This window comes from Dysosmobacter welbionis (assembly GCF_005121165.3).
Lineage (GTDB): Bacteria > Bacillota > Clostridia > Oscillospirales > Oscillospiraceae > Oscillibacter > Oscillibacter welbionis.
This window is the reverse complement of record NZ_CP034413.3, coordinates 908,017-1,023,359: the sequence shown is the minus strand read 5'-3', so window position 1 is coordinate 1,023,359 and position 115,343 is coordinate 908,017. Positions and strand designations below refer to the sequence as shown.

Genomic DNA, 115,343 nt, shown 5'->3' with positions numbered 1-115,343 from the left:
AACTCGACGAACTTACCGGACTGCGGGAACCAAGCGAAGGTCACTTTATCAAACCTCTCTGAATCCGGGATGGCTCATACGGTACGCAGACGATTTTGTCATCATCACAGACACCCGCGCCCATGCCGAACAATGGAAATCCAGATTGCAAACATTTCTGCAAGACAAACTCAAGCTGACATTATCCACAGAAAAAACGCTGATAACAGATGTGCGGAGAAAACACATCCACTTTCTCGGCTATGAACTCAAAATGATACCGGGAAACAGCAGAACAGGCTATATTACAAAGACAATACCAGACAAAGAACGGTTACAGCGGAAAGTTGACAGTATCGCAGAGGATATCAAGAAAATTCCCAGAAATTTTAGCAAGGAACAATTCATCGGGGAAATCAATCGCATCAACAGCCAAGTTCGAGGGATTATCCAATACTACCAGTGCTGTACATGGGTCAGCGTCGCCTTGCGGCGACACTCCCACCGATTGCAAATAATTTCCAAGGCGCGCATAAAGCAATACGGTGGCAGATGGATACCAGCAAATCAAACGCAAAACCTATCCCATGTTCATCAAAAGCACCAGCAGAAAATCCCCTCGATAAAATATCGCGATATCTATGTTGGCTTTACCGCCCTCTCCTTTTGCCAGTGGGAAATGACGCCCGTGAAGACACAGGCAGAAACGCCATATTCGGAAGATGGCAGACAGCGTTATTTCAAACGCACAAAAAAGAAACGCATGAATACGCGGCTGGATGAGATGTACTCAGAGAGTACATCCCGCGCTGTCTGTTACAGCAAATGGGGGCAACTCAACAATTTCGAGTTCATTATGAACAGGGCCTATGCGCTTAACCGTGACAGGCTTAAATGCCGGGTCTGCGGTGGTTGGTTAATATCAACTGCGCCTTGCGCTCACAGAGTCAACCCCTATTTCCCGCTGAATCAAGTGAACCGTGTCAACAATCTGGTCTCTATGCACAGAAAATGCCTTGAAGCTGTGAACGACCCTAATCAGGATATCGGTGAGTTCGACAGCGAAGCGCAAAAGAAAATCAAAGGTTTTAGGAATAAACTGGTTACTTCACATACACGCAACAAATAATCTGCACTGATGGTGCGCCGTGTGCGGTGAAAGTCGCAAGCACGGTGTGAAGCGGGGGAAAATCCACCCTGACTGTCCCGGTAACACCGGGATAAAAGCGGTGGATTACCTATCGCTATAAAGTCCCTCGTCATCGGCTGGGACTCCCGCTGGGGGACGCCTATGGAGGTCACAGCAGCAGGCAGTTCTACGACCGGAACGGTGCGTTCATTCGGGTTAGACTGTTCCGGCTTTGTCGATTGGGTGTTTTACAACCAGTCTGGCGGCAGTTATGTTATCGGTCATGGTGGTGGAGCAACCATGCAGCACGAATACTGCACTGCCATCGCTTGGAGCGATGCCCAGCCGGGAGACCTTGTGTTCTATCCGGGAGACAGCCATGTCGGCATTGTCTGTGGATTTGACGGAAACGGCAATGTGCTCATCATCCACTGCGCCAGCGGCTACAACAATGTAGTCATTACCGGCAAGAGCGGATTTACCTCTATTGCAAGGCCGACGTACTATCAAGAGTTACTGAAAAGCGAACCCCCCAGTTCAACTGGAGGGCCATATAGAGGATATTACGGATAAGATATTCTAAGGGTACTCAAAAAGTATGCTGGCAGCATTTCATTCTCGGACTGACTTTCAAGTTATGATAGGAATTTTTCCTGTTTGTGAACGGAGTTATAAAATCTCTATGTTGATTTTGCCAGATATCTTATCCTCATTCAGCCACTTTCTTTTACTCACAATGTGCTAACGAAATGACGCTGTTCATACGAGTCCAATGGTATGAAGTCAAGTAGGTGATGCAAGAAAATTTTAAGCGAAACAGAGTAAAAAGCACTGTGTAGACAGCAAAAAGGCAACACCAACCAAAGCCCTGTCCCTGAGAAATTTTGAAACAGGGCCTATGAGTCAGAGTGGCAAGCTGCGCTCTCAGCCCTCCGGCGGGATATACAGGCGGTTGTCCTTTAGCAGCCGAAAGACCAACCGGACCAGTTTTCTGGCAGTTAAAGCGAGTGCGCGTTTATGCTGGTACTTGTTGACCTCTTTGAATTTGAGGTCATAGTAACGCCGGAACTCGGAGTCGCATCTTCTCACGGAGTTGGCGGCTTCCAGCAGGTAGTAGCGGAGATAGCGGTTGCCGGATTTAATCATTCTGGAGTGTTCGGCCTCGAAGTCGCCAGACTGGCTCCTGTTCCAGACAAGGCCGGCGTATTTGGCAACCGAGGCTTGGGAATCAAAACGGTGGATATCACCAATCTCAGCAATGATACCGGCGGAGTAGACCTTGCCAATACCGGGGATGGAGGTCAAAGTGTTCGGAATGATTTCAAACTGCTGTTCAATGGCCTTATCTAATACTTTGACCTGCCCTTTCAAGGCGCGCATGGAGGCAATAGAAACAGCCATTGCTTGGTTTACAGTGTCGTTTACTGTTTTGGGCAGCCGATAGGAGCCTTTGGCTGCAGCCCGAACTGCCTTGGCGGTAGCATCCGGGTCAGCAAATTTGCCACGGCCTGTTTCAGTAATAAAGGCAGTCAGTTCCTCCAGGTCGGCATTCGCCAAGTCATCCACGGTTTCAAAGTGTTCCATGAGTGCGATGGTGGTGGCGCTGGTGTTCTGAATGTCTTTGTCCTGGGCCATGCCGGAGCATTTGAGGAATAAGTAGTTGGCGAACCGCTGCTTCTCCCGGGTCAAGTTTTGGATGACATCAAATCTGGCTCTGGTAAGGGTTTGCAGGGCTTTGTAGCGGTAATCGTCCATGTAGACCTCCCTGTTGATTCTGCCGAAACGGAGATGGTCGGCAATCACAAAGGCGTCCACCCAGTCGTTCTTTGGCAGGTCAGAATAGGCTTCCTTGAATTTCCGCACCTGCTTTGGATTTAGAACATGGATTTTCCTCTGAAACCGCCCCAAGCGGCCATCCTCACGAAGAGCATAGACTAGGCTGTCCCCGTAGATGGAGGTGGCCTCCAGGCCAATCACCACACGCTCAAGCTGCATGGAGCCAAGTGCCGATACGATTCTCTCTGATAACAGTTTAGCACCGCCAAGGTTATTCTGCACGGAGAAGCTGGAGTGTTTGCTGCCGTCCGGTTTCATCAGGTAGGCCACATTGTTCTTGCTGCTCACATCAATGCCAACGAATAGTGGATTCACAATTTTCACCTCCCCGCATGGAGATTTCAGGCCAGCAGGCTTTGAGATACCCATGATAACCGGAGCATCTGGCACCCTCGCTTATCAGAATCATTCCTGGGCAGACCAATGCGATAGCCCTCACTGCTGAAAGGGCGGTCTTGTCCCAGGCAAACAGCCAATGAGTTTGCAGCTAACTTCCGGTTCAGGGGAACAGACTTTCAGTGAAGTAGCCTTACGGCTCAACCGGAGGACTCAGAACTTGACCCTGCTGTCCTACAGCTATTGTATCACGGGCACCTCAAAGCCTGCTGATACCTGAAACTATTAACTTTGAAACTTATTATACGAGGAGGACTTCAAATGGACATAGATCAGGAAAAGCGTATGGCCGGGGACTATGAGATCATCCATGCGCTTCACATTGGCGACCGGGAGATCGTGCTGGGGGAAAACCCGTCAGCGCCGGAGGATGAGCGGTATGTATGCGCGTTCTGCCAGCAGCATGAGATATTCGCAAACTATACCGAGGTCATGGTCAGCGATGACTACCCGGAACTGGTAAAGCTGTTTGGGGAGCGTGTGGCGGAACAGGCGGAAAAGACCCATATCACCTTGAACGGCCCGAAAATTCAGGGCATCCCCAATTCAGCCATCACCGCCGAGGACTGTGAACAGGTCAGTTACCAGGAGGACATCCGGGGCAAAGTCGTGGTGATCCGCCCGGAGGTGCTGCGCCGGGAATACCGCCACGCCACCTGCCAGCTCCAGTTGTGTACCAGCGGCTCCGGCGCATACCCCAACAGCCGCGGCACTGCCTGTTACTGCACAGAGCTGTATTCCGGGCAGAGGGCGCGGTTTGAGCGCAGCGACATTCTCGGCGTCATCGCCCCGGAGGACCTGCCCAAATGGGCAAAGCATTACCTGGAGCTGCGACAGGCTGAAAAGGAACGAAACTCTCGTGACAGGGAGGGCCGCTGATATGGGCAGCCGTATGAACGCCGGCTATCTTATCACCGACTCCATCCACATCGGGACCACCGAGTTCGTGCTGGGTGTGAGCATAGCGGAACGGTCCATGTTTGTGACATGGGCCTGTCAGGGAAGTGATTACTACTACTGGGGCCATTATCACTCCGATCTCCTGGCCGCTAAAAAGGACCTTCTGGAACGGGCCGGGGCGGAACTGGAGTACCAGATGACAAAGCAGGAACGCTCCGGCGAACAGCCGGAGAAATCGGGGAAGGAGCGTGAGCGGGAATGAGCTATGAGCCAGCCTATTCTCCCTGGGGGCTTATCCAGACCCGCAAGACCCTCTGCCCTGGTTTCTTCGATGTTTCCACAGCCAGCCACGGCGGGATCATGGTGGCGCGGGAATTTGTGGCCGGGAATTTATCACCCACCGCCCAGCGGTACGGGTTCTGGGAAGGCGGCTATCTGTGCTTTGAGGAGGACAGCGACGCGCAGATCGTCCTTCGGGAGTTGATGGACCGGGGGCTTTACACCGCGCCGGTCAATGAATACTTTGGCCCCGGAGAATACAGCAAATGTATTGATGATACCATCCGAGTATGCCATCCCGACTACTGGCGGGCGCATGAGGCCGGACTGACACAGCCTGCACAGCAGCCGAAGGTAAAGGAGCGTGAGCGATAGTGGAGCTGACTTTGCGGCCTGCGACACCAACGGAACGACTATACGCCAAGCGGCAGTGTATTCCGATCATGGAGCGGTGCGGAAGTCCGGGTATCTTAGTTGCTGAATTGGACGATAGCGGCACGGCGTTTTACAGCCATTGGGACATTTGGGACCCCGCATGGAAAACACCGGAGTTCTCGGTGGAACTCGATGCCATGATTGAAATGCTCCGATCAGACCAGCGATATGGCCCTGTGCTGAAGAATATCCCCGCGATGATTGCCTACTGCCTGAACAACCAGGAAAGCCGCATCATACAAAGCCCCGAATATCTGTTCCGCGTTGATGCCGGCTACCATGCTTATCTACTCCGTTGTACGCCATCCGAGCTGCTGGATAACGCATATATCTATGCTTACCGCCGGGACCTGCTGGAGCGGCACATGAAGGAAGCCGAAAAAGGCATCCGCTTTGTCACCACGGACGGCAAAGAGAAATTCAGGGTGTCGGATGGGGAGCAGATCCGCATTATCACAGGCGGAGATGGCACCCGTGACCGCACCGCCCGCTATATCGACGCCGGCCACATGGAACTGTCCCACGAGTGGGGCAGCACCGTTTATTCTATCCGGGAGTTTGCGGAGCGGCTGGAGCAAACAGGCGGCATGGTGATTCCCATGCGTTCCACCCTGCCGGACAAGTGTTATGCTGTGCTGCCCAGCAGTGATGAAATCATTATTGTCAAAAAGGGCGAGAGCGGCTATTACCGTACAGACAAGTACGGCCATGACCGGGCGGAGGCTCTGGAGATCGTAAGTGAGTGTAACGAGCGCGGCGGCGTGACCAAAGCACAGACGGCGGCGATGCTGGCCGGCTCCCTGTTCGGCTGGCAGGTGCCAGCCGCCGACCCGAAAAAATATGATGAGCAGGGCCAGCCCATCAAGCCCAAGCGCCACGACCGGGGCGACGCCCGGTAGAAGGTCTATCAATATCGTATAGAGAGAAAGCGGCTATCAGTGGGAAGCTAATGGCCGCCTTCTTGTTGACAAGGAGCGTGATCGTATGGAATTAACTTTTCACGCCGCTGCTCCAGCGGAGCGGCTTTATATTGCCAGACAAAGCACACAGATTGAGGGCCAGACTGGGAGTATCGGGCACCTTCGAGCGGATATGGGTGAGGATGGCAAGGGCTTCTTTCCCAAGTGGACCAGCCACCGGGAAAATCTGGACACCGAGGACTTTCAGCAGGAGTTTGAGGAGGTCCTGGAGGCCCTGGTGGGGGACGAGCAGTACGGCGGGTTTCTGAAAAGCCGTGACGCCATGCGGGATTTCTGCCGGGGACACCAGGAGAGCGGCTACGATAGCGGCTTTGCGTTCGGCTTCCGGGCGGACACAGCACAGTATGCCTATCTGATCCGGCTGCACCCCTACAAGGGGGAGGAAAATCTGTTTCTCTACTGCTACCGCCGCGACTGGCTGGACCGGCACATGGAACAGGCTGAAAAGGGCATCCGGTTCATCGACCCGCACTACAAGGAACTGTTCCGCATCCCGGACGGCGGGCAAATCCGTATTCTCCGGGAGGGCTGTGCGCCCATCGACCGGACCTGCCGCTATATTGATGACTGCCATGTGGAGGTAGGCAACGGCTGGGACAGCCTGTTTCACATCTGCCAGTTTGCCGAGCAGATGGAACGCTGCCACAACACCGTCCTGCCACTGACACCACCCCTGCCGGAGAAGTGCTTTGCCATTTTGCCATCATCCGGCGAGCTGATCGTCATAGAGCGGTATAAGCCTGGGTATCAGGTGTCCCCTATGGCCCATTTCAAAGGGAAAACGCCCCAGCAGACGGCGGATGTGCTCAACGGCGATATGGGCGTGACCAGGGCGCAGGCGGCGGCGATGCTGGCCGGGGTGACCCAGGGCTGGACTTCCCCTGCCGCTGACCCGAACCGCTACAACGAGCGAGGACGGCCTGTCAAGCCCCGCCGCCACGAAAGGGGCGGTTCACGATGACAGAGCAAAGGCACTTAATATGGAGCAACTACGATCTGGACTATGAGGACTGGAGGGACGATCTGGAGGAAGATCATCCGGAGCTGACCGAGGACGAGCGCATGGCCCTGATGTACGAGATCAATAACCGCTATCTGGACGATGAGCGCGTCAATCTGAACATCCAGCTTGACCAGCCCATCCTTGTGATCGCTGACCTGGGACTTTGGAATGGGCGGCGTACAGGCTATCAGGAAATCTCCAGCGGCAATATCCGGGACTGCCTTTACAGTGGCCGGGATATTGAATACGCCACATGGTATGTGGATAAGCTGGGCGACCTGCGCTGCGACGCCATACACCACGACGGTACGAACCATCTTCTTTACCGCACCTATAAGCCCGGAGCACGGGACTCACAAATTGACTTGCTGAAAGAAAAACTGTATTACGGAAAGGCTGTCCGATCCGATATAACCCGGATTACCCGCAGGCTGGGAGACGAGATCGGCAAGGTGTACGGCTGGGATTTTCCCAAGCCCCGGCAGGCCGTTTCCGTGGAAAGGTAGGACGATGATGGCACAAATACCCAACACCAAATTAGAACTACACCCCTCTATGTTTGACCTGTTGATGACTGTCCTGGCATACAACGCCGCTAACGCCCCCGTGGAGAGCGTCCGAAGCGGTGCGAAGGACTTGATGGAGAAACGTATGCGCTTTACCCGGCTCTATATGAGTAAAGACGGCGAACAATACGCCAGTCTGTGTATGTATGAAAATGAAGCGGAAGAAATGATCTGGCAGCTCCTTTTATCCGCAGCCCTCAACTATGATGTGAGCGAGGAATATCACAAAAAGTTGAAGGTGGGAAGCAGGAGTGATCCCCAATGAAGGGCGTACCCATTGACGAGTCCCTGTGCGCGTACCTGAAGAAACACCACAAGGGACAGGAGAACGCAGCTTCCAGCAAGGAGCTGGAGGCCGCGTTTCATGTCGGCGGGACGGAGCTGCGGCGGGCGGTCAACCGCCTGCGCTGTGACGGCCACCCCATTTGCAGCGCCGATGCAGGCTACTTCTACGCGGCGCGGCGATCAGAGGTTCGGGCCACCGTTGCCCAGCTCACCGGGCGCATCTCTAAAATCGCCGCAGCAGCAAAGGGCCTGCTACAATCTTATGAAGAAACGGAGGGATAGAGTGTGGCGAAAAAACTGGACTCCATTGTAGAACTTGCGGCGCAAAAGACCCGCGAAATTTCCGCCAACAGCGGGAACTATATGGCGTTCCTGACCACCGCCGCCCACAACTTCAAGTACAATTTCCGCGACCAGCTTTTGATTTACGCACAGAAGCCGGACGCCACCGCCTGCGCCCAGATCGACTTCTGGAACAAGCATGGCCGCTATGTTAACCGGGGCACCAGGGGGATCGCCCTGCTGGTGGACACGGACCAGGGCTACAAGCTGCGGTATGTCTTTGATATGTCCGATACCAACAGCCGCCAGGGGCGCATGATCCCCATCTGGAAGATGGAGCCGCGGTATGAGAACGCGGTAATCGAGGCACTGGAGAACAGCTATGGCGAGTTCCCGGACCGCTCCGGCCTTGCCGCCTGCCTGCTGGAAACGGCAAAGGTCATCGTGGAAGATAACCTTGGCGACTACTACACGGAACTGCGGGGTGTCAAGGCGGGCAGCCTGCTGGAAGAACTGGACGATCTCAGCACTGAAACATGGTTTAAGGGTCTGGTGGAGAACAGCGTGGCCTTTATCATGCTGACCCGGTGCGGCATCGACCCCATGGACTATTTCAGCGGCGAGGATTTCGCCCATGTCTATGACTTTGACACCCCGGAAACCCTCTCCATCCTGGGCGGCGCGGTGAGCGATATTGCGGAAATGCCCCTGCGGGAGATCGCCAGCACGGTTTTGAGCCTGTACCGGGCAGAGCAAAGGGAAAATCGCACATTTGCGCAAACTCCAAACAGGCCGTATCATGATAGCAGGACAAAACAGGAAAGGAGCATTGAACATGGAACTGACATACCGGACGGAGGGCGACTACCGCCTGCCCAATCTGGAAGCGCCGGAGGCCCCGAAGGTCGGAAAATATGGGATGCTGCGGCGCAGTTACCTTCAGACCCACAGGAACGCCTACTACACGGGGATGCTCCTCAGCGGCAGGCTGAACGCCCATCTGGAGAAGATCGACCGGCAGGCCACGGAGATGGTGGAGCAGTTGATGGCGCGGATGGCGCGGGAGCAGGGCGTGACGGAGGAGCTGAAGGCCAGCGATCAGATGAAGTGGGTGGGCCTGATGAACAACATCCGGGCAGCAGCGGAGGAAGTGGCGCTGACAGAGCTGGTCTACGCGGACACATAAGCGGCCCGCTTATTGCTGGGGAAGAACTTCCACAGGCCCCTGTTGACGGGACATCCGCTACTGCCGGACTTCAAAACAGCCACCATGATTTTGACGCCCGCACGGACATCCCTTACTATCATGAGGACAGCGAGAAACAGGAATTACTCCGCATCAGCGACGCCCTAAAAGACCATAGGACCGAGATCGCCGCGTTCTTTGAAGCCCATGAGGGCAGAAAAGAGCGCGGCGATTTCATTAAGGGTTTCTTTGACAACACCTATGTGGAGAAAATTTTGAGCAATGGCCAGCGGGCCGGGTATCGGGCATGGGACGATGTGCTGAACCTCTGGCGCGGGGCGTACTTCTCCCGCGAGAAAGAGGAATTCCTTCGGTGGCCCCATGTTGCCGACACCATCTACGGGATGATCCTGCTGCACCAGTGGCTCGACCCGGATGAGCGCCCCCTGCCCAGCGAAGCGAAACAAGTCTCTCTCATAGAACAGGCAGAAGCAGAAAAGGCTTCGGCTTTTATTTTGCCCCAGGAGGCCATTGACTATGTTCTGTGCGGAAGGTACTCACCGTCCAAACTCCGCATCTATGACCAGTATCAGAAGCAGGAAAGCAGACAGGAAAATGCCAAATTCCTGAAAGCGGAATACGGCGTAGGCTCCTATTCCAACGCTATCCCCAGCAGCGGCTTTAGGGTAGACCACGACAGCACGGGCATCACCATCTCCCGCGACTACGGCGACCCTGACGGGAAATTCCTGCTGACCTGGGCCAAGGTGGAAAAGCGTATTGGGGAACTGATTGCCGCTGGACGCTACCTGAACCGGGCTGAAAAAGAGCATTATCCGAAATACCGGGCACAGGTAGAGCAGCGGAAGGCCCGTTGGGACATCGCAGCGGAGATTTGCTCCATCATTGATGATTATGTGGATTTCAAAACACGGACCGGTGAAACGGACCCATACAAGGAACTCCTACTTGCCAGAACGTGTGCGAACTCCTTTAGAATAGGGGAAAAGAAGTGCTATGTTCTGTCAGGAGATAATCTCTTTGTCCTACCCACCCTGCGAAACGCCATGCAGACGATCATCCGGGACAAGACCCACCTGACGGAACGCTGTGAGGCTGTGCTGGCTGATCTGAGCGGTCCCCTTGCCACACCGCTGGAACCCACCGAGGAGGAACTGAATCCGCCGCCCCCTCCAAAAAAGGAATACCGCTTGACCCTGGGCGACACGGTGTACCTGGGGGCGCAGGAGTATGAGCTGCTGGCCTATAATGAGCAGACCGTCCGGCTCTATGACCCGACCTTTCCTATTTTCAATAAGGAACTGCCCCGTGAGGAATTCGACCGTCTGCTGGCGGAGAACCCGCTGAACGACAGACTGCTTCAGGTGGCGGAGAACGCGGCACCCGTGGCTGACGCCGAAGAACCGGATGCCGGGGAATCGCCGGACGCCCCGCTGCCCGTGGGACGGATCGACTTCCTGGGCACGAACGGCAGCGTGGGCGAAAGCGTGGAGTACACCGGCGCGGAGGAATTTGTGGCGGCAATCAAGGAAGAAAACCATGCTGGCGCGCCCATGCGGATCGTCCTCTACCGGGACGGCCAGGGCCAGACCATTCCCCAGGACTTCCTTGCCGAACTGGACCCGCCGCCCCAGGGCTTCCAGGTCATTGACATGGCGCAGGCGCAGTTGGGGCGGGCAAAATGGCTCATTAACGCTTACTGTATGGAGGTCTTTGAGCAGGAGGCCGACTTCTCCGACCTCTCTCATGTCCCCCTGGCGTTCAGCTCCACCAGCGACAGCGCCCACACCGTAGAGATCAGTGTGGACTTGGTATCGTTCCGCCTGTCCTATCTGGTGGACGGCTCAGAGGCTGCTTCCATCCAATGCGCCGGCTTCCATGACCTGAATGAACTTCTCGCCAACCTGGATTTTGACGAGATGGTGGCCTTTGCGGAGGAGGAGTACAACAAACAGCGCCAGGGACGGGAACACCCCGCGGACACAGCGCCCAGTCAAGAGGAGAAGGCCGGCGCGGAGCCGGATGTCCGCTTCTATGCTGTGGAGCTGGACCGCGGCTCCCAAATCGCCTATGGCGTGTGGGATGGCCAGAACGACCGTATCTATGTGGACGATGAGGGCGTCAGCGAGGAATTTACCAGCCGGTGGCAGGCGGAGGAATACGCCCGTCAGTTGAACCAGGTGGAGCTCTGCGCCCGGTATTATGGGGAGGGCGAAACCATCCTGATCCGGCAGTACCCCAACGGCCAGTATTATGTCCAATACTGCTATGACGATCAGGATAACACGGTGTATGCAACGGCGAGTGGCTTTGATACCTTTGAGCAGGCCGAAGCAGCACTTTATACCCATCGGCCCCAAGCAAAAAAAGACCCCATCGCCGCCCAAGACCTCGCGTACCGGCAGGCCGCGGAATATTGGTCCGGCGATGAGCATCTTGTGATCTTCCGGGAACCGAACGGGACCTTCTGCAATCAGTACGGCTTCATTTCCGGCAGGGTGACGCCCACGACCGGGAGCTTTGCCAAACTGGAGGAGGCGGAGAAACAACTTTATGCGGACCGCCCTCTGGCCCAAAAGGTCCAGGCACGGGAGAAGCCGCCCGCCCATGCCCCGGCGGACCGGGACGAAGCGGAGCGCCGGTATCAGGTGGTGGTCTATCACCACCTGGAAAACGGCATGGACGAGAAGCTGGAATACGCGACGCCGGAGGAAGCGGAACAGGCGGCACGGGGCTATCTGGAAGGCACGATGGAACCAGACGGCTTTGCCTACGAGGGCGCGGCTGTCTACGACCTGCTGGAGAAGAAGTGGCTCCGCGTGATCGGGGACTTCCCCACACCGGAACCTCCCACCGCAAAAGAGGAACAACCTCTGCCCCCGCGGGAGGATACGGAAACGGCTGCTTCGGACCGTGACCTGCTCGGTAAGGAGATCACGCTGGAGGGCCGGCGGTTTCGTGTAGAAAAGATCGACGAGGATGGCCGGGCCTCCCTGCGGGATCTCACCTTTGAGGGCGCAGTTGGTTTCCCCATCGAGCGCGTGGAGCATATTTCCGTCATTCGGCGTCTGATGGGACCGGCTGAAAAGACAGCGGGACCGGGAAAGGGCGTGGAAAGTTCAGCAGATGGGCACGACCAAGGCGGTACGGAGCCGCCACTGGCCCCCCAGCGCAGGGCCAGGGTTTCCCCCTTTGTCCTCCATCCTGAAGTTCCCAACGCAGACCGGCATGAGTACCACATCACCGATGACGCCCTGGGCGTGGGAACCCCTGGGGAGCGGTTCAACAACAATGTCCGGGCGATCCGCCTGCTGAAAAGGCTGGAGGCCGAGGACCGGCTTGCCACCCCGGAGGAACAGGAGGTATTGGCGCGGTATGTGGGCTGGGGCGGTTTGGCAGACTGCTTTGACGAGCGCCACAGCAAGTACGCCGAGCTGAAAGCCCTGCTCACCGAGGAGGAATATGCCGCAGCCAGGGAGTCCACCCTGACGGCCTTCTATACTCCGCCCGTGGTCATCCGCTCCATCTATCAGGCCCTCACGAACATGGGCTTCCAGACCGGAAATCTGCTGGAGCCGTCCTGCGGCATCGGCAACTTCATCGGTATGCGCCCGGAGGCCCTGGCGGACTCTAAAATCTACGGCGTGGAGTTGGACGGCATCTCAGGCCGCATCGCCCAGCAACTCTATCAACAATCGTCTATCGCTGTCCAGGGGTTTGAAAAAACAGACCTCCCGGACAGCTTTTTTGACGCCGCTATCGGGAATGTGCCCTTCGGCTCCTTCAAGGTGATCGACAAGCGGTATGACCGATACAATTTCCTCATTCACGACTACTTCTTTGCCCGGACGCTGGATAAGGTCAGGCCGGGCGGTGTCATCGCCTTTGTCACCAGCAAGGGCACGATGGACAAGGACACCCCCACTGTGCGGAAGTACCTTGCCCAGCGCGCCGACCTGCTGGGGCCATCCGCCTGCCCAACAACACTTTCAAGGACGCCGCGGGAACGGATGTGACCAGCGACATCCTCTTTTTGCAGAAGCGGGACGCCCTCTCCAGCGAGGAACCGGATTGGGTACACCTGAACACCGACGCCAACGGGCTGAAAATGAACCAGTATTTTATTGACCACCCGGAGATGGTCATGGGCGAAATGCGGGAGATCAGCGGCCCCTATGGGCCGGAAACCGCCTGCCTGCCCATCGAGGGGCGGGACCTGGGAGAACAGCTTGCCGCCGCCATTCAGAATATCCAAGGCTCCATCACCGAGTATGTCATGGACGACCCGGAAATCGAGGGCGAGGACAAGTCCATCCCCGCGGACCCGGAGGTACGGAATTTCAGCTATACCATCGTGGACGGCAAGGTGTACTACCGGGAAAACAGCCGCATGAACCCGGTAGAGGTGTCCGTGACAGCGGCCAACCGCATCAAGGGGCTGATCGGCATACGGGACTGTGTGCGGACGCTCATTGAGTACCAGACCGAGGACTGGCCCGACCAGGACATTCAGGCCCAGCAGCGGAAGTTGAACGCTCTTTACGACGCCTTTGTGGACAAGTACGGGCGGATCAACTCCCGCGCCAACAGCTCCGTGTTCAGCATGGACAGCGCCTACTTCCTCCTGACTTCGCTGGAGGTGCTGGACGATGAGCGCAACTTTGTCCGCAAGGCGGATATGTTTACCAAGCGCACCATCAAGCAGAGGGTCACGATCACCCATGTAGATACCGCGTCCGAGGCCCTGGCCGTGTCACTGGCTGAAAAGGCAAAGGTGGACATGGACTATATGGCGGAGCTGACCGGCAAGACCGAGCAGGAGGTCTACGCCGACCTGACCGGCGTGATCTTCCTGAACCCCATGCACGAGTATGGCGGTGGCTCCGAGGAAAAGTACCTCACCGCGGACGAATACCTCTCCGGGAATGTGCGGGAGAAGCTGGAATGGGCAAAACGAAGCGCCGAACTGTACCCGGAGGACTACACCGCCCATGTCCAGGCTTTGGAACGGGTGCAGCCGGTGGACCTGACCGCCAGCGAGATCGCCGTCCGGCTGGGGGCCACCTGGCTGCCCACAGAGGTCATTGACCAATTTATCTATGAACTGTTCGGGACTTCCCCCCGCAGTCAGCGGATGATACGCAGCCATTACTCCCAGCACACCGGCGCATGGAATATCGAAAGTAAATTTGCCGACAGGGGCAATGTCAAGGCGGAGAACACCTACGGCACCACCCGTGTCAATGGCTACAAGATCATAGAGGAAACCCTGAACCTCCGGGATTTGCGTATTTTTGACTATGTGGAGGACGAACACGGCAACCGTGTTCCTGTCCTGAACAAGAAGGAAACGGCTATCGCCCAGGGCAAGCAGCAGCTTATCAAGCAGGCGTTTCAGGACTGGATTTGGAAAGACCCAGCCCGGAGGGAGCGTCTGACAAGGCTCTACAACGACAAGTTCAACAGCATACGGCCCCGTGAGTATGACGGGAGCCACCTGAACTTTGTGGGCATCAACCCAGAGATCACCCTGCGGCCCCATCAGGTGAACGCCATCGCTCACATCCTCTACGGAGGGAACACCCTGCTGGCCCATGTGGTGGGAGCAGGGAAAACATTTGAAATGGTAGCTGCCGCCCAGGAGAGCAAGCGGCTGGGGCTGTGCCAAAAAAGCCTGTTCGTGGTGCCCAACCACCTGACGGAGCAGTGGGCGTCGGAGTATTTGCAGCTCTACCCCTCTGCCAATATTCTGGTGGCGACCAGGAAGGACTTTGAAACCAAGAACCGCAAGCGGTTCTGCGGCAGGATCGCCACCGGCGACTATGACGCCATCATCATCGGACACAGCCAGTTTGAGAAAATCCCGGTGAGTGTGGAGCGCCAGCGGTATCTTCTGGAACAGCAGCGGAGTGAGGTCCTGAACGGCATCGCGGAACTGAAAGCCAACCACGGGGAACGCTTCTCCATCAAGCAGATGGAGCGCACAAAAAAGTCCATTGACGCCAAGTTAGCAAAGTTGAACGACCAGAGCCGTAAGGATGATGTGGTCACATTTGAAGAACTGGGCATTGACCGCCTCTTTGTCGATGAAGCCCACTACTACAAAAACCTCGCCGCCTTTTCCAAAATGCGGAATGTGGGCGGCATCAGCCAGACGGAGGCCCAGAAGTCCAGCGACCTCTATATGAAATGCCGCTATCTGGACGAGCTGACCGGGGGCCGGGGCGTTGTGTTCGCCACAGGCACCCCCATCTCCAACACCATGGTGGAGATGTATACCATGCAGAAGTATTTGCAGTACCACACCCTGGAAGAACACGGCCTGCTCAATTTTGACGCCTGGGCGTCTACCTTTGGCGAGACTGTCACCGCCATCGAGCTGGCCCCGGAGGGCACCGGCTATCGGGCCAAGACCCGGTTCTCCCGGTTCTACAACCTCCCAGAACTCATGTCTATGTTCAAAGAAGTGGCGGACATCCAGACGGCGGATATGCTCAACCTCCCCGTCCCCAAGGCCAACTACCACAACATCGTGCTAAAACCCTCGGAACAGCAGAAGGAGATGGTGGCGGCGCTGGGGCAGCGGGCGGAGAAGGTCCGCAACAGGATGGTGGACAGTACCGAGGACAATATGCTGCTTATCACCAACGACGGGCGCAAGCTGGCCCTGGACCAGCGGCTCCTCAACCCCTTGCTCCCGGACAGCGACACCAGCAAAATCAACGCCTGTGCTGGGGATGTGTTTGATATATGGCAGCGCACAGCGGACCAGCGTTCCGCGCAGATGGTATTCTGCGACCTCTCCACCCCTGGCAAGAACCGGCCCATTGAAATGGTCCCAAACGAGCAGGGCGGCTACGAGATGGCGGAATTTCAGAATGTCTATGATGACCTGCGGAATAAGCTGATTGCCAGGGGCATACCAGCCGAAGAAATAGCCTATATCCACAGCGCCAACACGGAGACACAGAAAAAGGAGTTGTTCGGCAAGGTGCGCTCCGGGCAGGTCCGGGTGCTGATCGGCTCCACCCAGAAGATGGGCGCGGGCACCAATGTCCAGAAGAAACTCGTGGCGCTGCACCATCTGGACTGTCCCTGGCGCCCCTCCGACCTTCAGCAACGGGAGGGCCGGATCATCCGGCAGGGCAACGAGAACAACGAGGTGGACATCTATACCTATGTTACCGAGAACACCTTTGACAGCTACCTCTATCAGCTGGTGGAGGGCAAGCAGAAGTTCATCGGGCAGATCATGACCAGCAAATCCCCGGTCCGGTCCTGCGAGGATATAGATGAAACCGCCCTGTCATACGCGGAAATCAAGGCGCTCTGCACCGGCAATCCCCACATCAAGGAGAAGATGGACCTGGACATTGATGTGCAGCGTCTCCGGCTCCTGAAAGCCAACCACCTCAGCCAGCGGTACGCTCTGGAGGATCAGATCATTAAGACGCTGCCTCAGCAGATTGCCAAGTATGAGCAGTCTATTGAGGGCTATCTTTCCGATATGGACCGGCTGAAGGAGAACACCCACCCCAATGAGGACGGCTTCTCCCCCATGGAGGTGGAGGGGACCGTCTACACCGACAAAAAAGCCGCAGGCAGCGCCATCCTCGCCGCCTGCAAAGCCATGACCAGCCCCGAACCTGTCCCCCTGGGCCAGTACCGGGGCTTTTCTATGGACCTGTCCTTTGCAAGCCTGACCAGGGAGTTCAAGGTCACGCTGAAAGGGGCGCTGTACTACACCACGAACCTCGGCACAGATGTTTTTGGCAACATTCTCCGCCTGGACAATCTGCTGGAAAGCATGGAGGAGCGGATCAGCACCTGCCGGGAACAGTTGGAAAATACCAGGATGCAGCTCGAAAACGCCAAACTGGAGGTGGATAAGCCCTTTCCCCAGGAGGACGAGCTGAAAAGAAAGTCCGCCCGCCTGGATGAATTGAACATCCTGCTGAACATGGACAAGCGGGAGAGCGAGATCGTGGATGGAGATGTAGGGGATGAAGTCACCGCCCCCGCCCGTGGCAGTCCCGACCGCGAACGCTGAAAGAGTGAGAAATGTCTGACCCTCAAAAACATGATACGGGAGCAAGCCGCAGACTTGCCCCCGTACATAGTTTGTTGTATCATTTCCGCGGATGGGTGTCCCACGCCCACCTGTATACGGTATCAAAATTCATGATAGAATGGAGTTGAATGCTATGGCAACCTATCTCACAGGTGACACACATGGGAACTTTCTCCGCGTGGACACCTTTTGCCGCGCAATGGAAACAACAAAATCCGATACCATAATCATCCTTGGTGATGCGGGTTTCAATTATTACCTGAATGACCGCGACACCCGCGCAAAAGAGTATGCCAGCGCCATTCCGGTCAAATTCTTCAGTATCCACGGCAACCATGAAGCCAGGCCCCAGCGCATCCCATCCTATATGGAAGGAGAATACTGCGGCGGGAAAATTCTCTATGAAGAAGCATTTCCGAACATCCTCTTTGCTGTTGACGGCGAGATTTACAATTTCGATGGGTACAAGTGTATCGTGATCGGGGGCGCGTACAGTGTGGATAAGCACTACCGGCTGGCGCACGGGTGGCATTGGTGGCCGGATGAGCAGCCGGACGAGGAGATCAAAGCCGTGGTTGAAGCGCGGCTTGCCGCCTTACACTGGAACATCGACATTGTTTTGAGCCACACCTGCCCCCGCAAATATGAGCCGACCGAAGTATTTCTCTCCGGCCTTGACCAAAGCTCCGTAGACAAGAGTACCGAGGACTGGCTGGATGGCATAGAGGACCGCCTGGACTACAAAAAATGGTACTGCGGCCACTACCATACCCGGAAACAGATCGACAAAATACAATTCATGTTCGAGGACTTTGACACGATGTTTATTCGTTTATAATCATCGTAATTCTATTTTCCTGGGCATAGGGAGCATAAGTGATTGACAGACAATCGGTATGCCGATATAATGGAGGAAAATATTGAAAGGAAGGCACAGGGTATGGACCTGCAAGGGTATCTGAATCAGCGGGGCATAAGTAAATACCGTCTGGCGCAAATCAGCGGCGTCCCCAATACTACCATCGTTGACATCTGCGCCGGAAGGAGCGAGATCGGACGGTGTGCCGCCAAGACTGTCCAGCAACTTGCCAAGGCGCTGGACTGCACCATGGAGGACATCATGGAATTATCCCCGGCCTATGAGAGCGATACCGGACTGCCAACAGATAAGAGTTATCTGGAGTGCGGCCTGCCTGATTTTTTGATGGAATCCATAGCCCAGATGCAGGCGGCCTGGGACCGGCTGGATCGGGGTGAGAAGGACCTGCGCTGGGACTGCGACTACTGCAACTTGCAGACAGACATCAACAACGCGGAGGTCAATCAGGTCATCAGTTCAGAACAGGCGTGGTATCTCCGGGAGAAGTATCTGCGGATGGAAAGGGAGTGACCACATGGGCGTTATTGACTTTACAGGTATGCCAAAAAGGAACAAGGCATACGCCGGCGCGAACGGCAAGAAGATCTCCGTCCTCTATGACGGGGAGCAATATATGCTAAAATTTCCCTCTATGGCGAAGAAAAACCCGGACATGAGTTACAGCAACAGTTGTTTTTCTGAATACCTCGGCTGCCAGATATTCGAGATTGCCGGCATCCCCGTACAAAAGACCCTGCTGGGCACATTCACGGTGAATGGCACAGAGAAGATCGTTGTTGCCTGCGGCGACTTTACCCGGCCTGGGCTCGTGCTTCAGGACTTTGCCTCCCTGAAAAACCAGATCATCGACTCAGAGCGCAACGGGTATGGCACCGAACTGTCCGACATCCTCCATACGATTACGGCACAAACGGCCATAGACGCCGCTCAACTGCTGGACCGCTTTTGGGATATGTTCATCGTAGACGCCCTGATTGGGAACTGGGACCGGCACAACGGGAACTGGGGCTTCCTCTACGATGCCGTCAGCGACGCCATAGAACTGGCCCCGGTCTACGATTGTGGGAGTTGCCTCTATCCCCAGGCGGATGACGAGATCATGCGGTCTGTCCTTACCAATCAGGGCGACCGTGACTATCGAATTTATGAGATACCGACCTCCGCGATTACGCTGGAAGGAAAGAAAATTCGGTATTTCGATTTTATTTCCTCACTGCGGGAAGAGGGGTGCAGCCGCGCCCTGCGGAGGATCGTCCCCCGGATTGATATGGGTAAAATCGGGAAGTTGATTTATGACACCCCATTCCTCAGTGATTTGCAGCGGCAATTTTATCTGACCATGCTGGCGGAGCGGAAGGTGAAGATACTGGATTTTGCTCTGGAAAAATTAGAGCAGGCGAAAGATGGACCTCTGCCAGCGAAACACAAAGCCGGGAAAGACCGGAACGCCCGATAAAGCAATCACATACCTTTTTGGCAAGGCCGTGTCTGCGGCCTTGCCGTTTTACATAGCCGGGAGGTTTTCATCTGGAGATCTCCCGGCTATCACTATTTTATAAGGAGTGATACAGCATGACCAACAAAGAAATGATGCGCCAACTTTATGAACGGATGGCAGCCGAGCAGCAGAAGTATAAGGCATGGCTTCTGGAGCAGCCCCCCAATGTGATCCTGGACAATGCCTGCAAATTCACGGTCCGAGAGGATATTGTGATGGAGTTGGAGGTACTGGAACTGACGGACGCCCAGGCCGCGGCTCTGCTGCGGTCCCGGACCCCGCTGGCGGATGTTTACCGGGCGTGGGAGCGGGCGGAAACCCACCACATGGACGATGTACGGGATGTGATCGAGGCCCGCGCAGATACCGTCATACGAGCTGAAAAGGAAAAGGGCCAGCGGGAGGAACGGTAGGATGGGCTATGTCACCCCGGAGCAGATCGCTCAGGCTAAGGAATGGGACCTGCTGACCTATCTCCAGCGGTATGACCCGCACCAGCTCGTCCATGTAGGCGGAAGCACCTACTGCACCCGTGAGCATGACAGCTTGAAGATCAGCAACGGAAAATGGAACTGGTTCTCCCGCAAAATCGGCGGGAAAACGGCCCTGGACTATCTTATCAAGGTCCAGGGCTTTTCCTTTACCGAGGCAGTGGAGGCCCTGACGGGGCCGAACTTCTCTCCCCCGTCTCCGGCGCCTCAAGCCAGGCCAAAGGAGCAGGAACCCCGGAAGCTGGTCCTTCCCCAATCCAGCCGGTGTGCAACCCATGTTGTCAGCTATCTTCATGGGCGGGGCATTGATTATGATGTGATCGACTACTGCATCCAGACCGGGCGTTTGTATGAAAGTCTGCCCTATCACAATGCTGTATTCGTGGGCCGGGACCGGCAGGGCCAACCCCGCTACGCCGCCCTGCGGGGCATCATAGGGGACTTCAAGGGCGAGGCCACCGGCAGTGACAAGCGGTATTCCTTCGCCATCGCGGAGGACTCCGCTGTACCCAGCGTCCACCTGTTTGAATCGGCCATCGACCTGTTGAGCTACGCCACCCTGCTGAAAATGAAGGGCCGGGACTGGCGGCAGGACGCCATGCTCTCCCTGGGCGGGGTGTTCAAGCAGAAACAAGAGTTTGTCATCCCCATGGCTCTCAGCCAGTACCTTCAGGACCACCCCGGCGTCCACACGCTCTGCCTCCACCTGGACAATGACGAGGTGGGCCGGGACGCGGCAGCGGGTATCATGGCTGGCCTGGGGGACAGATACGAAGTGCTGGACAGGCCGCCGCCCAGCGGCAAGGATGTAAACGATCTGCTGCTCCAGCGGAGGTTGGGGCAGGCAAAGAGGAAGGAGGAATGGAGCCGGTGAAAGACCATCAGGGCATGAAGATCATCGGGATAGACAATGGCTACGGCAACATCAAGACTGCAAACTGCTGTTTTCCCGCGGGGCTGACCGTCCATGACGCAGAGCCGGTATTCAAAGACGATCTGCTGGTCTATGACGGACGCTACTACCTGATTGGGACAGGCCACAAGGAGTTTAAGGCGGACAAGACCGGGGACGATGACTACTATATCCTCACCCTGGCCGCTATCGCCCGTGAGCTGAATGTATATGGCCTGACAGACGCCACGGTATATCTTGCAGTGGGATTGCCCCTCACCTGGGTGAGTCGGCAGCGGGCGGACTTCAAAGCCTACCTCATGCGGAACCGGGAACTGGCCTTTACCTTCCGGGGAAAAGCCTACCGGGTGGAGATCGCCGGGGTGGATGTGTTCCCCCAGGGCTTCGCTGCGGTTGCCGGCCAGATCAGGGACTTCCAGGGCGTGAATATGCTCTGTGACATTGGCAACGGCACCATGAACATCATGTTCATCAACGACCGCAAGCCTGTTGTGGACCGGATGTTTACTGAGAAGTATGGCACCCATCAATGTATGCTGGCCGTCCGGGAGAATGTCATGCGGACCCACCATGCCACGGTGGACGAGTCGATCATCAACCGGGTGCTGCGGTTCGGCACAGCGGATATTCGGGAGGACTACCTGACCACCATCCGGGAAACCGCCGCAGAGTATGTGGGCGAGATTTTCCGCATCCTGCGGGAGCATGAGTACAACCCCGCTCTTATGCGGCTCCATGTGCTGGGCGGCGGAAGCTGTCTGGTCCGCAACTTCGGGGCTTATGACGCCGACCGCGTAACGATCTACGAGGACATCTGCGCCACCGCCAAGGGCTATGAGTTCCTGTGTGAGCAGGCTTTGCACAGGGGGACGAGAGAATGAATACCAAACGGTTTTCGCTCCGATTTAACCTTGACCGGGAGAATGACCGCAGGGCGTGGGAAGCCCTGCACCGCATGGAGGCCCGATCCATCAATCAGGAGATCATCGCCAGGATCAACGCAAAAGAGCAAACCAATGTGTTGAAAGAGCTGATCCGTCAGACCGTATCTGAAGAATTGGAGCGAACCGCAAAGAACGGCTATGACCGGCCAGCGGCGCAGGCGGAAGCCAGCACGGAGGACCTAAACGCCGTGTTTGACTTCCTGAACAGTTTTTAGCGGCATCACCTATGATGCCGCTTTTTCCCGCCCGTCGAGGGGTATGGCATCACCTATGATGCCGCAAAAATCATAATAGGAGGTTGTCACTCCATGAGTGAAAAGGCCCTTTGTGAAGTCAATATGACCTATGCAACCATGCGAAGTTATTTTCGCGCAGCAGAACGTGCCCGCCAGCATTTGTCCGGCTTCATTGTGTTCTCTCCGGCCAGCTTTGACAAGGAGTATTCCGTGGAAAGCCGTACCTATGCGGTGTCCAGCGACAACAAGGCGTTTCGGCCTAATATGGGCGGATATTCCATCTATGCTTCGTCCCTGGATGGCTCCGATCCCTGTGTCCGTCTGGAACAGTACATGGCATCGGAGTACGGCGGCAAGAACGGCTGGCAAATTGAGCGGTGCTATATGATGTCCGATGAAGTGGAGCGGGCGAAGGCCCTCATGCGAACCGAAAAAGAGCATGAGCGATAACAAAGAGGCCAAGCCCGCACGCTCTCACGCGCCGCAGGCGCGGAGGATGGAGGCATTGTCTTAGCAAGCAACGAATTGTGGGGCCACAATTCCGCTTGACAGGGGCTTGCCGCCCCTATGACCCTGCATTGAGAAAGGATGATCGTTTTGAAAAGAACACTTGAAATGAAGGTCCGTTTTACCAAAACGGAACTGGATGCCCTTACCAAGAAGGCCCGCAAGTCCGGCCTGTCCCGCGAGGGTTACTGCCGCCGCGTCCTGAACGGCACGGAGGTGAAGGAGGCCCCGCCCGCCGATGTACCTGTGCTGATCCAGGAGGTGCGGCGCGTGGGGAATAACCTGAATCAGGTCATGAAGCGGGCCAACGCCCTCGGACTGCTGGATGTGCCCCAGCTCCGCAAGGCACTGGAGGATAACCGGGCCGTGGAGAAGCTGATCGCAGACACCTATACCGTGCCTTCCGACTGACATGGCGGTGACCTCCATCTGGCCCATTCATAGGCGCGTGGACAAGGTAATCGACTACGTTCGGAACCCGGAAAAGACCACTGAGGCCGGCTTGCCGGAGCTGGCGTCCCTCCATGCCGTTGAGGATGTGGTGGAGTATGCCGCCGACGAGATGAAAACGGAGCGCCGGTCCTATGTGTCCTGCTTGAACTGCCGGGAGGACACCGCTGCCGCACAGTTCATGGAAACGAAGCGGCTGTGGGGCAAGCCGGGTGGCCGGGTGTGCTACCACGGGTATCAGTCCTTCAAAGCGGATGAGGTCACGGCGGAGACAGCCCATGAAATCGGCGTCAGGTTGGCGGAGGAGCTGTGGGGCGGGCGTTTTGAAGTTGTAGTGGCGACCCACTGCAATACCGGCCACTATCACAACCACTTTGTCATCAACTCCGTGTCCTGGGTTGATGGAAAAAAGTTCTACAACTCCCCCGCCGACTACGCCCGGATGCGGGAGGCATCGGACCGTCTGTGCCGGGAATACGCCATCTCCGTGATCGAGAACTCTGGCAGACAGACAAAGGACTATGCCGAATGGCGGGCCGAGCGTGATGGAAAACCCACCCACCGGGGCACTATCCGGGCCGACATTGACCGGGCTATCCGCGCTTCCACTACTGAGCGCGATTTCCTGCGGGTGCTGGACGAAATGGGCTATCAGGTCAAGACCCACGGGAAGGACGGAAAGCCCCTGAAATATCCCGCATTGAAGCCACCGGACGCGAGGGGCTATTTCCGCTTCCACAAGCTGGGCGAGGGCTACACGCTGGAGGAGATCAGGGTGCGTATTCTACGCAACATTCACAAGCAGCCCCCGTTCCCGGAGCTTGTCCATCACCTGCCCCAGCATTACCGGGTGCGGGGAAAGCCCCAGAAGAAAGTCACCGGCCTGCGGGCGCTGTACTTCCATTACTGCTATGAACTCCACATCATCGTCAAGCAGCCGGCATCCGTCAAGCGGGTGTCTTTTTTATTGCGGGAGGACATCGCCAAGCTGGACCGTCTGGACGCGGAAACCCGCTTTTTGGGGAAACACCACATTGGAACGATTGAGGAATTGACTACCCACCGGGAAACGGCGTTGATGGAGGCGAACGCCCTGACTGCCCAGCGGCAGGAACTCCGAAAGGACCTGCGCCGGCTCATCAGACAGGGCGACTTCGCAGGTATTGACGAGGTGAAACAGAATATCAGTTCCCTGTCCGACAGGATCAGGGCAGTGAGAAAGGATGTGGTCTTATGTGACGGCATCGCCCAGCGTTCCGGGCAGGTCCGTGAGAACCTGGGACGGCTGGTGAAGCAAAAGGAATTGGAACGAAAGGAGCGATCAAACGATGAGTTATTCAGGCGACGCGGCGGAGCAAGTCGTGAGGATGTCGCTGGAAACAGGTGAGGTTGCGGTCAGGCTGGCCGGCTCCGGGGCCAAACAGCTTGCCATTTTGATCTATGCCATCCTGCGTGAGCAGAAAAAGACGGCGGGCAAGGCCCGCCTGACCAATATGCTCCGCAGCGGCAAGGAGCTGAAGGTGTTTGCCGTCAAGGACAGCGACCTTCAGCTCTTTTGCCGGGAGGCAAAAAAGTACGGCGTCCTCTACTGTGTATTGAAGGACCGGGACGCCACGGATGGACTGACCGACATCATGGCGAGGGCGGAGGACGCCGGCAAGATCAACCGCATCATTGAGCGGTTCGGCCTTGCCACCGTAGATATGGCCCAGGTCAAGCAGGAGATCGAACAGAGCCGGGTGGAGCGGCGGATGGACGCCCCGGAAACACCTGCGGCGGAACCGGCAGCCGGGGTGGACACTCCCCAGGAGCCGATGACTGAGCGGGAGATGGATGGATTTCTGGACGCCATGCTTGCCCCGGCCCCGGAACATGGCCCGGTTGTTCCGGAGCGCAACGATCCGGACCGGGACCTGGATGAATTTTTGAAGGCGGCGCGGGGCGCGTCCTCTGCCAGAGAGGAGGGCAGGACCGAAAACCCCACCGTGGGCCGGACCGAGAAATCCCGTCTGTCCGAGCCTACCTCAAAGCCCAAAGAGGCCGCCGAGCCGGGTATCCCTGATCCGCTGGAGCGCCCCCGTCCCTCTGTCCGTCAGGCATTGAAGGAGATCAAGGCGGAGCAGAAGCAGCGGGCGGAGGAGAAAGCCAGAGAGAACGCTGGGCGGCAGAAGCCGGTCCAGCACAAAGCACCCCCAAAAAAGAAAATCAAAAAGCAAAAGGAGAGGTAATGTATGCCGAACTATGATGATCTGTTTACCGGCCAGCCCACCCAGCAGGAGGAGAAGCCCTTTGACAAGACGGTTTGGGCGGCGCGAAAGCAGGCGGAGCGCGAGGGCGTCTACGCCATGATCGACAGCTATGTGCAGGATATGGGCAGAGAGGGCGGGCTGTTCCAAGCCTACCTGGATGTGCAGGCCCGGTTTGACCTCTACTCCGTGAGCAACGCCATCCTGATCGCGGCCCAGTGCCCGGAGGCCACCAAACTGGCCGACTTCGACAGTTGGAAAGCCAACGGCGTGTATGTCCGGCGAGGAGCGGATGCTATCACCATTCTGGAACCGGGTAAGGAGTACCAGCGGGACGATGGCAGCGTGGGCGTGTCCTACAATGTGCGGAAGGTCTTTGACATTTCCCAGACCAGGGCCGCCCAGCGCCCCGCCCCCACCACGGTCCGGGATGAACGCCTGCTGCTGAAGGCCCTGATGAACGATGCCCCCTGCCGGTTTGCTATCTCCAACGAACTGCCGGAGGGCGTCAATGTGGCCTATCATCCCCAGGAGCATACCGTCTATGTCCGCCAGGGGTTGGACGCCCCTACCATCTTCCGGGGGCTGGCCCAGGAGCTTGCCCGCGCCCACATGGACCGTGATGGGATTACCTGTGAAAGCCCCGATTTTACGGCGTACAGCGTGTCTTATATGCTGTGCAAAAGAAATGGCGTATCGGTAGAGGGCTTTTCCTTTGAACGCCTGCCGGAGAGCTATGCCGGGATGGACGCCAGGGCGCTCCGGGCTGAGGCGGGTGTCATACGGGATGTGGCCGGGAGTATCTCCGCCGATATGAACCGACTCTTTGCCGCCCAGGAAAAGGCGCAGAAGAACCGAGATGACGAGGCGAGATAAGGAGGGCGCTCTATGCGTGATGAGAAGCGTGTGGTCACGCTGAATGACTACGAACAGCGGCTTATGGTGCGGGGCCTGACTGACTTCCGCAACGATGCCATCCGGGACGGCAAACCCACCGAAGATGTGGACGATCTCATTCTCAAAATCATAGACGCGCCCACGAAACGGGAGAAACGGAGGGCTGACCGTGAGGCAAGATAAGTTCTCCAAAGCCTACCTGACCCTCTACGCCTGCGGCGTCATTCCTGTGGTCTGGCTGGCCCTGCTGCTGGCCCCCTATATGGGCGGCGGACTGGTCTGGCTGGTGCGGTACGGCGGGGCCGCGCTGGACCATCCGTTTCACATTGTATGGTGTGAGGACAGCTTGAAAACTGTCCTCATTTTTTTGTTGTGCTATGGGCTGGGGATTGGCGTCTACCTCTCCACCGACCGCAACTACCGCAGGCGGGAGGAACACGGCAGCGCCAAGTGGGGCGACCCCAGAGCGATCAACAGGAAATATGCGGATAAGGAGCTGACCGCGAACAAAATCCTCACACAGAATGTCGCCATTGGACTGGATGGCCGCAGACACCGGCGCAATCTGAATGTCCTGGTGGTGGGCGGCAGCGGCGCGGGCAAGACCAGGTTCTACGCCAAGCCCAACATTATGAACGCCAATACCAGCCTTATCATACTGGACTGCAAAGGTGAAATCTTGCGCGACACCGGGGGACTGCTTGAAGCAAACGGCTACGACATCAAGGTGCTTGACCTAATCAATATGGAGAAAAGCCACTGCTACAACCCTTTTGCCTATCTCCGCAACGACAACGACATTCAGCGGCTTGTGACCAACCTGTTCAAGAACACCACGCCCAAAGGCGCACAGTCACAGGACCCCTTCTGGGATCAGGCAGCGCAGATGCTCTTGCTGGCGCTGGTGTTCTATCTCCACTACGAAGCTCCGCCCGAAGAACGGAACTTCTCCATGGTCATGGAAATGATCCGGGCTGGCGAGGTCCGGGAGGATGATGACACCTACCAATCCCCGTTGGATGAACTCTTTGACCGCCTGGAAATGCGGGACCCGGAGCATATCGCCCTGAAATATTACCGCAATTACCGCTCCGGCAGCGGCAAGACCCTGAAGTCCATCCAGATCACGCTGGTGTCCCGGCTGGAGAAGTTCAATCTGGAATCGCTGGCCGGCATGACGCAGACGGACGAGATGGAATTGTGGAGCTTAGGTGAAAAAAAGACGGCCATCTTTGCCGTGATCCCCGACAATGACTCCAGTTTTAACTTCATTGTCGGCCTACTCTACACCCAACTGTTCCAACAGCTCTACTATCAGGCGGATGTGGTACACGGCGGCAGGCTGCCCGTCCATGTGCATTTCGTCATGGACGAGTTCGCCAATGTCGCACTGCCTGATGAGTTTGACAAACTGCTTGCCACCATGCGGAGCCGTGAAATCTCCGTGAGCATCATTATCCAGAACCTCGCCCAGCTCAAGGCTCTTTTTGAAAAGCAGTGGGAGAGCCTTGTGGGAAATTGCGATGAATTTCTGTATATGGGCGGCAACGAGCAATCCACCCATGAGTATGTGTCCAAGCTGCTGGGCAAGGAAACCATTGATACTGTGCGCCCAGATAGGGCGTTGAGCAAAGTAGTGTAAGGCACTACCCCGTAAGATAACACGGGAAACAACCTGCCTAACCGAAAGGCGAAAGCTGAAACGGGAACACAGCACGGCAGGAAAGCAGTAAGTCACCTAAAGATAACTTGGTGCGACTGAACTGCAATGTTAAGTGGATATGAGGCTTAAGTTGGGTTTACTGAACGCAAGTTTCTAATTTCTGTTATCGGTCAGGCGGAGGAAAGTATCTGTAACCTCTGGCACACTGGCGATTGGTTATAGGTGTCAATCAATCGGTTATCAAAAACGGTGTGCAATCTGTAGGAGAACCTATGGCAAGGAAACGAAAGCGGAGACCGACAATCCACATTTGCCTATGCTCAACGCTAACTGGGGATGCCCTAAACAGGAACGCCAACCGAAGGAGGTGAAAATTCGGCTATGGCTGTAGAGCCTGAAAATCCTGCATGGGCACGGAACGCCCGTAGTAGTCCGAGAGGGGTAATGACCCTCACATGGCGAAGGGGCGTAGTTATTGTGTACTAAAAGAAAAGTTGATTAGGGAGGAAAACCTCAAAATGCAACCAACAACCGAAATTTTAGCAAGAATCAGTAGAAACTCACTCGCAAATAAAGATGAAATTTTTACCAGACTGCATCGCTATATGCTGAGGCCAGACCTGTATTTTCTGGCATATAAAAATCTGTATGCCAACAGTGGTGCCGCAACTAAGGGTGCAAACGATGACACGGCAGATGGATTCAGCGAAGCCAAAATCGCAAATATCATCCAAAGGCTCGCTGATGAAACCTACCAGCCCACACCCGCCAGAAGAACCTATATCCAGAAGAAGAACAATCCCAAGAAAAAGCGACCTCTGGGAATCCCGACATTCACAGATAAGCTGGTACAGGAAGTTCTGCGGATGGTTCTCGAAGCGGTGTATGAGCCTGTTTTCTTGCCAGTTTCTCATGGATTCAGACCCAAAAGGAGCTGCCATACCGCACTGAAATCCTTAAAAATGGAGTTCAATGGTATGCGTTGGTTCGTGGAGGGTGACATCAAAGGGTGCTTTGACAATATCGACCACAGCGTTCTTGTAGGCTTGATTCATAGTAAAATCAAGGATGCCCGGTTGATAAAGCTGATTTACAAATTTCTAAAGGCTGGATATTTGGAGGATTGGAAATATCACAAAACCTACAGTGGTACTCCACAGGGCGGTATCATTTCTCCGCTCCTTGCTAACATCTATCTGCATGAGCTGGACAAATTTGTAATGAAGCTGAAAAGCGAATTTGATACCCATGGGCAAGAACCTGTCAGGACAGAATATCGCCTCCTAAGCAATGACCTCCAGAAACTTTCCTATCACATCGGCAGACGCACCGGGGCAGAAAGAGAACAACTGCTTTCCGAATACAACGAAAAGCGGAAGCTCATGCTGAAAATGCCCTGTACAGCTCAGACAAAAAAGTGCATCAAGTATATCCGCTATGCGGATGACTTTATTCTCGGTGTGAAAGGAAGTCAAGAGGACTGCCAGTGGATAAAGAGTAAACTTTCTGAGTTTATCCGTGAAACCTTAAAGATGGAACTCAGCGAAGAAAAAACACTCATCACTCATAGCAGCGAAAGGGCAAGATTTTTGGGGTATGATGTTCGTGTTCGCAGAAGCAGCATTATCAAGCATGGTGGGCCAGGCAAAAAGACAAAACGCACCCTCAACAATTCCTGTGAACTGTCTATCCCATTCGATGATAAGATTCACAGCTTCATTTTCGCCAAGGAAATTGCGATACAGAAACCGGATGGGAAACTCATGCCTGTCCGCCGTAAATCTCTTTTGCGACTCACAGATTTGGAAATCGTTTCTGCCTACAATGCGGAACTGCGGGGAATCTGCAACTACTATGGAATTGCCAGCAATTTTTATAAACTGTGCTACTTTTCCTATCTCATGGAATACAGTTGCCTCAAAACCCTCGCAAGTAAGCATAAATGCACCATAGCCAAGGTGGTTGAGAAATTCAAAGACCACTACGGAGAATGGGGAATCCCCTACGAAACCAAAACGGGGCAAAAACGATGCTATTTTGCAAAATACTCCGATTGCAAGGATAAGGCCAATCCGACGGACATCGTATGCAATGCTGCGGTGGAGTACGGATATTCCCGAACAGCCTTGGAGCAGAGATTGAAAGCAAAGGTCTGTGAGCTATGCGGTACGACCGAGAGCGATTGTTACGAAGTTCACCATGTCAACAAGCTCAAAAACCTTAAGGGCAAGCAGGCATGGGAGGTTGCAATGATTGCAAAACGGCGTAAAACGCTGGTTGTGTGCAAAAAATGCCATGTTGCAATCCACAACCAGTGAGTAACTGCTGACCGAACGATAACAGAGCCGGATACATTGAGAGATGTAAGTCCGGTTCCCGGAGAGGGTGGTGCGAACCTACCATAGTAATATGGCAAGGCGGTGCCTCCCTACTCCACTATAACACCGGCGAGAGCCGTGGCCGCGAGGTTTCCCATTCGCTGAACTATCAGAAATTGGGCAAGGAGCTGATGAGCGTGGATGAGCTTGCCGTGCTGGATGGCGGCAAGTGCATCTTGCAGCTTCGCGGCGTCCGCCCGTTTCTGTCCAACAAATATGATCTCACAAAGCATCCCCTCTACCGCTACACAGCGGATTATGACAAGAAATACGCCTTTGACATAGAGCGTTTTCTGTCCCATCGCCTCAAGCTCAAGCCGGATGATGCAGTTGAGGTGTATCAGGCAGACCTTTCCGGTGAACCTGTCGCCTGACGGCGGCAGTCTAATTTGACAACGACTCGATGAAACTTCGTGGGAGAAATGTACCCTCCAAAATCTAAAAAACATATTTTTCGGAGGTACTATTTATGGCTTTCTTTAATTCTGCTGTTGGTGTTCTTCAGACCCTCGTTGTGGCGCTGGGCGCTGGCCTCGGCATTTGGGGTGCGATCAATCTGCTGGAAGGTTATGGTAATGACAATCCCGGCGCCAATGCTCATGTACGGTAAGGAAGCAAGCAACCGAAAACAAGAGATAGACCGCCAGCACTACACTATTCCGAACCAAAGACCAAAAGATAAGCATTGTGGGAAAATCTAAACTTTTGGATTTTCCTACAATGCCAACTACGGCGGAATCCCTCCCACTCCTTATATCTTTCTGTATACATTGAATTTGTATTTAGTAAAATGCAGACAACACCACGGATCGGCTTTTGGTTGGACAATTCCAACCAAACACCACAGCAGACAGCAGAAAACATTCTGAACGCTAGGAAGCCGGTATGATTGTTACATATAAGGGGAAGAAAAATTTCTTTTAGGTACTTGCTTTCCTAAAACTGATGTGATACAATGATTTAATCCAGAAAAGGAGTAAAAAATATGCGGCAAGGTATTCTTAAATAAAACTATAATCAAATAGTGGGAACAAAGGATTATGATAGCTCCTTTTGTAGGGGCTTAGTTTTTTGTACCCAATTTAAGAATACTTTTGCCTTATCAATTTTGACATATCCCCAAAAACAGCAATCACAAACAGGTGTATGCTGTATATGTGTATGTCCGCAACTTATAATCCCCAGTGGTAAAAGTATTTTACTGCTGGGGATTTTTATGCCCTTTGGGGCTGTAAAGGGAGGACAATCACATGAAAATAATCAATATTGGAATTCTTGCCCATGTAGACGCTGGAAAGACGACCTTGACGGAGAGCCTGCTATATGCCAGCGGAGCCATTTCAGAACCGGGGAGCGTCGAAAAAGGGACAACGAGGACGGACACCATGTTTTTGGAGCGGCAGCGTGGGATTACCATTCAAGCGGCAGTCACTTCCTTCCAGTGGCACAGATGTAAAGTTAACATTGTGGATACGCCCGGCCACATGGATTTTTTGGCGGAGGTGTACCGCTCTTTGGCTGTTTTAGATGGGGCCATCTTGGTGATCTCCGCTAAAGATGGCGTGCAGGCCCAGACCCGTATTCTGTTCCATGCCCTGCGGAAAATGAACATTCCCACCGTTATCTTTATCAACAAGATCGACCAGGCTGGCGTTGATTTGCAGAGCGTGGTTCAGTCTGTTCGGGATAAGCTCTCCGCCGATATTATCATCAAGCAGACGGTGTCGCTGTCCCCGGAAATAGTCCTGGAGGAAAATACCGACATAGAAGCATGGGATGCGGTCATCGAAAATAACGATGAATTATTGGAAAAGTATATCGCAGGAGAACCAATCAGCCGGGAAAAACTTGCGCGGGAGGAACAGCAGCGGGTTCAAGACGCCTCCCTGTTCCCAGTCTATCATGGCAGCGCCAAAAATGGCCTTGGCATTCAACCGTTGATGGATGCGGTGACAGGGCTGTTCCAACCGATGGGGGAACAGGGGGGCGCCGCCCTATGCGGCAGCGTTTTCAAGGTTGAGTACACCGATTGCGGCCAGCGGCGTGTCTATCTACGGTTATACAGCGGAACGCTGCGCCTGCGGGATACGGTGGCCCTGGCCGGGAGAGAAAAGCTGAAAATCACAGAGATGCGTATTCCATCCAAAGGGGAAATTGTTCGGACAGACACCGCTTATCAGGGTGAAATTGTTATCCTTCCCAGCGACAGCGTGAGGTTAAACGATGTATTAGGGGACCAAACCCGGCTCCCTCGTAAAAGGTGGCGCGAGGACCCCCTCCCCATGCTGCGGACGACGATTGCGCCGAAAACGGCAGCGCAAAGAGAACGGCTGCTGGACGCTCTTACGCAACTTGCGGATACTGACCCGCTTTTGCGTTGCGAAGTGGATTCCATCACCCATGAGATCATTCTTTCTTTTTTGGGCCGGGTGCAGTTGGAGGTTGTTTCCGCTTTGCTGTCGGAAAAATACAAGCTTGAAACAGTGGTAAAGGAACCCTCCGTCATTTATATGGAGCGGCCGCTCAAAGCAGCCAGCCACACCATCCATATCGAGGTGCCGCCCAACCCGTTTTGGGCATCCATAGGACTGTCTGTTACACCACTCTCGCTTGGCTCCGGTGTACAATACGAGAGCCGGGTTTCGCTGGGATACTTGAACCAGAGTTTTCAAAACGCTGTCAGGGATGGTATCCGTTACGGGCTGGAGCAGGGCTTGTTCGGCTGGAACGTAACGGACTGTAAGATTTGCTTTGAATACGGGCTTTATTACAGTCCGGTCAGCACGCCGGCGGACTTCCGCTCATTGGCCCCGATTGTATTGGAACAGGCATTGAAGGAATCGGGGACGCAGCTGCTGGAACCTTATCTCTCCTTCATCCTCTATGCGCCCCAGGAATACCTTTCCAGGGCTTATCATGATGCACCGAAATACTGTGCCACCATCGAAACGGCCCAGGTAAAAAAGGATGAAGTTGTCTTTACTGGCGAGATTCCCGCCCGCTGTATACAGGCATACCGTACTGATCTGGCCTTTTACACCAACGGGCGGAGCGTATGCCTTACAGAGCTGAAAGGATATCAGGCCGCTGTCGGTCAGCCGGTCATCCAGCCCCGCCGTCCAAACAGCCGCCTGGACAAGGTGCGCCATATGTTTCAGAAGGTAATGTAAAGATACATAATCGTCAAGACGGCAACAATCAGAAGTTATGGAGGGTAACAATGGAATATAGTAAGGAAGATTTAATGGAAGCAAAAAAGCAAATTTGGGGAGTGGGAGAGAACATGGGAACAGAGGAAAGTAAAAAAATCTGGGAGGAGAACGCACAATTTTGGGATAATGCAATGGGTGACGAATCTAATGAATTTCACAGAGAGGTAGTGCGTCCCAAAGTAACGGAACTTCTATCTCCTAATCCTGCGGATTACATTTTGGATATTGCGTGTGGCAATGGAAATTATTCTTCGTATCTTGCACAAAGAGGCGCTTCGGTTGTCGCTTTTGATTACAGCAAAAAAATGATAGAATTGGCTAAAAGACGGCAATCACAATATGCAAAACAAATTGAATTTTGTGTGGCGGATGCGACCGATAGAAAAAGTATATTAGAATTAAAAAGAAATCGAGCCTTTACGAAAGCAGTTTCTAATATGGCAATTATGGATATTACGGATATTGAACCACTTCTTATGGCTGTTTATGAACTGTTGCAGGAAAGCGGAATTTTTGTCTTTGCAACGCAACACCCTTGTTTTGTCACGTTGACTGAAAAATATATGACACCGCACAGTTACTATGATATAGCGATTGAAGGGCAACCGAAAGAGCAGATTTATTATCATCGTTCCATACAAGATATTTTTAACCTTTGTTTTAGAGCTGGATTTGTCATTGATGGATTTTATGAAGAATGTTTTAAAACCAACAAAGAAATTCCTATGGTAATGATAGTAAGGCTTAAGAAGGTAAAACGTGATAGCTTAAAATAAATTCAAGTTTGTCGGGTAAATAGCAAACCCAGCCGAGCCAGTCAACGGTCAAGATGAACGGCGCATATGCGCAGCCGTTGACAGCCCCGCCCGCCTTTGCTGGTAGGCAATCAAGGGGCGACAGCAAGAAGTGCCACCGCCCCGCACTATTATTCAGAAAGGGGAATTTCCATGACCGACCAGATAGCCTATCAAGAATATATCCAGCGCAGGTACAACGCCTTTTGCAAGACTGTTATCCGCTGTGCCGCCTTGGACAAGATTTTGAAGCTTAAACGGCAATGGGAACGGCAAGTTTCCCTTGACTATCTGATGAACGAGAAGTTTGTCCAGTTTGCCGCGTCGGAGCCGGACGAGGAATACCCATTTACCGTCTGCGGTCAGACCGTCCTGCTCTGCAACGCCGCCCTTGCCGACGCGATCTCTGTTTTGCCGGAGCAGACGCGGGAAGAAATCCTGCGCTATTACTTTCTGCGCCAGCCGCAGCGCGTGATCGGCGCGTGTATTGGCCGGTCACGCAGCACAGCGGGGCGGCATATCCAGCTTGCCTTGCAGCGGCTACGCGAAGAAATGGGGGTGAGCCGGTATGAGTAGACTTCTCCCCTATGAAACAATCCTCAAAGCCCGTGAGGGCGACCCAGAAGCCGTGAACGCTGTCCTGCTCCACTACGCCGGATATATCCGCTATTTCTCAAAAGTGAACGGGCAGGTCAACGCCGAGGTGGAGGACTATGTAAAGCAGCGGTTAATTGACTGTCAATTCAAGTTCCGGCTTGACGAACCACCGGACAAGTCATAAAAACTGAATACCAGCCGCCACCGACGCGGCCAGCGAAAGCAGTAAGTCTTGAAAAAGATTTACTGCTTTTTTTGTTGTCCGGCTCCGCTCCCGGCCATTTTGCCCCCTGCCGGTTGTAGTAGTAAGCGAGGAGGGAATTTTTCTGCCCTGGTGTTTGGCATTTGGAGCATTTACCCGTAGTAGAGGGCAAAGAGAAAGGATTTCTCCAACACCGGGTAGAAACCACTGCGTCCGGTGTCATTTTAGCGAAAGCGGGCAGGAATGCCCTTTACAGGATTAGTAGTAGCAGAAAAAGAGAAACAAACTTTTGTGGTTGCAGTTTTCCAAAAAAGTGGCGGACGGAAGTGAGAGAAAGTTTGCAGTCACGGAGAGCAAGTATCGACCAGTGTACCAAATTTCGCTTTTCGCTCATTTGTCCCCCGGTCAGATACTTGTTGGGGTTGCCACCCCAAACCCGCCTTTTGCGGCTTGCGCCGCTGAAAAAACTTGCCCCAATACTTGTGTTTTAGATAAAAATTGTCCGTTGCAGTTTGAAAGGAGTTGAGCCACCATGCCACACAAAACCTACAACACCCCCAAGCGGAAATGTGTTGTCAAGACCCGTCTGACCGAGGACGAGCGCAGAGCCTTTGAGGACAAATGCGCCGCCCTCTCCATGAGCCAGTCCGAGTATATCCGGCAAGCCGTTTTTTACAGCCGGATTTCTCCTGTTATCCGGGTGACTGCCCACAGCGAAGAAATGCTCACCGCCATATCTTCCCTTGTGGCGCAGTACGGGAAAATCGGCAGCAACCTGAACCAGATCGCCCGGTATCTCAACGAATACGGCGCACCCTACAACGCCCTGTCCAGTGAGGTGAGAGCCGCTGTTTCCGACCTTGCCGCCCTCAAATTCGAGGTGCTGAAAGTGATAGGTGAAGCCTATGGCAACGATCAAGCATATCAGCTCTAAAAATGCCGACTACGGAGCCGCCGAAGCCTATCTCACCTTTGAGCATGACGAGTTTACCATGAAACCCACCCTTGATGAAGCCGGGCGGCTCATTCCCCGGCAGGACTACCGGCTGGACACGCTGAACTGCGGGGAGGAAGATTTTGCCCTGTCATGTATCCGGGCAAATCTGCGGTACGGCAAGAACAGCAAACGGGAGGACATCAAGAGCCACCACTATATCATCAGCTTTGACCCACGGGACGCAGCCGACAATGGCCTGACCGTAGACCGGGCGCAGGCGTTGGGGCTGGCCTACTGCAAAGAGCATTTTCCCGGACACCAAGCCCTTGTCTGTACCCACCCGGACGGGCACAACCATAGCGGCAATATCCATGTGCATATTGTCATCAACAGTCTGCGGATTGCCGAGGTGGAGCGCAAGCCCTACATGGACAGGGCAAGCGACACCAGAGCCGGGAACAAGCACCGCTGTACCGCAGCCGCCATGCGGTATTTCCGCAGCGAAGTCATGGAGATGTGCCACCGGGAGGGGCTTTACCAGATCGACCTCTTGAACGGCAGCCGAAACAAAGTGACCGAGCGTGAATACTGGGCGAAGCGCAAGGGGCAAGCCAAGCTGGACAAGGAAAACGCTGTGCTGCTTGCCGAGGGTATCGCACCCCGACAGACCAAGTTTGAAACCGACAAAGGCCGTTTGCGGCAGACCATACGCCAAGCCCTTGCCACCGCCGCCAGCTTTGACGAGTTTTCCGCTCTCCTGTTGCGGGAGGGCGTGACCGTTAAGGAGAGCCGGGGGCGGCTGTCCTATCTCACGCCGGACAGAACAAAGCCCATCACCGCCCGGAAGCTGGGGACGGACTTCGACAAGGCCGCTGTCCTTGCTGTTTTCCAGCAGAACGCCCATAGAGCAGCCGCAAAGATGCAGGACAGACAGGAACACCAGCCGCAGCTTACTAAGGGCATACAGCGGACAAAACCCGCCCAAATCACCCCGAACCCTGACAGCCCGCAGCGGCTTGTAGATATAGCCGCCAAGCGAGCCGAGGGAAAAGGTATCGGTTATGAGCGTTGGGCAAAAACCTTTAACCTCAAACAGATGGCAAAGACCATGAATTTCCTTTCCGAGCATGGTTTTGCCAGCCCCGAAGAAGTGGACACAGCTTTGGAAGCCGCCATTTCCGGGCAGCACGCCGCCGGAGAAAAGCTGAAAGAACTGGAATCCAGAATCACCGCCAACAAGGAACTCATGCACCAGATCAGCGTTTACCGCAGAACCAAGCCCGCCCATGACGGGCTGAAAACTGCCAAGAAGCCGGAACGATACCGGGAAGCGTTTCATGCAGACCTGACGCTGTATGAAGCGGCGGTGCGGTATTTTCGGCAACAGGGCTTAAAGAAGCTGCCCGCCGTTTCCAAGCTGCAAGCGGAAAATGAAGCCCTGATTTCCGAGAAAAACGGGATTTACACCGAGTACCGGGAGCAGAAAGCCAGAGCCGCCGAGCTGCAAAAGGTCAAATCCAACCTTGCCGCCATGCTCCGGCAGGAACGGACAAAAGAGGTGCGTCGGGATTGGGAGCGGTAAGGGTGTTCCGTTTTGTTCCACCCCTACCCGGAAAGGGGGTTCCATTTTGGACACCCCTTTGCTATGGGAAATTGACCACTGAACTCCACCCCGAAATGATACCGAAACCGCACAAAAGCGTTCCCTATATCTGACCCTATCCGCAATACCACCTGCCTTTTTCAAGGGGCATACAGAGAGGAAAATCCCCGAAAATGACACCGAAATCATACACCAAACGCCGCCTATCCGGTTACATCGATAGAAACGGCAGAAAGGAGCCGCCATGCCGAGAATGAGCAAGAAGCGCAAGGAAGAATGGGCGTTCTTCCTCAATGAGCGCAACCGTATCACCTACAATCCTCTTTGCCGCAAGTGCCGCCGCACCTGCAAGCAGAGTTTCCGGGCTATGATCATCGAGTGCCCGCCGTTTCGCTCCAAGCGGGCGAAGCCATGAAGCCGGACAACACGCAGGAAACCATTTATGTAGGGCTGGACACAGGCTTGCCGCCCTACCTGCCATATCCCCGGTTCCTGCTGAAAATGGACATTTCCCAGACCGCCAAGCTGCTCTATGCGCTGCTGTTAGACCGCACCACCCTGTCACAGCGGAACGGCTGGCAGGACGATCAGGGCAGGACATTCATTGTCTATCCCATAGCGGAGATTGCCGAAATGCTGGATAAGGGGCAGACCGCCATCAAAGCCGCCTTGAACGAACTGGACGCAGCCGGACTTCTGGAACGGAAACGGGCGGGATTTTCCGCAGCCAACCGCCTGTATGTGAAGCTGCCGCCATTAGTTCGGATTTCCGACCCTATGACAGTCGGAAAAGCGACCCTCATAAGTGCGGAAAACCGACCTACTGATGGTCGGAAAAGCGACCTTATGACGGTCGGAAAACCGACCCCTAACAACCTTACTATAAACAACCTGATAGAAAACCAAACAATGGGAGTGAGTGGAGAGCCGCACAAACCGTTTGGCAGATATGAGAATGTTTTTCTGACCGAAGCCGAGTATGCAGAACTGAAAGCCGAGTTCCCGGACAGACTGGAACGGCTCATTGAGGAAATGAGCCGCTACCTTGCCGCCAACGGGAGAACCTACCAGAACTATGCCGCCGCCCTGCGGATATGGGCAGAGAATGACAAAAAGGACGCCCCGAAACAGGGTGTCCCGGACTACACCTGCAAGGAGGGAGAAAGTTTATGAACAAAATCGAGAATATCAATCTGCTGCCGGATACCGAGCCGGACAGCGGCGACTACACAGGCGAGGACGGTTTGCTGTACTGCGGAAAATGCCGCAAGCCCAAAGAAGCCTATTTCCCAGAGGGCAAGACGCTTTTCGGGCTTGACCGCCACCCGGCAGAGTGCGACTGCCAGAGGGCGCAGCGGATTGAGCGTGAAGCCGCCGAACAGCAGCGCAGACACCTTGACACCGTAGAGGACTTGAAACGCCGGGGATTTTCCGATACCGCCATGCGGGACTGGACTTTTGAAAACGACAACGGCAGGAACCCCCAGACCGCCGTTGCCCGGTTCTATGCGGAGCATTGGGACACCATGCAGGCCGAGAACATCGGTTATCTCTTTTGGGGCGGTGTGGGAACCGGCAAAAGCTACCTTGCGGGCTGTATCGCAAACGCCCTGATGGAGCAGAAAATCCCTGTCCGCATGACGAACTTTGCCGCTATCCTCAATGACCTTGCCGCCAGCTTCGAGGGCAGGAACGAATACATTTCCCGGCTTTGCCGCTATCCGCTGCTTATCCTTGATGATTTTGGCATGGAGCGTGACACCGCCTACGGGCTGGAACAGGTTTACAGCGTGATAGACAGCCGATACCGCAGCCGCAGGCCGCTGATCGTCACCACCAACCTGACCTTGCAGCAAATCCAGAACCCAACCGACACCGCCTATGCCCGTATCTATGACCGGCTGCTGGAAATGTGCGCCCCTGTCCGTTTTACGGGCGGCAACTTCCGCAGGGAAACCGCACAAGCCAAGCTGGAACGGCTGAAAAATCTGATGAATGAGTGAAAGGAGTAGCCTATGGCAGATTACGAACAGACCACAAAAACCAATCCCCGCCGCCCCGACTGCGTGACGAAAATCCGCATGGGCAACTCTGTCCTTGTGGTGTCCGGCTATTTCAAGCAGGACAGCACCGAAACTGCCATCGACAAAATGGAAAAAGTGCTGCAAGCCGAAGCCGCTGCTACACAGAAGCCGACTTATCCGGCATGAGCCGGGGGCATGGAAAAAGCGGCCATGCTTTGACATGGCCGCTTTCGCGTTGGGTTAATACACAACTATCCGATATGGGGATTTTATCCACTAAATGCTTTGACTTATTTTTGAATTGCTTCTTCCTTTGTTGCAACAAAGAACACATCTTTCCCTTTATTGCTTTCAAAGATAAAGTCTTTCAGCGGCTTGCTGGTGTAATGTGAAAAATCCCCGTATATAGCGATTTTTCCACCGTAATTGATAAACTTTTGAAGAATTTCTCCCGCCAAGCCGCTGCTCAAAATGAAGAAATCTTCAATGATGTTCTTTTTATCCACGACAATATACTTTGTGCCTGCTTCGTATTTGGCAGACATAAGCAAATCAAGCGCAGAATCGACATCAGTAATAATCATGCTGTCACTTGATACGGCAACCGCAATTCCGTTGCCACAATCAATTTTTTCAAACTTCATGCCTGTACCTCCTTCAATGAATTGCAGACAAAATCCCGCATTATCGTCGCTGGTAACGCTTTTCGTATTATAGCATGAAGTAAAGGGATTTTCAATTACCGTTTTTCATGATAATCCCTATGAAAAGAACGCTCTTTTTTATAAACTATAAAGAAGCAGATTTTACACTTTTGCCGCTATACAGACAGCCGCCCCATGTGGTATGATAAAAATACGGAATAGTGGGGCTGGCTGTCGGAAACGGAGGATTTTATGTTAAGACAAGCCACCCAAAACCTGATTACCGCCCTTTATCCGAGATTATCCAAAGACGATGAACTGCAAGGAGAGAGCAATTCCATATCGAACCAAAAAAGGATACTCGAAGCCTACGCAAAACAGAACGGCTTTACCAATCTGCGCTGGTACACCGACGACGGTTATTCCGGGGCAAATTTCCAAAGACCGGGCTTTCAGTCTATGCTTGCAGACATTGAAGCCGGAAAAGTGGGAACCGTTATCGTCAAGGATATGTCAAGGCTGGGGCGAAACTACCTGCAAGTGGGGTTTTACACGGAAATGCTGTTCCCTCAAAAGGGTGTGCGTTTTATCGCTGTCAACGATAATGTGGACAGCGCAAACGGCGGCATGGACAACGATTTTACCCCGCTGCGAAATCTGTTCAACGAATGGCTGGTGAGAGATACGAGCAAGAAAATCAAGGCAGTAAAAAGGTCAAAAGGCATGAGCGGCAAGCCCGTTACCAGCAAGCCGGTTTACGGCTATGTGATGGACGAGGACGAAAACTTCATCATAGACGAGGAAGCCGCCCCGGTGGTACAGCAGATTTACCAGCTTTGCCTTGCCGGGAACGGCCCGACCAAGATTGCCCGTATGCTGACGGAGCAGCAAATCCCCACGCCGGGGACGCTGGAATATCAGCGGACAGGCAGCACCCGCCGTTACCACCCCGGCTATGAGTGCAAGTGGGCGACAAACACCGTCGTGCATATCCTTGAAAATCGGGAGTACACCGGCTGTCTGGTAAACTTCAAGACGGAAAAGCCCTCTTACAAGGTCAAGCACAGCGTAGAGAACCCCATTGAGAAGCAGGCCATTTTTGAGAACCACCATGAGCCGCTGATCGACATGGAAACATGGGAGCGTGTGCAGGAGTTACGCAAGCAGCGCAAACGCCCGAACCGCTATGATGAAGTGGGGCTGTTCTCTGGGATTTTATTCTGCGCCGACTGCGGCCATGTGCTGTATCAGCAGCGGTATCAGAACAAAGACCGCAAGCAGGACTGTTACATCTGCGGCAGCTACAAGAAGCGCACCCGCGACTGTACGGCGCACTTTATCCGCACCGACCTGTTGACCGCCGGTGTCCTGGCAAATCTTCGGCAAGTGACCGAATACGCAGCCAAGCATGAGAGCCGGTTTGTGAAACTGCTTGTCCAGCAGAACGAGATCGGCGGCAAGCGAAAGACCGCCGCAGCCACCAAGCAGCTTGAACAGGCACAGGAACGCATTGCCGAAGTGAGCCGGATTATCAAGCGGCTGTATGAGGACAATGTAAACGGCAAAATCAGCGACGAGCGTTTCATGGAACTGTCGGCTGATTATGAAGCCGAGCAAGCTGAACTGAAAAAGAGAGCCGCAGCCCTGCAAGCTGAACTGGACAAGTCGCAGGCCGCCACCGTCAACGCCGAGAAATTCATGGGCATTGTCCGCAAGCACCTTGCCTTTGAAGAACTGACCCCCACCCTGTTGCGGGAAATGGTAGAGAAAATCGTGGTGCATGAGTGCAGTTACGACGAGAACGGCACCCGCAGGCAGGACATTGAGATTTATTACAGCTTTGTCGGCAAGATTGACTTGCCCGAATAACCGCCCGACCTATCCGACACAATGGCCAAGTGCCGGATAGGAACGGCAAAATTTTTTACACTTCTAATGCTTCTTTATCACACATTAGCAAAATCTCAGGGCATGAAGCAGCTTATGGCGGGCGGCGGCGTGGCGCTAATCGGCATTACCCTCGTGCCGCTGCTGTCCGGTCTGTTCGGCTAATCGGCAGCTCGTTTGCTTCCCATAAATCCACGGAGGGTGCCGCTTTCTGGCGGCATCCTCCCGAAAGGAGGGCAACCCTATGGATTTCTTATGGGATAAGATCACGGAATGGCTGAAAGAAATGCTCATCGGCGGTATCGTGAGCAATCTGTCCGGGATGTTCGATGCAACCAATCAAAAGGTTGCCGAGATCTCCGGTCAGGTGGGCTTATCGCCGCAGGCATGGAACGGCAGCATTTTCAGCATGATACAAAACCTGTCGGAAACCGTGATCGTCCCCATCGCAGGCGCAATTCTCGCCTTTGTGATGACGCTGGAACTGATCCAGCTCATTACCGACAAAAATAACCTCAACGACATGGACACATGGATATTCTTCAAGTGGGCGTTCAAGTCCGCTGCCGCTGTCCTGATTGTAACAAACACATGGACGATTGTGATGGGCGTGTTCGATGCCGCCCAAAGCGTCGTTGCCAGCGCCTCCGGGCTGATTATCGGCGACACCAGCATCAACATTTCAAGCGTCATGGTGGGCATTGAGGATCGGCTGATGGAAATGGAGCTGGGGCCACTGTTCGGCCTGTGGTTCCAGTCACTGTTCGTTGGCATTACCATGTGGGCGCTGACCATCTGCATTTTCATTATCACATTCGGAAGAATGATTGAAATATATCTCGTCACCTCTGTTGCCCCCATCCCAATGGCGACCATGATGGGCAAGGAATGGGGCGGCATGGGGCAGAATTACATCCGTTCCCTGCTGGCGCTGGGCTTCCAAGCGTTTTTGATTATCGTCTGCGTTGCCATTTACGCGGTTCTGGTGCAGAATATCGCGCTTGTGGATGACATCATCTACGCCATCTGGACTTGCATGGGCTACACGGTGCTGCTGTGCTTCTGCCTGTTCAAAACGAGCAGCCTTGCCAAGTCCGTGTTCAATGCACATTAACGGGGGTGATACCATGCTGACACTCACGCCCGTCGCGCTTGCAACAGCGAACGCATTTGTCAATGCGCATCACCGGCACCATAAGGCAACTGCTGGACATAAGTTTTCCATCGGCTGTGCCAAGGATGGAGAGCTTGTCGGTGTTGCAATCGTAGGCCGTCCTGTGAGCCGGTATCTGGATGATGGCTGGACATTGGAGGTCAATCGTCTTTGCACCACCGGTGAGAAGAACGCTTGTAGCATCCTTTATGCCGCATCCGCGCGGGCGGCAAAGGCAATGGGATACCGCAAGATCATCACCTATACGCTGGATAGCGAGAGCGGCAGCAGTCTCCGCGCCGCTGGTTGGAGCTGCGCAGGCTTGGCAGGCGGCAAATGCTGGACAGGCAGCCGTAAGCCCGCCTCCGCTTTGTACCCGGCGCAGATGAAACTTCGATATGAAAAGCTCTTGTAAAGGGGGATTTCTATGGCCTATGTCAACGTCCCAAAGGACTTAACCAAAGTTAAGACCAAGGTATTATTCAACCTCACGAAACGACAGCTCATCTGCTTCGGAAGCGGCGCGCTCATCGGCGTACCGCTTTTCTTCTTGCTCAAGGGCAGCATCGGCACCAGCCCCGCCGCCATGGTGATGATGGTGGTGATGATCCCGGCTATGCTGTTCGCCATGTATGAAAAGAACGGTCAGCCGTTGGAGGTCGTCATCCGCAACATCTACCGCGTGTGTTTCCAGAGGCCGAAGCAGCGCCCGTATAAGACCAACAATTTCTATGCCGTTTTGGAGCGGCAAAACCAGTTAGACCGGGAGGTGTATCAAATTGTCCGAAAAGAAAAAGCTGACCCGCGCCGAACGAAAACAGATCGAAGCCGCCATCGCAAGAGCGAACCGAACGGATAAGAAAGAAAAATCGGCGCAGGACAGCATCCCGTATCAGCGTATGTGGCCGGACGGTATTTGCCGTGTGACCGACACGCGCTACACCAAAACGATCCAGTATCAGGACATCAACTACCAGCTCTCGCAGAACGAGGACAAGACCGCCATCTTTGAGGCGTGGTGCGATTTCCTGAACTACTTTGACAGCTCCGTGCAATTCCAGCTTTCCTTTGTGAACCTCTCGGCTTCGCAGGAAACCTTTGCACGGAGCATTTCCATTCCGCCCTGCGGGGACGAGTTTGACGGCATCCGCACCGAGTACGCCGGTATGCTGCAAAATCAGCTTGCCCGCGGCAACAACGGCCTCATTAAGACCAAGTATCTCACGTTCGGCGTTGAGGCCGACAACCTCCGCGCTGCCAAGCCCCGTTTGGAGCGCATCGAAACCGACCTCCTGAACAACTTCAAGCGGCTGGGCGTTGTGGCTGCGCCGCTGAACGGCTTTGAGCGCCTGCACGTCATGCACGACATTCTGCGGATGGACGAGCAGGAACCGTTCCGCTTTTCGTGGGACTGGCTGGCTCCCTCTGGGCTGTCCACTAAGGACTTTATCGCGCCCAGCTCCTTTGAGTTCAAGACCGGCAGGCAGTTTCGTATGGGCAAAAAGCTGGGCGCGGTCAGCTTCGTGCAGATTCTGGCACCGGAGCTGAACGACCGGATGCTGGCGGATTTTCTGGATATGGAGAGCAGCGTCCTCGTCAATCTCCATGTGCAGTCTGTGGATCAGGTCAACGCCATCAAGACCGTCAAGCGCAAGATCACCGATCTCGACAAATCCAAAATCGAAGAACAGAAAAAAGCCGTCCGCGCCGGGTACGACATGGACATCATTCCAAGCGACCTTGCTACCTACGGCGCAGAGGCCAAAAAGCTGTTGCAGGATTTGCAGTCCCGCAACGAGCGAATGTTCCTGCTGACCTTCCTCATTCTCAACACAGCGGACACGCCCCGGCAGCTCGACAACAACATCTTCCAGACCTCCAGCATCGCGCAGAAATATAACTGCGCGCTGACCCGGCTGGACTTCCAGCAGGAGGAAGGACTGATGAGCAGTCTCCCGCTGGGGCTGAATCAGATCGAGATTCAGCGGGGCTTGACCACCTCCAGCGTAGCGATCTTCGTCCCCTTCACCACGCAGGAGCTGTTCCAGAACGGTTCGGAGGCGCTGTACTACGGCATCAACGCCCTTTCCAACAACCTCATCATGGTAGACCGGAAGCTGCTGAAAAATCCCAACGGTCTGATTTTAGGCACTCCCGGCAGCGGCAAGTCGTTTTCGGCAAAACGTGAGATCACCAATGCGTTTCTCATCTGCCCCAAGGATGACATCATCATCTGTGACCCGGAGGGCGAATATACGCCGCTGGTGGAGCGTCTGCACGGTCAGGTCATTAAGCTGTCGCCCACCGGCAAGGGCTACGACGGTTCGCCCTGCTACATCAATCCGATGGACTTGAATCTGGATTACAGCGACGATGATAACCCGCTGAGCCTGAAATCCGACTTCATTCTGTCGCTGTGCGAGTTGATCGTCGGAGGCAAGGATGGGCTTGCCCCTGTGGAAAAGACCATCATCGACCGCTGCGTTCGCATCGTCTACCGGGACTACCTCAATGACCCGAAGCCGGAGAATATGCCGCTGCTGGAGGACTTGTATAACGCCCTCCGTGCGCAGGATGAAAAAGAAGCGCAGTACATCGCCACTGCTTTGGAAATCTACGTCACCGGCTCGCTGAATGTGTTCAACCATCACACGAACGTGGATGTGAATAGCCGCATCGTCTGCTACGACATCAAGGAACTGGGCAAGCAGCTCAAAAAAATCGGGATGCTGGTGGTGCAGGATCAGGTGTGGAACCGTGTGACCATCAACCGCGCCGCCCATAAAACGACCCGCTACTATCTTGACGAGTTCCATCTTCTCTTGAAGGAGGAACAGACGGCCTCGTACAGTGTCGAGATTTGGAAGCGCTATCGCAAATGGGGCGGCATCCCCACCGGGATCACGCAAAATGTCAAAGACCTGTTATCCAGCCGCGAGGTTGAGAACATTTTTGAGAACAGCGATTTCATCTATATGCTCAATCAGGCCGCTGGCGACCGGCAGATTCTCGCAAAGCAGCTCAACATTTCGCCGCATCAGCTTTCTTATGTGACCCACTCCGGCGAGGGCGAGGGGCTGCTGTTCTACGGCAACACGATCCTGCCCTTCATTGACCACTTCCCGAAGGACACCGAGCTGTACCGCGTCATGACCACCAAACCGCAAGAGGTGGCGTCGGCATGAAAAGAGAACCGCGTTTGCAGTTTTCCGACGCCGATCTTGCCGAGCCGAAGCTGGAAAAGCCCATCAAGCGGGTGAAAAAAGCGGAGGCCAAGGCGGATAAGGCGCAGGCGAAAATCCCCAAGAAAACCGTGGTCAAAAGGGAACGCGGCTTTGATCCGGCCACCGGCAAGGTCAAAACGCAGCTCCGTTTTGAGGAAGTGGATAAGAAAAAGCCGCCCTCAAAGCTGACCCATGCCGTGCGGGATGCCCCCGCCAACTTTGTTCTCTCTCAGGTTCACCGGGAGGTGCGGCAGAGCGAGGATGACAATGTAGGCGTAGAGGCCGCGCACAAGGTAGAGCAAGCCGTGGAGAGCGGCGGGCGGCTGGTGCAGTCTGCCCACCGCGCCCATCAGCTCAAGCCTTATCGTGCTGCCATCCGTGCAGAGAAAAAGCTGGAACGAGCCAATCTTGACGCGCTCCAGAAGAAAGCAGAGATCGACAGCCCCACCAGCAATCCCGTTTCCAAGTGGCAGCAGAAGCAGGCCATCAAAAAGCAGTATGCCGCTGCCAAGCACAATCAGGCGGCGCAGACTACGGCAAAGGCGGCAGAGAATACCGCCAAGGCCGCGAAAAAAGCCGCTGAAAAGGCTGAGAAAGCGGGCAAATATGTGTGGGAACACCGGCGCGGCTTTGCCATTGCCGCCGCAATTCTGCTGATGCTGGCATTTCTGCTCAACGGCCTGTCCTCCTGCTCGGTGATAATGGATGGCGTCGGCTCCGGGATCGCGGCCAGTACCTATCCGTCGCAGGACACCGATATGCTGGGTGCGGAAGCGCAGTATTGCGAAATGGAGGCAGAGCTTCAGCGCTACCTCGACACCTACGAAAGCACCCATGACTACGATGAGTACCACTTTGATCTAGACACCATCGAGCATGACCCCTATGTACTCATTTCCATGATTACGGCGCTGCATCAAGGGGAATGGACGCTGGATGAGGTGCAGGGTACGCTCCAGATGCTCTTTGACCGCCAGTACATTTTGACCGAGGATGTGGTGGTGGAAACCCGCTACCGCACAGAAACCGACACATGGACAGACGCGGACGGCAACACCCATACGGACACCTATCAGGTGCCGTATGACTACTACATCTGCACGGTCACGCTGGAAAACTTCAATCTCTCCCATGTTCCCGTCTACATTATGAGCGAAGAACAGCTCGGAATGTACGCCACCTATATGGCCACCCTCGGCAACCGTCCCGACCTGTTCCCCGGTTCAGGCTACATCGGCAAGTATGTGGAGGGCAGCTATACCGACTACGACATTCCCCCGGAGGCGCTGGACGATGAGGTATTCGCCGCTATCATCAAGGAAGCGGAAAAGTATCTCGGCTACCCCTACGTTTGGGGCGGCAGCAGCCCCTCCACCTCGTTTGACTGTTCGGGCTTCGTCAGTTGGGTCATCAATCATTCCGGTTGGGATGTGGGCAGACTGGGCGCGCAGGGGCTTTGCAATATCTGTACGCCCGTATCCTCTGCCAACGTCAAGCCGGGCGATCTGGTGTTTTTCACCGGAACGTATGATACCCCAGGTGTCAGCCATGTGGGTATCTATGTTGGCAACAATATGATGATCCACTGTGGCGACCCGATCTCTTATGCGAACTTAAATTCAAGCTATTGGCAGTCCCATTTCTACCGCTATGGGCGCTTGCCGTAAAGGAGAGTGAACAATATGAATCCGAAAATTATGAAGCTCCGTGGAGAGCTGGAGAAGAACAAAGGCAAAATTTCCGATCTGCAAGGCCGCAACCGCGAGCTGGAAAAGCAGATTCGTGAGTTGGAGGACACCGACATCATCGGCATGGTGCGTGAGAACGGCATGACGATGGAGCAGTTTGCCGAGCTGTTCCGCCGTATGCAGGCCGCGCCTGCACCGGCCACTTCGGAAAAGGAGGCGTTGAACCATGACTAAGAACACACCGCGCATTTTTATCAGTCTGCTGCTGATGCTCCTGTGTATCGGGATTCTCCCCGTTTCTGCCTTTGCCAGCGGCGGTGATTATCCTGATGATGCGCTGCCCACCGCCGAAAGCAGCGCCGCAGACACACAGGAAACAAAACAGATCGGCACGGTCACGACCAACGGCGGCAACCTGAACGTCCGCACCGGCGCGGGACTGGACAACACCGCGTTTACGCAGCTCCCCAACGGCACGGTGGTCGATGTGATTGGCAGGGACGGCGATTGGGTAAAAATCCTGCTGCCCGCCCGTGTGGGCTATGTGTACGGCAGCTATCTGACCGTCACCGACGCCGCCGACAGTACCGTGAGTATCGGCGGCATTACGCTTCCGTTTGATGAAAAAGAGCTGGCCGACCTCTGGCAGCTCCTTGTCGGCAGCATGACGGGCGGCAGCGACGCGCTGACACCGGACGGCAATCTGACGCTGATCGACGATATTGGCTCCAGCACCAAGGCAGGAAAACAGTTCATTACGCTGGAAAGCAAGAACGGCAATGTGTTTTACATGATTATTGACCGTGACGATGAGGGCGAAGAAACCGTCCACTTCTTAAATCAGGTGGATGAGGCTGACCTGATGGTGCTGACCGGCGAGGAAGAAACGCCCGCCACTTGCTCCTGCACCACCAAATGCGTGGCCGGTACGGTCAATACATCCTGCCCCGTCTGCGCGGTCAACATGACCGAGTGCGTGGGCAAGGAGGCAAAGCCAGAAGTCCCCGCTGAGCCGACAGAACCCGCCGCCGAGGAACCGGAGAAAAAGAGCGGCGTGGGCGGCATCCTTGTCGTTCTGCTGATCGTCGCGCTGGGCGGCGGTGCCGCGTTCTACATCTTCAAGCAGAAAAAGGCCAAGCCGCAGACCAAGGGCAGCGCCGATCTGGACGATTATGACTACGGTGAGGATGAGGACGAATACGAGTTTGAGCCGTATGAGGACGAACCGGAACAGGATACTACGGAGGATACAGACGCATGAGATATTTCACCAACAATCCGCTGGAACGCCTGATGATGCAGAAGCCGAAAGCAGCGCGGGAGGACAGCCCTCCCGCCGCTGCCAAGGAACACTTCTGCTATGGCTGTAAGCGCTTCGGGCAGAGCTGCGTTCGCCCCTGCTACCGTGACGTAAAGAGAATGGAGGCTGCACCATGCGCCTTGTGATTGCCGAAAAGCCATCCGTGGCGCAGAGCATCGCCGCCGTGCTGGGTGCAAAATCACGGTATGACGGGTATCTGGAGGGCGGCGGGTACATCGTGTCGTGGTGCTTCGGGCATCTGGCAGAGCTGGCCGACGCCGCCGTTTACAATGCCGATGATGCCAAATGGACGCTGGCGGCGCTGCCCATCATTCCTACCTCGTTCCGCTTCATCGTCCGCTCTGAAAAGCAGAAGCAGTTTGACATTCTGCGGGAGCTGATGCGCCGGGAGGATGTGGCAGAGGTGGTCAACGCCTGCGACGCTGGGCGCGAGGGTGAGCTGATCTTCCGCACGGTTTACTGCCTTGCGGGATGCTCCAAGCCGATTCTGCGGCTTTGGATTTCTTCAATGGAGGATGATGCCATCCGCAGCGGCTTCCAGCAGCTTAGGTCTGGGCGCGACTATGACGGCCTGCATCAATCTGCCCTGTGCCGCGCCAAGGCTGATTGGCTGGTTGGTATCAACGCCACGCGGTATTTCTCCCTGACGTATGGCCGCACATTGAACATCGGGCGCGTCATGTCGCCCACGCTGGCGCTGCTGGTACAGCGCGAGGCGGAGATCTCCGCATTTGTGGCAGAGCCGTTCTACACCGTCCAGCTCGATTGCGGCTTTCCCGCCACGACAGGCCGAATGAAGGACAGAAAGGATGCCGACGCCATCGCCAACGCCTGCAAGGGCAAGGCAGTAACCGTCAAAAGCGTGGAGCGCAAGGAAAAGTCTGAGAAAGCGCCCGCGCTCTACGATTTGACCTCCCTCCAGCGCGACGCCAACCGCGTTCTCGGCTACACCTCTCAGCAGACCCTCGACTATCTCCAAGCGCTCTATGAAAAGAAGCTCTGTACCTACCCGCGCACCGACAGCCGCTTCCTGACCGACGATATGGAGGGCAGCGTCCCCGGCCTTGTCGCCGCCGCTGCCGCTGTCTGCGGCATGGAGAAGCCGCCGACCATCTGCGCCAAGCAGGTATGCAGCAGTAAAAAAGTCACCGATCACCACGCCATTGTTCCCACCATCAGCGCGGAAAAGGTAGATATAGCCTCTCTGCCGCTGGGCGAACGCGAGGTGCTGAAGCTGGCGGCAAGGGGCTTGCTTCGTGCGGTGGATGAACCACATCGCTACGCAGAAACGGTCATTACGGTGGACTGTGCCGGTCAGAGCTTCACCGCCAAGGGCAAAACCGTCCTTGCACCCGGCTGGAAGCGCTATGAGCAGGAGCAGGCAGAGGCAGCGCCCGCGCTGCCGGTGGTGACGGAGCAACAGACGCTTTCCGTATCTGCCGCATCGGTCAAGACCGGAAAAACCACGCCGCCCAAGCATTTCACCGAGGATACGCTGCTGGCTGCGATGGAGAACGCGGGCAAGGAGGATATGCCAGATGATGCCGAGCGCAAGGGCATTGGCACCCCGGCGACCCGTTCCGGTATCATTGAAAAGCTGGTGTCCTCCGGTTTTGTGGAGCGCAGGAAGTCCAAGAAGATCACAAATCTGCTGCCCACCTCCACCGGCACGGCGCTTATCACCGTTCTGCCCGAACAGCTCCAGTCTCCGCAGCTCACCGCTGAATGGGAACACCGCCTGAAAGAGATCGAGCGCGGCGAAATCGCCCCGGACAGCTTCATGGATGGGATTGCCGCCATGCTACATGAGCTGGTGCAGACCTACAAACCCATCCCCGGTACGGAAGTCCTGTTCCCCTCCGGGCGTGAAGCGGTCGGCCAGTGTCCCCGCTGCGGAGCCGAGGTGACGGGATCTCCGAAGGGTTTTTTCTGTGAGAACCGCACCTGTTCCTTTGTTCTCTGGAAAAACAGCCGCTTTTTCACCGCCAAGAAAAAGGCGCTGACGAAATCTCTTGCCGCTGCGCTTTTGAAAAATGGCCGCGCCCCGCTGAAAGGCTGCTACTCGGAAAAAACCGGGAAAACCTATGATGCCGTCGTTCTTCTGGAGGATGATGGGCAGCACACGGGCTATAAGCTGGTGTTCGACAATGGCTGATGCGCCGCGTATGGATCACAAGCAGCTCCGCCGCGCCAAGAAGCTCATTCGGAAGCTCTGCTGTAATTACGATCACGGCAACTGCCTCGCGCTGGATGATGGAGAGCCTTGCGTCTGCGTACAGGGTATTTCCTACTCGCTGCTGTGCAACTGGTTCCGAAACGCGGTACTTCCCGCCGACCATGAGTTGCTGGCCGACGTGATGCGGGAAAGGCCGGGAAAGCGCTGCGCCGTCTGCGGTAAGCCGGTCTATTCTTCCTCCAATCGCACCAAATATTGCCCCGCCTGCGCCAAGCAGGAGCGTCGAAAGCAGGACGCCAAACGGAAGCGTAAACAATACTGGAACCTCCGCAAATAGAGACTGGGAAAGCCCCGTGCCGCAAGGCTTTTTCCATGCCGGATTGCAAGTGGCTGCGTCATTCTATCCGCAAGCGCAAAAACGGCCTCTATCTGCGGAGAATTGCCCCTGTGCAGGATGTGTTTTCTTCTGCGCAGGGGCGCTATTTTTTCTGAAAGGAGATCATCATGGCTGAAAAACAAACCAACAAAGACCGGATGCGGGAGATCGTTGACAGCATCGAAAATGGCATCAAGGAGCTGTTCGAGAGCGATAAGTACCGGAAGTACCTTGCCACCATGAGCCGCTTTCACCGCTACTCGGTCAATAATACCATGCTCATCTATATGCAGCGCCCCGACGCAACCCATGTGGCGGGCTTCAACAAGTGGCGCGATCAGTTCGGCAGGAACGTCCTGAAAGGCGAAAAAGGTATCCGCATCATCGCTCCTACTCCCTATAAGAAAAAGGTCGAGGAAATCAAGACCGACCCCGAAACCAACGCGCCGATACTGGACGCAGACGGTAAGGCCGTCATTGAGGAAAAGGAAATCCGTATCCCTATGTTCAAGGTGGTATCCGTCTTTGACGTGTCGCAGACTGCGGGAAAGCCCTTGCCCCAGCTTGCCGCCGATCTGAGCGGCAATGTGCAGCAGTATGAGGTTTTCATGGAGGCGCTGCGCCGTGCTTCTCCCGTTCCGATGGAGATAAAGCCCGTTGCGCGGGATACGGACGGCTTTTTCAGCATTAAGGCGCAGAGCATCACCATCCGCGCCGGTATGAGTGAGGTGCAGACGGTATGCGCCGCCGTCCATGAGATTGCCCACGCCAAGCTCCACGACTATGAACACATGACGGAGCTTGCGGACGATGGTGAGACGATCCTTGTCCCCGGTGAAAAGAGCCGCAACACCGAGGAGGTCGAGGCCGAAAGCATTTCCTATGCGGTCTGCCAGTATTACGGCATTGAAACGGGAGAGAACAGCTTCGGCTATATCGCCACATGGTCAAAGGGCAAGGAGCTGAAAGAGCTTCGAGCCAGTCTGGAAACTATCAATAAGACGGCATCCGAGCTGATTACGGACATTGACCGGCACTTTGCGGAGATTTGCAAGGAGCGCGGCATAGACCGGGAGAATTTGGCCGCTGCGGAACAGCCAAGTGTGGAAGCGCCAGAGGCGGAAAAGCTCTACATGGTGGACAACGACAAATACATTCACGTTCAGCGCAGCGACACAGGCATTGATTACACCATCTATGACGCCGGTTCCGCAAAAGTGCTGGATGGCGGCGTACTCGATGGCACCGAACAGCAACTGTCCACAGCGGCGCTTGGAATTTGCAAGCTCCACAATATTGGCAATGCCGCACCGATCCGCCTTGCGCCGCTGGAGCTGTTGAAAGACTTGCAGGAGGCAAACGAGCTGCCCCTCGGTGCCGGTGAACAGATCACCGGCGCAGTCGCTGTTCCCACCGATGCGGCAGATAATATGCTCCCGGAGCTGGAACAGGCCGTCCCGATGCCTGACCCCACGCTGACGGTGGATGATATGCGCAGCTATGGGTATCTGGATAGCGATATGCTCCCGCTTTCCAAGGATCGGGCAGTGGAGCTTCTGGAACATGACATCACGGTTTATATGCTCCATCCCGGCAACACCGAGGAAATGGTCTTTGAAGCCGAGGACATCATCAAGCACGACGGAATGTTCGGCGTCACAAGACCGGATTGGGATGCGGTCAAGGGCCATATCCCACCCCGCGATGTGGAGCAGCGTTTTTTGAACAGTCCCACCGATTCTATGGCGATCTACCAACTGCGCCGGGATGCGCCGGTGGAGCTGCGTTTTGCCAACCTCGGCAGTCTGGCCGCGCCGCCTGACCCGGCCAACTATGAAGCCGTCTATACCCGTGAGGTGTACCCGGACGATGATACCGGCAGAATCCTTGAAAACTTCTACTACATTTTCAACGACGAGCGCCCCGGCGATTTTGTGGGACACAGCCTCTCCGTCAGCGACATCGTTGCGCTGAAACAGGACGGCAAGGTATCCTATCACTACTGTGACAGCACGGGATTTCAGGAGCTGCCCGCCTTTCAGAAACCGGAGAATTATCTGAAAGCCGCCGAGATGTCGATGGAGGACGATTACGGCATGATCGACGGCATTATCAACAACGGCCCCAAACAGCCCACCGTCGCCGACCTTGAAGCACAGGTCAAGGCCGGTATGTCCATCTCCTTGATGGATTTGGCAGAGGCGGCACACCGGGAAAAGAAGAAATCTGTACTGGAGCAGCTCAAAAGCCAACCGGCCCAAGAACGTCCACACAAAACAGCGCTCAAAAAGAGCGCGGAAAAGGAGCTTTGATATGAACATCACCTTTGAAGAACGCCAACTTATGAGCCTCTACAACACCGGCACCCGCACGGGCTTGATCGCGGCGCTGGAGGAAATGCGCGGCTACCTCGCTGCGGATGAAACGGAGCTGCGGGAGCTGACGGACAGCGCCATCGCAAAGCTGCGCAGGATGAGCGACGCGGAATATGACGCGCTTGACCTGTTCCCCGATTTTGAAAAGGAGGATATGGATGCCGAGTAAAGTACAGCTCTATGCGCAGATGGCAGACCGCACGGCGGAGCAGATCACGGGAAGCTACCAGAAGTGGACGGCATTTCTGACCACCGCCGCAAGGCTGTATAAGTACCCCTACAATGAACAGCTCATGATTTTCGCCCAGCGCCCGGAAGCCACGGCCTGCGCGGAATACGACCTTTGGAATAAGCAGATGCGCCGCTATGTGCGGCGAGGCAGCAAGGGCATCGCCCTTGTGGATACCAGCAGCGACCAACCCAAACTCCGATATGTATTTGATGTTTCCGACACCAGCGGCGGCGAGAACTCTCGCCGCCCTTATCTTTGGGAATACCGGCAAGAGCATCGTGAGGTGGTATCTGCGGCGCTGGAACAGCGCTTCGATGTTTCCGGTGAAAACGGACTTGCTGATCAGTTGGAGCGTGTGGCGGCGCAGCTTGTAGATGAATACTGGCACGACAATCGGCGCGATATTGTCGGCATCGTTGACGGCTCCTTTTTGGAGGACTATGATGAGTTCAACATCGGAGCCGCTTTTCGGAACGCCGCCGTTGTCAGCACCACCTATACGCTGCTGTCCCGCTGCGGGATGCAGCCGGGAGATTACTTCGAGCATGAGGATTTTCTGAACGTCTTTGATTTCAACACCCCGCAGACCGTCGCCGCCCTTGGAACGGCCATCAGCCAGTCCAGCGAGCTGGTGCTGCGGCAGATCGAAGTCACCATCAAGAATTACGAGCGCGAGAAAATCGCGGAAAGGAGCGAAAGCCATGAGCGAACTGACCTACACCCGCAGCGGGGATTATCTGATTCCCGATCTGAGCCTGACCGAGCAGCCGCAAGCCCCGCTGGGCAAGTACGGCAGGATGCGGAAGGATTACCTGAAGGAGCATCGTCCGGTGCTGTGGAACAGCCTGCTGCTGTCCGAGAAGCTGTACCCCCATCTGCGGGAGATCGACGAGGCAGCGAACAACCGACTGGAACAGATGATGCCGGAGCTGATGAAGTCAGCGGGCGTGACGGAAGCGCTGAAAGCCAGCGACCCGATGAAGTGGGTAGGGCTGATGAACACGCTGAAAGCGCAGGCCGAGGAAACGATCCTCACGGAACTGGTGTTCAGCTAAATATGTTCGATGCCCCTGCTGGGGCACAGATGTCCTTCTTCCCCTCAGAGGCAGAACAAATTCAATCCATCGCAGAAGCGGAGAGTGTAACACCCTCCGCTTTTTCTATGTTCATTTCTCAGGATGATATTGACCACATCCTGCGCACGAGCGGTAATGCGGATGCAGCGCGGATGAAAATTGCTGCGGAATTCTCCAAGCAAAAGCCTTTAGAGGATCGCGCGGTATTTCTCAAAAAGCTCTACTACGGCGGCAACGGCCTGATTACGGATAACGGCAGGTTTTCCGCATGGTACGGAGACGATGGTATCCATATTGCAACCGGAGATACCTCTCGCTATCTTCGTTCTGCCCAAGTGATAGGCTGGGCAGATGCGGCGGAGCATATTGAGGAACTTCTGGACGGCGGCGCATTTGCCACCAATCTTGAGGTCACGGAAGCCCCGCGCTATGAGCGGCTGGGTATTGCTGCGGATGTCTGGAACCTTTATCACGATTTCTCGGATGAAGCAAAGTCGCTGGGGTATCTGTCCTGCTTGGGTAATATCCATAGCACCAGCTTTCCAGAGGAAACGGAGCGTCTGACGGACGATCTGCTGAATCCGGCGTTCCGGGATAGGCTCCTGTCAGAATACAAGGTATTCATGGACGCCTACCGCGAAAACCGTGCGCTGCTGCGCTTCCATTACCACCGGCCGCAGGCACTTCTCACACGTTTAGAAGATCTGTCCCTTCCACGAAAGGAATTCCGTTCCGATATGGAGGCTATTCCAGCAACCGGCAGGTTTATCACCGAAGATGAAATTTCGGCTTCTCTTGCAAACGGAAGCAGCTTTGAGGGTGGAAAGGCCCGCATCTATGCGTTTTTCCAGACTTCGCACACCCCCAAGGAGAATGCCGATTTTCTGAAAAAGGAGTACGGCATCGGCGGGCATACCCATGCCGTATCCAGAGAAAGCGGCAGCTATGAAGATCACGGCAGCAAAGGCATCACGTTGAAAAAAGCGGGCTGTGCAGATGTTCAGATGAATTGGAACAAGGTCGCTTCGCGTATCTCTGAGCTGATTCGGATGAACCGCTATTTTACACCAGACGAACAGGCGCTTTATGATAAGGCGCAGGCACAGGATGTGGCGCGAAACACCGCCTACGACAGCTATAACGCCATCAAGGAATCCCACCCGGACAACATCGTGCTGTTTCAGGTGGGGGATTTCTTTGAAATGTATGGCGAGGACGCAAAACAGGCGGCGGAGCTGCTGGATATGAACCTGACCACCCGCAATATCCCCGGCGCTGGCCGTGTGGAAATGTGTGGCCTTCCGTCGAACAATTTAGAGATGTATGTGGAGAAATTGCGCGATAAGTACGACGTGACGATTGCCGAAGCGTCAGACTTTAGGGGTGAGCGCCACATTTACACGCTGCGCTCTATTGACCATGAAGCAGAAGCCGCCATCAATGCTTATGAAGCAGAGTTCGGCGCGGACGGCACGAGGGTGTTCCGCGACCCCGCCGCAGAGCAAGTTCAGCCCACGGTGCAGGAACGTTTGGAGCATTACAGGCCGGTGGTGATGGCAGCGGTTTCGGAGGATACGGCCTATCGCAACGCCTGCGGTCACTCTGACCGGGAAAATGCGGAAATCGAGTGTAATGCCGCTGTGCGCCGTGCCGTTCTCAATTCAAAAGATATGGAGCTTATCCGGCTATTTTCGGATGTTCCAGAATTCCGCAGCCGCTTACATCAGGAGGTTTTTGAGGGAACCTATGAGCGGCTTCACGATCTGCTGCGACCGCTCTCGCAGGACGATATAGACGATGCGCTCCGTGCATGGAACAGAAATATCGAGAGCAAACACGCCGTAGTGCGGTATATGCAGCAGCACGGACGTGAAAAAGAAACTGCTGCATGGCTTGCTCACGAGTACGGCGGCAAGGAGGGCAACAATCTCTTTATCGTCCGCGCTGGAAGCCCGGAAACCGCCGAACTGACATGGCCGAAGGTGCAGCGGCGACTGGCGCAGCTCATCCGCGAGGATAAATTCTACACCGAGGCGGAACGCGACAATTTCGATGATATTGACCCTGTTGTCATTCGGGAAACCCTCGCCGAGCGCGGCATCGTGGGCGGCAAAGTAGTTGACCCCGAAAAGCTGAACAGCGATCCATTTATCCAGCGTGTGATGCAGGATGCGGAGCGTGTTGCGGAGCAGGCGCTCATGGAACGTGCAAAGGGACTGATCTCCGACTTCTGCCGGAGTGAATACGGCTCAGAGGCGGATTTCAGCGACCCCACCAAGATTGGCGTCGCTTACACCACCGTCACCGACGATGAGATTCCCATTCAGGTGAACATTGACCTTGTGAATTACCGGCTGGAGCGCTATCTGGATGACGAGCATCTGGAAACCCGGCAGTACGGCTCTTTGCAAGAGATTATTACCAACGAGCTGGAAAACCTCGATTTCAGCGACCTCATTCATGTTTCGGATGAGGATGTGGAACAATACCGCTGGCATGAGCCAGAGGAAGCAGTTACAGACGTTCCCGAAACAGCTCCTGTCCCGCAGAGAGAACCGTTCCCGTATTCCGTAGGCGATACGGTATATTTGGAGGACGGCAAGCCGTTTATTATTGAGAGCATCGGTCTTTTTGATATTTCTCTCCGCGATCCGTCGCTTCGCTATCCCGTTTCCCGTGCGGAGAGCAGGGAGAGCTTCGCACGGCTCATGGAGCGGTATCCGCAGCCGGAACAGGCACCCGCCTACACCGAGCAGACCGTGGCGGTGTATCCCGCTGACAAAAACAACCTCCCCTATGATGTGGAGATTCGCACCCTGCGCTTTGACGAGCCGGAGCATGACCCGCCCTCTGCGGAACCCGCCAAGCCTGAACCTCCTGCTATGAACGAGGAAGAAAGGCTGATTCTGGAGCATGAAGGTCGAGCGGCACTCTCGGAAATGGGCGAGTTTGTGCCTGATTTTGATGATGCCATCTCACAGGCCGAGATCGACGAGCCTCCCGCACACCGTCCTGCGGTATCCATCCCCGTTGACGGCGAGTGGCAGGAATTTCACAGCGTTGCCGCTGCGGAGCAGGCCGCTTACGCTGACTTCAAGGCGGCAAGCCACCGCGACGCGCAGAATTTCCACATCACCGATGATGCCCTCGGCGTCGGCGGCGCAAAAGCAAAGTTTCGGGCAAATATGGCGGCGATTCGCCTCCTGCAAGAGCTGGAGTTTGAGGGCTTACAGGCCAGCCCGGAGCAGCAGGAAATCCTCTCCCGCTATGTGGGCTGGGGCGGTCTTGCGGATGCCTTCGACGAGAATAAGCCAAACTGGTCGGACGAGTTTGCAGAGCTTTACGCCACACTTTCCCCGGAGGAATACGCTGCGGCCAGAGCGTCCACGCTGAACGCCCACTACACCAGCCCCACCGTCATCAAGGCAATCTATGAAGCGGTCGGCAATATGGGCTTTCAGACCGGCAACATTCTGGAGCCGTCTATGGGCGTTGGCAACTTTTTTGGCCTGCTGCCGGAGCAGATGCAGGGCAGCAAGCTCTACGGCGTGGAGCTGGACAGCATCACCGGACGTATTGCCAAGCAGCTTTATCCCAAGGCGGACATTACCATCGCGGGCTTTGAAACAACGGACAGGAAAGACTTTTACGACCTTGCCGTGGGCAACGTCCCGTTCGGACAATATCAGGTAGATGACCGGGCTTATAACAAGCTCGGTTTTTCCATTCACGACTACTTCTTTGCCAAAACCCTCGACCAAGTGCGTCCGGGCGGCGTGATTGCGTTTGTGACCTCCCGCTACACGATGGACAAGCAATCGCCCGAAGTCCGCAGGTACATCGCGCAGCGGGCGGAGCTGCTGGGTGCCATTCGTCTGCCCAACAATGCGTTCCGCGCCAACGCCGGTACGGATGTGGTTTCGGACATTCTCTTTCTCCAAAAGCGTGACCGTCCCATTGAGATCGAACCGGATTGGGTATACCTCGGCCAGAACGAGGATGGCTTTGCCATCAACCGCTATTTTGTTGACCACCCGGAGATGATTTTAGGCAGGCAGACCTCCGAAAGCACCCAATACGGCAAGCAGGACTTCACCGTTGTCCCCATTGAGGGGCTGAAACTTGCAGATCAGCTCCATGATGCCGTGAAAAACATTCGCGGCACCTATCAGGAGGCGGAACTGCCAGAGCTGGGTGAGGGCGAACAGATCGACACGTCTATCCCCGCAGACCCCAATGTGAAAAACTACTCCTACACCGTGGTGGGCGGCGAGGTGTATTACCGGGAAAACAGCCGCATGGTCAAACCGGAGCTGAACGCCACCGCCGCCGAGCGTGTCAAGGGCATGGTCGCGCTGCGGGATTGCGTGAATGAGCTGATTGCCCTGCAAATGGACGAGTACAGCGCAGAAAGCCGGATTCAGGAAGCACAGGCCGAGCTAAACCGCCTCTATGATGCGTTCTCCGCAAAACATGGCCTAATCAATGACCGTGCGAACCGTCTTGCGTTCTCTGACGATTCCTCTTACTACCTCCTGTGTTCACTGGAAGTGCTGGATGACGACGGAAAGCTGGAGCGCAAGGCGGATATGTTCCACAAGCGCACTATCAAGCAGCAGCGCAGCGTAGATTCTGTGGATACCGCCAGTGAAGCCCTTGCTGTCTGCATCGGAGAAAAAGCCTGCGTCGATCTCGACTTTATGGCCTCCCTCATGGGCGGCAGCGAGAAAATCCCGCAGATCGTTGAGGATTTGAAGGGTGTCATTTACAAGGAACCCAACAGCGGCCCGTTTGACTTGCAGGACGGCGGCGAGCATTGGGCGAAGGGCTGGCAAACGGCGGACGAATATCTCTCCGGCAACGTCCGGCAGAAGCTCCGCACCGCGCAGCGCGTGGCAGCGCGCGACCCATTCTTCGCCGGGAATGTGGATGCCCTGATCGCCGCACAGCCGAAAGACCTTGAAGCCAGCGAGATTGAGGTGCGGCTGGGTGTGACATGGCTTGATAAGAAGTACATCGAGCAATTCATGTATGAAACCTTTGAAACGCCCCGCTATCTGCGCGGACAGATCGAGATCAGCTATGTCCCGTACACCGCAGAATGGCAGGTTTCCCGCAAGAGCATGGTGCGCTACAACGATGTGGCGGCGTTCACCACCTACGGCACAGACCGCGCCAGCGCCTACCGGCTGCTGGAGGATGCGCTGAATCTCCGCGACATTCGTATCTACGATACCATTGAGGATGCAGACGGACGGGAGCGCCGTGTCCTCAACGCCAAGGAAACCACCCTTGCCGCGCAGAAACAGCAGCTTATCCGGGATGCGTTCAAGGACTGGATTTGGAAAGACCCGGAGCGGCGCGAAACGCTGGTACGGCAATACAACGAGGAAATGAACAGCACTCGTCCCCGCGAGTATGACGGCAGCCACATCGTTTTCTCTGGGATGAACCCGGAAATCACCCTCCGGGAGCATCAGAAAAACGCCATCGCCCATGTGCTGTACGGCGGGAATACGCTGCTGGCACACGAAGTTGGCGCGGGAAAAACCTTTGAAATGGTAGCCTCTGCGATGGAATCCAAGAGATTGGGCCTGTGCCAGAAATCCATTTTTGTCGTGCCGAACCATCTGACGGAACAGTGGGCGTCTGAGTTTCTGCGGCTCTACCCTTCGGCCAACATCCTTGTCACTACCAAGAAAGACTTTGAAACCCACAACCGCAAGAAATTCTGCGCCCGTATCGCCACCGGCGACTATGACGCCGTTATCATCGGCCACAGCCAGTTTGAGCGTATCCCCATCAGTCCGGAGCGGCAGGAACAGCTCCTTCACCAGCAGATTGAGGAAATCACCGATGGTATTCAGGATACCAAGCTCGCAGGCGGCAACAGCTTTACCATCAAGAGCTTGGAGCGCACGAAAAAGGGGCTGGAGGCGCGGCTGAAAAAGCTGCAAGCCAGCGACCGCAAGGATGATGTGATTTACTTTGAACAGCTCGGCGTAGACAGGATGTTTGTGGACGAGTCGGACAATTATAAAAATCTTTTCCTCTATACGAAGATGCGCAACGTGGCAGGGCTTTCTACCACCGATGCGCAGAAATCCTCGGATATGTTCTCCAAGTGCCGCTACATGGATGAGCTGACCGGTGGGCGCGGCGTGGTGTTTGCCACCGGCACCCCGGTTTCCAACTCCATGACAGAGCTTTACACCATCCAGCGCTATTTGCAGCATGACCGGCTGCAAGAGATGGGTATGGGCCACTTTGATTGCTGGGCAAGCCGCTTTGGTGAAACCACCACCGCGCTGGAGCTTGCCCCGGAGGGCACCGGCTACCGGGCAAGGACGCGCTTTGCAAAGTTTTTCAACTTGCCCGAATTGATGAACCTGTTCAAAGAGGTCGCCGACATCAAAACGGCGGATCAGCTCCACTTGCCCACGCCGGAGGTTGCGTACCACACCATCGCCACCAAACCCACGCAGATCCAGCAGGACATGGTGAAAGCCCTCTCGGAACGAGCGTCCAAGGTACACAGCGGTGCGGTCAGCCCGGATGTGGACAATATGCTCAAAATTACCTCGGACGGACGCAAGCTGGGGCTTGACCAGCGCATCATCAATCCCATGCTCCCCGACGAGGAAACCACCAAGGTCAATCAGTGCGTGGCGAACATTCTCCAATACTGGCGTGACGGCGAGGAGGAAAAACTGACACAGCTTGTGTTTTGCGACATTTCTACGCCAAAGACCACGCCCTCACAGCGGGCGGCAAAGGCTTCCCCCGGTACGCTGGACAGCCCGGAAATCCATGCGCTGGAGAGTGCGATTTCATTGGAGGAAAGCGCGGAAACGCCGTTCACGGTCTATGAGGATGTGCGCCAAAAGCTCATTGACGCCGGTATGCCCCCGGAACAAATCGCGTTCATCCACGACGCCAATACGGAGGTCAAAAAGCGGGAGCTGTTCGCAAAAGTACGCAGCGGTCAGGTGCGCGTCCTGATGGGCAGCACGGCCAAAATGGGCGCAGGAACCAACGTGCAGGATCGTTTGGTCGCACTTCACGATTTGGATTGCCCGTGGCGTCCCCGTGATCTCACGCAGCGAAAAGGCCGCATCGAGCGTCAGGGCAATCAGAACAAGCTCGTTCATGTATGCCGCTATGTGACCGAGGGGACGTTTGATGCCTACCTCTGGCAAACGGTGGAAAATAAGCAGAAATTCATCTCTCAGATCATGACCTCAAAATCCCCGGTTCGCTCCTGTGAGGATGTGGACGCCACGGCGCTGTCCTTTGCGGAGATCAAGGCGCTCTGTGCCGGTGATCCCCGCATCAAAGAGCGTATGGATTTGGACATCGAGGTGTCCAAGCTCAAAATTATGAAGGCAGACCACAACAGCAAGCAATTCCGCTTGGAGGACAGTCTGCTGAAATACTTCCCGGAAAAGATAGAAGAACACAAGGGCTTTGTTCGTGGACTGGAGGCGGATATGCAGACCCTCGCAGCGCATCCGCTCCCGGCAGAGGGCTTTGTCGGCATGGAGATTCGCGGCGACCGGCTCACCGATAAGGAAAACGCCGGTGCCGCACTGCTGGACACCTGCAAGGAGGTCAAGGGCAAAGACCCGGTACAGATCGGCAGCTATCGCGGCTTTACCATGTCCGTTGCTTTTGATTCCATTTGGAAAACGTACACGCTGACGCTGAAAGGCCAGATGACCCATCGCGTTGAACTCGGTTCGGATGCCAGAGGCAACCTTGTCCGCATCGAGAACGCGCTGGATAAAATGCCGGAGCGTCTGCGCAGCGTTCAGGAGCAGCTTGAAAACCTCTATAACCAGCAGGCAGCGGCAAAGGCTGAGGTCGGTAAGCCATTCCCGCAGGAGCAGGAGCTGGCCGCGAAAACTGCGCGGCTGATTGAGTTGGATATGGAACTGAATCTGGACGGCAAGGGACAGCCGCAGCCTGAGCAGGCGATTGCAAAATCGACGCGGCCTTCCGTTCTGGACAGGCTGAAAGCGCCGCCCGTTCATGGCACACCGGAAAAGCCCCACAAAAAAGAAATGGAGGCACGATAATGAAAAATCTCCCCGTTTACAAACACCCGGCATCCTATGCCAGAGAGCATGACGAGCTTGCGGCCTACCGCGCTTCCAATCAAGCGAACACGGCCTGCAAGGAAGCGATTGAAACCGCCATCCGTGACCACTACCGGGATAACCGGTTGGATGCAGCGGCAGTCGATCAGGTGGTGCAGCAGTTCGGCTATGACCGCGCATTTTATATCCTCGCCATTACCGTCTGTCAAGCGGATTGGGACAGACGGTATTCACCCGACAACCGGGCATGGACAAACGCCATGTCCATCCCCGCCAATCCCGACACATGGGGTACTGACCGCAACTGCTATCTGGCCGTCAACAGCCATCCCGGTCTGGTGGATCTGTTTCTCAGCCAGACCCGCAAAGCCTACGCACAGGAGCGGCAGAAAACCTCTGTCCGGGATAAGCTGAAAAAGCCGCCTGAAACAACTTCGCCGAAAATTTCGGCGAAGTCCAAAGCCCCGGAGCGCTGAGCGATGGCAAAGCGCAAACGGGATATTCAGCTCAAATTCCGCGTCACGCCGCAGGAGCGGGAAATGATTGAAACGAAGATGGCGCAGTTCGGCACCACCAACATGGCGGCGTATCTCCGCAAGATGGCGATTGACGGATATGTGGTGAAGCTCGACCTTCCGGAGCTGCGGGAGCTGGTGTCCCTGCTTCGGTATTCCAGCAACAACCTCAACCAGCTTACCCGCCGCGCTCACGAAACAGGCCGCATCTATGAGGCCGATTTGGAGGACATTCAGCAAAGTCAGGAACGGATATGGACGGCGGCAGAGAAAATCGTTTCCTCGCTGGCGGCGCTGAAATAAGTCGCAGGGGCGGCGGTCACTCCGCCGCCCCTGTTCACACAAAGCAAAAGCCTCGCATTGTTGCAAAGCGCGCGCTGTCATGGTATTCTGATATTAGAAAAGCATAACGTCTTTGAAAAGGAGGCCGTCAAATGTCCATTCTGAAAATTATCCTTGTGCCGCTATCGCTTATCCTGTCCCTGTTCGTCTGGCTGTGCGCGGGGCTGCTGTCTTGCTCCGGCTTCGCGTTCAAGCTGGCAAGCGGCCTGCTCTCCCTGTTGGCCATCGCCGTGATGATTACCTACTCTGTAAAAAATGGCATTATCCTCCTTGTGCTGGCGTTTCTAATCAGCCCGATGGGACTTCCGCTGCTGGCGGTGCAGGGACTTGGCAAGCTGCAAGACGTGAACGCTGCCATGAAAAACTTCATCCATAGTTAAAGCGCAAGCCGGGGCGATGCCTCGGCTTGCTTTTCTAAAATCGTTGTTTACTTTCTTGCTAATCTCGGATATAATATTAGCAAGAAGGAAGTGATAACATGACCGCCTACGACCGGCTTGATCTGCTTTTTCAGCAAAACAATGGGATCGTCAAAACCGCGCAGGTTTTGGAAATCGGTATTGCCAAGTCCACGTTTTACGCCTACGCCAAGCAGCGCGGCGTAGAGCAGGCCGCGCATGGCGTTTATGTTTCGCCAGATGCATGGACGGACGCCATGTACCTGCTGCACCTTCGTTGTGCGCAGGCTGTATTCTCCCATGAGAGCGCGCTGTTTTTCCATGACCTGACCGACCGGGAGCCGAATCCGTATTCCATCACGGTCAAGACCGGCTACAATCCTGCCAGCCTGCAAGCAGACGGCATCAAGGTCTACACCATCAAGAAAGAATTGCATGATGTGGGGATCGTCACGATGAACACGCCCTTTGGCAACTCGGTTCCCGTCTATGATATGGAGCGTACCATCTGCGATCTGATCCGCAGCCGTAGTGGAATCGAGATGCAGACCTTTCAGGATGCACTCAAGCAATACGCAAAACGAAAAGACAAGGACTTGCGGAAGCTGATGCGCTATGCGCAGATGTTCCGTGTTGAAAAACTGCTTCGGCAGTATTTGGAGGTACTCTTATGATTAAGACTGCACGGCAGCTCAAAGACCTGATACGCAATCTCTCCAAGGACAAATCCGCAGATGCGCAAATCCTGATGCGCAATTACATGATGGAGCGCTTTCTGGAGCGCATTTCTCTTTCGGAATATCGGGACAAGTTCATCCTTAAAGGCGGGATGCTGGTGGCTGCAATGGTCGGCCTTGACGCCCGCTCCACGATGGACATTGACGCGACCGTAAAGGGTGCGACGGTCGGCATCGAGGACGTGGAGAACATGATTGCCTCCATCATCTCCGTACCGGTGGACGATGGCGTGGGGTTCCGGGTGAAGCGCATTTCCGAGATCATGGACGAGGCCGAGTATCCGGGCATCCGTGTCAGCATGGAAACGGAGTTTGACGGCGTGATAACGCCGCTCAAGATCGACATTTCCACCGGCGACGCCATCACGCCCCGCGAAGTGCGTTACAGCTTCAAGCTGATGCTGGAGGATCGTTCCATTGAAATTTTGGCGTACAATCTGGAAACTGTTCTGGCTGAGAAGCTGGAAACTGTCGTGTCCCGCGCCACCACCAACACCCGCATGAGAGATTTCTATGATCTGCACATTCTGAGCCAGCTCCACGGCCAGAGCATCGTCCCAGCCGATCTCCGTGCGGCGCTCATTGCAACGGCCAGGAAACGCGGTACAGAGAAGTATCTTGCCGACGCGCCTGCGGCCTTTGATGAAGTTGAGGCCGACCCAAACATGGAAAAGCTGTGGCGGGCTTATCAGAAGAAGTTTTCCTATGCCGCCGACCTGTCGTGGCATACGGTCATGGAATCCATCCGCAGCCTATATGAACTGGCACGGGAGTAATAGAGAGCAGCAAATCGGAATTTATATATAAAGGAGAATATTGATGAAACTGTTTTTATGTTCGCACTTTTCAAGTGTAGGAAGTCTGATAAAGGAAGAAATTGAAAATAAAAAAGTCGCATTTATTCCAACAGCTTCGCTGCGTGAAGGCTACACCGGTTATGTCGGCTCGGCTCGAAAATTATTCAAAAAGTTGGGAGCAATCGTAACTGAAATTGATATTTCAACGGAGGCTTATTCAACGATACAGTCTGTTTTTGAAGATGCGGATGTGATATATTTTACCGGCGGAAATTCTTTTTTCCTTATAGACCAGCTCCGTAAAACGGGAACGGATGAGCTGTTGAAGAAAGAATTGGCAAAGGGAAAACTGATGATTGGTGAATCGGCAGGTGCGATTATATGCGCTCCAAGCATCCAATATATCGAGCAAATGGATGAAAAGCCGGAGGACTACTCACAAGAAGATGATGCAGGGCTTGATTTGATTGATTTCTATGTTCTTCCGCATTATCTTACAGCACCATTTAAGAAAGTTACCGAGAAAATAATGACTGAGTTTTCGGATTTGAATCTATGCCCAATTAACAACCGTCAGGGAATTGTAATTGATGGTGAAGGTTCAAAGGTTATTTGCAAAGACTAATTTGAAAATTCCAGTTTATTTGTTAAATCCCCTTGAAACCCTAATATGTCAAGGCTTCCCACAGATTAAATGTTCAAGCCTTATGTACTTTCCCTTGTTTTTGCCCTCACGGGCTGGAACAAGGGAAACTTTTTACTCCCCGCAGACCACCTTATCCAGCAGACGTGCGGAGGTACGCTTGGCTTCCCTCGTGGCGTGGGCATAAATGTTCATCGTGGTACTGACATCGGCGTGACCCAGCAGCTCCTGCACGTCCTTGGGAGCCGCCCCGTTGGACAGTAGATTGCTCGTGAAGGTGTGCCTGAGCATATGGAAATGGAAATCCTCCAGCCCCGGCACTTTCTTCTTCGCCTGACGGCACATGATGCTTACCGTCCCCGGCGTCTCAATGGCCCCGTCAGGGCGTAGACAGACAAAGAACAGCTCCCTATACCCCTCCGGCACTTCCACCGTCCTGGGCAGGGTGTAGACCTCGTAATAGGCCCGGTCTTTCTCCCTGACCTCGGTGCAGTAGTTCAGGCTGTAAAGCTCCCCATAGCGCAGGCGGTTCCCAATCTGCTCCTTTTTGGCCCTCCGAAGGATTGCCGCCAGCGTGTCGCAGAAATCCACGGTACGGACTTTCTTCCGCTTGGTGGCCCCGATCTCCGTCTTGTGCCTCGCCCCGTTGTAGCGGATGCTCCGCCGCACTGTGAGATACTGCTCGTCCAGGTTGATGTCCTGCCAGGTGAGGGCGCAGACCTCCCCAATCCGAAGCCCGGTGTAGTAGGCAATCTGAATGGGCAACAGGGCCGGATTGTCTTTCTTTTTCAGAAAGTCCTCCAACGCCCGGAACTGTTCATGGGTGAGGGTGGGCACCGCCGGGGCATCCCCGTTCTCCTGGGAGAACAGCTCGTATTCCTCTTTCTTCCCCCGCCATACTACATATTGCATGGGGTTGAAGCTGATGAGCCGCTTGGGGAACACCGCAAAGCGGAACGCCCCTTGCAGGACTGCCGAATACTGCCGTAAGTACCCTTTGCTGAGCGCTTTTGCCGCTGTGCCGTCCGGGTTTGTCCCGCCGAAGCTGAGCAGGTCGATGTAAGCTTGCAGGTGGTCAGGGGTGACACTTTTCAGCCTGCGGTTTCCAATAGGGTGCTGCTTGATGCGGTTGACCGTCCCTTGGTAGGCCATCACGGTGCCGTTGCTGAGGTTTCCGGGCTTCAGTTCTTCTTCTACCCACATATCCAATAACTGCCCCACGGTGGCGTTTTCAGACTTCGCCACGAACTTCTTCGCCTCGTAATCCTCCATCGCCTTGCGGAGCAGGGTCTCCGTCTCGGATTTGCTCTCTGTCCCGGCGAACTCCCGCTGTACCTGCCGCCCGCTCTCGTCCTCCACATAGAAGCGGTAGTACCACTTTTTGCCCTTTTTGCGTACAGAACCTTTTGCCATTGATGAAATGCTCCTTTCTATCCGTGGCAATCGGGCCTGTGACGTATGATGTGCGTTGCATCATTTCTGCCGGGTTTTCCCGGCATATTATGTTGTCAAGGTGCCACGGAATCGTTGGCGGCGTTCAGCCGCACTTGGGCGTCATGCAGGATGTTATACAGATAAACTGTATCTACCCTGGTACGCCCTTTGTCGAAGATATGTAGCAGCCCGTCCAGGAACCGCTTCATATCCTCAATAGGAGCTTCCATCTCCCGGCAATAGACCGGCACGATGATGTCGTCAACGTGGATGGTGTACTGCTGGATGGATTTTTTGAGGGCTTCATCCCCGGCCAGCCGGTCGATCTCGTTCAGCGTCCTGCCATAGTGCTGGGCAGTAATGGAGAACAGGTCGATCAGCAGGCACAGCGTAGAGGTCAGAAACCGCTGCTGGACTTCTGGCTGTACCGTTTTGGTCACAGCGTCAAGGAAGCTGTTGAGGTGGTCTAAGACCTCGCCCTCGCAGATGGTGCGGCTATCATCGTCCGCCGCCGTGATTTCCTTTTCCTCGGACAGCCCTACGAGCCATTCCGAGGTGGTTTGCAGGGCGTCCGCCAAGCCGTTGATGATCATGCTGCGGCTGGGATTGACCCCATCTGTTTCATACCGCTGGATGGTGGACTTGTTGACCCCTACCCGCCGTCCAAGCTCCGGCATAGAGATACCGATCTCGTTCCGGCGCTCTTTGATACGTTTTCCCACTTCTTTTGGAGTGAGCATTTCTGCGTTGTCCAAGAAGTTCACCTCCTATCGAGTATGAGTATAGCACAACTGGGTTTGATTTGCAACCCAATTTTACGTATATTTTCAAAAATATTTTTTAATACGCCTTAAAACGAGTTGACAGATGACGGCGCTTTAAGTATAATATCGGTGTTGCGGTTGCAAAACAAGCGCAATAGAAAGGGGCGTGCAGAATGAGCGCAGTTAAAATGGGGCTGACCATTGAGGAAGCCGCCGAGTGTACGGGCATTGGGCGGAACACCATGCGGAAGCTGGTGGACTGGGGCAAGCTGCCGGTGCTGAAAGTAGGCCGGAAAGCCATCATCCGTCGGGACACGCTGGAACGGTTCATGGCCGTCAATCAGGGGCGGAATCTGCTCCGGGAGGGCGATGTCCGCAGGGTCGAGTGACGGTTTTTTACCGGCTGAAAAGAGCAACCGGGGCGGCGGGGACGCACCCGCAAAATACGCCATGGGGGAAGTGGTACAGTCTTAGCAAGCAACGTATTGTGATATCACAATACCGCTTGACAGGGGTTCCACCCCTATGACCCCGGAGGAAGGAGAATCTATGCGAAGCAGAACCAACCAAATCATCATCCGTCTGTCTGATGAGGAACTGGCCGACCTCAACGAAAAGGTCAGCAGGGTACGGGGTTCCCGTGAGCGGTTTATCCGGCAGTGTATCAGCGGCGCTGCCATCCGGGAGGCCCCCTCCGTTGACGTGCCGAAGCTGATCTACGAAGTCCGCAGGGTGGGGGCCAGCCTCAATCGTATCCTCATCATTGCCAACGCCAAGGGCCTGCTGGAAGTGCCGGAACTCCGCAGGGCGATGGAGCGGAACCGGGAGTTGGAAGTACGTATCGTGGACGCCTACACAAAGGACTGACGGCAAAAAGCACCGCACAGCCAGAAGGCCATGCGGTGCGTACATAAACGGTTGGCATCATAAAACTGCAAGGCCCTTTTACTTAGAGTTGGCGAATCAGGTTTACCATCTCAATCGCACCAACAGCGCAATCATAGCCCTTATTCCCAGCCTTTGTCCCGGCCCGCTCAATCGCCTGTTCAATGTTCTCCGTAGTGAGAACGCCAAACATCACCGGGACACCGCTTTCCAGGGAAACGGCGGCAATCCCCTTGGACACTTCATTGCAAACATAATCGTAATGGCTGGTAGAGCCTCGGATTACTGCCCCCAGGCAGATCACAGCGTCATACTTTCCGCTTTTTGCCATCTTGGATGCAATCAGCGGAATTTCAAACGCGCCGGGAACCCACGCGACATGAATATCTTCCTCACACACATCATGCCGCTTTAGGCCGTCTAATGCTCCATCTAACAGCTTAGATGTAATAAACTCATTGAACCGTGCGGCCACGATGCCAACCTTGACCTCTTTTGCTACCAGTTTTCCCTCAAATGTTTTCACGGCGATCTTCCTCTCTTTCATAGGTTAAGATGTGTCCCATGCGCGTCTGTTTTGTTTTCAGATAGAACAGGTCGTAGGGGGTAGGCTTCATCTGAATGGGAACACGCTGTGTAATTTTCAAACCAAACTCCGAAAGCTGATAGAGCTTATCCGGGTTATTCGTCAGCAGCCGCATACTCTTTACGCCTAACTCCCTCAAAATCTGTGCGCCAATATAATACTCCCGCTCGTCCCCGGCAAAGCCCAGTTTCAGATTGGCCTCCAATGTATCCAATCCGCGCTCCTGAAGCTCATACGCCCGCAGTTTGTTCATCAGGCCAATGCCCCGCCCCTCCTGCCGCATATAGAGTAAAATTCCTCGCCCCTCTTTCTCAATCTGGGTAAGAGCGGCGGCAAGCTGTTCACCGCAGTCACAGCGGAGGGAACCAAACGTGTCCCCGGTCAGACATTCTGAATGGACACGGCACAACACATTTTCGCCGTCACCAATCTGACCCTTTACCAGTGCCACATGATGCTCACCGTTTAATCTGTTTACAAAACCATAAGCGGTAAATTCCCCGTATTTTGTGGGCAAGTTGACCTCCGCTACCTGGTCAACCAGCCTTTCGTGGCATTTGCGGTAAGCCTGCAAATCCCGGATGGTGATAAACTTGATTCCCCATCGTTTTGCCAGTTCCGAAAGCTCCGGGGTACGCATCATTGTCCCGTCCTCGCGCATGATCTCGCAGCAAAGGCCACATTCTTTCAGACCGGCCAAACGGCACAGGTCTACCGTTGCTTCGGTATGTCCGTCACGCTCCAGCACGCCGTTTCGCTTTGCCAGCAAGGGGAACATATGCCCAGGTCGTCGAAAATCCTCCGGCCTGCTGTCCTCTGACACGCAGGCCAGGGCCGTCACAGAGCGTTCAGCGGCGGAAATGCCGGTAGAGGTGGTCACATGGTCAATGGACACGGTAAAAGCCGTTTCGTGATTATCCGTATTTTGCTGTACCATCTGCGGGATTTTCAGCTTTTCCACATAAGCCTGCGACATGGGCATACAAATCAGCCCTTTGCCATAGGTCGCCATGAAATTGATGTTTTCCGTTGTGGCAAATTCCGCCGCACAGATGAAGTCCCCCTCATTTTCCCGTGTGGGGTCATCCGTAACCAGAATGATTTTGCCCGCTCGAAGGTCGCAAAGAGCTTCGTCAATAGTGCTGAACTGTATCATTGCCTGCCCTCCTAAAATCCGTGTTGAGATAAAAATTCTTTGGTGATTGTGGTATCCTGCCGCCTGCCCATGGTGGGGAACAGCAGCTTTTCTACATACTTCCCAATCACATCTGTTTCCAGGTTGACCGGGTCGCCCCTTTTCCGTTCCCGCAAAACCGTATTCGCCACGGTGTGGGGAATGGCGGAAATGGAAAAATCCGTCTGTGTGACTGCCGCCACGGTCAAGCTAATCCCGTCTATCGCCACAGAGCCTTTCTCCACGATATAGCGCAGAATATCCGGCGCCGCCCGCACGGTGAACCAGACTGCCGTATCGTCCCGCCGCACATTTGCCACCGTTCCAACGCCATCCACATGACCGGCCACGATATGTCCGCCAAAACGCCCGTCCGCGGGCATGGCCCGCTCCAAATTCACATGACTTCCCGTACCCAGCCGGGACAGAGCAGAGCGGTTCAGCGTTTCGTGCATGACATCCGCCGAAAAAGAGGTGTCCGATAAAGCGGTAACGGTGAGACAGATACCGTTGACGGCGATGCTGTCTCCGATTTTCGTAGTTTCCAAAACGGTTTCAGCCGCTATGGTGAGGATTGCGGAGTGCGGGCCGTGCCGGATTTGTGTCACCGTTCCAATTTCTTCAACAATCCCGGTGAACATGACTTGCCACCTCACTTTCCAGCAGAATGTCCTCCCCCAACTGCGTGATAACCATGTTTTTCAACTGGAACGCACAGTCGGGCAACGGTACACCAGCGCCCTCTACCGGCGTTTTTGCCGTCTGCCCTCCGAACAGCTTGGGCGCGATATATGCCTGCACTTTCTGAACGATGCCGCTTTCCAGCGCGGCCCAGTTCAGCGTGCCGCCGCCCTCCAACAAAATGCTGTCAAGGCCCTCCTGCCCCAGCCGTTCCATCAACCGCTCCAAATCAATGCGGCCATTCTTCCGTTCCGCCGGCAGAATACGGCAGCCGGCTTCTTCGTAGCCCGTCCATTTTTCACGGTCAGCGCAGCAGGTAACGAGGATAGTAGGAGCCTGTTTTGCCGTAGTGACTACTTGGGCGGTTAGAGGAGTGCGTAAATCGGTATCACAGATAATGCGAATGGGGTTTTTGCACCCGGCTTTCCGGCAGGTCAACAAGGGATCGTCGGCCAGTACCGTTCCAACTCCCACCATGATGCCGGTGTAGCGGTGGCGCTGCTCCTGCACATGATTTCTTGCCTGCTCTCCCGTGACCCATTTGGAGGCCCCTGTATAGGTTGCGATTTTTCCGTCCAGCGTCATGGCGTATTTCATCACCACAAAGGGGCGCTTTGTCTGGATGTAGTGGAAGAACACCTCATTCAGCCGGGTACATTCGTCCTCCAGGATATGTTCCGTCACCTCTATTCCGTGTTCTCGGAGTATTTGAATACCTCTCCCGCTGACAAGGGGATTTGGATCGCCGGAACCTACCACCACCCGCTTGATGCCGACGTTTAAGATGGCCTCCGTGCATGGTGGCTGATGCCCGTAGTGGCAGCAGGGTTCCAGTGTGACATACATAGTCGCTCCCTCCGAGGGCTCGGTACAAGAGGCAAGGGCGTTCCTCTCGGCGTGTGGCTGTCCACATTTTTCATGCCAGCCCCGCCCGATCACCCGGCCCTCTTTCACGATAACTGCGCCCACCATTGGATTCGGGGCCGTCCAGCCAACTCCCTTCTTTGCAAAATGCAAAGCCAAAGACATATAATCCTCGTCACTCATACCATCACCTCAAAAGCAAAAATCGCCCTGAACAAATCGTTCAGGGCGACGCAGATAGACACAGACATAGCGCCGGCATAAAATAAAACTCTGGATTGAAAACAATCCAGAGCAACTTACACGCACAGGGTGATAAACTTCATCCCTGTGTACTGCAAATCTTCTTTCATCCAGACTATACTGTCGGCTTCGGAGTTTCACCGAATCATGCCTTTCGGCTCGCGGGCTGTACCGCCGGTAGGGACTTACACCCTGCCCTGAAGATTTTATTCAATTGACAGAACTGAGTATATAGAATTATAGTTCGTTTGTCAAGAGGGTATATTTTAATTTCGCATTGCTTGATTTTCTTTGCAAAACATCCTTTTGCCTGGCGTGAAATGCAACAAAATGGGGTTGAAAGTTGCAAAGTATTGTTCCCTCTCCTTTTAGTCTGCCTTGTCTTATTTTCAATTACTGATATAGAGGGCTGCATCTTCACTGGCAGATAACTGTTTTGACGAGCATGAAAGCGGCAGGGTATATCCCCAGCCGCTTTCGTACTTATGCGTATATGATTTCATCATGAATCATTTCTACTGCCGCAAAACAGATATTATTCATCATTCCTACCCACTCCGCTTGGTTGGTAGCTTTCAACACTTCAGTAATTCCTTGGGCCTTCGACATTTGCCGAATGACGGTGACCATTTGCTCCTGTGCCTGCCGGTCAATATCGGCAAGGTAGCCATTCAGTTTGCCGCTTAACAGCAAAGCATTATAAAAGGCTGGGCGGTATTCTTTGAGATACCGCTTGTGCCGCTGACCCCATACGCCAACAGGCTGTCCTTCTTCAGCGGGTACGGTCAGACAGGGAAGATAGTAGTCGCCAATCAGTTCATACCAAAGGCCGTTGTTCTTGTCAAAAATGTACTTGTCCATAATAAAATCCTCCGCTATAATATATTCGCACATACGTCACAGTTCCCCGATTGCCACACGTTGCCATATCCTGTTGCGAGATTTTCTTGCCCTTGCTTTTGCCCTTATGAGTGGCCAGGGCAAGGGTAAACTTGTGTGAAACCGAATAAAGGGATAAGGCGAACACGCTGCGAAAAACCCTTTGTTTTCAAGGCTTTTGGAGGATTTTATTGAAAACCCACGGTGAGCGATAATCGCTCATAAAATCGTAGTATTCAAATTCCCATTTGTCGAACTATCAGTTTGCTTTTACCTCTTGCAAATTAACACATTTCAAACGGTCTGCTACGGCAGGCCGTTTGACTTTTCAAGGAGGTGTCCAACATGGCAACCACACGCCTGATGCCTCTCCACACCGGCAAAGGCCGCACGGTGGGACAGGCCATCAGCGCTATCATCGACTACACCGAAAATCCGCAAAAGACGGACGGCGGCAGGCTGATAACAAGCTGGCAGTGCGACAGCAGGATCGCCGATGCCGAGTTCCTTTTCGCCAAAAATCAATACACCCACAAGACCGGCAGAGTGCGCGGCGAGGATGATGTGATCGCCTACCATCTGCGGCAGTCCTTCGTTCCCGGAGAGATCACACCGGAGGAAGCGAACCGTTTGGGCTGTGAGCTGGCCAAGCGATTCACCAAAGGCAATCACGCCTATATCGTCTGCACCCATATCGACAAAGCCCATATTCACAATCATGTGATCTGGAACTCCACCGCACTCAGCCAGACCCGGAAATTCAGAAACTTTTGGGGCAGCAGCCGCGCCGTGCGGCGGCTCAACGATACCATCTGCATCGAGAACGGCTACTCCATCGTGGAGAATCCGAAGCGCCACGGCAAGAGCTACAACAAGTGGCTGGGCGACAAAAAGAAGCCCTCCCACCGGGAGCGGATATGCGCGGCCATTGACGATGCGCTGGCGCAAAAGCCCGACAGCTTTGAAACGCTGCTGGAGCTGCTGCGGCAGGCCGGGTATGAGGTCAAGGGCAAGAAAGTCCCGTCCCTGTTAGGCGGCGAACAGAAAAAATCCATTCGCATGGATACCCTCGGCGACGGTTATACTCCCGCAGATCTTCGTGCGGTGATTGCAGGTGAAAAGGCGCATACGCCGCGAAAGAGCGCCGCCGCACCGGTCAAACCGGAAAAGCGCAGCGGGAATCTGCTGGTGGACATTCAGACAAAATTACGCGCTGGCAAAGGTGCCGGTTATGCGCGTTGGGCGACGTTGTTCAATTTGAAGCAGATGGCACAGACGGTGGCCTATCTGCAAGACCATGAGCTTTTAGATTACGCCGTTCTCTCAGAGAAAGCGGCGGCAGCGTCCGCTCACTTCAATGAGCTTTCCGCAAGGATTAAGGCTGCGGAAAAGCGCATGGCTGAGATTGCGGTGCTGCGGGAGCATATTGCCAATTACGCCAAGACCCGCGATACCTACGTTGCCTATCGCAAGGCCGGGTACTCCAAGAAATTTCTTGCAGAGCATGAAAGCGAGATCACGATCCACAAGGCCGCAAAGAACTATTTTGATGGACTGGGCTTCAAGAAGCTGCCCACCATCAAGGCGCTGAATACCGAGTACGCCGAGCTGCTGGCGGAGAAGAAAGCCGCCTATGCCGACTACCGAAAAGCCCGTGAGGAAATGAAAGAGCTGCTGACGGCCAAGGCCAATATCGACCGTATTCTGGAGCTGGATAAGGAGCAGGAGGAAGCGAATGAACGACGGGAAAAAGAGGCAGAGCAGCGCTGAGCTGCCTGCCCATAAGCGATTTGCAAAATCGCGCAGCCGATGGATTTATCCATCGTTCCAGAACACAGTTTTTGTGTTCTGCGGGGATTGGGGCAGCGCCCCAACAAGCATGAAACAGGCGGGCTCCGTGTAAACGGAATCCGCCTGTTTTTGCAAAGTGGGTACCGCTTTGCATTGCTTGCCGCTTTCTTGCCCCCGTTCGTACCCCCGTTTTCCCCTCTACCCATACTACAATCCGAAAGGGGCGTTTTGGCCAGTTTCGGAGGACTTTTTCAAAAAATGTCGCTCCTATCCGTAACTTTTCTCTGAACACTTCGCCGGATGTCTTGTGTTTCTTCGGATATTCGTATATAATGTATCGTGTTGAGTATTATCCATGCGGAGGTGCGGTATGAACGGGATCAAGGGCTATATCTCCATTCGGGAGGCGTCTTACCGTTGGGGCGTGTCGGAGCGGCGGGTCAACCAATATTGCGCCGAGGGGCGGATCCCCGGCGCGTCCCGGTTCGGGCGCTCATGGGCGATCCCGGAAAACGCGGAAAAGCCCTCCGACCCGCGCTTCAAGGGGCAGCACCGCGATTCCGGCAGGACAAGCACCTGACGAATCCCCTCCGCATTGGAATTGGAAGCATCCGCAAAAAGGAAGTGAACGCTATGACTTGCGACGAGAGCTTGTACCGCCAATATCTGAGCGGTGATGACGAAGGGCTTAATGCCCTGATGAAAAAATACGGCGACCCCCTGACCCTGTATATCGACGGCTATCTGCACGACGTTCACGAGGCGGAGGAGCTGATGCTGGATGTTTTCGCCTATCTGTTCACGAAAAAGCCAAAAGTACGGGACGGCGGCTTCAAGGCGTATCTCTATAAGGCGGCGCGGCACATGGCACTGCGCCACAAGAGCAAGCGAAAACCGCTATTCAGCCTCGATGCGCTGACCGGTGAGCCGGACGGACGGCTGCTGGCGGAGGAGGTCATACGGACGGAGGAGCGAAACCGCATCCTGCACTTCTGCATGGATGAAATGAACCCGGACTACCGGGAGGTTTTGTACCTCACCTATTTCGAGGATATGAGCTACGCACAGGCGGCGGAGGTCACGGGGAAAACGGTAAAACAGATCACCAACATGGTGTATCGCGGAAAAGAAAGCCTGCGAAGGCTGCTGGAACGGGAGGGAATCACAAATGCGGAGTCATGAGGAGCGCGTCGCGGAGACGAAGCGGCGCATCGCCCAAATTGAGCGGGAAAAACGGCTGCGGCGCAATACGATCACCATGGCTTCTGCCGTGGCGGCGTGCCTTGTACTGCTCATCGGCGCGTCCCTTGCCATGCCCGGCATTGCCGCAAGCATCCAGACAGGCGACTACTCCGGCTTTGAAACGGCGGCCAGTATGTACGGCGGCGGCGCTGCCTTGGGATACATCGTCATCGGGCTGCTGGCGTTTTTACTCGGCGTGTGCGTGACCGTTCTGTGCTTCCGGCTGCGGCAGATGAACCGGGAGGACGGGCAGAACGAGGAAAGCGAGGATGCGCATGGAGCTGATTGAGAACCTGCTGCAACTGCTGGTCACGTTCGTGGGCGCGCTGCTCTCGGGTATCTCCTACCGGAAAAGTGGGCGACAGGCGTATTTTCTGCTGCTGTGCTTCTACGGCTGCTTTGCCCTCGGCGCGCTCTACTGGACGCTGTATCTGCTGCTGTTCGATACCACGCCGCGGGTTTTCTATGTCTCGGAGTTCGGCTGGGTGGCCAGCGTCATTTTCCTGCGCATTTTGCAGGCCACGCTCGCCAGTCAGGACGAGCGCAGCTTCCGCTGCCGCAGGGCATGGCTCGCGCCTGCGTTCGGCGTGCCGCTGCTGGCGTTCTACTGCACCTTTGGGGACATTCTCTCCAACCTGATCTGGTGCGGCATGATGATATGGCTCTCCTTCTGCGCCATTCGGGGGCTGGTCTACGCCAACGGACAGACGGGCGCGGCGCGGAATATGCGGTGCTTCCACATCGGCGTGCTGTGCTTTGCCGGTTCGGAATATCTGCTGTGGACGGCGGGCTGCTTCTGGCCGGATACCTCACCGGCAAGTCCCACCTTCTGGTGTGATATGCTACTGACGCTTGCGATTCTGGGGCTGCTGCCCGCCACGAGAAAGGCGGTGGACGCATGACCTACATCGAAAACATCTTCCTCTGCATGGTATCCCCGCTGCTGGTAGCCGCCCTGTGCATGGGCAGGCGGCAGCTCCGCTTCTTCCTGTTCTGCATTGCCGGAATGGGGGTGTGTCTGCTTTCGGCCTATATCAACACCTTCCTCGCGGCGGTGTGTCAGGCGGACGCCCTTGCCGCCACGGCGGAGATCGCGCCGGTGGTGGAGGAAATGATGAAGCTGCTGCCGCTGGTGTTCTATCTTCTGGTATTCGAGCCGGAGGGCGATAAGATCAAGCCCGCCGCCATCACGGTTGCCCTGAGCTTCGCCACCTTTGAAAACGTCTGCTATCTGATCCAGAACGGCGCAGACCGCTTCTCCTTCATTTTCTTCCGGGGCTTCGGCACGGGGGCCATGCATGTGATCTGCGGCTTGATCGTCGGCGGTGGCCTTGCATACACGTGGCAGCGGACGTGGCTGAAGATCGCAGGCACCTGCGGCCTCTTGGGCGCGGCCATCACCCTCCACGCCATCTATAATCTGCTCATCGCCTACGGCGGCGCGGCGCAGTATGTGGCCTACGCCCTGCCGGCGCTGCTGGTGGCGGCGGGAGAGCTGTCCGCTTTCCGCCTCGGGCAGAGGAAATAACCGAATAGCCACTCCCTGAGAGCTGCTTTTTGGCGGCTCTCAAATTTTTTTGAAAAATTTTGCGTTTTGGGTGAGAGTTTTTTCGATTTTTTGTACCTATATAAGTGAAGGGGTTTTTAAGCCGCATTTCAAAAAATCCAGAGAGGAGGTTCAAACGAAATGTACGATACCGCAAGACGGGTCGCACTCGTCAAGCAGCGGGTGCGGGAAAACAACCGCCGGAGGCAACGGCGCGGCATCTATGGACTGAGCGCCGCGTGTATGCTGCTGTGTGCGGCGCTGATGCAGACAGCGGGCACGGTCGTCGGGCCGGGACAGACAGCCGTATGGGGCGTGTTCGGCGCGATGCTGCTGCGGGAGGATGCGGGCGGCTATGTGCTGGTGGCTGTCGTCTCCTTTGCCGCGGCGGCGGCGATCACCGCGCTGTGCTTCCGGCTCAGAAAAAGAGAAAATCAGAAAAAAGACGGGGCGGATAAGCCGAACCGACACGAACAGGAGGGAAAAAGGACATGAAGAAACGAATCCTCAGCATCCTGCTGCTGTGCTGCATGGTGCTGACGCTGCTGCCGACAACGGCCTTCGCGGCGGGTGAAATCGACGAGCAGTTCATCCTTGCCCCCGGCGGCACCTATTACTTTGACCTCTCGGCAATGGGCATCCCCGGCACGGTGAACGATGCTCTGCCGGACAAAACAATGCGCTATGTCCCCTTTACCTATGCTGGGACAGTGGACTCCTACAAGCTCACGTCGGAGATGGCAACCACAGAGGAGTATGCACAGCAGAGCAAATATGCCCACAGCCTATTCATTGCGGATTTTGCCGTAACGCATGAGGTAAGCTGGGATAACCTGAATGCCAAAGGGCTGATTTTCGGCAAGAACTACACCGCCGGCGGTGTGAGCTATACGCTGCGTGCGCCGTCCGTGGGAAGCGATAGTGCAGGCTCGGGCGATTCCCAACACGGCACGCCCCAAAGCAACGAATGGGACAGAATACTGGATAAGAACGACGGATATATCAAAAACTGGAGCAGGATGCATTCGTGGGGGCAGGATATTTCGCGCTCTTCGTGGACGAGCCGTGCGGTTCGCGGGTACAGTTCGGCCCGCTTCTGGGGCTACAACCGTGCTACGCGCTCCAGTCCGTACGTCGGTTTCCGCCCCGTCCTTGAAATCCTGAACCCCGGCACACTGGGCTCTGACGGACTGAAGGCCGTTACCCTTGACCTTGGCGGCGGCAAGCTGGGCGGCAGCTCTGAGGATATTCAAATCATTGTGAAAAAGGGCAGCGAATTTACCGCGCCTGCGTCCGACGGTCTGACCCGCCCGGAGGGAAATACCGACAGTTATTTTCAGTGGCTTGGCAGCGATGGGAAACTGTACGCGCCCGGCGATAGCGTTCCGGCGGATGTAATCAAGCTGACGGCACAGTTTGATGAGCAGTTTACCCTCACTCCCGGCGGCGTCTATTACTTTGACCTCTCCGGCGTGAGCATTCCCGGCACGGCAAACGGCTCTCTGCCGGACAAAACAATGCATTATGTCCCCTTTACCTATGCCGGGACAGTGGACGCCTACAAGCTCACATCAGAGATGGCCACCACCGAGGAGTATGCAGAGCAGAAAAAATATGCCCATAGCCTGTTCGTGGCGGACTATGCCGTAACGCATGCGGTAAGCTGGGATAACCTGAATGCCGAAGGGCTGATTTTTGGCAAAGGCTACGCCACCGGCAGCGTGGACTATACGCTGCGTGCGCCGTCCGGGGGAAGTGGTGGTACAGGCTCGGGTGATTCAGAACGCGGCACGCCCCAAAGCAACGAATGGGACAGGATACTGGACAAGGACGACGGATATATCAAAAACTGGAGAAATATAGGTTCCTGGGGACAAGATACTTTACCCAATACGCTATCGAACCGTGTGATTCGCGGCCGGTACGATTTGCCCCGCAAATATGCCGGCGCCAATACTACGCTCTCCTTCCCGTTCCTCGGTTTCCGCCCCGTCCTTGAAGTCCTGAACCCCGGCACGCTGGGCTCTGACGGGCTGAAAGCCGTTACCCTTGACCTTGGCGGCGGAAAATTGGGAGGAAGCTCGGATACTATCCAGATCATTGTGAAAACCGGCGAGAGCTTTACCGCGCCTGCGTCCGAAGGTCTGACCCGCCCCGACGGAAATACCGGCAGCTACTTCGAGTGGCTTGGCAGCGATGGCGAGCTCTACGCTCCGGACGATAATGTTCCGGCGGACGTAACCAAGCTGACGGCGCAGTTTGTTCCCCCAGAGCAGTTCAACCTCGCTCCCGACGGCACCTATTACTTTGACCTCTCCGGCGTGAGCATTCCCGGCACGGCGAACGGCTCTCTGCCGGACAAAACAATGCATTATGTCCCCTTTACCTACGCCGGGACAGTGGACGCCTACAAGCTCACATCGGAGATGGCAACCACCGAGGAGTATGCAGAGCAGAACAAATATGCCCACAGCCTGTTTGTGGCGGACTATACCGTAACGCATACGATAAGCTGGAATGACCTGAACACCGCAGGGTTGATTTTTGGCAAAGACTACACCGCCGGCGGTGTGGACTATACGATGCGTGCGCCATCCGAGGGAAGTGATTATACAGGCTCAGGTGATTCAGAACGCGGCACGCCCCAAAGCAACGAATGGGACAGGCTGCTGGACAAGGACGACGGATATATCAAAAACTGGAACGGGATTTTTTCGTGTGGACAAGATACTGTGATCAGATTGCCGTGGCGCCGTACGGTTCGCGGGCACTATTCGAGCCGCTTCTGTGGCCACCGCGACGCTGCGGGCCAAAACCCGCAGGTCGGTTTCCGCCCCGTCCTCGAGGTTTTGAACCGTGACACGATAGGTCCTGACGGGCTGAAAACCGTTACTCTTGACCTTGGCGGCGGCAAGCTGGGCGATGAAAGCAGCATTCGGATCATCGTGAAAAACGGCAGCGAATTTACCGCGCCTGCGTCCGACGGTCTGACCCGCCCGGAGGGAGCTACAGGCAATTACTTTAAGTGGCTTGGCAGCGACGGCAAGCTCTACGCGCCCGGTGATAGCGTTCCGGAGGATGTAACCACGCTCACGGCGCGGTTTGTGCCAGACACCTATACCGTCATCGTGACCACGGACAGTCTGCCGGACGGCAAGACAGGCAAGGCTTACAGCCATACCCTGACCGCCATCGGCGCAGCGCCCATCACATGGAGCATTGATGAAGGCGCTCTGCCTGCCGGTTTACGTCTGAACGAAAAAACCGGAGAAATCAGCGGCATACTCACTGCGGCGGGAACCGCCACCTTCACCGTCAAGGCAGAAAACAGCGAGGGCAGCGACACAAGGGCGCTGAGCATTACCGTGAACAACGCTGTCGAGCAAACCCCCGTGCGCTATCTGGACGCGGACGGCAAGGAGCGCTTCTGCACCGAATACACGGTGCTGGAAAGAGTTATTATCGAGGATTTTTTCAATAGCGACAACAAGTGGTACGATATGCCCGCAGGCTGGTACGTGGTGGAGGGCGACGTGACCATCACGCCCCGCTTGGACACCCACGGCGCGGTCAATCTGATTTTGAAGGACGACTGCCACCTCACGGTACCGTGGGGCATCAACGTGAAGGAGGGCGACACCTTCACCATATACGCCCAGAGCACCGCTGAGGCATCCATGGGCAAGCTGACGGCGTGCCTCCCGGAGCTGTCTGATCATGAAAAGAGTGTGTGGCCTGTGGCTGGACTGTCCGGCATCGGCGCCGGTGTGCGCGTGTGGGCTGCCAACGACAACTACTATGAAAACGAGGGTACGATCATCATCAACGGCGGCAATATCCACGCCAAAGGACAGCAGGGCTCCTCCGCCATCGGCGGATCGGATTATGATCGCAACGTTTCCTCCGACGGAGATACGCCTGGCAATCTCAGGCAAGGCGGCAGCATCACCATCAATGGCGGCGTTGTCCGTACCGAACCCTTTGCCTTGCCGGAAGGCAATCCTCTTGCTGTGGACAGCGTAGGGATCGGCACATGCCAAATGGGATATGGCGGCAGCGTCACCATCAACGGCGGAACGGTCATCGCCGAGGCTACCTGCGATGCGATCACCACAGGATATGGCGGCACGATCACCATCAACGGCGGCGATGTAACCGCCATTGGGGGCGTCAACAACTTTGGAGAAAATTCGCACAGGGTGCTCTCCGGAAACGGAATCGGGCCGTATGAGAGCGGCAGCGTCATCATCAACGGCGGCACGGTCAAGGCAACTGCCAAGGGAGAGGGCTTCGGCATCGGCGGAGCCAGAATTTATAACACCGGGGCAATGACCGTTACCATCAATGGCGGAGAGATAGAAGCCACGGCCAATCACAATAACGCCGCCATTGGCGATAAAGGCAACGGCAAGAGCGGCGTTACCATCAACGGCGGCGTCATCCATGCGGTCGGAAAAGGCGGTGCGGCAGGCATCGGCAGTAAGGGCGACATTCGCATCACTGGCGGTGAGCTCACCGTTTCCGCCGAGGGCAGCGGCGCAGCCATCGGCGGCTTTACGGACAGCTATTCCGAGCGTGTGGATTGCAAAAGCATCACCATCAACGGCAATGCGATCAAATCCATTTCCAGTAAGGACGGCGCCTGCATCGGCGGAGCTGCCGGCGGAAGCGTCGGAAGCATCACCATTTCGGACGCAGAGCTTCCGCTTCTCAGCAGCGAAAAGGTCCTGATCGGCTGGGACGCAGACTCGCCGGGTGGGAAGCTCACCATCCGAAACTGCCGCGTTGAATCCACGGACATACCCACCACTCATACCGACGGGATCCGCGTGGGCAGCAATAGCGAGATCGTTATTGAAAACGGCGAGATCAGGCTGCCGCATTTGAGAGGCATTCGCGTCGGCGGCAATGGGAGCATCGCCATCCGGGATTCCGATCTGCACACCTACGGTATTTTCATGGACGAAACCGTGCAATCACCGAATGATGCAAAGACGCTGAAAAAGCTGGAGATCACGGACAGCATCGTGTTGACGGGCGATATCATCGGCGCACGTGGAGAATATTCTTCCGTTGAAGAGATCGTGATCCGCGGCAGCAGCATCCGCCTGAACGATGAGTACACCTATAATCGCTGCACGATTGGCGGCGGCGAAAAGGCTTCCTTTGGCAGCATCGACATTCAGGACAGCCAAATCGATAGTAGGTCTTCAGTCAACGCGGTTATCGGCAACGGTACACAATCCCAATCCTATGGTGAGAGCCGTATCCGCATTGCGAACAGCCAGGTGTCCGTTCGCAATGAATTGTTCGGCCCCGCCATCGGCGCGGCGTATGGCTCAAGTGGAGGCCAGATAAATATTCTTATTGAAAACAGCACCGTGACCGCAAAGGGCGGCAATTTGAGGTCTGGTACCGACTATATTCCCGGCATCGGGAAAAACTCGTCTGGCAGAGCTTCAGAGATTGGAAAGATTCAAATTCTGAACAGCACGGTGGAATCCTTCCGGCTTGAGGAAAAGGACGGCACAAACTATGTCTATGACAAGCTGCACACAAAGGAGCTGCCCGGTATTCCGGCGGAAAACATCACCATCTGCGGCAGCACCGTCAACGGAAAGACCATTGACCATAGCCCTGACGAGTACGGCAAATGCGCGCTCTGCGACAAGTATGATCTTGGATACTGCTATGAGCATGGGCTTTTGACGCTCGAGGGGCTGACGGACTGCGCCCATGACGGCAGCGAAAAGAAGCTGACGGGGCTTTCCCATCAGACGGGCGAGAACAAAACGAAGCAGCTTACGGAGAACACGGACTACACCGCCATCTATTCCAACAACGTCCATCCCTACACCCTCACACCGGGCGACGAGGGCTTTGACAGCAAAAAGGCTCCCAAGGTGACGCTGTACGGCACGGGAAACTACTGCGGCAAGGCGGAGCACTACTTCACCATCAGCACAGAGGCCCCCGCAGCCGAGCACACCGTCACCGTGAGAACGGATGGAAACGGAACGGCTTCCGCATCTTATGCAAAAGCCGCGGCCGGCACGGAGATCACCCTGACCGCTACGCCCAACGAGGGCTACCACTTCAAGGAGTGGGAGGTCATGAGCGGCGGCGTGACCATCAAGGACGATAAGTTCACTATGCCGAGTGCCAACGTGGAGGTTAAAGCCATCTTCGAGAAAGATGCACCTCCCGCGCCCACCGAATTTACCATCACCGTGAGAACGGACGGGAACGGAACGGCTTCCGCATCTCATGCAAAAGCCGTGGCCGGCACGGAAATCACCCTGACCGCCACGCCCAACGAGGGCTACCGCTTCAAGGAGTGGCAAGTCATCAGCGGCGGCGTGACCATCAAGGACGACAAGTTCCTCATGCCGAACGACAACGTGGAGGTCAAGGCTATCTTCGAGGAGGACGCACCTCCCGTGCCCACCGATCCCGCAAAGCCCAACATCAGCGTAACGGGAACATATACCTATAACGGCTCTGTGCATACCGCGACCGTGAACGGCTATGATCTCGCTACTATGGACATCTCCGGCAACACCGGCACGGACGCGGGCGATTACACCGTTAGCGTCACATCCAAGACCGGCAAATGGGTGGACGGCAGCACCGATGCCGTGACCGCAGCGTGGAGCATCGGCAAAGCCACGCGGGAAGCTCCTGACGGCTTGATCGGTGTCGCGCCCATCACCGTGGGCGGCAGCGACGGCAAAATCAGCGGCGTGACTGATAAGATGGAATACCGTATGGCAGGCGAAAGAAGCTATACGGCGTGCAGCGGCACGGAGATTGATAACTTGTCCGCTGGCAATTACTTCGTCCGCTATGCGGAGGATAACAACCACTTTGCCAGCACCGATGCGGAAGTCACTGTGGGTGAGGGTACGCCGCTTGCGGATTGCACAATCACCTTCAGCGGCAACGGCGGCAGCGGCAGCATGGGTCCCGTGATCGTCAAGGCAGAGACAAATTACATCCTGCCCGTCTGCGGCTTCACCGCTCCCACCGATCAGGAGTTCAAGGCTTGGGAGATTAGCGGCACGGAGTACAAGGTAGGCGATACCTATACCGTGAGCGGGGACACAGAGATCAAGGCGCTGTGGGAAAACAGCGTTATTACCCCACCACCTACACCGTCACCGTCAGCAATGACGGAAACGGCACCGGCACCGCAACTCCTTCCACCGCTGCGACCGGCACGGAGATCACCCTGACCGCCATGCCCAAAGAGGGCTACCACTTCAAGGAGTGGCAAGTCATCAGCGGCGGCGTGACCATCAAGAACAACAAGTTCCTCATGCCGAACGACAACGTGGAGGTCAAGGCCATCTTCGAAAAGGACGCGCCTGCACCCACCGAGTACACGATCACCTATGATCTGGCCGGCGGCACTGCGGAGGGCAATCCCGACACCTACACCATCGAGACGAGGACTTTCACCCTCAAGAATCCTACCAAATCCGGCTATACCTTCACCGGCTGGAGCGGCACGGGGCTTGACGGCGAGAACAATATGACCGTCACCATCCCAACGGGCAGCACTGGCAACCGAACCTATACGGCACACTGGCGTTATAATGGCAGCGGCCATTCTTACAGCTATTACACCATCAAGGCAACTGCCGGGGCTGGCGGCTCCATTTCTCCCTCCGGCAATGTCAGCGTCCGTGAGGGCCGGGATCAGACCTTCACCATCACCCCGGATAAGGGCTATGCTGTCGCCAACGTCAAGATCGACGGCAAGAGCATCGGCGCGGTGAAGTCCTACACCTTTGAGAATGTCAGCAGAACCCATACCATCGAGGTCATCTTTATGAAAGCCAACGGCAACCCCCAGACCGGCGTGTTTGTGGATGTAGCCACCGGCAGCTATTATGAGGATGCTGTGGATTGGGCAGTGGAGAACGGCATTACCAAGGGAACCGATGATACCCATTTCTCCCCGGACGGCATCTGCACCCGTGCGCAGGCCGTGACCTTCCTGTGGCGCACCGCTGGAAGCCCCGCCTCTAAAACCAGCACCATGCCCTTCACCGACGTTCCTGTGGGCAGCTACTACTACGACGCTGTGCTGTGGGCAGTAGAAAACGGCATCACCAAGGGCACCAGCGACACCACGTTCAGCCCCAACATGACCTGCTCCCGTGCCCAGATCGTCACATTCCTGTGGCGTTCTGAGAAGTCCCCGACAGCGGGTACAGCCAATCCCTTTGCTGATGTGAAGTCCACCGCCTACTATGCTGATGCGGTATTGTGGGCGGTCAAGGAGAACATCACCAAGGGAACCACCAGCACGACATTCAGCCCCAATGCGGATTGCACCAGAGCGCAGATCGTGACCTTCCTCTGGCGCTGCAAGAAGTGACCGGCTGACATACGGCTAAACATCAAAGCCGCTGGCATGACCCCATAAGCGAACATCGGACAGCGCAGCGGACGGGCATCTCGCCCTGAAGCTGCGCTGTTCTCTTTTCGCTACAAGAAACAAATCAATGACATTTTGAGCTGCGCCGCTATCCCAGCGCGGCAAGGAGACAGCATTATGAAAAGAATCACAAGAATCATTCGTCCGATCATCTGCATGGCCGTCCTTCTCTTTGCCATGACCACGGCAGTCATGGGCTGCTATCAGAAAGGGACGGAGCCTATCGACATTCCCGACAGAACGCCTTCCGGCACATCTGCGTCTCAGCCATCAGCGACTCCCGCGGGCGAAGTTATCCCCTCGGTGGACAGGCAGGCAGAGTTGGCGGAAGCCAGAGCGAAGAATCCCGACACCGTGGCATGGCTGTATATCCCCGGTGCGGAGGTAGACGATCCCGTGATGCAGGCGGAGGACAACGGCTATTACCTGAAGCTGGATGAAAACGGTGAGTATGCCATGTGGGGCTGCTATTATGCCCATTGTGAAAACGAAATCGGCGGCAGGGATAAGCTGGACAAAAACACCACTGTTTTCGGTCACTCCGCCAGCAACTGCGACCCGGACGGTGTGCGGTTCACCAAGCTCTACCGTTATATGGACGCAGACTTTGTAAAGGAGCATCCGTATATCTATCTCTCTGTGGATGGCGAGGACATGATTTTCCAGATCACCGCGCTATTCGTCACGGATATTGGCTTTGACTATATTGCGCCTGATCCCACGGGAGATGATCTGACCAGCTTCTTTGAGACGATTGCGCGGAAAAACTGGCTTGACTTTGATGGCGTGACCTTCTCCGAGGAAGATACCGTTCTGACCCTCTCCACCTGCTGCCGGAAGTATGACAAGGCCAACAGCGGCAATCAGCGGCTGGTGGTCATGGCAAAGCTGCTGCCGGAGGGGGCAACCGCGCAGGAGTTCAGCGTATCCCTTGTGGATAGTCCTGAAATGCCCTAAAAGAAATCAGAATACGACGATAACAGGACACCCATCCTTGCGGTACTGAAAAGCAGCGTATGGTATAGGGAAAACGGCGGCTGCTCTGTACGGGGCGGCCGTTGTTTTTGCTGTCCCAACATTTTTCAGATGAAAGGGACCTATGCGTATGACAGGAGAGCACAGGAGGTGCCGCTAATGCTGCGGCAACAAGCCGCGCCGGGAGCATAGCCGGACGATACCCGGACACCGTAGGATACCTATGCCCTCCGACAGCCGCCGACAATTTCCATACTGAACCGCACCGAAGCGCCCATGCAGGCTTTTATGCCTGTGTGGGCGCTTTTTGTCGTTCCCGGCACTTTTTCGCCGTGGGCTGCCGCTCCCCGCCGCCCTTCGTTCAGACCTTTTTACCCACTCGGATCTGAACGGAGGAACAAAATGTTTAATAGAAAAAGCATCTATGCGCTGAATAAGAAAGACCCCGATGCCATCGTTTATATGGACGCCAATGAAGTCATCGTCCGCCTGACCCGCGAGGACTTTGCCAGCGAGAAAGAATTTCTGAAATGGAAAGCCCTGTCGGACGAGGACTATCACGCCTCCGAAAAGGAAGCTCACGTCTATGCCAATCACACGCTTGCGTTGGATGAGCTATCCGAGGAAGCGGCCTCCATTCCTGCCGTGGATGTCTGCATGGAGCAGGCGCATGACCGGGCAGAGGCAATCCACCGCAGCGTCAGAAAGGTCACGCAGATTCGGAAGCACCTGACGGATACGCAGTTCCGCAGGGTGTGGATGTATTTCGTGGATGGGATGACGGTTGATGAGATTGGCGCAGCCGAGGGTGTCAGCCATCAGAATATTTCCAAGAGCATCGGCGCGGCGATGAAGAAAATGAAAAAACTTTTCCCTGATTGCTGAAAACAGGGTGCAAAAGTGGCCCAAAATCGGCGATAGGTGAAGGGACATTCTCCACGAAGCCTTTCACCGAACGTTGAAAACTGAATAGACCATGATGCAGGCACAAAACCCGCGTGATAGCGGCATAAGGTGCGCCGCCACGACGATGGCTTCAAGGAGGTGATTCCGGAAAAGCCATCCGAGCGATCTACGCAGCCTTAGACCCGATTCGGCAAATCGGGCGCGATGACAGCGCGGCGGATAATGAAACTTGCTCACGCCCTCCCACAGACTTGAGGGGGAACCCTGCGGTATGCGCCAGCTCTTTGAGGCAGCGGTATCGTGGAGTTATGACAGCCCTGCCAAGGGCGGCCTGCATCATGCCCACTATCCGGGGCGCGTGGCAAATAGGATGGATCTTCTCAAATGGACAAGCAGAGCGGCTGCGCCGGTATTCGCCATTATGTTATGTGGCTCCAATTCTGCCCGCGCAGCCGCCTCTCAAAGTCAGATACCATGCGCTGATGGCCTTTCCCGTCAGCGCATTCATGTGACCTTGAGGAAACCCACCAAACCGAGAAAGGAGATCGCCATGATGCAGCCGACACCAAACGAAACCCAAATCCACACGGATGAACTGGTGGACATCCGGGAAGTATCCGTAGACAAAAATCTTCCCAAGGAAGAACGCATTGCCGCCTTTATTCGCCAGATCAAAAATCCTTACCGCTTCCGCTGCGGCGATTTCGTGGTAAACGCCTGCTTCGCCGGGAACGGTGTTACGTTGGAGGAATGTCTGCAAGGCATTTTGCGCTGAGCGACATCCTCGCTTTTTTCCGCAGAGAGTGCTATGATCGGTGTGGAAAAGGATGAAAACCTAATAGCCAGATAACCACTATTTTCATGCGGGAGCAGTCCGGGAGAAAGGAGTGCTTTTTCATGCCTAAATTCAAAGCCACCGCTTATATCCGCCTGTCCTACACCGACGATCATTCCAGCGAGAGTGACAGCGTTTCCAATCAGCGCAAGCTCATTGAAAACTTTGTGGAGCACAACCCGGATATTGAGGTCGTTTCCGAAAAGATCGACGATGGATACAGCGGCATCATCTTCGACCGTCCCGCATTCAAGGAAATGATGCAGGATGTCACCGATGGAAATATCAACTGCGTCATTGTAAAAGACCTCTCCCGGCTGGGGCGCGAGTACATTGAAACCGGCCGGTATCTGCGCCGGGTATTCCCGGCCTATGGGGTGCGCTTCATCGCCATCACCGACAGCATCGACACCGCCCACGACAGCGGCGATGATCTGGCCGTATCGGTCAAGAACATTATGAACGAAGCCTACTGCCGGGACAGTTCCATCAAGACCCGTTCTTCTCTGGACGTGAAGCGGCGCAACGGCGATTTCGTCGGCGCGTTCCCGGTGTACGGCTACATGAAAGCCGAGGACAACAAGAATTTGCTCGTCCCTGACCCCTACGCCGCCCGCGTTGTCTGCGACATCTTCCGTATGCGGCTGGAGGGCGCAAGCGCCTCCAAGATCGCGGCAGAGCTGAACCGGCTGGGTATTCTCTCCCCGCTGGCGTACAAGAAGAACAACGGTCTGCCCTACGCGAAAAAGGGCTATGCGGACAAGGCTGACTGCAAGTGGTCGGCAACCACCATCATCCGCATCTTGCAGGACGAAACCTACACCGGAACGCTGGTGCAGGGCAAACAGGGTACGCCGCATTACAAGATCAAGCAGATGGAGCAGCGCCCCGCCTCCGAGTGGGTGCGCGTCCCGGATGCCCATAAAGCGCTGATTGCCCGTCAGGATTTTGAGCTGGTGCAGCGCATTAAGGGACTGGATACCCGCACTTCTCCCAACGAGGATACGGTGTACCTGTTCTCCGGTATTCTGATCTGCGGGTGCTGCGGAAGCCGCATGACCCGCAAGACCAACCGTGCAAACGGCAAGGAGTACCACTACTATTATTGTCCTACCGGCAAGAAAAAGGGCTGCGCCCATCCGGTCATGCTGAAAGAAAGCAGCCTGATCGACTGTGTGCGGGACAGCCTGAAAGCCTATATCGGCAATATTGCTTCTCTGGAGGCGCTGCTGACCGGCATTGACCAGACCAGCATCAATCAGGCGCTTGCCAAGGAATACAGCGACCACATCACCGACAACGAGCGCCGGTTGGAGCAGGTGCTGGAGTTCAAGGCACGGCTTTATGAGAGTCTTGTGGGGGGTATGCTTACCAAGGAAGAATACGCTTCCTATAAGGCAAAGTACACCAAGCAGGCTGAGGACATCCGCGAGAGCGTCCGCGTTCTCAAGGAAAAACTCACGGAGGTGCTGGAAAACCGGAGTGAGCGCAACCGCTGGATTTCACAGTTTACGCAGTTCTCCACGCTGGAAACCTTAGACCGCAGGGCGCTCATTCACATGGTACAGAGCATCCGCGTCCGTGGGAAGAAGGAGCTGGATATTACCTTTACCCATGAGGACGAATACAAAAAGGCGTTGCAGCTTCTGGCGCTGGCAGCGCAGCAGAAAGATTACGAACAGAGAAAGGTGGGCTGAGCATGGCAAGGAAAAGCAGAAAAGAAACGGCTGCGGTGGCCGTGCAGGAGGCTGACGCCGCTTGCCGCGCCGCGATCTATGTCCGCCTTTCGGTGGAGGATACCCACACGCACAGCGTATCCATTGAAACCCAGCAGATGATTATTGCCCGCTATCTGGAGCAGTACCCGGAGATCAGCGTGTACGATACCTACATTGACAACGGCGCGACCGGGACAAACTTCCACCGTCCGGGCTTTCAGCAGATGCTCTCGGATATTGAGGCCGGTCACGTCAACTGCGTCATTGTGAAAGACCTCTCCCGTTTGGGGCGGAACACCATCGACACCGGCTATTACATCGAGCAGTATTTCCGCATCCGCAGCATCCGCTTTATTGCGGTCAATGAAAACTTCGATACCGCCGCCCCGGAGGATGCCCATTCCGGTATCATCATCCCGCTGCGGAACATGATAAACGAAGCCTACGCTTTGGACATTGGGCGCAAGATCAGGGCGCAGCAGCGGCAGGCCATGAAGGACGGCAAATTTATCGGTGCGCGTACTCCCTACGGCTATCTGAAAGCCGAGGACGATTGCCACCAGCTTATCATCGACCCCGTTGCCGCCGTCGTGGTGCAGCGGATGTTTCGTTGGGCTTCCAAGGGCGCTGGCCTGAATACCATCGCCGTGCGGCTGAACGAGGCTGGCATCCTCACCCCCAGCCACTACAAGAAGATGCAGGGAAAGATCACCCACGAAAATTTGCTCGGCAGCGGCAAGTGGCAGACCCGAACGGTCGGCGTCATTCTCCGCTCCGAGGTCTACACCGGAGATCTCGTTCAGGGGCAGACCAAAACCGTGGATCACCGGCAGGTCAAGGCTGATGCCGAGGAATGGACGGTGGTGCGGGACACCCATGAGGCCATCATCAGCCGGGAACAGTTCGCGGCGGTGCAGGAAATTCTCAATCAGACCGCCAGCCGCGCCAAGGCGCGGGAGATCAACGCATACACACCGAATTTGCTCAAAGGCAAGGTGTTCTGCACCCATTGCGGCGGCAGCCTGCACCGGCAGAGAAACATCCGTAAGAAGTCCGACGATGTGTACTTCTACCATTGTCTGAGCAGGAGCCGAATCAGCAAGGATGCCTGCCCCGGCGTGACCATCCGCGAGGATGCGTTGCTGGATATGTTGGCAGATATGCTTCAGGACGCGCTTGATACGGCGCTGGGGCAATACACCCTCTCCCTTGCAGAACTGCCCCGGCAGGCCGCTGACCGCGCTGAGCTGCGGGAGAAGATCACCAGCCGCAAACAGGAAATCCAGCGGCTTCGCGGTATCGTGCGGAGCCTGTATGAAAACCTTGTTCAAGGCGTTCTCACCAAGGATGAATATTTCGACTACAAGGAAAAGTACGAAAGCCGCATTGCCGATCTTGCCGTGGAAATGGAACAGTTGGAGGACGGTCTGCGGACAATGGATGCCCAAACCAAGCAGCACCGGGCGCTGAAACAGGATGCTGCACAGATCAAGACCGACCGTGCGCTGACCGGTGCGCTCATTGAGCGGCTGATCGACCGCATTGAGGTATCCCACAATAAGCAGATCACGGTGCGCTATCGCTTCCAGAGCGAGTTTGAAACCTATGCGGAGGTGCTGGAACAATGCAGAAATATGTGATTGCCCTCTACATACGCCTCTCCATTGAGGACTACAAGTACGACAGTCTGAGTATTGAAAATCAGAGCCTTGTCCTCCATGAGTACGCAGCTTCCATGCCGGAAGCTCTGAACGCGGAGATCATGGAGTTCATCGACAACGGATATAGCGGTACAAATTTTGAGCGTCCGCAGGTGCAGAAGCTCATTGAGCTGGTGCGGGCCAATCAGATCGACTGCATCATTGTCAAGGATTTTTCCCGTTTCGGGCGCAACAGCATTGAAACTGGATACTTCATCGAGCGTGTGTTCCCACTGTTCCATACCCGCTTCATTTCCATCAGCGACGATTTTGACAGCAGCAAATTCAAGGGCGACACCGGCGGCATGGATGTGGCGTTCAAGTATCTCATCAGTGAGTATTACAGCCGCGATATGTCCATCAAGACCAAGAGCGCAAAGTACGCCAAGATGCAGCGAGGCGAGTATCAGAGCAAGATTTGTCCTTACGGCTACCGCAAAAGCGCCGATGGCAGAATGGAGCCTGACCCGGAGGCCGCTGCCGTTGTGCAGCTCATCTTCCAGCTTGCCGCCGAGGGCATCAACGCCACCGCCATCACGCGGGAGCTGTTTCGCAGAAGCATCCCCACTCCCGGCCAGTACAAAGCCGCGCACGGCAATCACACCCATGATATTTCCCGCTGTCACGGGATTTGGAGTACATCCACTATTCTCCGCATTTTGGAGGATGAACGCTACACCGGCGTGTATGTGATCGGCAAGCGGGCGGTTCTCGAAGTAGGCGGCACCAGAAGCCACCTGAAGGACAGAGAATCATGGTACATCATCCCTGACCATCACCCGGCCATCGTAGAGAAAGCCGTGTTTGATACCGTGCAGGCCAGCCAGCTCCGCTTTTCCCAGCCAAACAAGAAAAAGCGGGACTACCCGCTGAAAGGCAAAGCCTTCTGTGGCTGCTGCGGTCATGCGCTGTCCCGCACCATGCAGAAAACCTCGTATTATTACTGCCGCCATTCCGAGGCGGACGTAGAAAGCCGCTGTCACAAGATGCGTCTGAACGCCGCAGAGCTGGAACAAGCGGTATTCCTGACGCTGAAAAAGCAGATGGAAGCCGCCGCACCGTTTGCCCCGGACGGTTCGCTCCGGGTGGATGCCTCCGTACCGGAACGCGCCGAATATGAGCAGCAGATCGAGACGCTGCAAGACGGCAAGCGCACACTTTACGAACACTATCTTATGGGCGAGATTGACCTTAACACCTACAAGGCGGAAAAGGCCGCGTGTAACGAGCTGCTGCTGAAAACAAAAAACGCCTATGCCGCAGTATTGGCACAGGCGAAACAGAAGCAGGACGAACAGGCACGGCAGGACAGCCGCAAGGAAGCGTCCAAGGCGATTTTCGATGCGGACACGCTGACCACCGAGCTGGCCGAGCTGTTGATCGACCGGGTGCTGGTATATCCCGATAAGCGCATCGAGATCGCATACAAAATCCAGGACATTTTTGATTGAGGTGGCAGTCATGAAAATCGCTTTCTATTGCAGAGTGGACGGACAGGGCTTTGGCTTTGTCCTCCCCGATGAAGCTGACAAGCTCCGCGAGTTTTTCGCCGAGCATCAGGATAAGCCTGCGCTTGAAAAGCCATCGAGCGCAAGCTAAAAATTTTTGTCGTGTGCTTGACATACGGGTGCCTTAAATCATGAAACCTAATACTTGGTAGGCCGGTATTTTTCAGGATCGTTTTCATCCGATTGTAGGCATAACCAGGATTGACTGCTTCCTCCGGATGCAAGGGATTGGGAAATATCCAATCGCTGATGGCAGTTTTCTTCCGCTCCCGTAGCCGCTGGGCCGTGCTGTCCGGCAGGGATATGCTCCGGTGGCCCTTGTTGGTTTTGGTTTCTCCGACCTCCAGGCTGCCTGCCTTGCGGGTGCTGACGGAGCGGTTGACTTTGAGAGTTCCCTCCGCCTCGTCGAAGTCCTCCCATCGAAGGCCGCAGATCTCGCCCCGGCGCAAGCCAGTGGTCAACTCGGTGAAGAAGAAGTCCCGCCACACCTCGTCCTGCTCGATTGCGGCCATGAAAGTGTCCAATTGTTCCTCATTCAGAATCTGCTTTGGACGGTAGTTGGGCTTGGGGACCACCGTGCCCTCGGTGGGATTCTTGGCGATTAAGTGTGCGCCCACCGCGTCTTTCATCGCTTGGTGGAGCATGGCATGGATGCGGGAGAGCATGGCGTCTGAGAGTTGATACCCGTATTCTGGATGCTCATGGATGCGACCCTCCCGTTTCAGTTTTGTGTACATCCGCTGGATGTCCGTCGAGGTGATGCGGGAGATCACCTTGTCTCCCAGGATGGGCTTGATGTAAAGTCTGGCATACTGCCGGTAGCCGTACATGGTGCTGTGGCGGATCGTCCCCGCTTTGTATTCATCCAGCCAGCGGTCCAGCCACTCTCCCAATGTCATGCGGCTGTCCTCGGTCAGTTCTACATCCTGATAGGTTTCGATGCTCTGGTGGAGTTTGCTCAGTAACTCCTTCTGCGTGCGGCCATACACATACCGGAAGATGGGGGCGCCGTTGGCCTTGTGGCCTACCACGATGCGGCCCTCCCAACGGCCGTCTTCCTTCTTCCGAACCATGCCGTCGCCGGATGGCCTGCGCTTTGCCACGATGATACACCTCCTTTGTAACGACACAACATACCGCAGAAAGAGAAAACTATCCAGGGGTACGGCGAACTGTTATCAAAAAGTTATCATTTGGGGTAGCGAACACAGTGGCAATCAAAAATTTTTTTGTGATAAACCAAAATATATGGTATACTGTCTTCATAAAGTAGCGGAGGTGGCCGCATGGATCTATACGATCAGGTGAAAAAACAGTGGCAAATGTGGGCTGTCCGTTCAGGCGAAGACTTGGACCTGCGCCTGGACAACTTCCGCATTCTCTTCGCGTACAACTCCGGGAAGATCGAAAACGCAGCGATTTCTTACCACGACACCCGGGAGATTTTTGAGAACGGCCGGGTGGTCGGCTATACCGGCGATCCCCGCACGCTGTTTGAACTTCAAAATCAGAAGGTCTGCTATGACTTCCTCCGGGAGAAGATTCCTGTTAAGGAGCCGCTTTCCCTCCCACTGATCCTGGAGATCCATCGCGCGCTGACGGAGGGAACTTACGATGCGCGCCGTTATCTGGTCAATGGAGAGCGGCCCGGGACATTCAAAAAACATGACTATGTGACTGGCATCCATGAGGTCGGCTCCTACCCTGAAGAAGTGGAAGGTGACTTGGCAGAACTGATCGGTGAAGTCAACTCTGTAGGTCCGAAAGCCCCGCTGAAGGCCGGAGCGTATCTCCATGCGCGTTTTGAGAATATTCACCCCTTCGCCGACGGGAACGGCCGCGTTGGGCGGACATTATTGAACTACTGGCTGATGATCAACGACTATCCCCCCATGATCATTTATGAGGAAGATAAAAAGGCATACTATGAGGCGCTCCAGCAGTATGATGAACAGGAGTCTCTGGATGCTTTGGTCCGTTTCTTGGAAGCGCAGACGGTCAAGACTTGGGCGCGCGTCATGAAACTCTCCCCAAATGATACGCCGAAACATCAAGGAATCGAATTTCATATGCTGTAAATGCCTGGCCTCCCGTAGCAGCGGGAGGCTTTTCTCTTTGTTTTGCAGCGCAATTTTTGAAGGGGCAATAGTCCGAATATTCACTTCTTGGATTTGCGATAAAACCAACCGATATCCCCAAGGTGCCCCCGCGGGTTCACCCTTACAACCCTGATTTCATGCGGATTTGAGGGCGCAATCCTCTGATTCCGGCCACCTGTGACCCCCGAAGTGAGCCAAACCGACCACCTATGACCCCCGCAGGCAACTCCCCGCAAACCACTGTCCCGTCCCGCGTTGCGGGGCGGTGTGACCCGGCCGGAGGGCGCTTGCGACCCCCGGCCTTTATCCTGCACGATTTTCGTCCCCTCGGTTCACCCGCTCATTTTGGCTTCCGGGCGATCCCGGTACCTGCGGCACACAGCCCCCCACACCGCGCTTTGTGGTGCGGGAGTGTCTGTTCCTGCCCATGCCGCAATCGCCGCACACAGCGGCCCACAGGCGGTCACGTGCCGGCCTGGGCCGCTGTCGTCCGCTGACGCGCCGCAACGAGCTCCAGCTGATCCAGTTGCCGGTCGTAGTGTTCATCTATCACCTCCTGGATCGGACGGAGCGTGTACAGCAGGTTCCCATTGCGTTTCTGACCAGCCCTGGTGGTGATTTCAGTTGGCTCGGTGGAGATGAGCCCGCGCTCCTCAAGGCACAGTGTGTACTTGCGTACCGTGTTCTCGCTCATACGCACTGCCTGCCCGATGGTCCTGTAGCTGGGCCAGCATTGATGCGTCTTTCGATTTTCGCACCGTTTCAGGAAACTGTAGACCGCCAGCTCGCCGCTGCTCAGACCCAGCAGGAAGATCTCGTTTGGAAGAGAGAAATAGTTTCCGATCCCATACTTCATGTGCCGCCTCCCGTATGCTCCTCCACCCAGCAGATGAACTGTTCTTTCGGCACCACCATCCGGCTGCCGATCTTCAGCACCGGGAAACCATAAGAGGCCCCCATGAAAACGCAATGCGTTTTCATGGGGAGAGGAGGAGCAAGGGAGCAGAGCGTATACCCGGCATATATGCCGGGTGGAGCGGAGTGGACTTTGCGACGACGAGCATCAGCTCGTAGCCGGATGAGGGAGACACCCCCAGCACCTTTGCCACTGTTGCCGCGTTCAGGAACAGCGGCAAGTCCTCATAGCTTTTGTAGCCTGATTCTTTCATGGCCAACACCTCCTTAAGTGTGAGAAGCAAAAAGCCTCTCACTATATACAGGCAATAAGTAGGCCACTTCACAAATGAAAATAGGAACAAATAATACGCCCTCATAATATACAGGCAACAAAACAGAGGAGTGAGCAGGCTCGAAAACAAAATTTAGAGTTCTGCACAGAAGAACATACCTTGAGTGAGTGATTTTGCCGATTCACTATTCCTGTGAATCGTAAAATGCACAGCCGGATCTAAGCGGGGTTCAGAGGGATCAGTGGTGATAAGGCATGCGGACAGTTTAGGGGATTTCAAACTATCACCCTCAGAAAAAAGGCAGGCAGGAGAGCTCGCTCTCCTGCCTGCCTTTTCATTGTTTATACGGCGCAATTCCTGCGCGGGTTACTTTACGATATTCTGGCAGAACCGGGTCAGGATCACCGCCGCCTGCGCCCGGGTGGCGGAGCCGCCGGGCGTCAAAGTGGTATCGCTGGTGCCGGAGACCAGGCCCTCTGCGTTGGCCCAGCGGATGGCCTCCACCGCGTAGGAGCCGACCTGTGCGGCGTCTGCGAACTTGCTCAGGTCCGCCTTGGCTGTGGTGTCGCAGCCCTTGTACTGGGCGTAGCGGTACAGGATGGCCGCCATCTGTTCACGGGTGATGGTGTCATTGGGGCCGAACAGCTCGTCGCTGTATCCAGCCACGATACCGTTCATCCTCGCCCAGTAGACCGCCGTGGCGTAGTAAGCATTGACATCCACGTCCTTGAAGGGATAGCCCCAGATCTCATTTTCGATATTGGGGGAGCCCTCCAGCCGGTAGAGGATCGTCACGATCATGCCGCGGGTGGTGGTCAGATCCGGTTCGAAGGTGCTGGCACTGGTGCCGGCCATGAGGCTGTTCTCGTTGACATACCGCACCGCGTCATAGTACCAGGCGTCCTCCGCCACATCCACAAAGGGATTTGTCCACTGCTTTTCGGGTACAAAGGTCACATCCACGCTCACCTTGCTGTTGGGCATGGTGAAGGTGTACTTGCCATCGCCCCTGTCGGTGACCTTGACCGTGTCGCCGTTCTTGTCGGTGACGGTGACCTTGTCCACCTGATAGCCCTTGTCGGGCTTGGCGGTGATGGTGACCGTGTCGCCCTTTTCCGCACGACTTGGCTTTACTGTGATCGTGCCATGGTCGATATCAGCAGCGGTATCCACTACATAGCTGGGCAAACCACTGCTGCCGCTCCCAGATCCGCCGTGGTCAGGATTGATAGGTGCTGCAGTAACTGTGACCGCACAGGTGGCGGTCTTGTTGCCATCCTCTGTGGTGACGGTGATGGTCGTGGTGCCTGCCTGGATGGCTTTGACATTGCCGCTGGCATCCACTGTGGCTACGGAGGTATTGCCGGAAGACCAGGTAACGTTCTGATTGGTGGCGTTGCTGGGGCTAATAGTGGCTTTCAGCTGGCCCGTGCTGCCTGCCGTCAGGTTCATGCTGGTTTGGTTCAGACTCACGCTGTCGACTTTGACAGCCGGCGCACCTCCGGCCTCGACCGTGACCTTACACTCAGCGGTTTTATCGCCGTCTGCGGTGGTGACGGTGATGGTCGCGGTGCCCGCTTTGTGGGCAGTGACTTTTCCGTTTCCGTCCACCGTAGCTACCTTGGAATTGCTGGAAGACCAAGTAACATTCCTGTTCGTGGCATTGTTTGGCTCAACAGTTGCTGTCAGCTGGCTCGTGCTGCCCTCCGTCAGGGTCAGGCTGGTCTTGTTCAGGCTCACTCCGGTGACAGAAACAAAATCGGCATTGTTGGTCAGCTTCAGCGTGTAGCTTGCGGAGTTGCCGCCGTTGGAGACTGTAATGTTCCATGTGGTAGTACCGGAGGCAAGCTGGGTGGCATGCGAGGCATCCACATCATAATCCTGACCGTCCAGCTTGATCGTTGCGTTCTGGGGGTCCTTGGGCGCGATCTCCAGGATACTGTTGGTCAGGCCGACAGCATCGACCGTATAGGTGTTTGTGCTCGAGTCGAAGACAGCGGTGTGGCCGCCGATGGAGATATGGTCCAGTTCCACGCTACTGTCCGTCAGAATCAGGTCGGAGAACTCCACCCGGACGCCGGCAGCACCGGTGATGCCCGCGAACTCAAAGGTCTGGGTTGCGGCACCCTCTTTTTCCAGCGTCAGCAAACCGTCTGCCTTGGTGTAGCTCTGCTGCTTGGCGATGGGCTGGCCCTGGGCGTCCAGTAGCGTGACGATCAGGTTGCCGCTGGTGGTGCCGCCGAGGTAATTGTACTGCACCTTTGTATTCACAATGGTCTTGCCGTTGGCAACGCTCATGTCGTAGATGACGGTGACCGGCTCATCCCGCTCCTCAGCCAGGCTTCTCAGAGTCAGAGAGGTGGTGTTGTTGGCGGTGAAATACTCGCTGACGCTGTTGTAGGAACCGGTTCGGGCCCGCATGGCCTGATCCTCCACAGGGGCTTCGATCCAGGCCTTGACATAGACCGGGATACCGGTGCTGGGGATCTCCGCCTGTGCGCCGCTTTCCTCCTTCATGTACTCTGCTACAGGCAGCGTGACCTCCGCGCTGTAACCGCCGGCGTCGATGAGGGACAGATCTGCCGTCTCCGTGATGGTATCGATCAGATCCTGCCCATCGGTGCCCTTCAGAATCGTGGTGCAGCTCTGGTCGGCGTAGAAGCCCACCTTGACCTGCCAGTTATCCTTCTCGTCTGCAAGGCTGGCGGCCAGGCGGTTGTGCAGGGCATAGCGCAGGGTGCGTACGCCGTCGGCCTGTTTGACGGTCTCCACTTTGGAGATACCCACGTCGGGGATGTCCAGATAGAGAGTGCCGGGCAGTTCCACGGTCACACCATTCTTGAAGGTTGCCTTGATGGTGTAATTCGCGTTCTCAATGGCCTCCCCCGTGGGGAACTTGGCCGTCACGGTGACGTCCCGGTTGGGCATCAGGTTCAGAGAAGTGTCGCCGCTGGTATAGACGCTCTCATTTTCCGAGATGATCTCCAGCTTGGTAATGGCGTCCATGCCGGTGTTGCGGATGGTGAACTGGACGTCGATGTCGCTGTTGGTGTAGAGCTCCTCATATGCCAGCATCACCGCCGACTCCTGGATCTGGTTGGTGAACTTCTCCGTGGCGGTATACATTCCGCTGACGGGGTTGGCCACAGTGATGGTCGCAGTCTCATCGTTCTCACCGTCGGAAATAGTCACCTCACGCTCTGTAGTCTCACTGTAATTAGTACCCAGGATGACTGACCTGATCTCGTACGTGCTCGTATCGTTGACATAAGCGTCGAAGTGGTCGATGAGGGTGCCCTCCTGCATCTCCGCAACTTCCACAGTGCCGGACAGGGTGTAGGAATCGCCGTCCTCCACGAACTTGACCGCCTTGAGCACATCGTGGCCCACGTTAGTGGAGCTGGCAGATACCGCACCTGCAAGGGAGTCGTAAGTGGTCTCGTCGGTCTCGCCGCTGACAGAGTCCACCCACAGGATGGCGAGGTCGCCGATGTCCTGGGTGTTCTTTGCGAAGCGGAAGTTGGAGCCGATTGTGTCGCCGGCACCGCCGGCAGCCACGCTCAGGGACTCGGGCATATTCTCATAAAGTTTGCCGTCCGTGTCCATAACGGACAGCCGGATATCGGACTCAGTCTCGCCGTTCGGGTCGTCGGTGATGGCTCGCTCAGTGTGCCAGGCCACCACGAACCGCTCCTCGCCGTCCCCAAACTCCGCAGTAGTGATCTGGGGATTTTCGTCCAGATTGTTGTCAGAAGTCAGGCGGAAGGTGCGCACCAGGTCTTCGCTCTGGGTATCATCCGCACCGTATGTTCCGTCCACGGCGGGGATAATGGCCACAACGGTCTCCCAGTCGGTGGTGTTCTCGGTGGTGGAATTGGTATCCAGGGTATAGACCACAGCGGCGGTACCGTCCTCCAGCATGGCCATCTCCAGGCCCTTGACAGAGGCCGTGGAGCCGGTGCCGTCATACAGGGTCTGGGCGGCGACGTATTCATTCCCGAACACATCTTCATCCCGTATCCACTGGCCGTTCTCGCAGACGGCATACCGGATGGCGTCCTGCTGGTCAAAGTTGGTCAGATTGGAGGCGTCGGAGGATTTGACCTCACGCCATGCCACAATGATGCGATTGCCGCTGGCGGCCACCACGGGGGCCAGGTCGGGGGTGCTGTTGTCGGTGAGCTGCTCCAGCGTCCAGTCGCTGCCGCCCGTGGAAGTGGCGGCCATGATCTCGGTGGAATTTATCTGGAGCATCTGCTGACCATCGTCCAGGGCAGTTCCGGGGACCACATTTTCGGTGATGTCCTCTGTCTGCCGGACCCACACGGCGGCGTAACTGCCGTCAGAGCCGGCCACCTTCACATTGCTGTCGCCGTAGCCGGTGGACACTTCATCATTGCTGTCGAAGCGCTCTCCCTGCTGGAATTGACCATTGCTCTTAGTGGACACGGCCACACGAGTGTTGCGGATGTCCAACGCACTCTCCGGGTCGTTGTCCTCCCGGTCGCTGAGATAGAACATGACTTCACCGTCGTCGGACAGCACCGGGTTGGCGTAGGAGTAGGCCCCGATCTGGAGGGTCTCCGCCAGTGTGGCGTTCTGATCCTTGTCCAGGCTGAACAGCCCGATGGAGGGCCGTCCGCCCAGCCACTCCTGCTCGGCGGTGTCCACATAGTCCCGGCGTTCCAGTTGCGCCCCCAGGTCCACGGCGTATATCACCTGGCCGTTGGGCATGGCCATACGGGTGACGGGCTTGCCGTTGATGGTCTTATTGGCTTTCCAGATCTCCTCGATGGTCCTCCACCCCGGATCATCGGACTCCGACTCAAAGCCGATGGAGCAGAAGATCTTTTCATAGCTGATGAACAGGAATTTGAATACGAACTCAATGCCGGTGGAGCCGCTGACAGACAGGTTGGAGCCCTGTATAACGTCGTCCGTCCGGCTGCTGACCGGCCCCACGGCGCTGATATTCGAGCTTTCCTCCAGATAACCGCGGTTGAGCCATTTGTACTGCATATCCAAATTCAGCTGGCCGAACACACCGATCTTAAAGGCCACCACTGAGACGTCGAAGCCCACGCCCGCGAAGGCTCTGATATAGAAGTACATCCGCAGGTTGGTAAGATAATCGCTACCGGTGGCGTCGGTATAACTGGCACTGGCCAGGGCGGTGTTGAAGGCGCTCTGGTCGCCGGCGTTCTTCAGACCGTCCATGCCGGAGGTCACCTCGTAATAGTTACCCTGCTGCATGTCCATGCGGACCTCCAGCGCGCCGCCCAGGTTGACGCTGGCGGTGATGGGAACGATGCCCACGACGGCGTTGAAGTTCCAGTTGAAGTTCAGGCCAGCGCCTACGTTAAAGCCGCCGCTGATGGGCTGGCACTCCCACTTGCCGCTGCTGCTGTTGTAGGAGATATTCGCCTCCATGTAGCCGCCCAGCGCCATGCTGGTCCCCATGAGGCCCTTTCCGGCGGCGGCCTGCTGGGCCTCCTCCTTGGCGGCGCTCAGGTATTTGCCCTTGACCATGCTGTAGACGTCCATGGGGCCGGGAAGGGCTTCCAGCTCCTGGTTCTTGCCGGTGGAGGCGTCCCCGTGGACGAAGGTCATGTTGTCCGGGTCGTCATACTCGGGATAGACGCCGGGCTCCAGATCGCCCATGTTCACGCCGAACAGGGCGCGGAACACGGTGGGGTCGCTGGTGGCGTACAGGCGCACGGCGAACTTGTCCTTCTCGGGGTCGTAGCCGGCATCGTCACTGAGCAGATCCATGCCGCCCTCGATCATGATATCGCCGTCACCCATATCACCAACGTCTCCGCTGGCATCCACGGTCATTCCGCTCTTGACGTCGGCCAGGGCTCCGGTCAGGGCATTGGAGGCCTCCGCCTCCGGTACGCCGATCATATTGACCATCTGGAAGGGCAGGCTGATGGTGCGGCTGGCGGTGGTCCCGTCCTCGCTGAGGACGGCCCGCATCCCGCGGCTCTCGCCCGCGGCCATGCCCCACTCCTCCATGCTATCCTTGTCCATGGTCATCCGGTTCTCGGTGAAGGCCAGATCCGTGAAGGGATATGTGGTTGTCTCGCTGGTCTGACATTCCGGGGTCTTGCCGGTGGCGTCCTGGAGCATCACGGTGTTAGCCCGCCCCAGGTCCTTGGCGTGCTCGTCGCCCCACCACATGATGGAGGTGGTGACATAGGCGGTGGGGAAGGTATCACTGGGGCCCACGTTGCCGGTGTTCCCGCGGATGTCGGCCACGCTGGCGTATTTCTTGGGGCTGTAGCTCAGGGTCTGCTGGGCGATATAGGGCTGCTTCTGCCCGCTCTCATTCTTCTCCCAGGCCACGATGCTGTCGCCGGAGATCGCCACATCGTCCAGGTTCAGGTTGGCGTCCACCCGCAGCATGATTGGATAATATTCCGCACCAGTCCCGTCGCCGTACTCCAGCTGGAACAGGTAGTAGAGCGCCTCGCCCGCCTGGACCTCCTTCTGGTTGTCAGCGGTCTTGAACTTTCCAAGATCCATGTTCACCAGCAGGCGGCCCTCGTCATTGGTGCTGACCGTTTGAGGTGTGTTGCCGGGCTTCCACTGGCTTGGATCCTTCTCACCCTGCAGGCCAAACTGCACCGCAGAATTTCTGTCGCCCGTGCAGTACTCGCCGCCCCGGTACACGCCGCCCCGGAAGGTGACCTGCCCCTCATAGGGCGTGCCGTCCGAGTTTTTTAGATAAATTTCCGCCTGGGCCGCCCGGCGCAGCTGGAGGGTGTTCACCGGGTAGAGCTGCAGCTTGGTGGAGTCGGCCTCGGAGGACACCAGGCTCTGGCTGCGGATGACGCCCAGGAAGATAACGTCCTCGTCATCCCCATCATCCGCCACGGAATTGCAGTAGATGTCCCCGGCGATGCCGTGGGGCGCATAGATGGCAGCCTCGCCTTTGTCGTTGGTGGTCAGGGTGTATTCCTCGGTGGCGGTTTTGGCGGCGCTGGTGTACACCTGATAGGTCAGGGTGGTCTCCGTCTTGGGGTAGCACTGGAACAGGTAGAGCTGATCCCGCAAGGTTTCCACATCCACCGTCAGGCTGTCCGAGATCTCCGGCAGCTTGCCGTGGGTGGCGGTGACGGTGGTTTCGCCGTCCTTCAGGCCGGAGAGGACGAAGTCGGTGGAGGGGCGGTAGGTGGTGTAGGAGAAGTTCTCGATGTTCTCATACAGAGTGCCCTGCCGGTAGTTGACGGAGGCCACCGAGCTGTCGTTGGAGGCCCAGGCGATCTGGTCAGCCAGCTCCGCCCAGGCATACTGGCCGTAGTTGATGGAGATGACGTTTCTCAGGGCGATGTCCCGCTGGAGGGCCACGATGGCGTTGGAGCCGTTCTCTCCGCCGTCGCCCCACAGGGTCTTGATTTTTTCCACGTTGGACATGGTGTAGCTGCCGCCGGTGTTCTCGTCGTGGTCCAGCAGGATCTCCAGGATGTCCTCCGAGTAGACATAGAGCACATAGCTGTCATAGGCCCAGGCGGCGTCGGCGGCGTTCTGGACCTTAACGGTGACGGTATAGGCGTCCCGGTAGCTGGCGGGGTCGCCGGTCTCCGGCGTCACAGCAGGGACATTCAGGGTGTAGGAATAGGTATTTCCATCCTGCGTCACCCCGCCCGTCAGGTCGGTTTCCGAGATGGTCTTTTCGCCACCGGCGATGTACAGTTCAAACTGTCCGCCGCCGTTCTTTACATCCAGGTTGTCTGCCGTCCAGCTGAGAGTGATGTCCTTGCCGTTCCCGCCGCCATCGGTCTGGTACAGGCCGCCTGCGGGCTGGTCCAGTTTGACGGACGCGGGCGGTGAGAGCAGCGTGATGTAGGCAATGGCAGGCTCCTCGCCCTCCCCCATCTCCGGTACACCATTCTCGTTGATATAGGTGCCGAGCCGCTTTTCCTGATATTCCGCAGAGATACAGGCAACGATCAGCCCCGTTCTTTCCTCATTGTAGAATGTATCCAGCCCTTCATCCCACGGAATGGTAAAGGCGGAGAGGATGGGGTTCTTCTCATCGGTCGTCACCGTCCACTCCTTGACAACCGCTACCGTTGGATCTGCATCCTCTAAATTGAGCGTACCCAGCTGCACTGTGAAGGTGGTGGGAACAAAGGCTCCGTCCTCCCCAGCGTTCTGGTTCAGGGCGCAAATGTTGCTGCTCCAGTAGATCCGGGCGTCATTCCCCTCACGGACGGAGATGTTTCTGCCGCTTTCGGGAATCTGGAGAAAAGCGTTCCCTGTCCCGCCTCCCCAGTTTTCACAATGGAGGGTGACGCTTCCAAGCAGCGCATCCTCCATATCGCCGTTGAGGGCCACCAGTCTGGCATTGGCATATCCTGTTTCCCCGGTGAGCATAAAGCTGGTGCTGCCGTCCTCGTTGAGTACTACCGTGACGGGGCCGGAGTATTCCCATGCAAAGTGAAATTGATTGTCGATCCCCTCCGGCTTGTTGTCCTCCGGGTACGCGGTGACCTTAGTGACGTCGCCCCAGGTGAAGTCGCCTTCCTTCAGGGTGAAGGACAGCGTCATCTCCCAATCCGCCATTTCCGCCAAGTCAAAATAGACTGTGCCGCTTGTCTGTTCCTCGCGCTCTCCAGTCTTGCTGTTCGTGCGGGTAAGCTTGATGCCGCCGTCAAAGGCACCCACCGGCTTGGAGCCGTCCAGGGTGTACTCCCGACCCCAGCCGATCATCACATAGCCGTCCAGCAGGAAGTCCACCTGACCGGTGAACTCCTCCACAGAGGTATTATAGGGCAGGGTGATCTCCGCCACCAGCGCCGTGGGGTTTTGGGGGTCGTTCACCCGGAAGTCATACTGGGTGTCCCCCGTCTGGCTGAGCACTGCCTTGAGGGCGGGCAGGATGCCGGTGGTCAGGTCCGTCACCTCATTCAACACCCAGTTGTCATAGGGCTTTCCAGTCAGGGGCAGGGTGATGGTCAGCACGGGCTTCTGCCCCTGCTGCTCCTGGCGCACCGCCAGCGTGGGCGCCCCAAAGGCCAGTTCCCGGTCCAGAGATTCCAGTGTCACGCCGGTCAGGTCGTCGGTCCCCCGGGAGATGGTCAACTCCAGCTTGTTGGCGCCCTCCAGCTGGCAGGTGGGTTCATCCCCCACGAAGTTGGCGGCAGTGACGGAGATGGCCCCGCCGCTGGTCTCGGTCACGGGATAGAGGAAGGTGCAGCTCTCGCCGGTGGTTTCCACCTCCTCTGGGGTCAGTGTTTGATCGTCGTTCACCGTGATGGTCATGTCCTCGGTGATCTTCACGGGGTAATCGAAGGTAGCCACGATGGGCACCTGCTGTCCGGCGTAGTAGGTGCCCGCCGGGGCGGAGAAAGAGACGGTGGTCTCCTTGGTGGTCTCCTGCATGTAGTAGGATGCGCGATATTCGAGGTATGGATCAAAAGCGAATGAGGTTTCGCTGCCACTGCTGGTCTGATACCGGCGGTAATATCCGGACATATTCATTTCCATCGTGTGCTCGGGGATCTCATCACCCTCCTCATAATCCAGATTTTCGCTTTGTGTGGGGAAAGCCTCTAACCCGATAGAAGGAAGCAAGTAAGTCTCTTCTACGACCCAATCAGTAAAGTTGTCGTCCGCCTGGAGCACTTCATCATCGATCTTTAATTCATAGGAGAATGGCCGCTCCTCGGCGATCGGGCGCGAGGAACCGGGGTCAAAAAACCACCCTAAAGCACCAACTGTGTACTGAAAATTGCCGGCAATCAAACTACCGCCGCCGCTTTCAAATATGCGTAAATAGTTTCCGGAGGACATCCCTTCAAGAGAAAGCGTTTCTTTATCCGCAAGAAACATGGGGTTGCCGCCATCCCGGATCCGGTCCCGCATTTCCTCATCTCCGCCTGCGACGACCCAATCAGTCTCAACACCATGCTCTCGTCTCTCATAGCTGAGCGTTTTCGAGACACGGGAATAGTATTTGAAATAGTCGTCGCTATCTACCGTCACGGTCTGCTCCCAGCGGGTGGAGCCGTCAGAGAGAAGGGCGTTTTTCAGGTCATAGAGCTGCACCAGGAAGGTTCCCGTGCCCTGGACGCGCTCTGGGGTCTCGCCCACATGGACGGTCAGGGTCTTGCTCTCGCCGGGGTACATGGTAACGGTCTCCTCGCCGTCAATGTCGGCGGTCACGCTGCCGTCCACTGTCCGCCAGGAGAAGGTGATCTCCTGATCTGCGGCGGACCGGGAGGCCTCCACGGTGACGGTATACTCGCCGTTTTCTTCGGCGGTGGCCGCCCCAGTGACGGTCAGCCGCACGTCGTGGTCCACCCCGGCGGGGCCCACGCCCTCCAGGGCATCGGCGGCCAGCATCACCATATCCCCGTTGGCCCAGGCCTCCGCCAAGTCGTAGAAGTTGTCGATCTGCTCGTCGGTCAGGTCCTGCTCGGTGAAGTAGGTGGCCTTGAGATAGGCCAGATACCGCTCGATCTCCACGACGGTCTTGAGGTCGGCCAGGGTGAGATAGTCGCCGTCCACCTCCACCACTTTGGTAAGGTCGGTGGCCGGGTCGTCCAGGATAGCCTCGATCTCATCCAGGGTGTATGCCTGCCCGTCCATGATGATCTTCTCGTCGGTGACGATGTTGCCGTCCTCGTCGATCAGGCCATACTGCTTCAAAATGGCCAGATACGCCTCGGCGTCGTCGCCGTAGACCTCCTCCAGCGCAGCCAGCAGGGCGGTGCGCTGCACACCGCTCATGTCCAGCAGGTCGCCAACTGCGGCATAGGCCACCGTGGGCAGCATGGTGACCAGCATCACGGCAGTGAGCAGCCCCGCGATCCATCGTTTCCAGTTCTTTCTCATAGAAACTCTCCCTTCGCTTTGCAGGAGGATCTTTGCACGGGATGGTCCTCATCCCGTGCAAGGGGGTGACCCCCTTGCAATTCTTCTCTGTACGCCAGTCCTTTAGTCCGGTGCACAGTTCCTTACGCCTATCACTATACCGAAACATTTTGCTGTTTCAATAGGGATTGCAAACATGGTCAATTTTCCTGCAAACTTGGTAAGCCCGTACCCTTGACGGAAGGAAGATTCCCCGTTACTCTTAGAATAGGAAACACGTTAGATGGGAGGGCGGGCTGAATGAGACGTTGGATCATACGGGGCGCGGCGGCGTTTATGGTTCTGCTCCTGTGCGGATTTTTCGCTGCGGCGCTGCTGTTCTTTACCCAGCCCATGACGGAACAGACCTTTGACCTGTCCGTAGAAACCGTCCAGTGGGAGGTCTATATCCAGGAGGGGCAACAGCGAACAGACCTGCTGCCCGATGGGGACATCGGCTACACGGGTCTTTCCGCGCCGGGGCAGACCTTTTACTTTTCCCGGATTTTGACCGAGGAGGTGGAAAGCCCCGTTTTATATCTGGACACGGTCAACCGCAGCGTGGCGGTGTTCCTGGATGGGGAGCGCCTCTACACGGACTGTCCGGAGCAATCCGGCGGGGTGGGAGAGCTGACGCTGCCCATGCTGGGCTGGGACCGGCTGGAGCCGGTGGAGATCACCCTGCCCCCGGACTATCTGGGTAAAACCCTGACCATTGCCCAGTCCACCGGCCTGGGGGAAAAGCAGATCCCGGAGATGGAGCCTACCGTTTACCCCTGCACGGTGACGCTGAGCTGCGGATATGCCTATGAGAGCGGCATCGTGGCAGAGAGCTTCCGGACTGCCATCCCTGCGGCCCTCTGCTTTGTGCTGGGGCTTCTGCTCTCCACTGCGTTTTTGTGGCAGAGCTTCCGGGGTCGTTGGGACATTGGCCTTTTCATATTCTCTTTGGCCGCCTTTTTCCTCATGCTGGTCCCTCTGGGGGCCGCCAGCTTTTTCGGTCACTATCTCCCATACCCGGAAGTGGATCTGAACGCTCTGAGCCGCGCCCTGTGCCTGACCTCTCTGCTGCTCTTTCTGGGGAGCCGGGGCAACGGGCGGCTGCGCTGGATTCTGTGGGGGACAGCGGCTCTCCACGGTCTGACCGCACTGCTGGGCCGGGCCTCTGCCACTTCTCTGCTGACAGTGGTATCGGAGTATCTGGGGCTTCTGGGCCTGCTGGCCGCTGCGGTCCTCTCCCTGGTTTGGAGAAAGCGGGGGAACGGCTTCTACTGGCTGTTCTCCCCGTTGCTCCTGGCGGTCCTGGGAATGGGGCTGGCTGTATGCGGTGTCCATGCTGCGGCCGATCCCACATGGGGGCGTGAGCTGATGATTCATCTCCGGACCGGCTTCCAAAATGGCCTGCCCCGCTTCCTGCTGTGGTCGTGGTCCGCACTGACCATGGCTGCCGGCATCCTGGCCGCCTTCATTGACCTGTTCCGGCGGGAATCCCAGCGCCGCACCGAGGAGCGGCTTCTCCTTCAACGTGGGGAACTGATTCGGGAAAACTATGAAAATCTTCGGAAGCACAATGAGGAGATCCAGACTCTTCGCCACGACCTGCGGCATCATGTCACCGCCCTCCAGGGCCTGTGCCGGGAGGGAGATATGGGGGAGATCCAGAAGTATCTGGAGTCCCTGTCCCAGCGGCCCGAGCTGAACCGAAGCAATGGCTACACCGTCCACCCGGCGGTGGACACCGTTCTGACAGCCATGCTGGCCCGGGGCGCGGAGACAGGCGTCCGCGCCGAGGTACGGGTGGAGCTGCCGCCTGAACTCCACATACCCAACAGCGACCTTTGCCCCCTGCTGATGAACCTGCTGGAAAACGCGCTGGAAGCCAACGAAAAAGCCCCGAGGGGGCGGAGAAGTGGCTCCGGGTGACCATGCACCTCCGGGGTGAATACCTGTATGTGGGAGTAGAAAACGCCCGGTTCGCCCCGGTGAACTTCGACCCGGAAGAGGGGCTATATAACTCAACCAAGCCCGGCACACTCCACGGTATGGGACTCAAGTCCGCACGGGCCACCGCCCGGAAGTATCACAGTGAGTTGGTCCTGAAAGCCATCGAAGACTCCTTTTCCGCCAGCACCGCTCTGCTGCTCCCCAAAACGGAAGCATAGAAAAACTCCGCTGTTTCCAACAGGAAGCAGCGGAGTTTCTATTTCAGGGATTCCACATAGCGGGCCATGAAGTCTTGGTAATACCGGCGGCTGACGGGGATGGCTTCCCCTGTGTCCAGGGTAAGGGCGTCCCGCTCTACCCGCGCCACATGGGCCAGATTGACCAGATAGCTGAAATGGCTCAGGCAAAAGCCCTGCTTCTGGAATTCCTCTTTTAATTTGGAGAGAGGAACGGTGTATTCGATCCGCTCCTCTCTGGTATGGACCGCGGTCTTTCGCCCGGCGGTCTCCAGATAGGCGATCTCGTCCAGGGGGACGGTCCGACCGCCCACACGCAGCACCGGGCGCTTTTTCCGGTCCTGCCGCCGCTGCCAGTCCCAGTCCAGGGCAGCAGCCAGCCGCCCCTCGTCCACCGGCTTGAGCAGGTATTCCAGCGGGTAGGTGGGGAAGCTGTCCAGCGCGAAACCGGGGTGGTCTGTGATGTAGATGATGGAGGCGCTGACCTTATGTTCCCGCAGGAAGCGGGCCAGCTCCACACCATTATCCCCGTCCAGCTGAATGTCCAGCAGCAGGAGCTGATAGGCGTCCGGGTCCGCGGTCAGCCGCTTCATCAGCGGCGCGGCGGTGTGGAATACCTCCACGTCATAGTCCCGTCCCTGGGAACGTCCTTTTCCCTCCAGCACATGACAGGCGGCTGTTTTATTTTGCTCCGCGGTGCGCGGGTCATCTTCGCAAACGGCGATGCGGTACATGAGCTCACCTCTGGGTATGTGGATTTTCACCGTCATTATACCATGCCTGTTTCCCCATGACCAGCTATGTGGGACGTCTTTTTCATACTTGAGGCAGTTCCGATCGTTTTTGTTTTATGTTCCGCAAATTCTGATTCGTGGGTTGAGGCAAAATGGAGCCGAGTGCTCTGAATATGAGGCGCCAATGTGGACATCTGAAAACGCAAACATCCCTGCCCTTTATCGTTTCCATGCGGTACTTGTAAAAGGCATGGGGGGTGTTTTGACCACAGTTTTAGCCACAGTGTGGTGTGGAACACATGGAAACAGCACCTCTAAAGAGTGACGGAAAGCAAATAAACCAGAGCAGAAACGTCAGAAAATAAACCGAAATTATACAAAAAACTTTTCTTCAACTCTTTGGGTGTGCCGTGGCGGTATCCGGGACGGAGCAAGGCGAAACGCCGGAAAGCCTTGTGACACCTGCATTTGTGGGATTTCCCCCAGTCGTTGAAAACGGCATAAAAGCGGCTTTGACCACAGGAATGACCACAGACAGAAAAAACTTTATTTTTACCGCTCGCCGTGGTATCATGACAGAAAAGTGAATATCCGGGTATAGCGAAGTTGGTATCGCGCCTGGTTTGGGACCAGGAGACCGTGCGTTCGAGCCGCACTACTCGGACCAAAATCCCTCTGAAATCGTTGATTTCAGAGGGATTTTCTTATTCTTTGTCTATTGCGGCGCAATTTCTGAGTTACTCTCTACAGCAAAACCGTCCGCTTTCGGTAGTAAATCCTGTCGGAAGCACTTTTAATATACAGAAGTCCATCCCACACAAAAGCCTTCCATCAAACATTTTTCCCTCTTGCAGTATTAATTTGACTGTGTTATAATTTTAATATTCCAATTAGCCGTATTAGCTTAGTTGGATAGAGCGCCTCCTTGACTAAGAGGTAGACGGGGGTTCGAGTCCCCCATACGATCATTTTAAGCTGTTGCTTTTTATATTTGTATTCAACTCCTCTTTTGGTCTTTTTTGATTCCAAAAGAGGAGTTATTTTATGTCAAGCAACAATTCGAGTGTAAAGCGGCCAAAAAGCCGCACGGCACTCGATTTGGAAAACTTTAATGATGGAAACTGTAAATGACATAGGGCGCTTTCCTATGATACTCGTCCAAGTAACCAATCAAAGCAATTCTATCAGCAAGGAGGTTGCTACCATATGAGACCGTTTTCAATCAATATACGCGGTCGCGTAAAAAACTTTAATCTTCCTAAAAATCAGCCACTTGTGCCGCTTTTTGAGGCTATCGTGAATGCAATTCATGCCATTGGTGAGCGGAAATCCACCGATCCATCTTTTGAAGGCCAAATAATTATCAGAATTCTTCGTGATGGACAGTTTGTACTCGATGGCACTGGTGAATTGCCCCAAATTCAGTCCTTCGAAATTATTGATAATGGAATTGGATTCAATGAAGCAAATATTGCTTCGTTTATGGAATCGGACTCAACATACAAATCCCAAATTGGCGGCAAGGGTGTCGGACGGTTTTCTTGGCTGATTGCATTCGAAAAAGCTGAGATAGAGAGTGTCTATTCCGAGGAAGATGAATATGTAAAACGATCCTTTGATTTCTCCATTTCTAATTCTGGCATCAATGATACCCTCACCGACTGCACCGGGTATAATGATAATCAAACGACAGTCAGATTGCTCAATTACATTAAACCGTATGCCGATAATGTTCCTAAACGCAGTATTACCATTGCTATGCGGATAATCCAGCATTGTCTTGTATATTTCATTTCTGATGATTGTCCCCAAATCATCCTGCAGGATATTGATGAAACTCATAACTTAAATCATATATTTAAGGAGAAAATTCGATCTGAAGCTAACAGCAAGACTATTGTCTTGAATGATGAAACCTTTGAGTTGCTCCATGTAAAAGCCGAAGAGTCCACTATCAACGGCAACAAATTATATTTGTGTGCACATAACCGCTTAGTAGAAACAAAAGAACTGGATAAGTATATTACCGATCTTGATCGACAAATCTTCGAAAAAGTGGATTCTGGTATGTTGGTGTTTTGAGAGGGCATTACCTCGATGAGGCCGTTGATATGAACAGGCTTTCCTTTAACATTCCTGACGGTGGCCCATTAGATAGCATGGCAAACATGATTACTATGGATCAGATCATGCGAGCGGTTGTCGTCGAAGTAAATGAATTTCTTAAAGACTACCTTCAGCCTATTGCCACAGAAAAAATTCGAAGAATAACAGATTATGTAACGCATCGGGCCCCACAGTTTCGTCATCTGTTGAAGTACACACCTGAGGCAATTGCGAAAATCAAGCCTAATTTAAGTGAGGATAAATTGGATGATGAACTACATCGTATAAAAAGAGAGTTCGATAGAACAACAGCCAAAGAAAATACTCAGCTTCTCGATGAACTGAATAAAGGTGTAATCAGTTCAGACGAGTACATACAGAAATTTGGATTGCAAATCGAAAAAATAAATAGCGCTAATGGGGCCGCATTAGCCGAATATGTTGCTCACCGCAAGGTTATCCTCGACTTGATGGAGTTTGCAATACGTCAA

Annotated in this window: 92 protein-coding genes, 2 tRNA genes, 7 pseudogenes and 1 riboswitch (2 of these 102 only partly in view); of the genes and pseudogenes, 85 read left to right on the top strand and 16 right to left on the bottom strand. The window is 55.5% G+C overall.

Annotation, left to right across the window (positions count from 1 at the left end):
• A protein-coding gene (locus EIO64_RS05335) for a reverse transcriptase domain-containing protein (protein WP_136890962.1) crosses the window boundary here: on the top strand, nt 1-1,108 show its 3' portion. It extends 776 nt beyond the left edge of the window; 1,108 of the gene's 1,884 nt are visible here — the last part of the coding sequence; its start codon lies beyond the left edge, outside the window; it ends in the stop codon at nt 1,106-1,108.
• Between the two features lie 162 nt (nt 1,109-1,270).
• Nucleotides 1,271-1,681 carry a C40 family peptidase gene (locus EIO64_RS05330; protein WP_136890961.1) on the top strand — a complete coding sequence of 137 codons (411 nt, stop codon included), beginning with the start codon at nt 1,271-1,273 and terminating at the stop codon, nt 1,679-1,681.
• Between the two features lie 351 nt (nt 1,682-2,032).
• Here the strand turns inward: EIO64_RS05330 and EIO64_RS05325 are convergent, their stop codons facing one another.
• A complete protein-coding gene (locus tag EIO64_RS05325; RefSeq protein ID WP_021632196.1) occupies nt 2,033-3,313 on the bottom strand; it encodes an IS110 family RNA-guided transposase in 1,281 nt (426 codons plus the stop codon).
• A gap of 288 nt (nt 3,314-3,601) precedes the next feature.
• Here EIO64_RS05325 and EIO64_RS05320 point away from each other — a divergent pair, with 288 nt between their 5' ends.
• From EIO64_RS05320 to EIO64_RS05285, 8 genes are all read left to right on the top strand, one after another.
• A complete protein-coding gene (locus EIO64_RS05320) occupies nt 3,602-4,219 on the top strand; it encodes a hypothetical protein (protein WP_136890960.1) in 618 nt (205 codons plus the stop codon).
• Nucleotide 4,220: 1 nt separating this feature from the next.
• Nucleotides 4,221-4,502 carry a hypothetical protein gene (locus EIO64_RS05315; RefSeq protein ID WP_009260422.1) on the top strand — a complete coding sequence of 94 codons (282 nt, stop codon included), beginning with the start codon at nt 4,221-4,223 and terminating at the stop codon, nt 4,500-4,502.
• Nucleotides 4,499-4,894: a DUF7007 domain-containing protein gene (locus EIO64_RS05310; RefSeq protein ID WP_136890959.1), complete on the top strand. Its 396-nt coding sequence runs from the start codon at nt 4,499-4,501 to the stop codon at nt 4,892-4,894. Before EIO64_RS05315 ends, EIO64_RS05310 begins: the two co-directional genes overlap by 4 nt.
• Nucleotides 4,894-5,853: a hypothetical protein gene (locus tag EIO64_RS05305; protein WP_136890958.1), complete on the top strand. Its 960-nt coding sequence runs from the start codon at nt 4,894-4,896 to the stop codon at nt 5,851-5,853. The genes EIO64_RS05310 and EIO64_RS05305 overlap by 1 nt, the downstream gene beginning before the upstream one ends.
• Nucleotides 5,854-5,938: 85 nt before the next feature.
• Entirely contained in the window at nt 5,939-6,895 is a 957-nt protein-coding gene (locus tag EIO64_RS05300; RefSeq protein WP_136890957.1) for a hypothetical protein, read from the top strand.
• Complete coding sequence (locus tag EIO64_RS05295; RefSeq protein ID WP_009260418.1) at nt 6,892-7,443, top strand: hypothetical protein; 552 nt, start codon at nt 6,892-6,894, stop codon at nt 7,441-7,443. The genes EIO64_RS05300 and EIO64_RS05295 overlap by 4 nt, the downstream gene beginning before the upstream one ends.
• A gap of 4 nt (nt 7,444-7,447) precedes the next feature.
• Entirely contained in the window at nt 7,448-7,768 is a 321-nt protein-coding gene (locus EIO64_RS05290; RefSeq protein ID WP_044945150.1) for a hypothetical protein, read from the top strand.
• Entirely contained in the window at nt 7,765-8,070 is a 306-nt protein-coding gene (locus tag EIO64_RS05285; protein WP_136890956.1) for a hypothetical protein, read from the top strand. Before EIO64_RS05290 ends, EIO64_RS05285 begins: the two co-directional genes overlap by 4 nt.
• Here the strand turns inward: EIO64_RS05285 and EIO64_RS05280 are convergent.
• Nucleotides 8,041-8,706 (bottom strand): hypothetical protein, encoded by a 666-nt coding sequence (locus tag EIO64_RS05280; protein WP_249390813.1) that lies wholly within the window; start codon nt 8,704-8,706, stop codon nt 8,041-8,043. The genes EIO64_RS05285 and EIO64_RS05280 overlap by 30 nt on opposite strands.
• Before the next feature lie 163 nt (nt 8,707-8,869).
• Here EIO64_RS05280 and EIO64_RS05275 point away from each other — a divergent pair, with 163 nt between their 5' ends.
• The 28 genes and pseudogenes from EIO64_RS05275 (at nt 8,870) to EIO64_RS05140 (ending at nt 40,006) form a co-directional block, all read left to right on the top strand.
• Nucleotides 8,870-9,256, top strand: coding sequence for a TnpV protein (locus EIO64_RS05275; RefSeq protein ID WP_346730080.1), 387 nt, complete (start codon nt 8,870-8,872; stop codon nt 9,254-9,256).
• Between the two features lie 3,050 nt (nt 9,257-12,306).
• Nucleotides 12,307-17,327, top strand: a pseudogene (locus EIO64_RS05270) (DEAD/DEAH box helicase family protein); the annotation flags it as partial.
• A 154-nt stretch (nt 17,328-17,481) separates the two neighbouring features.
• Entirely contained in the window at nt 17,482-18,186 is a 705-nt protein-coding gene (locus EIO64_RS05265) for a metallophosphoesterase family protein (protein WP_136890955.1), read from the top strand.
• Nucleotides 18,187-18,288: 102 nt separating this feature from the next.
• Nucleotides 18,289-18,738 carry a helix-turn-helix domain-containing protein gene (locus EIO64_RS05260; protein WP_136890954.1) on the top strand — a complete coding sequence of 150 codons (450 nt, stop codon included), beginning with the start codon at nt 18,289-18,291 and terminating at the stop codon, nt 18,736-18,738.
• Between the two features lie 4 nt (nt 18,739-18,742).
• Nucleotides 18,743-19,684, top strand: a complete 942-nt coding sequence (locus tag EIO64_RS05255) for a HipA domain-containing protein (RefSeq protein ID WP_136890953.1) — start codon at nt 18,743-18,745, stop codon at nt 19,682-19,684.
• Between the two features lie 116 nt (nt 19,685-19,800).
• Entirely contained in the window at nt 19,801-20,139 is a 339-nt protein-coding gene (locus tag EIO64_RS05250; RefSeq protein WP_055179156.1) for a DUF3848 domain-containing protein, read from the top strand.
• Between the two features lies 1 nt (nt 20,140).
• Nucleotides 20,141-21,091 carry a DUF3991 and TOPRIM domain-containing protein gene (locus EIO64_RS05245; protein WP_136890952.1) on the top strand — a complete coding sequence of 317 codons (951 nt, stop codon included), beginning with the start codon at nt 20,141-20,143 and terminating at the stop codon, nt 21,089-21,091.
• The gene (locus EIO64_RS05240; RefSeq protein ID WP_136890951.1) at nt 21,079-22,011 is read left to right on the top strand and encodes a ParM/StbA family protein; all 933 of its coding nucleotides are present in this window, start codon (nt 21,079-21,081) and stop codon (nt 22,009-22,011) included. Before EIO64_RS05245 ends, EIO64_RS05240 begins: the two co-directional genes overlap by 13 nt.
• Entirely contained in the window at nt 22,008-22,289 is a 282-nt protein-coding gene (locus EIO64_RS05235) for a hypothetical protein (protein WP_136890950.1), read from the top strand. Before EIO64_RS05240 ends, EIO64_RS05235 begins: the two co-directional genes overlap by 4 nt.
• Nucleotides 22,290-22,382: 93 nt before the next feature.
• Nucleotides 22,383-22,760, top strand: coding sequence for a hypothetical protein (locus tag EIO64_RS05230; RefSeq protein WP_009260405.1), 378 nt, complete (start codon nt 22,383-22,385; stop codon nt 22,758-22,760).
• A gap of 147 nt (nt 22,761-22,907) precedes the next feature.
• Nucleotides 22,908-23,228: a plasmid mobilization protein gene (locus tag EIO64_RS05225; RefSeq protein ID WP_346730079.1), complete on the top strand. Its 321-nt coding sequence runs from the start codon at nt 22,908-22,910 to the stop codon at nt 23,226-23,228.
• 1 nt (nt 23,229) lies between these two features.
• Nucleotides 23,230-24,654, top strand: coding sequence for a relaxase/mobilization nuclease domain-containing protein (locus EIO64_RS05220; protein WP_136890948.1), 1,425 nt, complete (start codon nt 23,230-23,232; stop codon nt 24,652-24,654).
• Entirely contained in the window at nt 24,635-25,495 is an 861-nt protein-coding gene (locus tag EIO64_RS05215; protein WP_249390812.1) for a PcfB family protein, read from the top strand. Before EIO64_RS05220 ends, EIO64_RS05215 begins: the two co-directional genes overlap by 20 nt.
• A gap of 3 nt (nt 25,496-25,498) precedes the next feature.
• Nucleotides 25,499-26,389 (top strand): hypothetical protein, encoded by an 891-nt coding sequence (locus tag EIO64_RS05210; protein ID WP_226907981.1) that lies wholly within the window; start codon nt 25,499-25,501, stop codon nt 26,387-26,389.
• Between the two features lie 12 nt (nt 26,390-26,401).
• Entirely contained in the window at nt 26,402-26,593 is a 192-nt protein-coding gene (locus EIO64_RS05205; protein ID WP_136890946.1) for a hypothetical protein, read from the top strand.
• Nucleotides 26,580-28,016, top strand: a pseudogene (locus tag EIO64_RS05200) (VirD4-like conjugal transfer protein, CD1115 family); the annotation flags it as partial. The gene EIO64_RS05205 and the pseudogene EIO64_RS05200, both read left to right, overlap by 14 nt.
• 551 nt (nt 28,017-28,567) lie before the next feature.
• Complete coding sequence (locus tag EIO64_RS05195; protein ID WP_429835600.1) at nt 28,568-30,391, top strand: reverse transcriptase/maturase family protein; 1,824 nt, start codon at nt 28,568-28,570, stop codon at nt 30,389-30,391.
• A 119-nt stretch (nt 30,392-30,510) separates the two neighbouring features.
• Nucleotides 30,511-30,825 (top strand): annotated as a pseudogene (locus EIO64_RS05190) (VirD4-like conjugal transfer protein, CD1115 family); the annotation flags it as partial.
• 95 nt (nt 30,826-30,920) lie between these two features.
• Nucleotides 30,921-31,049 (top strand): annotated as a pseudogene (locus EIO64_RS05185) (Maff2 family mobile element protein); the annotation flags it as partial.
• A gap of 652 nt (nt 31,050-31,701) precedes the next feature.
• Nucleotides 31,702-33,621: a tetracycline resistance ribosomal protection protein Tet(W) gene (gene tet(W) / locus EIO64_RS05180; protein WP_136890945.1), complete on the top strand. Its 1,920-nt coding sequence runs from the start codon at nt 31,702-31,704 to the stop codon at nt 33,619-33,621.
• 50 nt (nt 33,622-33,671) lie between these two features.
• Nucleotides 33,672-34,439 (top strand): class I SAM-dependent methyltransferase, encoded by a 768-nt coding sequence (locus tag EIO64_RS05175; protein ID WP_002586626.1) that lies wholly within the window; start codon nt 33,672-33,674, stop codon nt 34,437-34,439.
• Between the two features lie 96 nt (nt 34,440-34,535).
• On the top strand, nt 34,536-35,033 hold the full coding sequence (locus tag EIO64_RS05170) for a sigma-70 RNA polymerase sigma factor region 4 domain-containing protein (protein ID WP_005876001.1): 498 nt from the start codon (nt 34,536-34,538) through the stop codon (nt 35,031-35,033).
• On the top strand, nt 35,026-35,238 hold the full coding sequence (locus EIO64_RS05165; RefSeq protein ID WP_002586615.1) for a helix-turn-helix domain-containing protein: 213 nt from the start codon (nt 35,026-35,028) through the stop codon (nt 35,236-35,238). Before EIO64_RS05170 ends, EIO64_RS05165 begins: the two co-directional genes overlap by 8 nt.
• A 550-nt stretch (nt 35,239-35,788) precedes the next feature.
• Nucleotides 35,789-36,190 (top strand): plasmid mobilization protein, encoded by a 402-nt coding sequence (locus EIO64_RS05160; RefSeq protein ID WP_008980720.1) that lies wholly within the window; start codon nt 35,789-35,791, stop codon nt 36,188-36,190.
• Entirely contained in the window at nt 36,162-37,775 is a 1,614-nt protein-coding gene (locus EIO64_RS05155) for a relaxase/mobilization nuclease domain-containing protein (RefSeq protein WP_136890944.1), read from the top strand. The genes EIO64_RS05160 and EIO64_RS05155 overlap by 29 nt, the downstream gene beginning before the upstream one ends.
• A gap of 354 nt (nt 37,776-38,129) precedes the next feature.
• Nucleotides 38,130-38,969 (top strand): replication initiator protein A, encoded by an 840-nt coding sequence (locus EIO64_RS05150; protein WP_248059082.1) that lies wholly within the window; start codon nt 38,130-38,132, stop codon nt 38,967-38,969.
• Nucleotides 38,966-39,799, top strand: a complete 834-nt coding sequence (locus EIO64_RS05145) for an ATP-binding protein (RefSeq protein WP_087988642.1) — start codon at nt 38,966-38,968, stop codon at nt 39,797-39,799. The genes EIO64_RS05150 and EIO64_RS05145 overlap by 4 nt, the downstream gene beginning before the upstream one ends.
• A 12-nt stretch (nt 39,800-39,811) precedes the next feature.
• Complete coding sequence (locus EIO64_RS05140; RefSeq protein WP_087988643.1) at nt 39,812-40,006, top strand: transposon-encoded TnpW family protein; 195 nt, start codon at nt 39,812-39,814, stop codon at nt 40,004-40,006.
• Nucleotides 40,007-40,110: 104 nt separating this feature from the next.
• On the opposite strand, the gene EIO64_RS05135 is transcribed toward EIO64_RS05140, so the two are convergent.
• Nucleotides 40,111-40,464, bottom strand: coding sequence for a DUF4180 domain-containing protein (locus tag EIO64_RS05135; protein ID WP_136890943.1), 354 nt, complete (start codon nt 40,462-40,464; stop codon nt 40,111-40,113).
• 252 nt (nt 40,465-40,716) lie between these two features.
• Between EIO64_RS05135 and EIO64_RS05130 the strand changes: the two genes are divergently transcribed.
• From EIO64_RS05130 to EIO64_RS05020, 22 genes and pseudogenes are all read left to right on the top strand, one after another.
• Nucleotides 40,717-42,333, top strand: coding sequence for a recombinase family protein (locus EIO64_RS05130; protein ID WP_118101863.1), 1,617 nt, complete (start codon nt 40,717-40,719; stop codon nt 42,331-42,333).
• An 87-nt stretch (nt 42,334-42,420) separates the two neighbouring features.
• Nucleotides 42,421-42,516 (top strand): annotated as a pseudogene (locus EIO64_RS18990) (Maff2 family mobile element protein); the annotation flags it as partial.
• A gap of 79 nt (nt 42,517-42,595) precedes the next feature.
• The gene (locus tag EIO64_RS05120; protein ID WP_021633196.1) at nt 42,596-43,465 is read left to right on the top strand and encodes a VirB6/TrbL-like conjugal transfer protein, CD1112 family; all 870 of its coding nucleotides are present in this window, start codon (nt 42,596-42,598) and stop codon (nt 43,463-43,465) included.
• Between the two features lie 13 nt (nt 43,466-43,478).
• Nucleotides 43,479-43,919: an XF1762 family protein gene (locus EIO64_RS05115; protein WP_136890941.1), complete on the top strand. Its 441-nt coding sequence runs from the start codon at nt 43,479-43,481 to the stop codon at nt 43,917-43,919.
• A 12-nt stretch (nt 43,920-43,931) separates the two neighbouring features.
• Entirely contained in the window at nt 43,932-44,363 is a 432-nt protein-coding gene (locus tag EIO64_RS05110; RefSeq protein WP_007883202.1) for a PrgI family protein, read from the top strand.
• Nucleotides 44,284-46,689 (top strand): VirB4-like conjugal transfer ATPase, CD1110 family, encoded by a 2,406-nt coding sequence (locus tag EIO64_RS05105; RefSeq protein WP_181446424.1) that lies wholly within the window; start codon nt 44,284-44,286, stop codon nt 46,687-46,689. The genes EIO64_RS05110 and EIO64_RS05105 overlap by 80 nt, the downstream gene beginning before the upstream one ends.
• Nucleotides 46,686-48,395 (top strand): C40 family peptidase, encoded by a 1,710-nt coding sequence (locus EIO64_RS05100; protein ID WP_136890939.1) that lies wholly within the window; start codon nt 46,686-46,688, stop codon nt 48,393-48,395. The genes EIO64_RS05105 and EIO64_RS05100 overlap by 4 nt, the downstream gene beginning before the upstream one ends.
• Before the next feature lie 15 nt (nt 48,396-48,410).
• Entirely contained in the window at nt 48,411-48,650 is a 240-nt protein-coding gene (locus EIO64_RS05095; RefSeq protein WP_007883194.1) for a DUF4315 family protein, read from the top strand.
• Complete coding sequence (locus tag EIO64_RS05090) at nt 48,643-49,677, top strand: CD1107 family mobile element protein (RefSeq protein WP_136890938.1); 1,035 nt, start codon at nt 48,643-48,645, stop codon at nt 49,675-49,677. Before EIO64_RS05095 ends, EIO64_RS05090 begins: the two co-directional genes overlap by 8 nt.
• Nucleotides 49,674-49,862: a hypothetical protein gene (locus EIO64_RS05085; RefSeq protein ID WP_118683642.1), complete on the top strand. Its 189-nt coding sequence runs from the start codon at nt 49,674-49,676 to the stop codon at nt 49,860-49,862. Before EIO64_RS05090 ends, EIO64_RS05085 begins: the two co-directional genes overlap by 4 nt.
• Entirely contained in the window at nt 49,850-51,892 is a 2,043-nt protein-coding gene (locus tag EIO64_RS05080; protein ID WP_136890937.1) for a DNA topoisomerase 3, read from the top strand. Before EIO64_RS05085 ends, EIO64_RS05080 begins: the two co-directional genes overlap by 13 nt.
• 10 nt (nt 51,893-51,902) lie before the next feature.
• Nucleotides 51,903-52,250 (top strand): cysteine-rich VLP domain-containing protein, encoded by a 348-nt coding sequence (locus EIO64_RS05075; protein WP_429835591.1) that lies wholly within the window; start codon nt 51,903-51,905, stop codon nt 52,248-52,250.
• A gap of 167 nt (nt 52,251-52,417) precedes the next feature.
• Nucleotides 52,418-54,601 (top strand): YodL domain-containing protein, encoded by a 2,184-nt coding sequence (locus EIO64_RS05070; protein WP_136890936.1) that lies wholly within the window; start codon nt 52,418-52,420, stop codon nt 54,599-54,601.
• A 1-nt stretch (nt 54,602) separates the two neighbouring features.
• Nucleotides 54,603-54,833 carry a transposon-transfer assisting family protein gene (locus tag EIO64_RS05065; protein WP_055270739.1) on the top strand — a complete coding sequence of 77 codons (231 nt, stop codon included), beginning with the start codon at nt 54,603-54,605 and terminating at the stop codon, nt 54,831-54,833.
• Between the two features lie 764 nt (nt 54,834-55,597).
• Entirely contained in the window at nt 55,598-55,951 is a 354-nt protein-coding gene (locus EIO64_RS05060) for a TnpV protein (RefSeq protein WP_021633207.1), read from the top strand.
• A 2-nt stretch (nt 55,952-55,953) separates the two neighbouring features.
• Nucleotides 55,954-64,050 (top strand): MutS N-terminal domain-containing protein, encoded by an 8,097-nt coding sequence (locus tag EIO64_RS18985; protein WP_346730094.1) that lies wholly within the window; start codon nt 55,954-55,956, stop codon nt 64,048-64,050.
• Complete coding sequence (locus EIO64_RS05045; RefSeq protein ID WP_136890935.1) at nt 64,050-64,547, top strand: DUF3849 domain-containing protein; 498 nt, start codon at nt 64,050-64,052, stop codon at nt 64,545-64,547. The genes EIO64_RS18985 and EIO64_RS05045 overlap by 1 nt, the downstream gene beginning before the upstream one ends.
• A 3-nt stretch (nt 64,548-64,550) precedes the next feature.
• Nucleotides 64,551-64,889 (top strand): plasmid mobilization protein, encoded by a 339-nt coding sequence (locus EIO64_RS05040; protein ID WP_101069705.1) that lies wholly within the window; start codon nt 64,551-64,553, stop codon nt 64,887-64,889.
• Between the two features lie 131 nt (nt 64,890-65,020).
• Nucleotides 65,021-65,308 (top strand): CD1845 family protein, encoded by a 288-nt coding sequence (locus EIO64_RS05035; protein WP_136890934.1) that lies wholly within the window; start codon nt 65,021-65,023, stop codon nt 65,306-65,308.
• A gap of 98 nt (nt 65,309-65,406) precedes the next feature.
• Nucleotides 65,407-66,000 (top strand): type IV toxin-antitoxin system AbiEi family antitoxin domain-containing protein, encoded by a 594-nt coding sequence (locus EIO64_RS05030; protein WP_136890933.1) that lies wholly within the window; start codon nt 65,407-65,409, stop codon nt 65,998-66,000.
• Nucleotides 65,997-66,839: a nucleotidyl transferase AbiEii/AbiGii toxin family protein gene (locus EIO64_RS05025; protein WP_136890932.1), complete on the top strand. Its 843-nt coding sequence runs from the start codon at nt 65,997-65,999 to the stop codon at nt 66,837-66,839. Before EIO64_RS05030 ends, EIO64_RS05025 begins: the two co-directional genes overlap by 4 nt.
• Nucleotides 66,840-66,882: 43 nt before the next feature.
• Nucleotides 66,883-67,485: a Type 1 glutamine amidotransferase-like domain-containing protein gene (locus EIO64_RS05020; protein ID WP_015563755.1), complete on the top strand. Its 603-nt coding sequence runs from the start codon at nt 66,883-66,885 to the stop codon at nt 67,483-67,485.
• A gap of 132 nt (nt 67,486-67,617) precedes the next feature.
• Here the strand turns inward: EIO64_RS05020 and EIO64_RS05015 are convergent, their stop codons facing one another.
• Together EIO64_RS05015 and EIO64_RS05010 are read right to left on the bottom strand one after the other, a co-directional pair.
• Complete coding sequence (locus EIO64_RS05015; RefSeq protein ID WP_136890931.1) at nt 67,618-68,916, bottom strand: tyrosine-type recombinase/integrase; 1,299 nt, start codon at nt 68,914-68,916, stop codon at nt 67,618-67,620.
• Nucleotides 68,917-69,011: 95 nt separating this feature from the next.
• Nucleotides 69,012-69,701 carry a helix-turn-helix domain-containing protein gene (locus EIO64_RS05010; RefSeq protein WP_418723943.1) on the bottom strand — a complete coding sequence of 230 codons (690 nt, stop codon included), beginning with the start codon at nt 69,699-69,701 and terminating at the stop codon, nt 69,012-69,014.
• Between the two features lie 173 nt (nt 69,702-69,874).
• On the opposite strand from EIO64_RS05010, the gene EIO64_RS05005 reads away from it, so the two are divergent.
• Entirely contained in the window at nt 69,875-70,090 is a 216-nt protein-coding gene (locus tag EIO64_RS05005; protein WP_136890929.1) for a helix-turn-helix domain-containing protein, read from the top strand.
• Nucleotides 70,091-70,250: 160 nt separating this feature from the next.
• Nucleotides 70,251-70,568, top strand: coding sequence for a plasmid mobilization protein (locus EIO64_RS05000; protein WP_136890928.1), 318 nt, complete (start codon nt 70,251-70,253; stop codon nt 70,566-70,568).
• A gap of 82 nt (nt 70,569-70,650) precedes the next feature.
• Here the strand turns inward: EIO64_RS05000 and ribH are convergent, their stop codons facing one another.
• The 5 genes from ribH to EIO64_RS04975 form a co-directional block, all read right to left on the bottom strand.
• Nucleotides 70,651-71,112 carry a 6,7-dimethyl-8-ribityllumazine synthase gene (gene ribH / locus EIO64_RS04995; protein ID WP_136890927.1) on the bottom strand — a complete coding sequence of 154 codons (462 nt, stop codon included), beginning with the start codon at nt 71,110-71,112 and terminating at the stop codon, nt 70,651-70,653.
• Nucleotides 71,099-72,328, bottom strand: coding sequence for a bifunctional 3,4-dihydroxy-2-butanone-4-phosphate synthase/GTP cyclohydrolase II (locus tag EIO64_RS04990; RefSeq protein ID WP_136890926.1), 1,230 nt, complete (start codon nt 72,326-72,328; stop codon nt 71,099-71,101). The genes ribH and EIO64_RS04990 overlap by 14 nt, the downstream gene beginning before the upstream one ends.
• 11 nt (nt 72,329-72,339) lie before the next feature.
• Nucleotides 72,340-72,987: a riboflavin synthase gene (locus EIO64_RS04985; protein ID WP_136890925.1), complete on the bottom strand. Its 648-nt coding sequence runs from the start codon at nt 72,985-72,987 to the stop codon at nt 72,340-72,342.
• On the bottom strand, nt 72,968-74,074 hold the full coding sequence (gene ribD, locus EIO64_RS04980; RefSeq protein WP_136890924.1) for a bifunctional diaminohydroxyphosphoribosylaminopyrimidine deaminase/5-amino-6-(5-phosphoribosylamino)uracil reductase RibD: 1,107 nt from the start codon (nt 74,072-74,074) through the stop codon (nt 72,968-72,970). Before ribD ends, EIO64_RS04985 begins: the two co-directional genes overlap by 20 nt.
• A 154-nt stretch (nt 74,075-74,228) precedes the next feature.
• Nucleotides 74,229-74,343, bottom strand: a riboswitch (FMN riboswitch).
• Nucleotides 74,344-74,617: 274 nt separating this feature from the next.
• A complete protein-coding gene (locus EIO64_RS04975) occupies nt 74,618-74,995 on the bottom strand; it encodes a TnpV protein (RefSeq protein ID WP_136890923.1) in 378 nt (125 codons plus the stop codon).
• 363 nt (nt 74,996-75,358) lie between these two features.
• Between EIO64_RS04975 and EIO64_RS04970 the strand changes: the two genes are divergently transcribed.
• The 15 genes from EIO64_RS04970 (at nt 75,359) to EIO64_RS04900 (ending at nt 95,623) form a co-directional block, all read left to right on the top strand.
• On the top strand, nt 75,359-76,783 hold the full coding sequence (locus EIO64_RS04970) for a relaxase/mobilization nuclease domain-containing protein (RefSeq protein WP_136890922.1): 1,425 nt from the start codon (nt 75,359-75,361) through the stop codon (nt 76,781-76,783).
• Nucleotides 76,784-77,174: 391 nt separating this feature from the next.
• Nucleotides 77,175-77,384 (top strand): helix-turn-helix domain-containing protein, encoded by a 210-nt coding sequence (locus EIO64_RS04965; protein WP_181446422.1) that lies wholly within the window; start codon nt 77,175-77,177, stop codon nt 77,382-77,384.
• A gap of 53 nt (nt 77,385-77,437) precedes the next feature.
• Nucleotides 77,438-77,986, top strand: coding sequence for an RNA polymerase sigma factor (locus EIO64_RS04960; protein ID WP_249390811.1), 549 nt, complete (start codon nt 77,438-77,440; stop codon nt 77,984-77,986).
• Nucleotides 77,973-78,335, top strand: coding sequence for a DUF4179 domain-containing protein (locus tag EIO64_RS04955; protein ID WP_136890920.1), 363 nt, complete (start codon nt 77,973-77,975; stop codon nt 78,333-78,335). Before EIO64_RS04960 ends, EIO64_RS04955 begins: the two co-directional genes overlap by 14 nt.
• Nucleotides 78,322-78,948, top strand: a complete 627-nt coding sequence (locus EIO64_RS04950; protein WP_136890919.1) for a histidine kinase — start codon at nt 78,322-78,324, stop codon at nt 78,946-78,948. The genes EIO64_RS04955 and EIO64_RS04950 overlap by 14 nt, the downstream gene beginning before the upstream one ends.
• A complete protein-coding gene (locus tag EIO64_RS04945) occupies nt 78,945-79,574 on the top strand; it encodes a PrsW family glutamic-type intramembrane protease (protein ID WP_136890918.1) in 630 nt (209 codons plus the stop codon). Before EIO64_RS04950 ends, EIO64_RS04945 begins: the two co-directional genes overlap by 4 nt.
• Nucleotides 79,575-79,733: 159 nt before the next feature.
• Nucleotides 79,734-80,087 carry a glycosyltransferase gene (locus EIO64_RS04940; protein ID WP_136890917.1) on the top strand — a complete coding sequence of 118 codons (354 nt, stop codon included), beginning with the start codon at nt 79,734-79,736 and terminating at the stop codon, nt 80,085-80,087.
• Nucleotides 80,084-86,827: an InlB B-repeat-containing protein gene (locus tag EIO64_RS04935; protein WP_136890916.1), complete on the top strand. Its 6,744-nt coding sequence runs from the start codon at nt 80,084-80,086 to the stop codon at nt 86,825-86,827. Before EIO64_RS04940 ends, EIO64_RS04935 begins: the two co-directional genes overlap by 4 nt.
• On the top strand, nt 86,713-87,978 hold the full coding sequence (locus EIO64_RS04930) for an S-layer homology domain-containing protein (RefSeq protein WP_136890915.1): 1,266 nt from the start codon (nt 86,713-86,715) through the stop codon (nt 87,976-87,978). The genes EIO64_RS04935 and EIO64_RS04930 overlap by 115 nt, the downstream gene beginning before the upstream one ends.
• A 177-nt stretch (nt 87,979-88,155) precedes the next feature.
• The gene (locus tag EIO64_RS04925; protein WP_136890914.1) at nt 88,156-88,995 is read left to right on the top strand and encodes a class B sortase; all 840 of its coding nucleotides are present in this window, start codon (nt 88,156-88,158) and stop codon (nt 88,993-88,995) included.
• A gap of 294 nt (nt 88,996-89,289) precedes the next feature.
• On the top strand, nt 89,290-89,898 hold the full coding sequence (locus EIO64_RS04920) for a sigma-70 RNA polymerase sigma factor region 4 domain-containing protein (RefSeq protein ID WP_158629704.1): 609 nt from the start codon (nt 89,290-89,292) through the stop codon (nt 89,896-89,898).
• Between the two features lie 292 nt (nt 89,899-90,190).
• Complete coding sequence (locus EIO64_RS19185) at nt 90,191-90,694, top strand: DUF6870 family protein (RefSeq protein WP_429835579.1); 504 nt, start codon at nt 90,191-90,193, stop codon at nt 90,692-90,694.
• Nucleotides 90,695-90,816: 122 nt separating this feature from the next.
• Nucleotides 90,817-92,451 (top strand): recombinase family protein, encoded by a 1,635-nt coding sequence (locus EIO64_RS04910; protein WP_136890912.1) that lies wholly within the window; start codon nt 90,817-90,819, stop codon nt 92,449-92,451.
• 2 nt (nt 92,452-92,453) lie between these two features.
• Entirely contained in the window at nt 92,454-94,112 is a 1,659-nt protein-coding gene (locus tag EIO64_RS04905) for a recombinase family protein (protein WP_136890911.1), read from the top strand.
• Nucleotides 94,097-95,623, top strand: coding sequence for a recombinase family protein (locus EIO64_RS04900; RefSeq protein ID WP_136890910.1), 1,527 nt, complete (start codon nt 94,097-94,099; stop codon nt 95,621-95,623). Before EIO64_RS04905 ends, EIO64_RS04900 begins: the two co-directional genes overlap by 16 nt.
• A gap of 8 nt (nt 95,624-95,631) precedes the next feature.
• Here EIO64_RS04900 and EIO64_RS04895 read toward each other — a convergent pair whose 3' ends face one another.
• Entirely contained in the window at nt 95,632-96,783 is a 1,152-nt protein-coding gene (locus EIO64_RS04895; RefSeq protein ID WP_249390810.1) for a tyrosine-type recombinase/integrase, read from the bottom strand.
• Nucleotides 96,784-96,966: 183 nt separating this feature from the next.
• Here EIO64_RS04895 and EIO64_RS04890 point away from each other — a divergent pair, with 183 nt between their 5' ends.
• Complete coding sequence (locus EIO64_RS04890) at nt 96,967-97,758, top strand: Fic family protein (RefSeq protein ID WP_136890909.1); 792 nt, start codon at nt 96,967-96,969, stop codon at nt 97,756-97,758.
• A gap of 484 nt (nt 97,759-98,242) precedes the next feature.
• On the opposite strand, the gene EIO64_RS04885 is transcribed toward EIO64_RS04890, so the two are convergent.
• The 4 genes and pseudogenes from EIO64_RS04885 to EIO64_RS04870 form a co-directional block, all read right to left on the bottom strand.
• A complete protein-coding gene (locus EIO64_RS04885; RefSeq protein WP_136890908.1) occupies nt 98,243-98,635 on the bottom strand; it encodes a helix-turn-helix domain-containing protein in 393 nt (130 codons plus the stop codon).
• Nucleotides 98,632-98,724: pseudogene (locus EIO64_RS04880) on the bottom strand (DNA-binding protein); the annotation flags it as partial. The gene EIO64_RS04885 and the pseudogene EIO64_RS04880, both read right to left, overlap by 4 nt.
• Nucleotides 98,725-98,829: 105 nt before the next feature.
• Nucleotides 98,830-98,948 (bottom strand): annotated as a pseudogene (locus EIO64_RS19180) (DNA-binding protein); the annotation flags it as partial.
• 387 nt (nt 98,949-99,335) lie between these two features.
• Complete coding sequence (locus tag EIO64_RS04870) at nt 99,336-109,814, bottom strand: Ig-like domain-containing protein (protein WP_136890907.1); 10,479 nt, start codon at nt 109,812-109,814, stop codon at nt 99,336-99,338.
• 279 nt (nt 109,815-110,093) lie between these two features.
• Between EIO64_RS04870 and EIO64_RS04865 the strand changes: the two genes are divergently transcribed.
• Together EIO64_RS04865 and EIO64_RS04860 are read left to right on the top strand one after the other, a co-directional pair.
• Nucleotides 110,094-111,755, top strand: coding sequence for a sensor histidine kinase (locus tag EIO64_RS04865; protein WP_136890906.1), 1,662 nt, complete (start codon nt 110,094-110,096; stop codon nt 111,753-111,755).
• 2 nt (nt 111,756-111,757) lie between these two features.
• Entirely contained in the window at nt 111,758-111,994 is a 237-nt protein-coding gene (locus EIO64_RS04860) for a GHKL domain-containing protein (protein ID WP_158629703.1), read from the top strand.
• A 38-nt stretch (nt 111,995-112,032) separates the two neighbouring features.
• On the opposite strand, the gene EIO64_RS04855 is transcribed toward EIO64_RS04860, so the two are convergent.
• The gene (locus EIO64_RS04855; RefSeq protein ID WP_158629702.1) at nt 112,033-112,746 is read right to left on the bottom strand and encodes a LytR/AlgR family response regulator transcription factor; all 714 of its coding nucleotides are present in this window, start codon (nt 112,744-112,746) and stop codon (nt 112,033-112,035) included.
• A 410-nt stretch (nt 112,747-113,156) separates the two neighbouring features.
• On the opposite strand from EIO64_RS04855, the gene EIO64_RS04850 reads away from it, so the two are divergent.
• The 5 genes from EIO64_RS04850 to EIO64_RS04830 all read left to right on the top strand — a co-directional run.
• On the top strand, nt 113,157-113,333 hold the full coding sequence (locus EIO64_RS04850) for a hypothetical protein (protein WP_207754069.1): 177 nt from the start codon (nt 113,157-113,159) through the stop codon (nt 113,331-113,333).
• Between the two features lie 4 nt (nt 113,334-113,337).
• Nucleotides 113,338-113,413, top strand: a tRNA-Pro gene (locus EIO64_RS04845).
• A 226-nt stretch (nt 113,414-113,639) separates the two neighbouring features.
• Nucleotides 113,640-113,713 (top strand) — tRNA-Val (locus EIO64_RS04840).
• Between the two features lie 239 nt (nt 113,714-113,952).
• Nucleotides 113,953-114,828 carry a hypothetical protein gene (locus EIO64_RS04835; protein WP_249390808.1) on the top strand — a complete coding sequence of 292 codons (876 nt, stop codon included), beginning with the start codon at nt 113,953-113,955 and terminating at the stop codon, nt 114,826-114,828.
• A gap of 29 nt (nt 114,829-114,857) precedes the next feature.
• Nucleotides 114,858-115,343, top strand: the beginning of a protein-coding gene (locus EIO64_RS04830) for a hypothetical protein (RefSeq protein ID WP_249390807.1). 609 nt of this gene lie beyond the right edge of the window; 486 of the gene's 1,095 nt are visible here — the first part of the coding sequence; it begins with the start codon at nt 114,858-114,860; the stop codon falls past the right edge of the window.

What these genes read in the sequence shown, in the direction of transcription:
- EIO64_RS05240 (WP_136890951.1), top strand. Translation starts at nt 21,079, where the DNA reads ATGGAGCCGGTGAAAGACCATCAGGGCATGAAGATCATCGGGATAGAC.
- EIO64_RS04835 (WP_249390808.1), top strand. Translation starts at nt 113,953, where the DNA reads ATGAGACCGTTTTCAATCAATATACGCGGTCGCGTAAAAAACTTTAAT.
- EIO64_RS04970 (WP_136890922.1), top strand. Translation starts at nt 75,359, where the DNA reads ATGGCAACCACACGCCTGATGCCTCTCCACACCGGCAAAGGCCGCACG.
- EIO64_RS05260 (WP_136890954.1), top strand. Translation starts at nt 18,289, where the DNA reads ATGGACCTGCAAGGGTATCTGAATCAGCGGGGCATAAGTAAATACCGT.
- EIO64_RS04870 (WP_136890907.1), bottom strand. Translation starts at nt 109,814, where the DNA reads ATGAGAAAGAACTGGAAACGATGGATCGCGGGGCTGCTCACTGCCGTG.
- EIO64_RS04960 (WP_249390811.1), top strand. Translation starts at nt 77,438, where the DNA reads ATGACTTGCGACGAGAGCTTGTACCGCCAATATCTGAGCGGTGATGAC.
- EIO64_RS05005 (WP_136890929.1), top strand. Translation starts at nt 69,875, where the DNA reads ATGAGCGCAGTTAAAATGGGGCTGACCATTGAGGAAGCCGCCGAGTGT.
- EIO64_RS04910 (WP_136890912.1), top strand. Translation starts at nt 90,817, where the DNA reads ATGCCTAAATTCAAAGCCACCGCTTATATCCGCCTGTCCTACACCGAC.
- EIO64_RS05140 (WP_087988643.1), top strand. Translation starts at nt 39,812, where the DNA reads ATGGCAGATTACGAACAGACCACAAAAACCAATCCCCGCCGCCCCGAC.
- EIO64_RS05285 (WP_136890956.1), top strand. Translation starts at nt 7,765, where the DNA reads ATGAAGGGCGTACCCATTGACGAGTCCCTGTGCGCGTACCTGAAGAAA.
- EIO64_RS04985 (WP_136890925.1), bottom strand. Translation starts at nt 72,987, where the DNA reads ATGTTCACCGGGATTGTTGAAGAAATTGGAACGGTGACACAAATCCGG.
- EIO64_RS05110 (WP_007883202.1), top strand. Translation starts at nt 43,932, where the DNA reads ATGGCCTATGTCAACGTCCCAAAGGACTTAACCAAAGTTAAGACCAAG.
- EIO64_RS04975 (WP_136890923.1), bottom strand. Translation starts at nt 74,995, where the DNA reads ATGGACAAGTACATTTTTGACAAGAACAACGGCCTTTGGTATGAACTG.
- EIO64_RS19185 (WP_429835579.1), top strand. Translation starts at nt 90,191, where the DNA reads ATGCGCCAGCTCTTTGAGGCAGCGGTATCGTGGAGTTATGACAGCCCT.
- EIO64_RS05000 (WP_136890928.1), top strand. Translation starts at nt 70,251, where the DNA reads ATGCGAAGCAGAACCAACCAAATCATCATCCGTCTGTCTGATGAGGAA.
- EIO64_RS04935 (WP_136890916.1), top strand. Translation starts at nt 80,084, where the DNA reads ATGAAGAAACGAATCCTCAGCATCCTGCTGCTGTGCTGCATGGTGCTG.
- EIO64_RS04965 (WP_181446422.1), top strand. Translation starts at nt 77,175, where the DNA reads ATGAACGGGATCAAGGGCTATATCTCCATTCGGGAGGCGTCTTACCGT.
- EIO64_RS04925 (WP_136890914.1), top strand. Translation starts at nt 88,156, where the DNA reads ATGAAAAGAATCACAAGAATCATTCGTCCGATCATCTGCATGGCCGTC.
- EIO64_RS05080 (WP_136890937.1), top strand. Translation starts at nt 49,850, where the DNA reads ATGCGCCTTGTGATTGCCGAAAAGCCATCCGTGGCGCAGAGCATCGCC.
- EIO64_RS05290 (WP_044945150.1), top strand. Translation starts at nt 7,448, where the DNA reads ATGATGGCACAAATACCCAACACCAAATTAGAACTACACCCCTCTATG.
- EIO64_RS04920 (WP_158629704.1), top strand. Translation starts at nt 89,290, where the DNA reads ATGCAGGCTTTTATGCCTGTGTGGGCGCTTTTTGTCGTTCCCGGCACT.
- EIO64_RS05015 (WP_136890931.1), bottom strand. Translation starts at nt 68,916, where the DNA reads ATGGCAAAAGGTTCTGTACGCAAAAAGGGCAAAAAGTGGTACTACCGC.
- EIO64_RS05325 (WP_021632196.1), bottom strand. Translation starts at nt 3,313, where the DNA reads ATGGGTATCTCAAAGCCTGCTGGCCTGAAATCTCCATGCGGGGAGGTG.
- EIO64_RS04945 (WP_136890918.1), top strand. Translation starts at nt 78,945, where the DNA reads ATGACCTACATCGAAAACATCTTCCTCTGCATGGTATCCCCGCTGCTG.
- EIO64_RS05295 (WP_009260418.1), top strand. Translation starts at nt 6,892, where the DNA reads ATGACAGAGCAAAGGCACTTAATATGGAGCAACTACGATCTGGACTAT.
- EIO64_RS05145 (WP_087988642.1), top strand. Translation starts at nt 38,966, where the DNA reads ATGAACAAAATCGAGAATATCAATCTGCTGCCGGATACCGAGCCGGAC.
- EIO64_RS04865 (WP_136890906.1), top strand. Translation starts at nt 110,094, where the DNA reads ATGAGACGTTGGATCATACGGGGCGCGGCGGCGTTTATGGTTCTGCTC.
- EIO64_RS05300 (WP_136890957.1), top strand. Translation starts at nt 5,939, where the DNA reads ATGGAATTAACTTTTCACGCCGCTGCTCCAGCGGAGCGGCTTTATATT.
- EIO64_RS04890 (WP_136890909.1), top strand. Translation starts at nt 96,967, where the DNA reads ATGGATCTATACGATCAGGTGAAAAAACAGTGGCAAATGTGGGCTGTC.
- EIO64_RS05280 (WP_249390813.1), bottom strand. Translation starts at nt 8,706, where the DNA reads ATGGGCGAAATCCTCGCCGCTGAAATAGTCCATGGGGTCGATGCCGCA.
- EIO64_RS05275 (WP_346730080.1), top strand. Translation starts at nt 8,870, where the DNA reads ATGATAGCAGGACAAAACAGGAAAGGAGCATTGAACATGGAACTGACA.
- EIO64_RS05075 (WP_429835591.1), top strand. Translation starts at nt 51,903, where the DNA reads ATGGATCACAAGCAGCTCCGCCGCGCCAAGAAGCTCATTCGGAAGCTC.
- EIO64_RS05165 (WP_002586615.1), top strand. Translation starts at nt 35,026, where the DNA reads ATGAGTAGACTTCTCCCCTATGAAACAATCCTCAAAGCCCGTGAGGGC.
- EIO64_RS05315 (WP_009260422.1), top strand. Translation starts at nt 4,221, where the DNA reads ATGGGCAGCCGTATGAACGCCGGCTATCTTATCACCGACTCCATCCAC.
- EIO64_RS05245 (WP_136890952.1), top strand. Translation starts at nt 20,141, where the DNA reads ATGGGCTATGTCACCCCGGAGCAGATCGCTCAGGCTAAGGAATGGGAC.
- EIO64_RS05255 (WP_136890953.1), top strand. Translation starts at nt 18,743, where the DNA reads ATGGGCGTTATTGACTTTACAGGTATGCCAAAAAGGAACAAGGCATAC.
- EIO64_RS04885 (WP_136890908.1), bottom strand. Translation starts at nt 98,635, where the DNA reads ATGAAGTATGGGATCGGAAACTATTTCTCTCTTCCAAACGAGATCTTC.
- EIO64_RS05220 (WP_136890948.1), top strand. Translation starts at nt 23,230, where the DNA reads ATGGCGGTGACCTCCATCTGGCCCATTCATAGGCGCGTGGACAAGGTA.
- EIO64_RS05090 (WP_136890938.1), top strand. Translation starts at nt 48,643, where the DNA reads ATGACTAAGAACACACCGCGCATTTTTATCAGTCTGCTGCTGATGCTC.
- EIO64_RS05215 (WP_249390812.1), top strand. Translation starts at nt 24,635, where the DNA reads ATGTCGCTGGAAACAGGTGAGGTTGCGGTCAGGCTGGCCGGCTCCGGG.
- EIO64_RS05205 (WP_136890946.1), top strand. Translation starts at nt 26,402, where the DNA reads ATGCGTGATGAGAAGCGTGTGGTCACGCTGAATGACTACGAACAGCGG.
- EIO64_RS05265 (WP_136890955.1), top strand. Translation starts at nt 17,482, where the DNA reads ATGGCAACCTATCTCACAGGTGACACACATGGGAACTTTCTCCGCGTG.
- EIO64_RS05230 (WP_009260405.1), top strand. Translation starts at nt 22,383, where the DNA reads ATGAGTGAAAAGGCCCTTTGTGAAGTCAATATGACCTATGCAACCATG.
- ribD (WP_136890924.1), bottom strand. Translation starts at nt 74,074, where the DNA reads ATGAGTGACGAGGATTATATGTCTTTGGCTTTGCATTTTGCAAAGAAG.
- EIO64_RS05065 (WP_055270739.1), top strand. Translation starts at nt 54,603, where the DNA reads ATGAACATCACCTTTGAAGAACGCCAACTTATGAGCCTCTACAACACC.
- EIO64_RS05095 (WP_007883194.1), top strand. Translation starts at nt 48,411, where the DNA reads ATGAATCCGAAAATTATGAAGCTCCGTGGAGAGCTGGAGAAGAACAAA.
- EIO64_RS05235 (WP_136890950.1), top strand. Translation starts at nt 22,008, where the DNA reads ATGAATACCAAACGGTTTTCGCTCCGATTTAACCTTGACCGGGAGAAT.
- EIO64_RS05060 (WP_021633207.1), top strand. Translation starts at nt 55,598, where the DNA reads ATGAGCGAACTGACCTACACCCGCAGCGGGGATTATCTGATTCCCGAT.
- EIO64_RS05100 (WP_136890939.1), top strand. Translation starts at nt 46,686, where the DNA reads ATGAAAAGAGAACCGCGTTTGCAGTTTTCCGACGCCGATCTTGCCGAG.
- EIO64_RS05310 (WP_136890959.1), top strand. Translation starts at nt 4,499, where the DNA reads ATGAGCTATGAGCCAGCCTATTCTCCCTGGGGGCTTATCCAGACCCGC.
- EIO64_RS04955 (WP_136890920.1), top strand. Translation starts at nt 77,973, where the DNA reads ATGCGGAGTCATGAGGAGCGCGTCGCGGAGACGAAGCGGCGCATCGCC.
- EIO64_RS05025 (WP_136890932.1), top strand. Translation starts at nt 65,997, where the DNA reads ATGATTAAGACTGCACGGCAGCTCAAAGACCTGATACGCAATCTCTCC.
- EIO64_RS04860 (WP_158629703.1), top strand. Translation starts at nt 111,758, where the DNA reads ATGCACCTCCGGGGTGAATACCTGTATGTGGGAGTAGAAAACGCCCGG.
- EIO64_RS05210 (WP_226907981.1), top strand. Translation starts at nt 25,499, where the DNA reads ATGCCGAACTATGATGATCTGTTTACCGGCCAGCCCACCCAGCAGGAG.
- EIO64_RS05115 (WP_136890941.1), top strand. Translation starts at nt 43,479, where the DNA reads ATGCTGACACTCACGCCCGTCGCGCTTGCAACAGCGAACGCATTTGTC.
- EIO64_RS05070 (WP_136890936.1), top strand. Translation starts at nt 52,418, where the DNA reads ATGGCTGAAAAACAAACCAACAAAGACCGGATGCGGGAGATCGTTGAC.
- EIO64_RS04900 (WP_136890910.1), top strand. Translation starts at nt 94,097, where the DNA reads ATGCAGAAATATGTGATTGCCCTCTACATACGCCTCTCCATTGAGGAC.
- EIO64_RS05320 (WP_136890960.1), top strand. Translation starts at nt 3,602, where the DNA reads ATGGACATAGATCAGGAAAAGCGTATGGCCGGGGACTATGAGATCATC.
- EIO64_RS05330 (WP_136890961.1), top strand. Translation starts at nt 1,271, where the DNA reads ATGGAGGTCACAGCAGCAGGCAGTTCTACGACCGGAACGGTGCGTTCA.
- EIO64_RS04905 (WP_136890911.1), top strand. Translation starts at nt 92,454, where the DNA reads ATGGCAAGGAAAAGCAGAAAAGAAACGGCTGCGGTGGCCGTGCAGGAG.
- EIO64_RS05175 (WP_002586626.1), top strand. Translation starts at nt 33,672, where the DNA reads ATGGAATATAGTAAGGAAGATTTAATGGAAGCAAAAAAGCAAATTTGG.
- EIO64_RS05135 (WP_136890943.1), bottom strand. Translation starts at nt 40,464, where the DNA reads ATGAAGTTTGAAAAAATTGATTGTGGCAACGGAATTGCGGTTGCCGTA.
- EIO64_RS05030 (WP_136890933.1), top strand. Translation starts at nt 65,407, where the DNA reads ATGACCGCCTACGACCGGCTTGATCTGCTTTTTCAGCAAAACAATGGG.
- EIO64_RS04990 (WP_136890926.1), bottom strand. Translation starts at nt 72,328, where the DNA reads ATGATACAGTTCAGCACTATTGACGAAGCTCTTTGCGACCTTCGAGCG.
- EIO64_RS04855 (WP_158629702.1), bottom strand. Translation starts at nt 112,746, where the DNA reads ATGTACCGCATCGCCGTTTGCGAAGATGACCCGCGCACCGCGGAGCAA.
- EIO64_RS05020 (WP_015563755.1), top strand. Translation starts at nt 66,883, where the DNA reads ATGAAACTGTTTTTATGTTCGCACTTTTCAAGTGTAGGAAGTCTGATA.
- EIO64_RS05120 (WP_021633196.1), top strand. Translation starts at nt 42,596, where the DNA reads ATGGATTTCTTATGGGATAAGATCACGGAATGGCTGAAAGAAATGCTC.
- EIO64_RS05160 (WP_008980720.1), top strand. Translation starts at nt 35,789, where the DNA reads ATGCCACACAAAACCTACAACACCCCCAAGCGGAAATGTGTTGTCAAG.
- EIO64_RS04940 (WP_136890917.1), top strand. Translation starts at nt 79,734, where the DNA reads ATGTACGATACCGCAAGACGGGTCGCACTCGTCAAGCAGCGGGTGCGG.
- EIO64_RS18985 (WP_346730094.1), top strand. Translation starts at nt 55,954, where the DNA reads ATGTTCGATGCCCCTGCTGGGGCACAGATGTCCTTCTTCCCCTCAGAG.
- EIO64_RS05250 (WP_055179156.1), top strand. Translation starts at nt 19,801, where the DNA reads ATGACCAACAAAGAAATGATGCGCCAACTTTATGAACGGATGGCAGCC.
- EIO64_RS05045 (WP_136890935.1), top strand. Translation starts at nt 64,050, where the DNA reads ATGAAAAATCTCCCCGTTTACAAACACCCGGCATCCTATGCCAGAGAG.
- EIO64_RS05130 (WP_118101863.1), top strand. Translation starts at nt 40,717, where the DNA reads ATGTTAAGACAAGCCACCCAAAACCTGATTACCGCCCTTTATCCGAGA.
- EIO64_RS04950 (WP_136890919.1), top strand. Translation starts at nt 78,322, where the DNA reads ATGGAGCTGATTGAGAACCTGCTGCAACTGCTGGTCACGTTCGTGGGC.
- EIO64_RS05035 (WP_136890934.1), top strand. Translation starts at nt 65,021, where the DNA reads ATGTCCATTCTGAAAATTATCCTTGTGCCGCTATCGCTTATCCTGTCC.
- EIO64_RS05040 (WP_101069705.1), top strand. Translation starts at nt 64,551, where the DNA reads ATGGCAAAGCGCAAACGGGATATTCAGCTCAAATTCCGCGTCACGCCG.
- EIO64_RS05085 (WP_118683642.1), top strand. Translation starts at nt 49,674, where the DNA reads ATGAGATATTTCACCAACAATCCGCTGGAACGCCTGATGATGCAGAAG.
- EIO64_RS05155 (WP_136890944.1), top strand. Translation starts at nt 36,162, where the DNA reads ATGGCAACGATCAAGCATATCAGCTCTAAAAATGCCGACTACGGAGCC.